Origin of the sequence: Nitrospira sp. CR1.1, from assembly GCA_014055465.1 — a bacterium.
In the GTDB taxonomy this organism is placed as follows: domain Bacteria; phylum Nitrospirota; class Nitrospiria; order Nitrospirales; family Nitrospiraceae; genus Nitrospira_A.
Genome location: WIAF01000001.1, coordinates 1 through 115,343, shown reverse-complemented (window position 1 = coordinate 115,343; position 115,343 = coordinate 1). Strand labels below are relative to the sequence as shown.

The following is a 115,343-nucleotide window of genomic DNA, read 5'->3' as shown; positions in this document are numbered from 1 at the left end:
GCCTGATGAGCAAGGGCCCTTTGTCGTCGGGCGGCCGGAAACGGTGCAATGCCCGTGAGCGCGCCGATGTCGCACCGGACGAGCCTGGCTCCCATTGCCCTCTTCAAGCTGTTGAAAGGGCTGCTGGTCTTGCTGGCGGGAACAGGCTTTCTCCGGTGGATCGATCCCGAGATCGAGACCGGTCTCTCACCGGTTCTGGAGGCGCTTCACTTGAGCATCCACACGCGGCTGCTGCACGCGCTGGCCCTTACGGTGGATTCATTGCCGCGCCATAGTGTGTTGTTAGTGAGCCTGGTCAGCTTCGGTTATGCGGCCTTGCTGTTCATCGAAGGGTTCGGCTTGTGGAGCGAAACCTCGTGGGCCGCTTATCTAACGGTGATTTCCACCTGTGTTCTACTGCCCGGGGAATTTCACGCGGTGGTCCGTGTTTGGTCGATGTCGGGGATGGCGGTGCTGGCGGTGAACATCGCCATTGTGGGGTATCTGGTGCGCAGGCTGGCGGAAGAGACCTTGCGCTGATACGCGCGGAAGGGATCGCGGCGCAACGTCAGTGTTGAAGACTCGGGGAATCCCTAGCTGGCATCCCGTCAAGGAGGGGGTATACGAACAACATTAGATGAGAGGAGACCACACCATGGTTGAAGTCAATTCCATGTATCAGGCCAGGACGAGACAGGAGGACATCAAGGCACAAATCGATAAGCTTGAGGGTTTGACTCATCTGACTGCCGTACATCCCACCTTCGACGCATTTGATGAGGAGACAGAGGCGATTCTCGCCAGGATTTTCGGTCCCGCGCACCCATACCTCGAATCCTATAAGTACGCGACCTTGGGTGAGGCCGAAGCGATCGTGAATTTGCCTGAATCAGCCCAGGAGCCGCAGACGCGGGATATGCCGAAGAAAGGCCTGCAGCAGCGCCGCCAGGTGCTGCAAAGCATTCTGACCGACTTGCAGGGCCTTGAGGCTCAAGAGGCCGAAGCGCTGACGGGAGAGGATCGCGAAGATCCTCCCGGCCCGAGCTAGCTGCCGTCTACTGGATGTTCCGGGCATGGAGGTGGAGACCGCCGGTGAGTGGTGTGTGAGGCGGTCGCTGCCTCCGCGACCCGTTTTTGAGCCAATCTGCTCCCACGCAGGACCCCTTTCGGTATCCCCCCTTTGCGTCCACCATTCTGCCAGGGATTACCGGCCTCCTTCACCAAGGGTGGCGAGGTACGCGACGAGGTCACGAATGTCTTCGTCCCGCAGGAGCGTCTTCGGGTACATCGCCGTCCCGGGGTGGCCGAGTTTAATGGATCGATAGCGGTCTTCATCGTTCTGCGATCGGAGGGTGGCCGGATTGCGCAGGTCTGCAGGCGGGGCGGGAAGGGCGTCCAACCGTCTCACCAGATCGGCTGACATGGGCGGTCGTGTATGTAGATGGCCTTCGATGCCATGGCACATTGCGCAACCGCCGAGTTCATGGTACAGCTGCCGCCCGTGTTTTGCGTCGCCCCGCAAGGTGCGCGATGCGGGCGCGGAAGCGGGAGGCGATGCTGTGCCGCGAATGAAGGCGAGGTAGGGCAGCAGCGCGAGAATGTCTTCGTCGGCGAGGGCTTCCTTCGAGAGCGGGTACATGGCGCTGCGGAGATGCCCATGCCGGATGATCTCGAATCGCTGTTTGTCGGTGGTGAAGGTGAGCGCCGTTGCCTGTCGCAGATCGGGAGGGGCCGGATTGAGACGCGTGATATTGTCGCGGACGTTCCGGCTCAGTCCGGGCGGCAAGTGGCCTTTGTATCCGTCGATTCCGTGACAGGTGGAGCAGAGGCCCTTGCCGTTGAAAATTGCCCGGCCTCGGTCCGCATCCTGCGGCATATCGCCCGGTGTAGTGTGTGGCGCCGAGTCTGCCCGGAGAAGTGAGCCGGCACTCAACCAGACCGCAAGACAGAGCGTCCCCGTGAGGATGAGTGCAGGGCGGTTTCTTCGCACCACAGATTGTGAGAAATTGGCCGGCATGTCACTGTCCGGGTCATGTGGTCGTCGGGCCTGCTAATCCATCATAATGCACGAAGCGGGTGTCATGCCAGACCTGAGAGGCGGGCAGTGGCCCGGCCTTTGGCGGGGGCTGGTCAGGCGCCGGGTGATCCCGGTAGAATGCACGCCGGTGAGAAGCATGATCCACACGGCGATGAACATGGTCGACCACCGGCACTGTCTTGCACTGTCCGGTTGTTTTCGCGGCAAGCTCTGCGAGCAGCTGATGAATCGGCCGGGCCGTCCTGTGGCGAAGGGGGCTCGCATCTATGGGCCGGGTGATCCGGCGCAGAGCGTGTTTTATCTTCGGCGGGGATTCGTGAAGTTGACGTCCATCACCGAGGACGGGCGTGAATTGATATTGCGTCTGCACCAGACCGGCGAAGTATTCGGCGAACTCTGTCATTGCACCGGAGAACGCCGCGAGCAGGCGGTTGCGATGGAGGACAGTGAGATCGTCGAACTCAGTTTCGATGAATTTATCGCCCATCTGCAAAGCAATCGCCCGGCGTTTCTTCTCTTTCTTTCCAATGTCGCCCAACAGCTGTCGGCGGCCTATGATCAGATCCAGACCCTGTCCTTCAATAGCACAATGGATCGCCTGGTGCGCACGCTGGGACGGCTGGCCGATGAATTCGGCGAACCGGACGGCGAGTGGATTCGTCTCACGCACTATTTTCGGCAGGACGATCTGGCGCAAATGATCGGCGCGCGCCGGGAGGTGGTGTCGACCCTCCTGAACCAGTTGCGCGAGCAAGGGCTCATCACCTACGCGCGGAAAGACGGGCTGCTGCTTCGTCGCGCCGAGCTTGACCGGTTCCTGGGCGCTGCTGAGCAATCATCTGCCCGTCTCAACGACTCCAGCTACTAACGCATCATCATTTCTTCCCCAGTGTTATCCCGCTAACTTACAGGGCTGCTCCTGTTCTCTATCCTTGCCAATAGTGCGACAGCCACTGTCGGCTGTTCGGCGCGCCCTCACAATTTTTCAAGGAGAGATGCGATGCGTACGTTGATGCATGCTTGTTCGGTGTTCGTGCTGACTCTGGCCACGACGGCCTGTGCCCATACGACTGACTCCCCGGCCCCCGCGGCCTCCAGCGAGGCGGCGCATCCAGCCAAGGTGTCTGAGACCAAGGCGGTGCTTCGCGATTTGTGGTTGGGACATATCCTGTCCATTAGGAACGTGGCCGTCGCAACGATGGATAAAAATGCCGCTGCCCGGACTGTGGCTGAGGCGGATGTGGTGGCGAATGCTCAGCAGATTGCCCGATCGATCGAGCCGTTTTATGGCAAGCCGGCGGCGGACCAACTGTTTACGTTATTGGCCGGGCATTATCAGGGGATTCGTGAACATTTGGATGCGACCGTAGCCGGGTCGGCAAGCCAACAGGACGCGGCAGTGAAGGCGCTCACCGCCAATGCGGCTGAGATTTCAACGTTTCTCAGCAGCGCCAATCCGAACCTGCCGAAGGACACGGTGATGGGGCTGCTCATGGCCCATGCCGCCCATCATCTCACGCAATTTCAGCAGCTGAAGGATGGGGACTACGCGCGGGAGGCGGAAACCTGGAAAGGCATGAAGCAACATATTTATGTGGTGGCTGATGCGTTGACGCAGGCCTTGGCCGCTCAATTTCCCGCTCGGTTCTAGGGCGTAACCGAGGGCGACAAGGCCTATGTTCGTCTCATGCCGGCGTGTTTCCACTCGGTCGGAGGCCGGACTCAGGCGGCCGGGCGGCGGGTGCTCCGCGCCTGGCCGCCCGGGGACGACTCTCTCCGTATGTCTGCCGAGCCCGAAACCGCGAGAGGCGTTTTCTCTGTCTCGCTCGAGTTAAATCGCAGAGCGAAGTGACATCCGGCCCGGGAAAGGGCGTTCATCGCCGGTCTTCTTGCGGCAGTTCGCTGCGCGCTCCGTCGCAACATGCGACAATCATCGAAGGCATTTTATTTCTCGTCTTCAGCCCGGTTCGTATTGAAAATCGGGCGGGCTTTTGCCTAGAGTGCGCAGTCGAAAGATCCGTCATGATCATTACAGGAGGACTGCATGGGTAGAATTCCGGACTGCGCAGTGTCGGGCAAGGTGTTGCTGTTTGCCCTGGTGTTGAGTGTGGCTCCCGCCCTTTCTCAGGCGGCTGACTGGGTGCATGAAGGGATGGCGGACGAAGGCAAGATGACGTTCGGGTTTCGGGTGGGTCCAAGTTTTATGACGCAAAGTTCCGGCCTGTCCACGACCGGTCCCGCGCTCAACTTTCAGGGCATGTATGGCATCAATACATGGTTTCGTTTCGGGATGATGCTGGAATGGGAAAATCATGGCGTTGATTCGCCCCGGAACGGATCGCTCAATACGATCACCCTGTTGCCGGTGAATTTGGAGTATCGGCCGGGACATTTCGGCTCCCTGATTCCGTATGTCACCAGCGGGATCGGCGTGAATATCAACACCAAGGATCAGGCGGATTCGTTCGCCTGGCGATTCGGCGCGGGGGTAGACTATCCCATGACGAGTCTTTTCCAGGGCGCGCCCAAAGGCCTGATGATGAATATGGAAACCGCCTGGAAGCGCAACTCCGCCGACGGCGACGGCTCCTCGATGGGCTTGTTGTTCGGCATACGCTCCACCTTCTAATCGTCGCTTTTCCCATGAAACAGGTGCCGGGTAGGCAGTGACGGTCAGTCCGTTGCTGGTTGCCCGGCCCGTCTCGCTCTGGTCTCAGCCCATCGCCATGAAAATCCCTGACGGGCCCCTGCGCCGTCGGGACGCGCGACTTTTCGCGCGCTCCTGTTTCATTCGTCCACAATGTGTTATAAGCTGTCTGTTTCTCTAGCCGGATACTCCTGCCCAACTGCGGGTGTGTCGTCGAATTAATCCAGACCTTGCCGGATCGAACGATCGTTAGACCGTCAATTCCGAAGGCATGTACAGGGGGGACTGAAGCAGGATGAGCAAGAAGGAAATCGATGCGGCGCGACGACTGATGAGCTTGATGTTCAAAGCACATCCCTGGCATGGGGTGTCGATGGGAGACCAGGCCCCGGATTTGGTGACGGCCTATATCGAAATCGTGCCGAGCGATACGGTGAAATATGAGGTGGATAAGGCCACCGGCTTTCTCAAAGTCGACCGCCCTCAGCGGTTCTCAAACTTTTGTCCCGTGTATTATGGCCTCATCCCCCAAACGTTTTGCGGTGAGCGGGTGGCAACGCTGTTCGGCGCGCGCGCCGGCCGGCCGGACATGATCGGCGACGGCGATCCCCTCGATATCTGCGTGCTGACCGAGAAGTCGATTCCCCACAGCGATATTTTGCTGACCGCCCGGCCGATCGGCGGGTTCAGTATGGCGGACGGCGGCGAGGCGGACGACAAGATCATCGCGGTGATGCGGGACGATGCCGTCTACGGGACGTTGACCGATCTCAAAGAATGTCCCGTGACTCTCCTCGACCGGTTGCAGCATTATTTCCTGACCTATAAGCAGGCGCCGGGTTCCACCCTGCACAACAAGGTGGAGATTACGAGCATGTACGGCCGCGACGAAGCCATCAAAGTCATTCATGCCAGTCACGACGACTACAAGGCCAAGTTCCCTGAGTTGGAATTTATGTGGCCTGCCAGCATGAACAGCTAGTCTTACGAAGAAAGGTTTAGCCCCTCCTGATGAAACACACCACGACGCCATCGCCGGCAGAGCCGGCTGCCAAGGGATTTTCGCCCGGGTTTGCCGCGCTCGGATTAGAAGCCTCCATTTTGACCACCCTTGAGGCACTGGGCTACGAAGAGCCGACCCCGATTCAACGTGAAGCGATTCCTCCATTGCTGGAGGGCCGGGACCTGCTAGGGCAGGCGGCCACCGGAACCGGAAAAACCGCGGCATTTGCGTTGCCGCTTCTGCAGCGGATCGCGCATGGCCCACGGCAACGTCCTACGGCGTTGGTGCTGGTGCCGACCCGTGAACTGGCAGTGCAGGTCAGCGAAGCGGTGCAGCGGTACGGCAAGGAATTGCGGATCACGGTGCTGGCCTTGTACGGAGGCCAGGCGATGGGCCCGCAATTGCAGGCGCTCAGGCGCGGGGTAGAAGTCATTGTCGCGACGCCCGGCCGGGCGTTGGATCACCTCCGCCGCAAGACCCTCAAGCTGGCTGATTTGCAGGTGGTGGTCTTGGACGAAGCGGACGAAATGCTCGACATGGGTTTCGCCGACGACCTCGACGCCATTCTTGAGGAAACGCCGGCGACGAAACAAACGGCGCTGTTTTCAGCGACTATGCCGCCACGGATTGCGTCCATCGCCCGCCGTCACTTGAGGAATCCCGTTGAAGTCACGATTGCGCGCGAGCCGGTGAAGGCTGGCGCCGCCCCCCGCGTACAACAGACGGCCTATGTGGTGGCCCGCCAGCACAAGGTGTCGGCCCTCGCTCGTGTGTTGGACATTGCCATGCCCAAGTCAGCCCTCGTGTTTTGTCGGACCAGGCTGGAGGTTGACGAAGTGACGGCGGCGCTGAACAACCGCGGGTACCGGGCCGAGGCCATTCATGGCGGCATGAGCCAGGTGCAGCGGGATCGCGTGATGCAGGCCTTTCGCACAGGGCAGACCGAACTTCTTGTGGCGACCGACGTGGCGGCCCGCGGGCTGGATATTCCGTCCGTGTCGCACGTGATCAACTACGATCTGCCTTCATCGCTGGAAGTCTACGTGCATCGTATCGGGCGCACCGGACGGGCCGGACGGGAAGGCGCGGCCGTGACCATTGTCGAGCCGCGTGAACAACGATTGTTGCGCGCGGTCGAGCAGCACACCAAGGCGCGCATTACGATCGCGGCCGTGCCGTCGCTCGGTGACCTTCTGGCCAAGCGGCTGGAGCGAACGAAGTCGTCGATTCAGGAAACCTTGGACGCGGGCGGACTCGAAGATTTTCGCCGTGTCGTGGATGCGCTGTCCGCATCGGCTGACCCGGCCGATATTGCGGCGGCGGCCATCAAGTTGGTCTATCGGTCGCATGGTGGCGACCGGGAGGAAGAAGAGATTCCCGCCGTTCAGATGAGAGCGCCGGAGCCTTACCGGTCGTCGCGGCCTGCGTATGGCCAGGCTCCGCAGGGAGATCGCGCGCGTGCGCCTCGGGGTGGCCCGGGCCGCGGTGGCCGGGCGGCCGGAACCGTGCGCGTGTATATCGGCGCGGGGCGTGCGGCAGGCATCCGGCCGGGTGATCTGGTCGGCGCCATTGCGAATGAGGCGGGTGTGCCGTCGAGGATGATCGGCGCCATCGAAGTCGAAGAGCGATTTTCCCTGGTGGATGTGCAGGAAGAGGCGGCCCGGCAGATCATCGAGGCCTTGGGCCGGACGCGCATCAAAGGACAAAAGGTCGCGGTCAGATTGTTTCGGGACTGAAATGCCGTCACTTCAAACGATATCCGGCCAGGGTATCCGAATGAATGCGCTGGCCCAGTCGTCAGGTGATCGTGCTGTGAGCGGACACAGGAAACGGATGCTTCGCGGTAGGAAGCAGCGGTGAATTTTTCGGTCGCTCTGCCGGGCACTGTGCGCCATTCTGGTTGACGACACGCTTGAAATTTTTCCCCGCTCCTCGGACGCCTCATCCACCGGGAAATTGAGTAGGCTTCCCTTCGTCCCACCCGTTCATGGTACGATCCTGAATGCCTGCCTCGGATCTTCCCGTAACAACGAGCATTCCGCAGCGCATGGACCGCCTGCCATGGTCGCGTTGGCACTGGTTGGTGGTCACGGCCCTTGGCGTGACCTGGATTTTAGATGGGCTTGAAGTGTCCATCGTGGCCGCGCTCGGTCCGGTACTCACCCTTTCCACGACCTTACATTTGACCGCGTCTGAGGTCGGCCTCACTGCTTCGGCCTATCTGGCCGGATCAGTGGTGGGCGCCATTGTCTTCTCTTATCTGACCGACCGTCAGGGGCGGAAGAAGTGGTTCATGTTCACGCTGATGCTCTACCTGGCCGCGACCGTGTTGACGGCGTTCTCCTGGGATCTCTGGAGTTTTATGTTCTGCCGTTTCTTGACCGGTGCCGGTATCGGCGGTGAATATGCGGCGATCAATTCTGCCATCGATGAACTGATTCCCGCCCGCCGGCGCGGGCATACCGATCTGGCGATCAATGGAAGCTGGTGGCTGGGAAGCGCTGCCGGCGCACTGCTGACGATTGTCCTGTTGAACCCCTTATTGATTCCGGAATATCTGGGCTGGCGTCTCTGCTTCGGGCTAGGCGCCGTGCTTGGCGTGAGTATTTTGCTCGTCAGACGGGTCGTGCCAGAAAGTCCGCGGTGGCTCATGACCCATGGAGGTGTGAAGGAGGCCGAGCAGATCGTGTCCGGCATTGAAGCGCAGGTCATGCGCGATGAACAACTCGCCTCGCTTCCGTCGGTCGAGGGATCGATCACCATCCATGGACGCACGCACGCGACCCTTGCCACCGTGGCACGGGAGTTGTTTACGGCCTATCCCCGTCGCACGTCCCTGGGAATTGTGCTGATGGTGACCCAATCGTTCATGTACAATGCGATTTCATTCACCTATCCCTTTGTGCTCACAAAATTTTACGCCGTGCCGAGCCACCGCATTGGCCTGTACATTGTGCCGTTTGCGATTGGCAACTTTCTGGGCCCCTTGTTGCTGGGCCGCTTTTTCGATACCATCGGCCGCAAGCAGATGATCAGCTTCACCTATGCTGTCGCCGGTTGTTTACTGGCGGCCACTGGGTATCTGTTTTTTCAGGGCGCGTTCACCTCCGTGACGCAAACCGTGGCGTGGTCGGCGATTTTCTTTTTTGCTTCCGCCGGGGCGAGTGCCGCCTATCTGACCGTCAGCGAGATCTTTCCGATGGAGATCCGCGCGATGGCCATCGCGTTCTTTTTTGTCGTGGCCCAGGGAGCGGGAATTGCGGCCCCCTGGTTATACGGTAAGCTAATCGAAACATCAGCCGAGAGTGTCTTATACGGATATCTGCTGGGAGCCGGAATGATGATTCTCGGTGCAATCGTGGAGTTGTGGTTAGGGGTGAAGGCCGAGGGGCGATCACTCGAACAAATCGCGATGCCGCTATCCGCCCAACCTGTCCCGAGTCGTGCCCCGCACGTCTGACAGCATTCCTATTCGGATGCGAGAGTCACCCCGGCCGCTTCACTGATGGCACGGGACGTTCCTGCGCGCAGGCGGCGCACATGGACGCGGTCATGGAGCCGACGGAACCAGTTGTGAAGTAACAGCCATGTATAGCCACGACGATCAGTGTGACATGAGGCGCGAGTGAGCGTTCGACCTTGGACAGCCGCGTTGCGCGACTGGCAGGCCCGTGCGGTGGCTGACGTCTTGGCGCAGAAGCGCGACGATTATCTCGTGACGGCGACGCCGGCTGCGGGAAAAACACGGTTTGCGCTGCGGATCGCCCATCATTATCTGGCGGAGCGCGCTGCCGGCCGGGTGCTGGTGGTCTGTCCGACGAATCATCTGCGGACGCAGTGGGCTTCGGCGGCAGGACAGGCCGGTATTCAACTAGACCCGGCTCTGTCCAACGAACAGGCCTGCGAAGCGCGTGATTATCACGGCGCAGTGGTGACCTATCAGCAGGTCTGTCTGGCCCCGGACGTGTTCCGGCGCGCCTGCCGCAATCGAAGGACCCTGGTCATTCTCGACGAACTACACCATGCCGGAGACGGCAAGGACTGGGGGAAGGCGCTGCGTGAATCGTTCGGTGAAGCGGTGTTTCGCCTGGCCCTGTCTGGCACGCCATTCCGATCCGACAATAATCCCATTCCGTATGTGCGGTATGAGCAGGGCGAAAGTCAGGCGGATTTTACGTATGGGTATTCGCATTCCATACGGGACGGGGTCTGCCGTCCCATTCTCTTTCCGAGTTATGAGGGAGAACTGACCTGGTTGTCCGACGGGCGCGAGCACCGGGCGACGTTTGAGGATGGCTTGACCTTCGATCGCCAGCGGGAGCGGCTCAAGACGGCATTGCTCCAGGAAACCTGGTTGGGGCCGGTGTTGAGTGACGCCCATGCCGAGTTGCAGCGACTGCGGAAGCAGGAGCAGGCGGATGCGGGCGGCCTGATCGTGACCATGAATCAGGATCATGCGCGGCAGGTGGCCGACCTGGTGCAGCGACTCACTGGCCAGCGCGCGCTGGTTGCCGTGTCAGACGATCCCTCCGCCTCGAAGACAATCGAGACCTTCGCCCACCACAAGACCCAACAATGGTTGGTGGCGGTGAACATGGTGAGTGAAGGCGTCGATATTCCGCGCCTCCGTGTCGGGGTGTACGCGACCAATGTGTTGACGGAAATGTATTTTCGTCAGGTCGTAGGGCGGTTTGTGCGGATGCAGGATAAGGTGCCGAAACCGCAACGGGCCTGGCTCTACCTGCCGAAGGATGCCACGCTGGTGCATTATGCCAAGCGGATCAAGGTTGAGCGCGATCATGTGCTCGAGGAGATCATGCCTGCCGTGCAACGGACGCTGTTCGGTACGGCGGCGACATCGCTGAAAGAATATATTCCGCTCAATGGCGTAGCGCGGCTCGATGCCCTGATCGGCGCGGATGAGGGTGAGCCCTCCGTGACAGGGAAGGGACAACCGGAGCCGGCTCTCGCGCTGCACGACCAGAAAAATATTTTGCGGGACAAGCACCGGCTCCTTGTCGGGGCCGTGGCGAGAAAGTGCGGGATGGATCATCGGCAACTCAACGCGGAACTGATCAAACGGACCGGCGGCCGCGTCGATCAGGCAACCATTCCCCAGTTGGAACGGCGGATTGCCCTGTTGGAGAAGTGGCGGGATTCCGGCTTCGACAAAAAGCGTTGAGCGGTCAAAGTATGGTAAGCATAACCAGCGCAATCAGCGAGCACAGGATGTGATGAAGGAATCATTGGAGAGGAAGAGGACCATGGCTGGGAACAAGGTGAAGCGGCCGGCACGTACGGCGACGAAGACATCGAAAAAGAAAGCGGCAACACAGGTGGCGAAGAAGGCCGTGGCCACAAAAAAGGCTCCGGTGCGCCGGGCCAAGGCTACTCGGGCCGGTAAATCGTCGGTGGCGGTTGTGGTGCTGTCTGGTTCCACGCCTCTCCGCAGGAACAAGGCAGCCGAGCTTGTCGCGGAAGAACTGCAGTTGGACTTATCGAAAGTGAATCTCTCCTCCGTGGTGAGCCAGCGGGTCGGCGAAACCGAGAAAAACATCAACCGGGTCTTCGACGAGGCGGAACGCAGCGGATCGATTCTGTTCTTCGATGGGGCGGATGCCCTGTTTGGCAAGCACCGGGCCGCCAAGGACGGCGCGAGCCACTATGCCAATGCCGGAGCGGCTCATCTGCTGCAGCGCATTGAAGACCACAAGGGCCTGGTGATTCTGACGACCAACGGGAAAAGCCGGATCGATCAAGCCTTGTCGAAGCAGGCGAAGGTATCGGTCTTGGTGGGCATCGAGAAGAAGCCACAGAAGAAGACGGCCTGACGAGTCGTTTTTCCCAACGGTCGTTCGAGAAGCGATTTCATGAACACAGGATGCTCAAAAGGGCTGTTCAGCAAGGCCGCAGCGAGGTCCGCGACGCCAAGAGTAATGAGCGTCACGTTTGCGGACGCCGGCGAGGCGGTGAGCCGGCAGTGTCCCGGGCTGAGGCGTCACGATCTTGCCCGCCTGTCCCGCGCCTGCTGGGAGAGGCCCTTGGCCCAGAGAGGGTACGTTGAGGGGCCGAGCGATGCGAGACGCGGCTGACAGACTTTTTCAACATCCTGTGAGGATTACTCCGTTTCTTCGCTGGCCTCCAGGCACTTCGTGCATTGTTCCAGGTCAGGCACGCCATGGGCGCTGCAGAAGTGCCGGTGACAGAGGCCGCAGAGCATGTAGGTCATCTTAATCCGGTCTTCCGCTTCGCAGTAATAACAGTTTTTTGCGTTTCTGGCCTTTGGCATGGTCCTTCTCCTCGCATCATTGATCGGTTCACAGGTCGTATCATCGCTTGACTGCGCCGGTGGTTGTCGGCGTCGCGTCCCAACTCTCCCGTTCCGCTATCGGCCTAGGGACGGCAGAGTGTCAATCGATGAGAGGGGCGGGCAAGTCACCCAGGCCGAGTTAGCCTGAGGCGCTAAGGACAGCAAAAGGTGTGATCGTGCTCGCGTGCATCCAACCAGGAAGCCCCGACCGGCGTTCATGGCAGGTTTTTGTTATAACACAAATTCTCATGTGCCTGCGCAGCCGCACCCTGCTTGGGGCGACAGGTCCCGGCGGGATCGCTGGTTATGGTGGTATGGCCTGCTCGACTTCTTCCCGCAGGAGAAACTTGATGGACGGGTTTGATTTGATGCAATAGGCCAGCAGGTGTTCGGTGGTAAAGAGCATGACGGCGCGGCCCTGCTGATCCACGAGGCGGACAGTATCGGACGGCCAATAGACAGCCGCGATCGTTGCCGGATCACCGACGATCCACCGCGCCAGGCTATGGGGCATGCGCTCGACTGAGGTGTTGACGCCGTACTCGTTTTCCAGGCGGGACATCACCACATCAAACTGCAGTTCGCCCACCGCGGCCAGCACCGGTTCGCGTCGCACATGGTCCGGCGAGTAGAAAATCTGCATGACCCCTTCTTCTTCCAATTGCTTGAGCCCCTTTTGGAACTGTTTGTGCTTGGAGATATCCTGCGTCCGCAGGAGGCCGAAACATTCCGGTGGAAAATGCGGAATGGGATCGAAGGTGAGTGATGGATCGGAGGTCAGCGTATCGCCGATGGTAAACAGGCCCGGATTCACCAGGCCCACCACGTCGCCGGGGTAGGCTTCGTCGATGGTTTCACGGTCGCGGCCGAAGAGGCGATGGGGACGCGTCATCCGGATCTTGCGGCCCAGCCTGGCGTGATGAACCATCATGTCTTTTTCAAAGCGGCCGGAGCAGATGCGGAGGAAGGCCATGCGGTCCCGATGTTGCGGATCCATGTTCGCCTGGATCTTGAACACGAAGCCGGAGAAGGTGTCGTCTGTCGGTTGCACCAGGCCTTGGGCGCTGTGTCGCGGCCCGGGAGGCGGCGCGAGTTTCGTGAAGGCGTCGAGAAACGGCCCGACGCCGAAATTGGTCAGCGCGCTGCCGAAGAAGACCGGGGTGAGTTCACCGGCCAGGAAGCGGTCTCGATCGAAAGAGGTGCCGGCGCCCGTCAAGAGTCCGATTTCCTCTTGCAGCGGGCCATAGGCGTCGCCCAACGTCTCCGCGAGTTTCGGATTCGGGAACGCCTCAACTGTCATCGGGGCGCGACGTTGGTTGTGCGAAGTGCGCTGGAAGAACAACACCTGGCGGTTCTGGAAATCGTACAGGCCTTGAAAGCCGGAGCCTTCGCCGATCGGCCAATTGAATGGTACCGCCGTCATGCCCAGTGTGCGCTCGATCTCATCGAGCAAATCGAAGGGGTGCCGGCCCGGTTGGTCCATTTTGTTGATGAAGGTCAGGATGGGGATACCGCGTTTGCGACACACGGCAAACAGCTTCTTGGTTTGCGGCTCGATACCTTTGGCGCCGTCCAGTACCATCACCGCGCTATCCACGGCCATGAGGGTGCGATAGGTGTCTTCGCTGAAGTCCTGGTGGCCGGGCGTGTCGAGGAGATTGACCCGCGCGCCTTGATAATCGAATTGCAGCATGGTCGAGGTAATCGAAATCCCCCGTGCCTGTTCCAATTCCATCCAGTCGGATTTAGCCTGGCGCTGTGTGGAGCGAGCCTGCACCGCGCCGGCCAAGTGGACCGCGCCCGCATAGAGCAGCAATTTTTCCGTCAACGTGGTTTTCCCGGCGTCCGGGTGGGAAATGATGGCAAAGGTGCGCCGACGCAGCACTTCTCGCCGTAACTCGTCGGAGGCGGACTTCTCAACCGGCAGGGACATAATGTGCTCTTGGTGGTTAGGGGCTGCCGACTGACAGGGGGTCGTCTGGCCGCCTGCCGCCGCTGTATGGCAACACTTTCTTTTATCAGTCGGAGCGGGGCGGCGGCAAGGAGGGGAGAAGATGGGAGGGTAGCCAGGTGCCCCTGTGCTCGCGCAACGCGCGGCCTGGGAAGGCCCTCGTTGGACGGCGCGCAGTAGGAGCACCTGGCTGCCCTCCCGGGGTGAGGGGATAGTGGAAAGATAATCGGGGCCGGAGTCGGGACGACTATTTGCCCAGCGGATTGGTCAATGTTCCCTTGGCGCCCTCCTTCATATCCTTGACGTCTCCCTTCGCCTGACCGACGCCCTGCTTGGTCTTGCCGAGGTCCAGTTTCTTCGCATCCTCTTTTGTTTGGGTCGCGTCGGTTTTGAGTTTGCCCGTGGCTTCCGTCAGCGACTTGCCCGTGCCCTTCATCGCATTGTGCCGTCGGGTACGAGACCGTCGGCATCGGCCAATGGCAGAAATGACGAAACCGAGTTGGCTTCGAGACCGGCGGCGACTGCGTTGGCAACGACCCATGACCTTTGCAGGTCACTCTTCCTTCTGCGGGTCGGGAAACGGTATCTGCTGTGATTGTTTGCGGGTACTGCCAGTACAAATGACTATAATGACTATGCAGTGTTTACGCAAAGTGATATAAGAGCGGCGGGCCGTGCGACCGTCCTGCCCCTATGATGGATTATTTCTGGCAGTGTGGCTCCCTCCTGCTCATTGTTCTTGGGCCAATTCCTTTCGTCGCCTCAGTCATGCATTTACAGCGACGTGCCGTCGGCACTCCTTGCTTTGCTCGTGAGTGCCTGATGGTACTTACCGCGTGGTGCGGTATAGAGGTCCTGGTCGGTATGTGCTTGGGCAGCATACAGAGCCTGCGGTTGCACAGTGTATTGATCAGCGAATCGGCCCTTCTTCTGACCGGAATAGCGATCCTCTCTCTCCTTCGACGCCGCTCTCCATTGGTTCGGCAAAGTCATGCTCCATTGAGCGAGTCTGAATCCAGCCTCTTTTTCTTGGGGACCTTGATACTGATCGGCATCGCGTTGTTGTGGACTGTCGGGGTAACTCCGGTCACCGATTTTGACTCGTTGTGGTATCACCTTCCCACCATGGTTCACTGGTATCAAAGTGGCACCTTCGCGACTCCAGACAAAGTCACCGTCCCTGCCTATTACCCATTTTCCTGGGAGTTGCTGAGCCTTCTCTTCCTCTTGCCCTTCCAGGCAGATGCGTTTGTGGCGGTGCCTAATTTTATCGCTTGGATAATTTTTGGATTTTCGATCTATGCCGTGAGTGGCATGTGCGGTGCCAGTCGTCTATCGTCGCTGCTGGCTTGCGTGCTGACACTGTCTGCACCGATGGTGACGGCACATGTCCTTTCTTTGCATGTCGACTTTCCGATGGCAGCATTTTTTCTGAGTGGGCTGTATTTTCTCCTCTCGTGTCAGCGTAGTCGTTCAAGTTGGGATTATGCCTTCTTCGCCGTTTCATTAGGTCTGCTTTGCGGAATCAAGACGACGGGATTGCTCTATGGCGGACTGCTGTGCGCGAGTTTGCTGCTGCTGGAGATGCAGGCTTCTCTGATCCAGGGGGGCGCCCGGCACGAGCCGAGCGCGCGTCATCCGTTGTTTCAGGCTGCCAGTCTGGTGGCGGTGGGACTGGCGGCGATCGTGGCAGGGTATTGGTATCTTCGAAACTTCCTCGAGATTGGGAACCCGTTTGGCCCCTTTCGTGTCGCCGTTGCCGGTGTGACGATTTTCCCTGGCACGACCGATTTAGCGGAAATCCGTCGTACCACCTCGCTCGCAGGATTGTTTTCATTGCGAAGTGTTGCCCACTGGAAAACCTTCGTGGGAGCCCTCAAAGAGAATTTTTCAATCCCTCTCATCCTACTCTTTGGGTCGGTCGGGTTCCTGCCATTCCGAATCATGAACAAAGATCAGCCGGTCCGGAGACGCGAGCTGGCGCTTATTGCCGCTCTTGCGATAGGCGCCGCATGCCTCTATTGGATGACACCCTATAGCGCTGAAGACTTGGATCGCACGCATCAAGGACAGATTACGCCATTCATTGGTGACGCGATGCGCTATGCCTTCCCGTTGGTGGGGTTGCTGGCCATCGCGGGCGCAACTGCCCTGTCAATGTTTCCCATTCGCGAAGGAGGGTATCTCGTGATGGGAGCTACGGCTGTCGGAATGTATTTCGACCATCGCACGATGCTGCTCCTGGTATGGGTTGGATTTGTCATGGTGTGGTCAGTGCCGACTCTTCGTGGAAAGGTACGCCTCCTTGCATCCGCGGCGTCTGTCCTGCCTGTTCGCGTGGGCATGGTGATGCTGTGCCTTTTGCTGGCGGCGCTAGCCGGAAGGGTCGGGATGCAGGAGCGAGCAGAGAAGAAGGTCTACAGTTACGGGTACTTCGGCATATTGGATTTTCTCGACGTCAATGTGAACGCGCAGGATTCCATCGGATATTTCACGAGCCAGCCCACCTATGTATTGTTCGGGAAGAATTTGAATCGGCGAGTGGTGTATGTGGACGCCAGCTCACTGAGTCTTTCTCAGTGGGTGGACAGGCTGAAAGAAAACAACGTTCGCGTGGTGGCGTTGGGTCCGATCGATGGCCCCACAATGTTGCGGCAGGAGCTTGTATGGCTGGAATCCCCGGATAGTCCATTTACTCGTATCTATGGCCAGAACGTCATGGGAGAGACCTTACTGTATCGTCTCAAGTAGCCTTCCTCCGTACATTTCCGTGACACTTCTCACCGCAACTCGTCGGATGCAGATCTTTCAACCGGCAGGGACATAGATGGTCTCTTGATGGGTGAGTGTGGCCAACGGGACAGAGGCGGTCTGGCTGCCTGACCTGGTTGAGGCAACGCGAGGAGTTGCGTACGATCAATGGGGGCCTGCTTGTGGGGAGTGCGGCTCGGGTAACTGGGATTCACGAGATTCTTCGGCTTCGGCGAGAGAGTGCAGTGTCTCCCCGGTGAGCGCCTGCTGGACGGCGGCATCGCGTCGTCGCAACAGTTCACGGATCGGATCGCCGGCGGGCAGGGGGACGACCCTGTCGGCGTCCCGTCCCTTGTGGGTGGTATCCAGCACCTCTTTGACCGTGATCAGCTCGGGCGGTTTGGTGAGACTGATGCCTTCCGGTTTCGCCATGAGGCCGAGCAGCCCCGCTTCCTCCAGGTGCTCCACCTGTTCCTCCACCAGTGACACGGGGAGATGGAGTTCGACGGCCAGTTCGTCCGCTCGCAAGGGGCCGTCACCCCTTAAATATCGACGGGTCAGGGCCAGCAGCAGGCTCAAGGCCAACCGCTCTCGAAACGCAGGGGTGCCTTGCTGCCAGAGGAGACGCGATAAATACGCGGTGGGGTATTGGTGGAAAAACGAAAACTGCGCCCCGATGAGCACGATCAACCATCCGACGTAGAGCCACAATAAAAACAGGATGAGCACCGCGAATCCGGAATAGATTGCGCTATAGTTGGCCGACCGCGTCACGAATGTGGCGAAGACGTCTCCAGCGAGTCCCCAGAGCAGCGCGGCCGTGATGCCTCCGACGAGCGCCGAATCGATTCGCACCTGCGTGTGGGGTATGAATTTATACAGGAATGTGAACAGCGCGCTCAGGATGGCAACGGGCAACAGTTGACCGGCCCAGACCACCAGGTAGCCGAACGGTTGGATTTCCAGGACGCGCTGCACCAGGGTATGGCTATGGATCGATGCCAGCAAGCCGAAGGCGGTGGCGACCAGTAACGGGCCGACCAGGACGACGCTTAAGTAATCGGTAAATTTTCTGCCCCACGACCGTCCTTCCCGCACGAGCCAGATGGCGTTGAGCGCCTGTTCGATCTTATCGATGAGCGAATAGGTGGTGTAGAAGAGCCCTGCGATGCCGGCGGCTCCCAAGACGCCGATCTTAAGATTGTCCACGAAGCCAATGATCGTGTCCGTGATCTCTTGGCCTTTGGCTCCCAGCGGCTCCAACGCTTGGGCCAGGACCGGCTGGATCTGCTGGTGAACGCCGAAACCCTTCAAGACGGAAAACATGACGGCGAGAAAGGGCACCAGCGAAAGGAGGGTGGTATAGACCAGTCCGGCGGCGCGCGCATCAAGCAATCGATGGCGGAATTCCATGGCCACGGCGATCCCCAGCCGTAACGTATGGATCCCGATGCGCTGGAGTCTGGGGGCAGACGAGAGGTCGATGGTCCAGAGATCTTGCGTCAGGAACTGTGGGATGCGCGCCAGTTTCATCATCTATCCATTCTCCGGGAGCAGGATACTGTACCGCGAATCAATACGCAGGTACAGCCGGTGAGGAGCGTTCTACCGTATCCTCTCTGATACCCCGCGCGATCGTTTGGAAACAAGCCTCGTTGACGCATATGAATGGGCGACCTGCCGGTCGACTGTTCAATCGTGTTCGTGGGGTTCTCCGGCGACCCGGTCGATCTTCGTTGACGCGCCATGCTATACACCATCACACCATGGCCATCTCCCATCCCCGCGATCCATTGCACGGCATCACTCTGGAGACCATTGTCACCACGCTTGTTGAACGGCACGGGTGGGCGGAACTCGGCCGTCGTCTGCCCGTGCGCTGCTTCCTGAATAACCCGAGCGTCAAGTCGAGCCTCACATTTCTTCGCAAGACGCAGTGGGCGCGCGAGCGGGTTGAGGGCATGTACATCGCGGAGTTGGAGTGATGGCGCACAGCCTTTCGTGCGGAACCTGTTGCTCGGTCAATGCCTTGTAGTCCGAACGGCATCACGACTGGTCCCATTAGGACGTTGATGCGCTCAACGCGCTTCCTCTTGGTCCACTTCCCGCGACTTGATCAATCACTCCCACCTCTGTAGATATGGAGAAACATCATTCACTACCGTAGAGGTACACGTTCGTGCACAAGCCGGTTACTCTCGCCCTCTGGCTTCTGATCAGTTTCGTCCATCTTTCTGCTGCTTCGGCTCAGACCCCGTCGTTGTCCACCGACAAGGCGGTCCGGTCTCCATCAGAAACCGTTGGGGGCAACCTGGACCAGTCGGTGGCCGATGGGCCGGCGCCCGACGCTGCTGCCGCGGATCTTCAACACAAACGCGCGGCGGCAGAAAAAGAGCTGAACGAACTCGCGGCACCGTTAGCCGCGCGGAAGGACACGGCGGGTGGCCAGGGTGACGGGCGCATGATTGAGCGGCGCGCCCTCTTACAGCAGTTGGTGCAACTCTACGAGCAACATCTCGACGCGTTGCGCAATCTCGAGCAGATGCAGCGGCGCGTGGGGGAGGCCGAACGCCAGGAGAAGGAATGGAACGGATTTCCCACGCCGCCACCCTATTCGGTGTTGAAAATCGATGAATTGCGCGACGCCGCTCGATCTATGACGCTCACGACGCAAGGCGTCCAAGCCAGGCTCACTAGGACCGAAAGCCTGGCTGAGAGCACGCAGCGCAGGCTCAAAGCCTCCCAGGAGAAAGCCCGGCAATTGTCGGAGCGTCTTGAAGAAGTCCAGGATCCCGCCAAACGGGAAGCTCTCACAGGGGATCGCGACCTCGCCCGTTTGCGCGAGCGGGTGGAAGGCGCGCGAATCGGCATGTTGGAGGCAGAGAAGCGGCAGATCCAGGAAGAGGTGACGGAAGCGCGTCACCGTAAGGCGCTGCTCACGCGCCAACTCAAGGTTGCCGAAGGTGATCCTGCATTCACGCAACAGGACTACGACAAGCTCACAAAGCGCCTGGAAGCTGAATATCAATCGCTGACGGACGAAATGGAGCGAGCGGTCGCCGCGCAATCGATGCACCGTCAGGCGGTCGCGGCGGGGGAGGCGACACTCGCTGCGGCGACTTCACGGAGAGCCGGGTCTGGGACCGCCTCCTCCACGTCGAAGGCGGAACGCCTGACGCAGCTCACCGAGTCGGTCGACCTGACTCGGCTGCAGTACGACAATGCCAATCTGCACGTCGAGTTGCTGCGCGAGATGCTGAGTGGCCTTGAGCAGGAGCGGCATATTTGGGAAATCCGTTTTGCCACGGCGCGCGAGACTCTCTCCGTCGCCGAAGAACGAGAGGCGAATTCGAAGGTGGTCGCTGCCGCCAAGCAGATTCGAGGGTGGAAAGAATATGCGCTGCAGCAGCTGGGCACGGTGGGCAATCTCATCACCGATGTGGAAGACCGCCTCGCGGAAGCTTCATCGCCGGCTACGGCGCACTATTTCACCGATAAACTGCGCCTCTTTCGCCACCGGGAGGATTTGTATCGGCGCGCGCTCCAACGAACGGATTCCTTACGGAGCTTAATTGACAATAAGCAGGCGGAATTTGCCCAACGTGAGCAGGCCAGGTCGGTTCTCGCGCGTATGAAGGATTGGGGGCGAACCTTGTTAGTGATGGTGAGCAATGGCTGGCAGGTTGAGTTGTTTGCCGCCGAAGACACCATTGAAGTCGATGGAAAAAGCATCACCGGCCACCGGAGCGTCACGGTAGGGAAAGTCGTGACGGCGCTGGCGATGTTGATCGTCGGGTATTGGGCGGCAGGAATCATGGCGCGATTTGCCGAGCGGCAGGCCATCGCGAGGTTTCAAATCGATCCAAACGTCGCCAACATCATCCGCCAATGGGCCCTGGCCTGTTTTTTCCTGCTCCTCGTGATCGCGACCCTGATGTCGGTAAAAATTCCGATCACCGCCTTCGCGTTTCTCGGGGGCGCATTGGCGATCGGGGTGGGATTCGGCACCCAGAATCTGCTGAAGAACGTGATCAGCGGCCTGTTGCTGCTGCTGGAGCGGCCTCTGCGTGTGGGCGATGTGATCGAGGTGGATGGCATCAAGGGATTGGTGACGAGCATCGGCTTGCGCTCGTCGACGATCCGGGATCTCAACGGCGTGGAAACCTTGATCCCCAACAGCAATCTGCTTGAACGGAACTTGACGAACTGGACCTATTCCAGCTTTCGCAAGCGGTATTCGTTGCGCATTGCAGTCGCGACCGGATCGGATGCGCGGCGCGTGAAGGACAGACTGCGTGACTTGGCCGGTCAACACGGGCAAATCCTCAAAGAGCCGGATCCCTACGTCCTGTTTGAAGACTTCAGCGAGCAGGCCCTGGTGTTCGTCCTCCATTACTGGATCGAGATCAGTCCCGGCATCGATGCAGCGACGGTCGCGAGCGACCTGCGCTTCATGATTGAACGGACGTTTGCTGAAGAAAACATTGTCAGGAAATAACGGTTCGTTGGTCACCGGGCTCTCACTTCTTCTTGTCAAGGAATCGCATGGCCCCGAACGCGAAGATTTTCAAAGCGGTCCTTCATATTGCCGATGTGGATCGTCAGTATTACGAAGACCACAGCGTCACCCTCGCCCGGCATCCGTCGGAAACCGACGAGCGTATGATGGTCCGCCTGCTGGCGTTTGCGCGGCACGCGCATGAGGCCTTGTCGTTCGGGCGGGGATTGAGCACTGAAGACGAGCCGGCGCTCTGGCAGAAGGATGCCACCGGCCTGATCGAGGTATGGATCGAGGTGGGGTTGCCGGACGAAAAAGCAATTCGCCAGGCCTGTGGCCGGGCCCGGCTTGTGTGTGTCTATACCTATGGTGGTCGCCCGGCAGATCAATGGTGGGGGCAGAACGCTGTGGCGCTCGGCCGGTTGAACAATCTTACCGTCGTGAATCTCTCGTTGGAGGGAAGTCGTGCGCTGGCGAGCCTGGCGCAGCGGAATATGGACCTGCATTGCACCATCCAGGACGGGGAGGTCCTGATCGGAGATGGAGCGAATGCCGCGCAGATGGAGATCTCGATGTGGAAAGGCGCCAGCGCGCCGGTGAAGCGTGAGTCGTGACGCGTATCTCGCGAATGACAAAATGCCAGAGGCGAGCGACGAATGGTGCAAGGATGAGACATGAAAGAGAAGAAACGCATTCCCACGGACGGTGAGTTGGTCGCATGGAAAAGTCCGTTCGCGGCGTTGAGGCATGTGGAACTGCCACCGGTGCAACCGCGGGAAAAGACCGCCGGGCCTGTTGCGACGTCGTTAGCGCAAGCGAAGAGTCGAGGCCGGGTGGATATCATTCGGCAGACGGCGCATCGCGGCGGCAAGACGGTCACGGTGATCACGGGATTTGTCGGCATCAGTGAGGCTGAGAAAGCACAACTCGCGAAGGAAATGCAGAAGGCCTGCGGCGCCGGCGGGACAGTGAAGGAAGGGCGCATCGAGATTCAAGGGGATCGGCGCGACGACGTCGCCCGTATGTTGACGAAGGCCGGATTTCGGCCGGTCTTGGCCGGTGGATGAGCGGACATGGCAGAACCGCTCAAAAATAGTTTCGGCGCCGATGTTCCCCGCACCATTGCGCGGATGATTGCCGCCGTGTTCCCTCGATTCGATGCGCCGGCGTTCGTGCGGTCGGCGCTGGACGGGTATGACACGTTAGGATTGATGCCGCGCGCCTGGAAGATCGCGCACGAGTTGCGCCGTGGTTTGCCGGATGGGTATGAACAGGCCCTTGAGATTCTTCTGGCCTCGCTCGACCAGCCATCCAGTCGAACGGTTGCCTCGGGAATGGGCGCCTTTGTGTTTCTTCCGCACGTCTTCTTCGTGGCTGAATATGGACTAGACTACTTCGACGCGTCCATGCGCGCGCAATATCTCCTGACACAACGGTTCACGGCGGAGTTTAGTATCCGCCGGTATCTGGAACGGCACCAGGCGGCCACGCTGGCCCGCCTGGCCGAATGGACGGCTGATCCGAGTGAAGACGTGAGACGCCTGGTTTCTGAAGGCACGCGGCCGCGGTTGCCCTGGGCGCCGAGGCTCCGCGCCTTCCAGACTGATCCGCGGCCGGTGCTGGCCCTGCTGGAACGGTTGAAGGACGATACGTCGCTCTATGTGCGTCGGAGTGTGGCCAACAATCTGAATGACATCGGGAAAGACCATCCCGATGTGCTGGTTGAGACGGCCGGGCGGTGGATGGAGCACGCGACGGAGGAACGCCGCTGGATCATTCGCCATGCCCTGCGGTCGGCGGTGAAGCGGGGCGAAGCAGGGGCGCTCCGTATCTTGGGCTTCGGCGGAAAAGCGCTGGTTGCCGTGAAGAATGTGCGGATCACGCCGTCACGGCCTGCGATCGGATCGTCGGTGAATATCTCGTGCGAGGTTGCCAATCAGGCGTCCGGCAGACAGCGGGTGTTGGTGGATTTGCGCGTGCACTACCTGAAGGCAAACGGCAAGCACAGCCCGAAGGTGTTCAAGTTGAAGACCGTCGAGCTGGCGCCGAAGGAAACCATTCGGTTGAGCAAATCACTGGCACTCACGCAATTCACCACTCGCACCCACTACCCCGGCATACACCGGATCGAGCTGTTAATGAATGGGTGCGCGTATCCACTGGGCCGGTTTCACGTCACGGCAGGGTAACCGGCGCATTGTTGCTTAGGCGGTGATCTGTCCGGGATCCAGCGTCTGTCCGGTCATGGTGCCTTCGACGCTCGCCAGATAGGCTTGCGCGACGCGGTCGGCAGGAATGCCGATGGAGGGGTCCATGCCTCTGGCGAGCAATGTTTCTGTCACCCAGGGAGGGCTGACGACGTTCACGCGGATGCCGCGCGGCATATCGATGGCGGCGGCGCGGACAAATCCTTCCAATCCGGCATTGACCATGCTGATGGAGGCGCTGCCCTTTATGGGATTCTGGCTGAGGACACCGCTGGTGAGTGTGAAGGAGCCGTGGTTAGTCACGAACGGTCTGCCGATCCGCACGAGATTCGCCTGGCCCATGAGTTTATTCTTCAGGCCGATTAAGTAGTCGTCATAGGTCAGATCGTCGAGGCTCGAAAACTTGGCGATCCCTGCGGCGCTGACCACGGCATCACAGGTGCCGACCGCCTTAAACAGGCTGGTGATGGAATCCGGCGAGGCCAGGTCCACGTGAAACGCGCCTCTTTTGTGGCCGACCGCCACCACCTCATGCCGCGTCGACAGCAACTTCACGACGGCCGATCCGATGGTGCCTGTTCCTCCGATGACGATCACTCGCATGGCAATCCTCCGTAGTTCGTGTTTCGGGCAGTGTAGTCATGGGGCCTGGAGCGGCGCAAGCCTGCTCGCTTACTCTGGACTGTCGATGACATACTGCGGCCTGGCCGCCGCCTCGCTGGCGGGTTGAAAGTAGCGGCAGGGAGGAATGTCGGCTTGGAGCCGTCGTAGCAGCACGGCGATCTTCATGGCGGGAGGAATGTCGCAGATCCAGACGTGCATGCCGGATTCCAGATCGTCATAATGCCGCTGCACGGAGAATCCAGGTTTCTCCATGAAATAGGCGGAGAGAAACCCGTTGATGGCCTGAACGGTCCAGGGATGATCCTTGATGTATCGATAGGTGAGTCGCAATTCCACGACCTGATTTGCCTGTGCTGCATCCATGTCTGCTCCGCTCCTCTCAAGGTGACTGCGCACTGTAACAGGTTGTCGAGAACGGCCGCCAGCGTCGCGCTGCTCGTCCTCCGGCCATTGAGAACATTGAGACCGTCGCGCAGATCTGTGTAAGGTACGGCATGGAGGATTTCCGGTCATGTTGACGACCTACAATCAGGTGCCTCTTCCCTCGTTCATGTACGGGACGGCGTGGAAAAAAGATGCGACGACACAGTTGGTGCAACAGGCCGTGGCGGCGGGGTTCACGGCGATCGATACGGCCAACCAGCTGATCCACTACCAGGAATCCCTGGTCGGCGAGGCGTTGTTGGCGTTGGCACATCAGGGCACGCCTCGTGAACGGCTGTTCGTGCAGACGAAGTTTACGCCGGTCAACGGCCAGGATCATCGGACGCCCTATGACGCACAGGCCGATCTCACCACCCAGGTGAAGCAATCGTTCGAGAGTTCACTGGCGCATTTGCACACCGGTTATCTCGATTCGTACGTGTTGCACGGGCCCTATGCCCGGCGCGGGTTGAGCGAGGCGGATTGGGAAGTCTGGGCTGCAATCGAAAGTATCTATGCGGCGGGAAACACGAAGATGATCGGCATCAGCAACGTCTCGGCGGAGCAGCTCAAGCTGCTGTGCGAACGGGCCGCGCATAAACCCATGGTCGTACAGAATCGTTGTTACGCCGCCCTGGGTTGGGATCGAGACGTGCGGGAGATCTGCCGGACTCATGGGATCATCTATCAGGGATTCTCGTTGCTCACGGCCAACCGGGACATCTTTGCCGAACCAGAGGTGCGCGCCATGGCTGCCAAATACGGCATGGGCCTGGCGCAACTGGTGTTCCGATTTGCGATGCAGGTCGGCATGCTGCCGTTGACCGGCACGACCAATCCCCAGCATATGAGCGAAGATCTCCAATCCGATCAGTTCACCATTTTGCCTGAGGATCTTCAGCGGCTTGAAACGATCGGGGTATAACCGACTGTCGGCACCGCTCTTGTTCTGAACCTATGGAAGGCCTGCATCAACTCGAAATTATTATCCTGCTGCTTGCGGTGGTGTTGGCCCTCACCACGATTGCGCAGAAGATCAGCATCCCGTACCCGATTTTTCTCGTGCTGGGCGGTCTGATGTTGGGGGTGGTGCCGGGCTTGCCGGCAGTGACGCTCCATCCGGACCTCGTGTTCCTGGTGTTTCTCCCGCCGATTCTCTGGGCGGCCGCCTATTTCACCTCGCTGCGGGAGTTCCGGCAGAACCTCAGGCCGATTTCCCTCTTGGCCGTCGGATTGGTGCTTGCCACGACCGCCGGCGTTGCCGCGGTGGCGCATGTCCTGTTACCCGGCATGGGCTGGGCGGAGGCCATCGCGCTGGGAGCGATTGTCTCGCCGCCGGATGCCGTGTCGGCCACCGCCATCGGGAAACGCCTGCGCATTCCTCGCCGCGTCGTCACCATTCTGGAAGGCGAAAGCCTGGTCAACGACGCCACCGCCCTGGTGATGTATCGGGCGGCCGTGGCGGCGGTGATGAGCGGCACGTTCGTGTTCGGGGGGACGGTCCTCAATTTTCTCTTCGCCGCACTGGCGGCGCTGGCCATCGGCATCGGCGCGGCCTGGGGCACCCGCTGGGCCCTCTGCGCGACAGAAGACGGGTATACGCAAATCGGGGTGACGTTACTCGTCCCGTATATCGCCTGGGTCATTGCCGAGTCGGTGCATGCCTCCGCCGTGTTGGCGTGTGTGGCAGGCGGGATCACGCTCCGTCAGTATTTCAGCGGCGCGGTGGCGCCGGCGACGAGGTTGCAGGCCCGCGCTGTGTGGGAGCTGTTGATCTTCATTCTGAACGGCGTGATTTTTATTTTGATCGGTCTGCAACTGGGGGCTCTCCGGGACGCCGTGCCCGCCGGGCAGTACGGCCCTGTCCTGTTCGCCGGACTCATGGTGAGCGCGACGGCGATCCTCGTGCGGTTCTTCTGGGTGCCGCTGGCTGCTCTTATCCCACGGTGGCTGAGCGCCACTCTGCGCGCGCGTGATCCGATGCCTCCATGGAAGGGGCTGTTTCTCATTTCCTGGACCGGCATGCGGGGCATCGTCACCCTGGCGGCGGCCTTGGCGCTTCCGATGACGACCGGCAGCGGCGCGCCTTTTCCCTTCCGGTCGGAAATTATCCTGATCAGTTTTACGGTGATCCTGGTGACGTTGGTACTGCAGGGACTCTCACTTCCGCCGATCATCCGGTGGTTGCGCCTCGAAGAGGAACATGAACTGGAGCGGGAGGAACGCTTGGCGCGACAGCATGCGGCGACCGCGGCGTTGACTCGACTGGATCAGGTCGTGACGGAAAACTGGGTGGGCATGGAGCAGATCGAACGCGTGCGATTGCGATATCTTCGTCGATTGGAACATCTCACTCAGGCCGGGTTGGAGAAGGATGACCATCCCGACGGAAGCAAGGCAAGCGTCCAGCGCCTGCACCATGAAGCGCTCACGGCCGAACGGCTTGCCCTGATCGGGCTTCGGGACGACGGCACGATCAGCGACGAAGTGCTGCATCAGTTGGAGCAGGAACTGGATGTCGCCGCGCTGCATCAGGGCGTCGGCGAGCGGCGCGCGGAAAAGGGCCGGATCTAACATGCCGATTCATATCGCCGCAGCACAGCCGGTCGATGCGCCGGTCATTGCGAAGTTGGTGGGAGACTTGCTGCATGAAATCGTGGCTGCGATCAAGACGCCCGCCTTCGGGTTTTCGTTGGCTGACACCGAAGCACGGGCTCGCGCCTGGCTGGAAGATGGAAGGTATACGGTGTTGCTGGCGCGGGATGAGGACTGTGTTGCAGGATTTGTCGCCCTGTCCGAATGTCGCGCGCTGTATGCGGAGGGGCGGTTCGGGATCATCCCGGAGTTGTATGTCCGTCCGGACCGGCGGTCGCAAGGTGTGGGAGGCAAGTTAGTGACGGAGGCTAAACGTGTGGCTCGCTCGAACGGCTGGGTCAGACTGGAAGTCACCACGCCGCCGTTGCCGGAGTTTGACCGGACCCTGGCATTTTATGAACGGCAGGGATTCAGTATCTCCGGTGGACGGAAAATGAAACTCTCGCTGTGATCCGGCCCGTTGTTCAAGAAGAACGAACCGGTTGTGGCATCGCGGCAGCGGCCGCGCTGGCCGGGGTGTCCTATGCGCGGGCGAAGGCCGTGGCGGCATCCGTGGGCATTTCTGCTGCGGACCGGAACCTCTGGTCCGAGACAGACTCTGTGCGGGAGTTGCTGACGCAGTTCGGACTCCGTGCCGCGCGAGCACGTCAGCCGTTTCACTCATGGGCGAGTCTGCCGGATTGCGCGTTGTTGGCCATCAAGTGGCATCGGGAGCAGGGACGACCGTTCTGGCATTGGGTCGTGTTCGTGCGAGAGAAGAACCGGTCGTACGTGGTAGATTCCAGCCCGACATTGAAGACTCCCCTTCGAACCGACTTCGGGCGTATGAAGCCGGTGTGGTTTCTGACTGTGACGAGGAAGAGGTAACGAGTGAACATTGCCATTGTCGGGGGCGGACCGGCCGGGCTCATGGCCGCGGAAGCGGCGCTGGCCGGTGGCGTGCAGGTCGCACTCTACGACTCCATGCCCTCCGTCGGCCGGAAATTTCTTCTCGCCGGGAAGGGCGGGTTAAATCTAACTCACTCCGATCCGTCCGACGTATTTCTCACGAGATATGGCGAGCGGCGCGCGCACGTCGCTCCCTGGTTGGCCGGCTTCGGCCCGGATGCAGTCCGTAAGTGGGCGCAGGCACTCGGTATCGAGACCTACGTCGGGTCGTCGGGTCGCGTGTTCCCCACGGACATGAAGGCCGCCCCGTTGTTACGCGCGTGGCTGCGACGCCTGCGTCAGGCGGGATTGGCCATTCACGTGCGGCATCGCTGGTGTGGTTGGGATGAGAAGAAAGCGCTTCGCTTTCAAACGCCGCAAGGCCAGGCCGCTGTGCGGGCGGATGCCGTGATCCTGGCGCTGGGCGGGGGCAGCTGGCCGCAACTCGGGTCGGATGGCGCATGGGTGCCGGTGCTTGCCGGGCGCTCCATTGCGATTGCGCCCTTGCGACCCGCGAACTGCGGGTTTGATGTGGGGTGGACGGAGCACTTTCGAACGAAGTTCGCGGGACACCCAATGAAAACGGTCGGCGTGGTGGCCAAATCTCCGACCGGCGCGGTGATGCGCCGCATGGGGGAATTCGTGATTACCGGCACCGGTGTCGAAGGCGGAGTGATTTATGCCGTAGCCCCGTTTCTTCGCGATGAAATAGAGGCCACCGGCCGTGGTACGTTGCGGTTGGATCTGGCGCCGGACCGTGAACTGCCCCGTCTCATCAAAGATCTTTCCCAGCCGCGTGGAAAAAAGACGATGGCGACCCATTTGCAGCGCCGCGCGCACATCGATGGGGTGAAGGCCGGGCTGTTGCGGGAGATCGTGTCAAAAGAAGATTTTGCCGACCCGGCCCGGCTGGCGTCCGCGATCAAATCATTGCCGCTCACATTGACGGCGGCACGCCCGTTACAAGAGGCGATCAGCACGGCCGGCGGGGTGGCCTGTGAGGCGCTCGACAAGCGGCTGATGCTGAAGGCGCTGCCGGGAGTGTTTTGCGCAGGAGAAATGGTGGATTGGGAAGCGCCGACGGGCGGGTATCTGCTCACGGCCTGTTTTGCCAGTGGCCGGACCGCCGGTGCGGGGGCCGTGGCCTGGCTCGCGGAGCGCGCAGAACGTGCCAAGTCCTAAGACGACCAACAATGGGGGGAGGACTGTCATCGTGCCGGGCATCGGCAATTCAGGGCCTCGGCATTGGCAAACCCAGTGGGAACGGCAACATCCCGGCTGGCAACGCGTGCAGCAGCGCGATTGGGATCATCCTGTGCGTACGGAATGGCTGCAGGCGCTGGAGACTGCTGTGGCCGGGTCTTCTGCGCCGGTTGTGCTGATCGCTCATAGCCTGGGTTGTCTGCTGGTGGCTCACTGGGGGCAGCAACCCTCAGTTCCGGTACGCGCGGCCTTGTTGGTGGCTCCGCCTGATCCTCAAGGGCCTGCGTTCCCTTCTGCCGCGCGAGGGTTTGAGACGGTTCCATCGGACAGACTTCCCTTCCCCAGTCTCGTGGTTGCCAGTTGCGATGATCTTTTCGGATCGGTGGCCTACGCCAGGCGATGCGCGGCTGATTGGGGCAGTGCCTTTGTGGAGGCCGGCGCGATCGGTCATATCAATGCCGAGAGCGATCTTGGCAAATGGCCTGCCGGCTTCGCCCTGCTCGAACAGTTGTTGGCGTCCTCGTGAGAGGGACAACCCTGCACGATGAATGCTGCTGGATCAGGATGCGCTGATAACCAGGGCCGGCCAGCCTCCCCGTGGTGAGACTCCAATCGAAGCGGAAGCGGGCGGATTGTTCGCATGAGAGCGACAGCAGCCGTGTTCCGCTTGTCTGGAATCGAGAGTGCGGTCCTGTCCCGTTCGATTGGAGACGAACAGGGGCGCCCCCTGTCTTTTGTGCAGCGTTCCCACTCTCCGCCGGGACCGTGGAGTTTTTCCAGGGGGCGACAGGAACAGGGTGACGCGGAGCCGGGCGGCGAGACGGCAGATCCTGCTCATCGAGTGGTCCGGTTGCGGCTCGATCCAATCCGTGCCGAGTGTATCGTCAAAGGTGTAGGCGCTGACCGCCAATTCCGGGGTGGTGATCCACCCGGCTCCGGAGCGGGCGGCTTTGGTGACGGCGCGGATCACGAGGCGGCGGTTCTGCGCGACCGCTCCCGGCACCGGGGCCAGGCGCGAGAAGACGAGTCGAAGCAGAGGGCCGGCCATCAATCCCAGGTCTTGCCAGTCCTGACTAACCTTCCTGTCGGTTGCGGAGTGTACATGGCTTGGTCACCACAATGACCAACTCCCACGGTTCTCTGATGCCCGGAGCTATGCGTATGTAGTCGGGACGATCACTGAGTCGCTCAGTTCTATGACTTGTGTCCGCCTTGTCCGCTGCGTACAGTGGAGCGAAGGAGCTATCCGGCATGAACCACCTTATCGTCCCGCCGTCACCAGCACGAATAGGCCGGCTGCTCGTGCTCATGGTGTTTCTGCTGGTGATCCTCTGCGTGGGTGCGGTCCTGGTGTTGCCCTGGCTCGTGAATCGTCCGGCGGGCATGGCGGCATTGCTTCAGGAAGTCGAGGAGCGGACGGGGCACCGGGTCTCGATTGAGCAATCGGACGTTCGCATCTTTCCATCACCCCGGCTGACACTGAGGGGGCCCCGGCTGTACGGCTCCGCATCCACCCTGCCGCTGGTGCTCGCGGAACGGGTAGAGGTCGCGCTGCAGTGGTTGCCGCTCCTGGAAGGACGAATCGTCGCCAGAGATCTCGTCATCGACCGGCCTCGTGTGACCATTCATCGATGGCCGAACGGGAACTGGTCTCTCGGCAAAGAGCCGTCCCCCGACACCGCTTCTGATTCGGCCCGGCCGTTCGCGTGGTTGCAGGTCGTCAGGAATCTGCTCGTGGTTCAAGGCATGGTGAGCCTCGTCGATGAATCTGCGCCCGCACCCACGCCGCTGGACATCATCGTGACGCAGGGCGCGTTAGCGAGTGAAATGATGGGACGGCGTGCGAGGCTGCATCTTTCCGGAGAGGTCCCGCAAGAAGGCGGGCGCGCAGCCTTTCTGTGGGAAGGGTCGATTGCGCACAATGACGAAGGGGGGGAGATCCAGGCAGAAGGGGATCTGCGGATCCACCAGGTCAATTTGCGCCATCTGTTGTCGTCCTGGATCGGCGCCGGCCGGATCTCCGATGGTTTTTCGCAACCTGCGCAGTTGACGGCTCACTTGCGGTGGATGCCCGGAGCAGCGGGATCCGATCTGCTTGCCGACGACGTGAGAGCAGAGCTCGCGGATGTGTCCTTGCAGGGAGCCGGGTCGGTTCTCGGTATCGGGACGGCACAGGCACGATTTTCATCCACTCTGTCCGCGTCCCCGGTGACTGCCGCGCGCCTTGTGAGCGAACTGCCTTCTGCCTGGATATCGAATCAGTTGCGGGCGCAGTTCGCGGAACATGGTGTGGAGGGCGTGATCACGCTTCAATCCTTGTCGTTTGCCGGTGATATCGGCCCGGCCGCACAGCCGCGCATCAATGGCCTGCTGACGGTTCGAAATGGCCGGTTCACGCTTGGTCCGCAGTATCCTCCCGTCGAGGGCCTGTCTGTGAGCATGATGTACGATGCCGATCAATTGCGCATAACGGAGGTGCGCGCGCAATGCGGCCCCGTTCGGCTGACGGGTCAGGACCTGCTGATCACACAGTGGCTGACCGATCCGCACATCGATGCGAACATCAGAGGAGCGGCGCCGGTGGATGGGTTGGTGGAGACGGTGCGCCATCTGGATGAATTTCCGCTTCTGCGGGATCTGGTGGCCGATGTGGAGGACGCAGTCGGGAATGTTGAGATGATCGCACACGTGATGGGGCGACCGCTCAGCGGGCAACCGCTCGCCCTGGCGGATGCCGATCTCTGGTTACAACGGGGAGGAGGGCGTAGCGCCAGCTTGCCCATGCCGGTGCGGCAGGTGGACGCGCATGTCACAGTGACGCCGACTTTGGTGGCGATCGAGCGCCTTGACGGCTGGCTGGGGCCGGCTGCATTCCAGACGCATGGATCTGTGACCATGGTGGATGGCAAGGCCTATTCCGATGTGACGTTGGCAATGACTGCGGATGCGTCGGAGTTGCAATCCTGGTGGACAACGCGGAGCGAGGGCGCATTCATCCCAGAGATGGACGGCGTCATTCACCTGCGCGCAGCGGTGACGGGTGGGATTGGACACCCGCGAATCACGGGCAGAGTTGATCTCCGACGGGCTGGGGTGCGGCTGCAGAATTGGTTGACGAAGCCGCTGCAGGCTCCTGCCGCCATCGACTTCGAAGGGCAGCTTTCGCAAGACAACCGTTTGGTGGTCCGGCATGTCGGTCTCGGGTTTCCTCCGGTCATGATTACAGGATCCGGGACCATCGAGTTGGGCGGGGAGCGGGAGTTTTCGGCGCATGTGTCCTCAGGCCGGGTTGTCGTCGGCAGACTTCCGAAGGGCATCGTTCTGGGACCCCTTCGGGCGGGAACATTGGATGCAACCCTCGATATGGAAGGCCGGATGAACGACCGGGCCTCCTGGCGCACATCCGGCCAGGTCAAATTCGATGAGGGCACGGTCAAGGTGGAAACCCTCGACGAACCGATTCGAGACGCGTTTGTGACGCTGCGCTTCGATCACGACCTGATGCATATTCCGCGCATGGCGTTTCACGTGGGCGCGAGCGATCTCCGGATATCCGGCTCGATCGCGCAATGGGCCGATCATCCGCATGCGCGACTTGTCGTGGAGTCGTCTCAAATCGATCTCGCGTCCTTTGGTATGTCCCGGTCTCGCCAGCCGCGAACCACCGGCCATCGATCTTCAGACCCCCAGTGGACGGGTGCCACGCTGAACGCGTTTCTGTTCGCCGATCATGTCTATTACAAGAAGTTCCTGCTGACCGACCTCTCCACCAAAATTACCTGGGAGAATGAACTGCTGTCGGTCGAGCGGATCAGCGGGGACACGAACGAGGGCCAGCTTGCCGGGCAGGTCAAGATCCGCACGAACAACGGGCAGATGGCGCAGGCTCGCAGTATCTTTCGCGCCAGCGGCCTTCCGATCGAGCGTATCCTGGCGCCGTTCCAGGAGAAGCCGGTGCTCTCGGGATGGCTGACCACGTCAGGGAAAGTCCAGGCGGAATTTGAGCGAGGCGCGCTGCGGCCTGCCGCGCTGACCACCCGTCAGCCGCTTCAAATTCTGGTCCAGGACGGACACATGCATCAGGTCCCGGTGCTGTCCACCCTGCTGTCCCTGCTGAACCTGCCGGCCGTGTTGCAGGGGCAGGTCGACCTTGAAAAAGAAGGCATGCCGTTTGATCGGCTCAAGCTGGCTGGTTCTATCAACAACGGCGTGATTCGCGCGAAGGAGTTCCTGCTCGACAGCCCCGTGCTCAAAATCAGCGGAACGGGGCGGTACGACATCGTGGCGGATGAATTCGACATGGTGCTGGCGACCAGCCCGCTCGGATCGTATTCCGCGATCTTGAAACGCCTCCCTCTTTTCGGGCAGCTCCTGTCGGGGGATCGCCAGGGGTTTGATACCGCCGTGTTTGAACTGAAAGGATCGGCGAACCAACCGCAGTTGCGCTATCTCCCCACGGAATCGCTGATGACGGGCGTGAAGGGAACGGCCCAGTTGGCCTTCGACATTTTGGTCAATGCCATTACCTTGCCGCAGAAGGCCTTCTCAATTGCGGAAGAAGGCGCAACCGGAGGAGAGGAGGAAGGGGAGGAGGAGTTCTGACGCCCGGCCCTGGCGGCGGCTCGTCACGGCGCAGGGTCGGCGCGAATCTCCAGATCGTTCTTGACGCGCCTCACGCCTTTCACCTGCCGCGCCAGTTCAGCCGCTCTCGCCTTGCGTTCGGCCCGCCGCACTGTGCCGGTCAGGGTCACGGTTCCCTCCTCGGTGGTCACGATGATGCCGGACAGTCCGCCCTGCTGATCCTCGGCGAACTTCGCTTCGATATTCGTAGAAATCATCGCGTCTTTAGGAGTGTCCGGCAGCGTAGAGGAGCCCGGCAGCCGGCATCCGGCAGCGAGGCACAAGAGAACCATTGCTGAGAGAATCCGGTGAAATGGGCGCATGGGGTTTCGCGGGTGTCGGCGTCTCCATGGAAGTTGCCCCGGATCTTGGCATAGTGGCGGGTCCGGTTTCCATGCCGAGTTTTGCGATTGCGCGCCTGCTTCTCAACGGGCATCATGCGGCGGCAACACTCAACCGTTGATCGTGAGGTGAAATGGCAGAGCCGGTGGCGGATATGTGCGTGATCGGGGCGGGGGCGGCCGGGCTGGCGGCCGGTATTTTTGCGGCAGAGCACAATCCGGCCGCGAGAGTCGAATTGTTGGACGGGGCCGCGAGCATCGGGGCAAAAATTCTGGTTTCGGGCGGGGGGCGGTGTAACGTCACGCACGATGTCGTGACACCGGAAGATTTTTTCGGCACCCGGCACCTCGTGCGCAATGTGCTCGCGGCATTTCCGGTCCAGGACACCATCGCCTGGTTTGCATCGCTTGGCGTCGAACTGAAGCGTGAGGAAACCGGCAAGCTGTTTCCGGTGACCGATAAGGCCAGGACGGTGCTCGACGCCCTCACGGCGCGGAGTCGTGAACTGGGGGTCGTGCTTCGTCCGGGGCATCGCGTCACGGGCGTTGAGCGCCGGACCGGACCGGGCCAGTCCGGCGCGCACGAACCTGCCCGGTTTGTGATTCGCCATCAGCACGGCGAGATGCCTGTGCGTCGCGTGATCCTGGCTACCGGCGGGCAGTCGTTGCCGCGCAGCGGAAGTGACGGGTCAGGGTACGGACTCGCGCGGCATTTTGGCCATCACGTCACGCCGACCGTTCCGGCGTTGGTGGCGCTGATGCTGGATGAGCGCTGTTTTCACGCGGAGCTCTCAGGCCTGTCACAGGAGGTAGAGATTCAGACGCTGGTCGCGGGGCGATCGGTCGATCGACGGACAGGCAGTCTGCTCTGGACACATTTTGGAATCAGCGGGCCGGTGGTGATGGATGCCAGCCGCTTCTGGTGTCTGGCCAAGGCGCGGGGTGAAACGGCGGAGGTTTGCGGCAATTTCCTGCCCGGCCGAACTGCCGAACAGGCGCGAGAATGGTTTCTCGCGCAGGTCGCCAAGAATCCTCGCCGGTCACTGCTGAGGTTGCTTGCGGAGTGGTTGCCGGAACGGTATGCCGAGGCTCTCTGCCGCCATGCCGGCGCTGATCCGCAGCAGGCCGTCGCGCAGGTGACGCGCCCTGTTCGTGACCGGCTCATGACGTCCCTCACCCGGTTTCGTTTTCCCGTCGTGCGCGATCGCGGCTGGAATTTCGCCGAAGTGACGGCCGGCGGAATTCCGTTGGACGAGGTCAATTTCCGCACAATGGAATCGAAACTGGTCCCCGGTCTGTATCTGGCCGGAGAGGTGCTCGACTGCGACGGACGGATCGGCGGGTTCAATTTTCAATGGGCCTGGGCGACCGGGCGGGTAGCGGGCCGTGCGGCGGCGGCGAGTCTGACTGCGGGACGCGGCCGCTAGCCGCAGGCGGGCTCAGCGGAACTCGTACCCGACGCCGAAAATCATCGACTCATCGGTCTTTTTGCGTCCCGGCGCCGGTTGGGTGTTGAGCCGGAGATCATACTCGACATTAAAAAACAGATTCTTATAGACCGTGATCCGCAGACCCTGGTCGGCATTGAACCGGAAGGCGTTTCCGGCATGGATGTCCCAAAATCCTTCGTGGCGATGGAACACCTTGACGCGATCCGGCCACAGGCTGTGCTCCCAGCGCAGGCTCCAGCGTGCCGAGGGAGTCTGCGTATTCGGGCTGGTGGTGAAATGTTCGTTCACATGGGCGATACCGGCTGACAACGAGAGGGTCGTGGCAGGGGTCTCATAGAACTGATAACCCAAACCGCTCCCGATGGTGGAGCGGAGCTGCAAGTTCTGTAAGGTGTCTTTTTCCAGCATGCCGAATGTTTCAATGAAGATGTTCTTGCTGACAAAATAATCGTGTTTCAGGCTCGCCAGCGAATTGCGCGCGGTCACCTGCTCGCCTGCCTGCCCGTAGTTGTATTTGCCTTCGAGCAACAGCCGCTGTTTATAGGCGTACAGCGTCAATCGGGTGGCGGCGTTGACGGCCTTTGTCGTGGTGTTGCCGGTGGTATGGTTGCCGCCGACTGTCACGGTTCCCAGCAGGCGGATCGGCTCCAAATTGATGCCCGTGATCTCCGCGAACGGGACGGGGCCATTCTGACTCAGACTCGTGACGTCGTTGAGACTGGTCGTGCCGTAGAAGAAATCATGCAACCTGTCGCCTGATTCGCCCGGCATCAGGATCTTCAGGGGGCTGTCGGCCTTCAGCCGTTCAATTTTGCCCCAGTCGATCTTCACTTCCCCGCTGTGGTCTGTGTGCAGGGTGAGGACGTGGTCTTCCATTTTTTCGATCTTGCCGGTGAGCCGATCGCCATTGAGCAAATAGACCTCATCGGCAGCGGCCGACGTGGCAAGCCACAGACTACAGACGAGCAACGCCCGCTGCCAGAGCAGGAGACTGAAGGTATGGGTACGGGGCATGGGTGCAAACTGGAATTCAGACGGGCGGCGGCTCGAAGTCGAGGCGATGTGCTGCCATCTGGTAGACCAGGCCTCACCCTAATCGAGAGCGTTGGGGAGTTTCAAGTGTGCGCGCATGGAAAGGATCGCGCGCCGGCCTGCGGACGGGGACTATTTCGCAATGGTGATGCTGGGGACGCCGCTGCGCGACACTTCCGTGACGGTCATCTGGAAGAGCTGGTACAAAAGCTTGAAGGCCTCACGGTTCCATCGGGCCAGGGGGCCGGTACTGTTGACGGCGTAATACTTGCCATGGGACCGCACGGTCAGGTCCGATTCGGAGGGGGTGGAGTCTTGCACAAGAAGATCCATGGTCCTGACCGGATTGTCCATAAAGGGCGGTGTGCGGCTGTCTTTCTCGACCGCATATTCCGGCTCTTCTTCCACGGATTGCGCCAGGAAATTGAGCATGGTGTTGAAGCTGCGTAGGCGGAACTCGCCTTTCAACGGCCACTCTCCGCCATAGTGCCCCGGACGAATGTCAAACGAGACATCGTTCATGGGGCGTCGTTCGGCTTCTTCGTGCAGTCTGACTCGTTCCTCGTGCGGAAGCGTATTCGGATCGTAGTTCGTGATGAGAATTCTTCCGGACACCGGTTTGCGCAGCCGGTAGGTTTTCTGTTGCGGATCGTAGGCGACCAGATAGTCCTGCTCCAACGCCTTGAAGCCCTCCGCAGTCACGGATTCGGCCGGGATGGTCCAGGCGCGTTCGAACAGCATCGCTTCTGCATAGAGGCGATTGGCATCCTGAATGGCGGAGAGATGCAGCACCACCTTCCGGAACATCTCGTAGCCCGGCTTGTCGGTCGGGTTGTTCCGGTAGGCGACATCCTCTCCGTGATCATTCACTCGAAGCTCTTTCGCCATCAGACGGAGCAGGAGATCGATATCCCCGCCCTGCCGCAGCAGGAGCGTGAATTTGGTTTCTTGAAACGGCGTCAGGAGGCGCCTGGTGAACTCTTCCCCCTCAATCGGCGCAATGCTGATAGTGGGATTTTCGGCCACGCTGCCGCCGAAGACCGGGAGGAGCGTCTTGCCGGCTTCTCCGGTCAATGCCGGGGTCGCGCCCGCGTTGATGCGGAAATCGAAGGTGGCGGCGACATTCGAGACGCCCGTAAAGTGAACCGGCTGATGGTGATGTGCGCGCGCGATATTCAGCAGCAGCTGCTTGGAAATGGAGTCTGTGATGGCGTTGTCGTAGGAGACGACGGCGCGCGTCAGCGTCGGCGGCGAGAGGCAGCCCGCGAGGTTCAGGGCTGCAGCAAAGCCGATCAGACCGCGCAGCCATAACGAAGGAATCGTTGGACGCATCGATTTCCGCGATGAAGGTGGCGTACAGCAGCGGTTCTAGCACACCTGCCACGGGAAGCCTAGGGGGATCTGGATCGGTATGGCGCGGGTCGACGGCCGGAGGGCTCTCGCCTCAGGGCGGCGATTTGTTTTATCATCAGAGACCGTGGATACCGTGATAACCGGAAACAGAGTGAGAGCAACACGCACGAGGCATTCCGTGTGGATCGGCGTGACGGCGCTGCTGTGCCTGGCGGGATGCGGCAGTTCGGCAAAACTGATGTCCGGACTCAGCATCGAGGAATTGAAACCGGTGCCGGGTATTCTGTCGAGCGCCAGGCTCCTGAAAGGGACGATCCTCGGCATCACCGGTGACCGCGTGGAAGTGGAGACCGGGGAACGCGCCCCGCGCTATCTGTCGCTTGAAGCCGGTGGTGACGAGGCCCGCGGATTACGGGCGGGAGGGGCGGTGGAGATCATGGTCAACGACCATGATGAAATCGTCGCCTATCAGCGTCCTGCTGATACCCCGCCCACGAAGGTCTTTCGCGGGTCGTTGGGCAAGGTGTTTAATCCGGAAAAGGAACGCGTGACGATTCGTCTCGATACCGGGCGTGATGTGGGGTTCTATGCGCGGACGGTGGCGATGGAGAAACTCGCCGCGCTGGAGGTCGGAGAAACTGCCGATTTCGCGGTCGATCGCGCCTATCTGCTTGTCGATGTGTTGTCGCTGGGGAAGCCTCGTGATTTGGGCGTGGGGTCTGCGCTGCCTGTGCCACAGCGTCGTGTGGAAGGCGCGTTTGTGACGATCGGCGACGGGCGCATGCGGTTGAGGATGAAGATCGATGACATTCAATCCTTTCCCGTGCGTCCCCTGCTGCAGCCCGCGATTGAGCAGCTGGATCCCAATGAGGCCGTCTCGATTTATCTCGACGGGCAGGGGGAGGTGATCGATATGGTGCGAATAGCCCGCCGGTAACTCGTGTCAGCGGCGCGCGGGAAGCTTCACGACACGCGTCACGATCCAATCGTTGAGACGATCCGGCAGGAGGAGCGCCAGCCACGAACGAATCGCGGCGTCGGAGCCTACGAGATATCGTGTGTTCGGCCAGCGGGACCGAAGCGCGTGTGCAACAGCCGCAGTCACCGTGCTGGCAGGCTGTGCCTGTTCGCCGGCTGCCGTGGCTGCTTCTTTGATGCGGGTGAAGCCTTCCTTGTACATGTTCTTGAGGTCTTGACTCCAGGTGGCATCCCAGGTATCGACTTCTTTTCTGGTCTTCCCCCAAATGGGCGTGGCAATCGCGCCTGGAGTAATCAGTGCCACGCGGATACCCCAAGGTTGCAGTTCGAGGCGCAAGGCATCGGTGATCGCTTCCAATGCATGTTTCGAGGCGGCATAGGGAGCCATGAAGGGCATGGCGGCTCGTCCGGCGATGGAGCCCATGTTGATGATGCGTCCCCGTCCCCTGCGGATCAACGGCAGAAAGGTCTGGGTGACCGCGAGTAGTCCGAACACATTCACGTCGAATTGACGCCGCCAATCGGCAAGCGGCAGCAGTTCGATGGGACCGGCCACGCCGATGCCGGCGTTGTTCACCAGGCCGGCGAGTCCGCGATCTCCCACCATGGCGGCGACCGTATGGCTGGCTGCTGCGATCGATGCCGAATCGGTCACGTCGAGGCGAATGGGCATGAGACGCGGCCCGGCTTGTTGCTGCAGCCGTTCGCCGTCCGTGGGATTGCGGACACCGGCGAAGACGCGATACCCGAGCGTATCCAACGCAAGGGCGCACGCCGCCCCGATGCCGGACGAGGCACCGGTAATGACGACAGAGTCTGATGGAGAAGAGGCTGAAAACCAGTTTGGCATGTCTCGTTTTCCTTGTGTCTGGCCGCGTACCCTACCATATTTTACGCCGTGACCCTACAGTCGGATGCATCAGGAGGCCTTCCTGGCGTGGCGAGCCCTTCGGCGCAAGCGCACCGGGTCATGATCGATGAAAGGAGCAGGCATGCAGAAAGAAGGATGGAAACAGGCGCTGCTGGTCATGATGGGGCTGAGCCTGGTTGCCTGTACGTCTCCCCTGAGCCACAGTGCGGACCGGACGGCAGCCACTTCTCCGGGGAAGCTCGTGACGGTGCAGCCGCGGGAAATCGACGACGTCTTATACAATCCCGGGATGGGGTTTGCCGATTTTCACTTCGGTTTCGGCCATCCTCCAAAGGCCGACGAATATCCGCATACGACCGTGGCCTATTTTCGTTGGCCCTGGGCGGAGCTGGAGCCGGCCGAGGGGCAATACAATTTTGCATTGGTGGACGGAGTGATCGCGCAGGCAAAGGCGAAAGGGGAAACGCTCGCCATCCGGATTGTCTCCGAGTACAAGACCGGTACCCCGCAATGGCTGCTTGATAAGGGGGTCGGCAGCGTCAAGGAATCGGACGGCATCTTCCCCGACTATAACCATCCCGTCTTCCTCGACTACCATGAACGCCTCATTCGCGCCTTTGGCGAGCGGTATGGCCGATCTCTCGACATCGATCACGTGGATATCGGATCAGTCGGGTGTTGGGGCGAATGGAACACGGCCTGCTGCGAAGGTGTGGAAGCACAGTGCAAGGCCTATTACCCGAGTGAGGCCAATCAGATCGCCATTACCGACTGGTATCTCAAATATTTTTCTGGAACTCCGCTCGTCATGTTGCACGGCGGGCAACTGAAGTATGCGACGACCCGGGGGGCGGGCTGGCGAGGGGATTGTTTCGGGGATTATGGCTATTTCAGTCCCGACTGGAATCACATGGAGCATGCCTATGCTCCGGTGTTTGAGGAGCCGGCGATTGCCGATGCCTGGAAGCGCGGGCCGGTGCAGATGGAAGTCTGCGGCTATATCCATGAATGGTACGAGCGGGGGTTCGATCTCGAGAGGATTCTGGCGAAGGGGCTGGAATGGCACATCTCGGTGTTGAATGCCAAGTCGAAGCCGGTCCCGGCGGCGTGGCGGCCGCGCGTCAATGAGTTTCTGAAGAAGATCGGCTACCGGTTTGTTCTGCGCGAGTTGACTCATCCGGCAGCGAGCAAGGCTGGCGAGCCGCTCGTCATTCAATCACGGTGGGACAACACAGGGGTGGCGCCGATCTATCATGCCTGGCCGCTGGCGTATCGATTGCGCTCTGACACAGATCAAGTCGTGGCGCAGTGGATCAGCGCTGCCGACCTGAAGCAGTGGCTGCCGGGTCCGTCGCACCGGACGGAGGATACGGCGGTGGTGCCGGAAACCGTTCCCGCCGCTTCGTATATGCTGGATGTGGCGATTCTGTCTGAGGATGCCGGCTCTGCCGTTGTCGAGCTGGCGATTGAAGGCAAACGGACAGACCGGTGGTACCCGGTGGCACGCGTCGACATCCGCTAGGCGTGATCGCCGCTCGGCGAGTTCGGTGTGCGCAGTCGTGATGGTTTGAGACGCGAATCGGACTTGATCTGCACGCTAGACAGCCAGGGCCTGTGCCGCCTGTTCGAGGTGGAGCACCGTCATCACCTGGTTGCCGTGCCCGCGGTACTCGATCTGGTCGAAGCTGACCTTGTTGGCCATGGCGATTCCACGTCCATGGGTATCAAAGGCGCGCTCGGGGTCGAAGTCCAGGTATTGTTTCCAATCAAAGCCGTTTCCTTGATCAGTGATGTGCAACGTCAGCCCATGCGGTTGGCGGGAGAATTTGGCCGTGGCGACACGGGACGAGTAGGGAGGCGAGCTCAGCCGGTGGGCGATTTCCTCCTCCAACTGATCAGCCTCGATCAGGCGTGACTTTTCCCTATATCCGATATTCAAGTTGCCGTGTTCGATGGCGTTCAAGGTCAGTTCGAGGATGCCGGTGACCACCCGGTCGGCATCGGGATAGGCGTGCGCGAGCAGCATCGCCAGGTTCTTCGCTTCCTCGGGCGTTCTGAAGTGGAATGTTCCGGACTCCAACAAGCGCATGGTCGTCGTGGTCCGGTGCAACGCCTGCCGTATATCCAGGTAGCTGAGATGATCGCGGACCGCCGCATCCACGATAGCTTGAAGCGTCGCCTGGTCGAACGGTTTGGCCAGATAATAGTAGGCCCCTGCCCGCAGTCCTTCCAGGGTCTGCTGATGTGTCGTAGCCGCAGTTTGCATGATGACGGGAATCTGGTTCAGCGCATCATGCTGTTTCATTTTGTGGAGCACTTCCATTCCATCCACCCCGGGCATGATGCGGTCGAGCAGCACCGCGTGAAAGCGATCGGGTTCAGCGGTCAGCATGTCCCAGGCTTGTTGGCCCCCGTTTGCCGTGGTGCATTGATATTCCTGGTGGGGAAGGAACTCGAGCAGAATCTTCAGATTCAGAGGCGAATCATCAACGAGTAAGAGCTGTGGTTGAGGGAAGATCATGATTTGGGGTGCCTCTGGTTGTCGGCCAAGCCATCGGGGTGAAATGCATAGGGTCGGCCTCACATCGGCGTGTAAGGTCCTGACTAGCCTATCGGAAGTCGCTAGGGATTACTTGAGCGAGGAGGGGAACAACGCAGCAGAAGGACTCCACCGGAACATAGGCTCCGGAAGAGTCCTTCCGACAGGGGCTTATTGCTTGACGATATCCAGCAGTTCGACTTCAAACACCAGGGTGGCTCCGGGCTTGATCACCGGGGGTGACCCACGGTCGCCATAGGCGATGCCGGACGGGCAGACCAGCTTGCTCTTGCCGCCGACCTTGATCAATTGAACCGCTTCGGTCCAGCACTTGATGACCTGGTTCAGCGGAAACGTAGCCGGTTCTCCACGTTTGACAGAGCTGTCGAAGACGGTTCCGTCGGTCAGGGTTCCATGGTAATGAACTTTGACCGTATCCGTCGCTTTTGGGGTCGCGCCTTTGCCTTCCTTGATCATGGTCACAATGGCGCCCGATTCCGTCTTCTTGGCGCCTGATTCCGCCGCCGCTTTGGCCAGGAATGCGGCGCCGGCCTTCTTTTCGACATCGGCCAGGGCATTGGACCGGACCTGCTGCATTTGTTGAATCTTCGGACCGTACACTTGGAGGTCGACCTTTTGCGGCCGCTTTAACACGCCGTCGGCCAGGCCGGCCTTGACGAATTCGAGTTCGGATTCGTTCAGCGTGAAGGGCGTCAGCGATTGGCTGATGGCTGCCCCGAGAGCATACAGAGTTTTCTGCTCATCGTTGGCCGGTTCGGGGGCGGCGGCCCAACTGAGCGAGGACATGAGAAGCACGGCTGCGGAAACGGCACCGGTCACATGACGCATAGACGATCCTTTCTGGTGAACAGCATGACTGAGCCCACCTTATGACAGGGAGGCCGTGCGGCTCAAGAAAATTCTTGGGCAGGCTGCTGAAAACGGCCTCCCGCGTCGTTCTCGGCTCGTCAAAATCCTCGACGTCCCCCTGCGGGTACGTCTCCGGTTTTGACTCGCCTGCGGCCTAGCGGGACGTCGTTTTGAGCAGCCTGCGAAGACCACGCAAACTTGTCTGTAGCCTTGCCGAATGGGAAGCCTGTCCGGCGTCCAGGATAGGTAAGTATGTCGTCTGTTTCAGCATGGTGCCGGGAGGCGCGGCTCAGGAGAGCGCGTCTCTTCCGTGCGGGCTGTCTAGATCCAGTTGCGGGCCGATGGGGACGATACGGGTCGGATTGATGTCGTCGTGCGTGACATAGTAATGCCGCTTGATGTGGTCGAAATTCACCGTGTCCGCAATGCCGGGCACCTGATAGAGGTCTCTGAGGTAGCCGGACAGATTCGGGTAGTCGATGATGCGCCGGACGTTGCATTTGAAATGTCCGTGATAGACCGCGTCGAACCGAATGAGCGTGACGAAGAGCCGCCAATCGGATTCGACGAATTGCGCGCCGAACAGATAACGGCGCCGGCTGAGTCTGGCTTCCAGTTGATCCAGCGCGGAGAAGACTGATCGAGCCGCCTGGTCGTAGATGTGTTGAGAAGTCGCAAATCCCGCCCGGTACACGCCGTTGTTCACCCGCTCATATAAGAACGTGTTCATCTCGTCGATTTCTGTGCGGAGTGCCGCAGGGTAGAGGTCAAGCGTGTTGGCGGTGAACCGGTTGAACTCCCCGTTGAGCATTCGCATGAGATCATCGTCGGAATTGCTCACGATTCGCTTGGTGACGGTATCCCACAGGACCGGAACGGTGACGCGCCCGCGGTAGGCGGTGTCGGTCAGGCGGTAGGCCTCGCTCAGGAAGTGAAAACCATTGATCGGATCGGTCACATGACCCTGTCCGTCGCGAAAGGCCCAGCCCTGCTCGTCGCGAATGGGATCGACGACGGTCATTCCGATGACCGATTCCAAGTGCTTCAGTTTACGGACGATGATCGTGCGATGCGCCCAGGGACAGGCGAGAGACACGTACAGGTGATAGCGACCGGACGCAGCGGGGTAGCCTGACCGGCCGTCCTCAGTGACCCACTGGCGGAATGCGTCGTCCTGCCGTTTGAATTCGCCGGTCTCAGTATGCTCATTGGGAAATTGCGGGTGTCCGGCCATGGCATGGTGCTCCTTGAGCGGCACACCTTAGTCGCAAAGAAGTGGTGTCGTCAATTGCTGAGTAGCGCCGGGATCGGATCTGCACCACGGACCGAAGAGCACTGATCGACTGGTGCCGAGAGGTGCCCGCTGTGTGTGGGGCCGTGAGGGTGACAGAGACAGGGGGGGGCGGTCTGACTTTTTTCAGGCCCTCCGGCGGAAGGTTATAACTGTGGCTCACGGCTTACCAGTGCCGGTGCCACCTGCCGTAGTAGGGGCGATAGAAACGGGGTCCCCAGGCATAGGGGCGCGCATAAAATGGCGAGCCATACATCCAGGGGCGCCCGAGATAGAGGCCAAAGCCCACCGACGGATATCCGTACAGCAAGCCGGGTGCAATACCGGGAGAAACGTATGTGTAAGAGGGAGAGGAGGATTGTTGCGCCATCTGCCGCTGCAAGTCAGCGGTCATAGCGTTTTGTCGATCGGCTTGTTCTTTCAACTGGCCGACGGTGCTTTGCTGGAGATGGACTTCCGCCTCCAGTTTCGAAATTTTTTCCCGTTGGATTTCAATAAAAGCCTGCAGGCATCGCGTATGCGCATCACCGGTGTAATTTGAACATTCCCAGGGGCCGGACGATTCCGCACCGAACACCGGAAGCACGAACAACAGGGCGCTCAATCCTATGGCGAGAGAGGCAAACCATTGCCGAGGGGATTCCAATCGGTGAGTCATAAGACGTACCATGACGCTCCTCCCTGGCTAGCTATTGATAGCCTATCATGGCTTCGCCGGTGAAGACCAGATCCGGCTCGTAGAGAGGGGAACGAACGATTGTCCCGTTGGTTGACAGCAGCGGTGCGGAAATGTGCGCCGTACTTACTAGAGATGAGGAATACGGAAAGGAGAACGGAAGATGGGAGAGAAGCAGGTGATCGCGGTGGTCGGCGCGACCGGGATGCAAGGTGGTGGGTTGGTGCGGGCGATACTGGCCGATTCTGCCAGTGGTCTGACGGCGCGCGCGTTGACTAGGGATGTCCATTCGGACAAGGCCAAAGAACTTGCCCGGCTCGGCGCGGAAGTGGTGGCCGCTGATGTGCATGACGTGGACAGTATGAAAGAAGCCTTTGCGGGAGCGACCGGCGCGTTTTGCGTCACGTTTTTCTGGGCGCATGGGTCTCCCGAAAAGGAGTATGCCGAAGCCGAAGCTATGGCCAAGGCCGCCAAGGCGGCGGGGGTGCGGCATGTGATCTGGTCTACCCTCGAAGACACACGTCGATGGGTTCCGGTTTCCGACAACCGGATGCCGACGCTACTGGGAAAATATAAGGTGCCGCACTTCGATGCCAAGGGCGAAGCGGATCAACTGTTCAAACAGCTCGGTGTGCCCACCACCTTTCTGCTCACGTCCTTTTACTGGGACAATCTCATTTACTTCGGTATGGGGCCAAAGCCAGGCCCGGACGGGACGCTCGCATTGACCCTCCCCATGGGCGAGGCCAGATTGCCCGGGATTGCGGCGGACGATATCGGGAAGTGCGCGTTGGGAATTTTCAAGAAGCGGGACGCCTATCTCGGCAAAACCGTCGGCATCGCCGGCGAGCACCTCACGGGCGCACAAATGGCCGACGCCTTGAGCAAAGCGCTTGGGCGCGAGGTGCGGTATAACGCCGTGCCGCCGGAGGTCTACCGGACGTTCGGGTTTCCGGGAGCGGACGAGCTGGCCAATATGTTTCAGTTTAAGCGCGACTTCAATGCCGTCTTTTGCACAGCCCGCGAACCGGCGATGGCTCGGGCGCTCAATGGCGGATTGCAGACCTTTGCCCAGTGGCTGGAGGCGAACAAGGCACGCATCCCCCTTTCCTAGCGGAAGGGTGGTGCCAGGCCGGACGCCTAGTGCTGAGGCTTTTGCTTGGAAAGTTGGCAGGAAGATGTGAACGGATTGCACCGCAGCCGGTGTATCTTGATCGTCCGCAACTTCTCCGGTCCTGCCGTGATCCGTGGCTCCTGAGGACGCTCTCCGTTACCGAGCGTCGGAAACGAGGCCAGAGTCGTCAGGATACAGATGGACAGAACGGCCAACACCCACACGAAGTAGAGTGAGTAACGCATGGCCTATTCGTAACACATTGCGTCGAGTAGTCAACGGAATGATCGTTTTTCGTCGTCTGTGTCTGTTGTGGTCTGGTTCGTGGCCGTTGTGATCCATATGATTCCGTAGTTGGTTTCAGCGATTGTGGTGAGCATGGCAAGGGCGCAGACTGACCGCCGCGGTTCATCGGTGCCATATCCACCCTATTGATTGGAGAAGGAGGATGCCTATGAAACAAGGGTCCATCGTTGTCCTGGTGTTGCTGCTGGCGATGTTCGGTCTTGGCGCTCCCGGTTGGGCGGGTGAAATGAAAGCCAAGATGGAAGAAATGAAGGGTGACACCAAGGCCAAGGTCGAGGAACTGAAGGGGGAGGCGAAAGCCGCGGTGGAAGAGGCCAAGGGCAATAAGGTGCAGGCGGAAGTGGAGCGCGCCAAGGGAAAAGGGAATGCGGCCGTGGAGAAGGCCAAGGGTAAGGTCAAGGAACTAAACGCGAAGACCGAGTAACCCGTTTGCTCGCAAAAGGCGAAAGAGACTTGCGCAAGGTCTGCTGTACCTGCGCAAGTCTCCTCTGCGAAGGTTCCCTCCCATCAATTCCAGTTTGACGGCATTGCGCAGACAGGCGGCTGCCGCTACAATCCCCTCGCCTGCCGTCCCCGGCGGGTGAAGTCTCACCGACAGGCGAATGCCTCATGCTCCTCTCCTTTGTGATTCTGTACCTTGCCTGCTCGGTCGGTGTTGGGCTGTATGCGGCGACTCGTGTCCATAACACCAAGGATTTTGCCGTCGCCGGCCGGTCCCTTCCTCTGCCGGTGGTAACGGCCACGGTGTTTGCGACCTGGTTCGGAGCGGAGACGGTCCTCGGCATCTCCGCCACCTTCGTCAAGGACGGGCTTCGAGCGGTCGTCGCCGATCCGTTTGGATCGAGCCTCTGCCTGATTTTAGCCGGATTATGGTTTGCCCGCCGACTTTACCGGTTGAACCTCCTCACGATCGGAGACTTTTACCGCTTGCGGTACAACCGCGCGATCGAGGTGCTGTGCACCCTGTGCATCGTCGCCTCGTATCTCGGGTGGGTGTCGGCGCAGATCAAGGCGCTGGGCCTGGTGTTCAACGTGGTGACGGACGGAGCCATGAGCCAGTCTTCCGGCATGGTGCTGGGCGCGCTCATCGTCCTGACATACACGGCATTCGGCGGGATGTTCTCCGTGGCGATTCTCGACTTCGTGCAGATCACCATCATCATGGGAGGCATGCTCTACATCGGGTCCGTGATCAGCGGGCTGGCAGGCGGAGTGGGGACGGTGGTTACTCACGCGGCGGCGGCGGGGAAGTTGGATTTTTTCCCGCCGCCGCGGATCGAGATGTGGATTCCGTTCGTTGGCGCCTGGGTCACCATGATGTTCGGATCGATCCCTCAGCAGGACGTGTTTCAGCGGATCACCTCGGCGCGGGATGAAGGCACGGCGGTGCGTGGATCGGTCCTCGGCGGAACGCTGTATTTCTTCTTCGCATTTGTGCCGATGTTTCTGGCCTATTCGGCGACGCTGATCGACCCCGCGCAGGTGGCGGATTTGCTGGAGCGGGATTCCCAACTCATTCTCCCGACCCTGATCGTGCAGCATACGCCGATTGCCGCGCAGATCATTTTTTTCGGCGCCTTGCTGTCGGCGATCATGAGTTGTTCGTCGGCCACGTTGCTCGCGCCGTCCGTGGCCTTCAGTGAGAATATCGTCAAGAGCCTGCTGCCCACCATCGGCGATCGCGGGCTGCTGGCAGTGATGCGGACGGTGTTGGTCGGGTTTGCCATGCTCGTATTGCTGTTTGCCCTCAATTCGGAAGCCAGTATTTTTAAAATGGTGGAGAGTGCATACAAGGTGACTTTGGTGGCGGCGTTTGTCCCTCTCTCGGCCGGCCTGTATTGGCCACGTGCGTCGACACAAGGCGCGATGTTCGCCATTGTTGCCGGGCTGGCGACCTGGCTGGCGTTAGAAGGGACTGGCACGCCGGATCAGGTCTGGCCGCCGCAGCTGGTCGGCGTCCTGGCAGCGGCTGGTGGCATGGTGGTCGGATCGCTGTTGCCACAGTGGATAATGCCCCCGGCGACCCTCGATGCGCCGGGCGGACACCCGTCTCACCGCATTCCGGTGGAGTCTCGTACCGGGACTCGTCCATCGCGCTAGGCGGGGGAGACGGAGTGCAAAATCTCACGCACCAGACGGATCAAGTCTTCAGGAGAGAACGGCTTTTGTAAAAAGGCCGTCGGTCCCTGAGTCTCGCTGCCTGTGACCGGCAGGTTGTCGCTGTACCCCGACATGTAGAGGACTTTCAAATCGGCGAAGTGGCTTCGCAACCGCATGGCGAGCTCCTTGCCGTTCATGCCCGGCATCACCAGATCGGTAATCAACAAATCGATGTGCAGCGTATTGCGCCGGATGAGGTCCATCGCCTGAAAGGCGTCTTCCGCTTCATGTACGGTATACCCATGGGTGCGGAGAATATGCTGTGTCAGCAAACGGACCGAAGGTTCATCTTCCACGAGGAGGATGATCTCCGTCCCGGTTTTGTGATCTGGTTCGACAGGCGCGGGCGGCAGGGCGATGTGCGGGGGGACGACTTCCGGAAGAAAGACGGTCATCGTGGTGCCTTGGCCTACGGTGCTGTCGACGGAAATCGTGCCGCCGCTTTGGTGCACGATACCGTAGACCGTGGAGAGGCCAAGGCCGGTTCCCCGTCCGGGCGGTTTGGTGGTGAAGAAGGGTTCGAAGATTTTGGCCTTCGTGGCCGGGTCGATGCCGGTTCCCGTGTCGTGCACACGCAGCCGGACATAGGTACGAACGGTGCGCGAGTCGTGGCCTGGTCCCCAGACCTCGTGGGGAAGCACCTGGCAGGTATCAATGGTCAAGGTGCCGCCGTGGGGCATTGCGTCGCGGGCGTTGACGGCCAGGTTGAGCAACACCTGTTCGAGTTGCACGGCGTCGGCCTTGACCCATCGCGGACTGGGGTCGAGCTGTAAGACGATCATGACGTGTTCGCCGATCAAACTCTTCAGGAGCGCCATGAGATCGCGGATCACCCGATGCAGATCCAATGTGACCGGATGCAGCATCTGCTTGCGGCTGAAGGCCAACAGTTGGCCCGTGAGTGCCGCGCAGCGTTCGCCCGCCCGCTGAATTTCCTGCACGAAATACCGGGCTGAAGAGTTCTGGCTCAGTTCCTGGAGCAGGACTGCGCTGTAGCCGAGAATCACGGTCATGACATTGTTGAAGTCGTGCGCCACGCCTCCGGCCAATCGGCCGACCGCTTCCATTTTTTGCGCCTGGCGCAACTGGTCTTCCAGTTCGCGAGCATCCGTAATATCCTCCGTGATCCCGCTTAGACTATCGACTTCGCCCGTGGCGGTGCGATGAATGACCATCCGATCATGGATCCACCGGATCTTTCCGTCGGGCCGGACGATGCGATACTGCAATTGCACATCGCGTCCCGTCGGACGGGTCAATTCCGCATCGTACACTTCTGTCACGGCCCGTTGATCGTCCGGGTGTACGCAATCCCGCCAGAGTTTGGGATTCTCGTAGAACCGCGCGGCCGGCAATCCCCAGATCCGCTCGAAGGCCGGGTTCACATACAGGACTTGAGGCGGCTGCGCCTGCGCGAACCACACGCCCTGGTTGAGATGGTCGGTGAGGTGATTGAACCGCTTTTCGCTGGAGAGCCGGGCCCCTTCGGTTCGCCGGTGTTCCTGGACTTCTTCCTGCAATCTGGTATTGGCCCGGGCCAGGTCGGCGGTACGGTTGGCGATACGCTGCTCGAGGTCGCTCTGGGCCGTTCTCAATTGCTCCTCAATCACACGGCGCTCGTGAATCTCTTTGGTGATGTCCCGGTTCAGCCGCTCCACCGCTTCCGTGCGTGCCGTGAGCGACTCCACCAGACCAAGTTTTTCCAACTGCAGGCGCATGGAGGACAGCAGCACGTGGTTGAAGGTCCAGGACGAGTGGATCGTCGCAAGGAGAAACAGCAGCCCCATCAGTCCCATGATCACATGAAACTCATGGCCGCTGAGGAAAAGGTACGCGATCATGGGGAGGGTCACGGGCAGCGCGTAGCACAGAAACAACGGAAAGGAGACCGATAGAACGGAGACCGCCCCCGCGGTCATGCCGCCCAAGACGAACAACTGGACCAGTTCGTAAGGCAGCGGAATTTCGGGCGTGAGAAAATAGACGCTGCTACCCCACCCAACGCCCGCCAGGGTGGTGGTCACCAACATCCAGCGGTGCCAGTCGGCGCTGCTCCAGGCTGAAGGAGCCGTATGGCGATATCGGTAAATCAGGAGCGCTCGCACACCGGCAATTACCCAGAGGATGGTGACCCAGACAAGCAGCGGCGTGTGTGGAACGACGGACCACTCTACCGCGGCGAGAATCGCCGCATTGACGGCACTCGCCAACACCCCGGTCGGCATATTGCGGTAGAGCACGTGAACTTGCTGGGCGTGAAGGTCTGGCGTTGAATCGGACTGAGGCGGGCGATCCATGGAAAGGCCTCGCTCGAAAACAGAGTCACTGCGCACAAACAAGCGGGGAAACGGTTAGGAGATCGGTCTGCATCGTGAGTGATGGTACTCTACCACGATCAAGGAACAGTGGAGCATCAAAAATTCACGCGAAGATTGAGCGATCCGACATGTAAGGTGGTGCGGTATGTGCCGTTCACGGTCGGATTGATATTGCCCGCGACGGTTCTCGATTCATACAAAATAGCCTGGTACGCGAGATCGATCCCGAGCCCTTTCGGGCTGAGCGTTTTGCCCGATCCTCCACAAGGGATCATGCCGAGAAATCGTCCGTTGTCTCGGCACATGAATCCGATGCCAGTAGACACCGCGTGGTTATCGCCATCGGGGATAGCAGGGTTGAAGGTTTGGTCAGGAATCGCTTTCTGGGAATGCCAGTATCCGGCGCGCAAGGCGACGTCCCAATCCGGAAGCGGCGCGGGGTTCAGCCATTTGTGTTCCGTCCCGATCATCACCGTGTAGCCGCTGATCCAATTGGCAGGGGTCGCGACGGTAAGGCCGTTCGACAAGTGGGTGTCCAGATTGCGGACCGATTTCCAGCCGGTATAGTCCACATCCAATTCCAGTTTCCATTCCCGCTCTTTGTTGCGAACAGGCCAGAGTGCGATGCCGCCGGTGAGCACTTGCGGGACGACAAAGGTCGTGCGCGCATCCGCGACGCGTGTGCCCCCGGCGAGCAACTGGCCGTCGAGATGCAGCGTGGCCTGGCTGCGATAGATGAAGCCGATATTGACGAGCGGCCGGCCATCTTCATTTCGCAGCGGGGTATACAGCAGGCTGGCATTGAAGCCAGCGGCCGTGTCTCGTCCATTCAATTCCATGCCCGTGCCGGCTGGAATGCCGAGCCCTCCGGGCCAACGGAACTGACGTTCGACTTGTCCTTCTCCGAAGGCTCCCGAAAAGGTGTAGACATCCGCTCCCAATCCGATGGCTAGATCCGGGAGCGGTCTGAAGGCGATGGAAGGACGAATATCGATCAACTCAAAGGCAGCCTTCGTGGTGGCTGTAGAAAAGGGGCTGCTGTCCGGCCAGCGGGTCAAGGTGCCGAACGGGCTGAAGACGGCCAGGCCGACCGCAAGGCTGTCCGAAGAGCCGATGCCCAGGTCTTTGAGGTTGGCTGTCATGTACAGGTTGGACGGTGGCGGCACCGCCACGCTGCCGCGGAGGTCTCCGTTGGCCTGCGTGCCTGCGGCGTTCTGAAAGGAGAAACCGCCGGCGATGAGCGTGGTGCCGGCTGAGAGTTGCACGCCGCGCAGCTGAGTCATACCAGCCGGATTGTAATAGCCGGCGGAGGCATCATCGGCTTGAGCCGTGAAGGCGGAGGCCTGGCCGGTTGCCGAGGCGCTGTGGTCGTAGATGCGGAAACTTCCGGCGAAAACCGAAGCTGGACCAATGGTCGTCAAGGCGGCGAAGAGCGCACCGCAAGCCAGGAGCGGCCGAGTGGCCGTGCGACCGGTCCGGGGTCGAGCCAACCCCTTCCCGCGCATGGGCGGCAGGCCGGTCGTGGATGAAAGAAGGGCAGTGAAGAGACGCTTCATGCTCACCGGTCATGCCTCGTGTGAAAATCTAGCAGGCTGGTTAACGCACAATTTCGACAGCCCAAGACGCAGCCTTGCTTGAGATCGCAGATACAATCAGAAACGCTCGCAGGGTGGTCAAGAAGGCCGTCCAGCAAGGCCGCAGCGAGCGAAGAGGTGAAGCGTACGCTGACCGTACGTTGAGCCTCTGAGCGATGCGAGAACGCGGCTGGCAGACTTTTTCGGCACCCTGCTAGGTACAAGATCGTAACCAGCCAGGCTTGTGCGGCTCATCTAAGAGAAGGCAGGGGATTTTGTCAAGCAGGACCTGGCCGGCTGAGAGGCGGCGGCCGCGACGCATGTGCTTTCATACGCGGGATCGCGTATGCTCGGCGGCATGGGGATCCGGCGGTGATGTCCGCGAGGCGGTGGTGCCTGCGCGGGCTTGTGATGTTGGCAGGCATGGCACTCCTCGCCGCGGGGAGCGCCGTGGCCTATGGACTGTACCTTTCCGCCAGCCTCGCGTTGCCGACGGGTGATGAACATCCTCCCCGCCTCATCTACGGGGCGCCGTTTCTGCTGAAACCCGAACTGGATATTGCCTCCTCGCACCTGATCGAGCGCTTGACCCGGTTGGGCTATCAGGCCGTCGAGACGGCCGTCCGCGCGCCGGGAGAGTATCGCGTCACCCCTGCCGAGATCGATATCTATCTGCACGAATTTTCCGATTTGCATCTGCGGCCGATCCCGGCGCGGTTGGTCTTGGAACAGGGACGCGTGGCGCGGGTGTTGTCCATCCACACGGGCGACGAACTCTTTCCCGCCTATCTGGAGCCGCAGTTGATTAGCGGATTACGTGGCGCGTCGCGGCAGGTGCGGGAATGGGTGTCGTATGACGATCTCTCACCGCGCTTTCTCGATATTCTGCTGGCCATCGAAGACCGGAGATTTTTCAGCCATCCCGGCATCGATCCGATTGCCGTCGGTCGGGCGGTGTGGACAAATGTGACGCGCGGCACGGTGATTCAAGGCGGCAGCACCATCACCCAGCAGTTGGCCAAAAACTTGTTTTACTCTCCGCAACGCACGTTCGGACGGAAGCTGAAGGAATCGATCGCCGCCCTGGTGTTGGAGGCGAAATACCGGAAACAGGCCATTTTGGAAAGTTACGCCAACGAAATTTATCTCGGTCAGGTCGGCTCCGTGTCGATCTACGGCGTCGGTCAGGCGGCCCACCGGTATTTCGGCAAACGGGTGGATACCCTCAGCCTGGAAGAAGCGGCCTTGTTGGTGGGCATGATCAAGGGACCGAATACCTATTCGCCATTGAGAAATCCCGACTTGGCCAAGCAGCGTCGCGATATCGTGCTGGGCCGCCTGCATGAGCAGGGGCTGATCAATGACGAGGTGTGGGCCAGGGCCGTCACGACGCCGGTTCAGGTCATGCCGCCGCAGGACACCTTGGCTGATGCGCCGTTTTTTGTCGATTATCTGTTGCGGCAGGTGGAGGAGGCCACCGGCGCGCCGCTGTCGGATGGTGTGCGAGCCTATACGACTCTTGATCCGGTGCTGCAACGACTGGCCACCCAGACGCTGGACAGCGAACTCACCAGGCTGGAAACGGCCTATCCGGCATTGAAGGGGCATCCCACTGCTGTGCAGGGCGCCCTCGTGGCGATTGACCCCAAAACCGGCGGCATCCTGGCGATGGTCGGGAGCCGCGACTACCGCGCCAGCCAATTCAACCGGGCGGTGCAGGCGAAGCGTCAGCCCGGTTCGCTCTTCAAGCCGCTGGTGTATCTCGCGGCGTTGGAAGCCCGTCGCGAACTGACCGGAGGACAACCGGTGACAGCGGCCACCTCGATCGTCGATGAATCGGTCACGTTTGAATCAGCCGCCGGCCGATGGACGCCCCAGAATTTCGATCATAAATTTCACGGGACGGTATCCCTGCGAACGGCGTTGGAACAATCGTTGAATATTCCGGCGGTCAAGATCGCGCAGCTTGTGGGCACGAAACGAATTCTCCACCTGGCGGAGAAACTGGGGATCCGGAGTCCCCTGGCCGACAATCTGTCCATCGCGCTCGGCACCTCCGGCGTGTCTCTTTTGGAGATGACCGCGGCATTCGGCGTCCTCGCTCATGAGGGGATCAGCATGGCCCCCACGGCGCTGCAGGCGGTGATGACGCCGGAAGGAGATCCGGCCTGGCATCACACGCCGGCGAGGCATCAGGCGGTGTCGCCTCAAGCGGCGTATGTCATAACGTCGTTACTCAAAGGCGTGGTGGAACGGGGCACTGCGGCGAAGGCCAAGGGGATGGGCCTGCGCGGAATTGTGGCAGGGAAGACAGGAACAACGGATGGCTATCGCGACGCCTGGTTTATCGGATATACGCCGGATGTGGTGGTGGGGGTCTGGGTGGGATTCGATGATGAGGAGTCCTTGCACCTGACCGGGGCGCAAGCGGCATTGCCGATGTGGGTGGAGTTTGTGCGCCAGATTTTGCCGGCCGCACCGCGCGATTTTGTCATGCCGCCGGCCGTGATCACACGCGACATCGATCCGCAGTCCCTGCAGTTGGCGACCTCGAAATGTCCGCAACGTTCAACGGAGTTCTTTATCGAAGGGACGGAGCCGTCGGTGTACTGCGAAGTGCATGGAAGCGGAATCTGGGAGCGGGTGAAGCGTAGTTTTGGTTTTTTCTAGGTGTCCTCAAAAAGCTGGTGTAGGCTCGGCTCATGTTGAGATGGTTGTCCGGTTCATCCGCCACTGCCTGCGACAAGGAGCTCCCGATGATGAAGAAGCCCGGCTTTGTAGAAAGCGATAATATTACCCTGCTGGCCAAAGGGGTGTTGCTCAGAGGGGAAATCCATGTGGAAGGCACGGTGCGCATTGACGGCCGGCTGGAGGGTGATTTGCAGACCAGCGGGACCGTGGTGATCGGCGAAGACGGAGTCGTGCAGGGCACCATCACGGCCGGCACCATTGTCTGCAGCGGAAAGATTAAAGCCACGGTACGGGCCACGGAGCGCATTCAATTGCTGAAGACCGGACTCCTCGTCGGCGAGGTGCACGCGCCGGCATTCTCCATGGAGGACGGAGCGAAATTTCAGGGTCTGTCGGATATGGGCGTGACGTCGTGGGGCGATGACGCGCAAAAACTTCCCGGCAACGTGCGGGATATTGCCTCGCAACGTCCCAAGGCAGTCGCCCTGGTTGGTGAAAACGCCTGAACGGCGTCTCTTCCCGATCTCAGGCCGCCGGATCCGGCGGGCCTTCCACCGCATCCCCTCTTCCCACGGCGCAGCGATAGTCCTCGGTGCGCGCATGACGATCGCAGAACCGGCGCGTGACATCACGGGCCGGTTCTGTTATCAACGGCTCTGGCACAATCATGTTTCTCTCGGTATGAATCGACGGCAGATTTTTGCAGCCTGCTTCTTCGGCGTCTTCCTGGCCCTGCTGTATCAGATAGGCCTGATGTTCCGCCCTTTCGTGTTTCCGGTCCTGTGGGCGGTGATTCTGGCGCATCTCTGCTTTCCGCTCCATGCTCGGTTGACGGCCTGGCTCGGCGGGAAGGAGGCGCATTCCGCCGTGCTCCTGACGCTGGCCGCGCTGGCCTTGGTCGTAGTGCCGTTGATCGTCCTCAGCGTGATGTTGGTCAAGGAGGCCGGATCCGCGGAACAGGCGGTGCGGGAGTGGATTGCCTCCGGAGGCGTCCAGCAGCTGCCGGACCGCCTCTCGGGACTTCCCGGCGGAGCGATCGCGCGCGAGTGGCTGGAACGATTCACCGGACAGGAAAGCGACCTGGAGCAGTTTTTGTTGTCGAGTGCCAAGACGTTCAGCAGGTTTATCGTGGCTGAATTGAGCGATCTCGTGCGGGATGTGTTCATGCTGGTCGCCGATTTTCTGGTCATGGTGTTTACCCTGTTCTTTTTCTTTAAAGACGGCCGGCATTGGCTCGAGTCGCTGTACGGTCTGATTCCGCTCGAAGCCTCGCATAAGGACAAGATTCTCGTCCGCCTGGACCAAACCATTCGTGCCGTGGTGAAGGGGATTGTGCTGACGGCAGTCGCGCAGGGACTGCTTGCCGGGGCAGCCTATGCTGTGCTGGGCGTGCCCTTTCCCATGGTGTTGATGGCCCTGACCATCCTCTTAGCTCCGTTGCCGTTCGGCGGCACCGCGCTCATCTGGGGGCCGGTGGCCGGCTACCTTCTGTGGTCCGGGACGGTGGGAAAGGGGGTAGTGATGTTAGCGTGGGGAATCGGCGTGGTGTCGACCATCGACCAGATTCTCAAGCCGCTGTTCATCGGCCAGGGCGCGCAGATCCCCGTGCTGTTGTTGACCTTCAGCGTGCTCGGCGGCCTGGCGGCGTATGGCATTCTCGGTCTGTTTCTCGGGCCGATTCTGGTCGGCCTGTTCCTGACCGCGCTGCAGATTTACCGCGACGAATACCAGTTGCCGCTCGCCGCGCCCTCCGTGAAGCGGTGACCCGCCTCCATTGCCGATTCCGTCAGTCGAGTGGAATCGTGATCGTCATGCCCCCCATCACATCATTGAGGGCGAAGTCCCGTTTGGGGCTCAAGGGATGACTATTGTGGCATTTGACGCAGGCGGCTGAAATCGCGCGATCCGAGTAAATGGCTTGAAAGAATTGTTTGCGGCCGCTGGTCACAATGCCGCTGAAGGGCCGATCCGGCGTCTGCGCGAAACTTTCGAGCGCCCGGCGCTCCAAATCCGTGGCCGGCGCGTTGCGTTGATAAATCGGCCAGAGGCTGATGAGGCGGTAGCGGATGCCGCGGCCGGATTCAGCGACCAGCTTGCCCGAGTGTTGCAGGAATTGCGCGGGCAGCGGCAGCGCATTCTCATGCTCCCAATGTTCCGCAGCGGAGACGATGCCTTTCGCCTGCATGCGGTTGACGACCTGGTTGGTGTAGATCGTCCGGTCGGCATCGAGGACAGCATGGACGAAATCTGCGACCCTCTCCGGAGCGATGCCTGCCGGCGGCGTGAGATCCTTTGCCTGCAATGAAGAGGCGGAGACACAGGCCAAAAACGCTGCAGGCCACAATGCCCATGATCTGAAGCGTGTCAGGATGAGACGCATGGCTCCTCCTTTCGTACCGCAGTCTTATCTGCCGGCAGCGTGATGACGCAGGTGGTGCCTTGAGCCTCGGGGCTTTCCAGGCGGATCTCGCCGCCGAACTTCTTGATCAAGCGTTGCGCGACGGTCAGTCCCAGGCCTGATCCTTCGCCTTGCCCCTTGGTCGTATAAAACGGATCGAAGACCTTGCCGAGGTGTTGCTTCGGGATGCCGGGTCCGTTGTCACGGATTTTGATCGTGATCAGGTCGTCCTGCTCTTCCGTGGTCAGCCACAAATTGCCCTGACCGTTCATCGCCTGAATGGCATTGGTGAGCACGTTGATGAAGGCCAGCCGGAGCTGGTCGGGGAGCGCCGTCACGGGGGAAACAGGCACATAATGTTTCTGGACGTTGAGGCCAAGGCATTCGTGCGACGTTTGCACGATGGCCAGCGCCTGTTCCAGTTGAGCGGTCACATCGACAGGTATCCGTTGGCTCTTCGATTCGCGCGTGGCCACTCCCGTGAAGTCGCGTATGATGGCCGCCATCTTCCGCCCATGGCCGACGATGTCCTGCGCGTACCCTTTGGCGCGGGCCAGATCCCCTTCTTCCTGGATCGCTTCTCCGAGGCCGAGAATGCCGAACAACGGATTATTGAGTTCGTGGCCGATGCCGGCCGTCAGTACGTCGAGACTGCCAGATTTTTCGGCCTGAATGAGCTGGTCCTGCAACCGGCTCTCATCGGTGGTGTCCCGGAGGACGAGGCCGAATCGTTTTCCCGCGCCGCTGCGGCTCTCCAGCGGGAACCACTCATATTGATACAGATGATCTCCAATGCGGAGCTCCCGCCGTGGTGAGGACGATGCGGGGCCGAGGGTCTGATTGAGCGGATCGCGCGCCTGCTTCGGCAAGGAATCGTGGTCGTGGCGGGGCGGTGTCGGGGACATGCCGTCCTCCGCGCGGCTTAGGTCTTGCCGCAGAGCCTGGCGGTGCTCCTCGTCGATGGGCAGGAGGTCGAACAGCGGGCGCGACGACCAGGTATCTCCCTGCACGGCTTCGCGCGAAGCCTTGTTCATGTATTGGACCAGCCCTTGCTGATCCACCATGATGATGGGAGTCGGGACGGCATCAAGAACCTGGTCGGTGGCTTTTTGGAGATACTGTACTTCCTGCGTTTTTTCTTCGACTTGGGTATTCAATCCGGCAAAGGAGGCTTCCAATTGCTTGTGCATGCGGTTGAATTCGACCGCCAGCTCTTCCAATTCATCACCCGTGTGAATCTGAATCGGCTCCTGGAGTTCTCCGCGGCCGATGAGGCGCGCCGCCTCCTGTAACCGGCGGACCGGCGTCACAATCCGGCTGGCGGCAAAATACCCCAGCGTGGCGAGCAGGCAGAGTGCAATCGATGCCAGGATCATCATCCACGTCATCAGATGTCGGATCGGCGCGAAGAGTTCGTCGGATGACTGCCACACGAAGGTATGCCAGGCGCCATTCTCCAGAGAGCCGTTTGTCGCGCGGCTGGTTTCGGGAAGTAGCGCGAATCCGATAATGGCGGTTCCTTGCCCTCCGTGCCCGTCGCTGTCGGCTGTCACCCAGCCCGGTTCTCGCCCCGTCACCTCCGGAATCAGCGACGGGTCGGACAGTTGAACGCCCGTTGGAAGAATAGGACAGCTCAGAACGATTCCCCGGCTGTCGATCAACATCACATGGCCGGTGCGTCCGAACCGGATGGGGTGGGTGGAGGGAGAAAAGAACTCCTTGGCATCAAGGACCCGATGCAGCACACCGACCACTTCGTAGCGAAGGCTATCCATAATCGGGATGGAGATGCTGAAGACATAGGTGTTGGCCTGGGTATCGAAGTGCAGGTCCTCGATATACAGCTGGCCGACCCCTTTATTGTAGGCGCCAGTCCACCAGAGATTGTCCGTATGCGAGAAACTGGGCGTCGTGGTAAGCGCGGCAAACAAATTACCCTGCACGTCTGTGATGAAGAGCTTCCTGGTGGCGGCGCGAACGACCTGAGGCAAGAGCAGATCCGACTCGTGTTGGGCCCCCGCGTAAAAGTCCCGTAGCAGGAGGGCGGTGCGATTTTCCGTGATGGCTTTAATCGCAATCGGATCCCGCTCGGCCCACCGCGTCCGTTGTTGAGTCACCGCCGCGGCGGACCGCGCCGTATCGGCGGTCTGCAGCAGATCTCGGTGGTGCTCCAGTTGGCGGATGATTTCCGGGTGAGCGGCGATGCGCGACGTTCTCGCGACTTCCTCGGCGACGAGCAAGTCCAGTTTGCGGGCTGTTTCCGTGGCCAGAGCCTGGAAGCTCTCGCCGCTGACCACTTGGATTTCCTTGGAGCCCTGGAGGAAGGCCAGTCCGAGGCCGAGGAGCAGGGGCACGACGCCGACCAGCAGCATCGAAACAATGAGCTTGCGTTTCAGCCCCCATCCAAGCGGGTTGGAGAAGGGGCGCCAGGTGGTCATCATAGGGGCGCGCATGATGTCGTCGGTTGCACTTGTGGAAATTCGATTCGGAAGGTGGTGCCGACACCAACGTCGCTTTCGACGCACACGTGCCCTTCCATTTTCGAAATCACCGACATCACATTGTACAATCCCAGCCCCGTGCCTTTCCCGGGGGGTTTCGTGGTGTACAGCGGCTCAAAGATTTTCGAGAAGACCTCCTTCGGAATCCCGCACCCCGTGTCGCTCACCGACGCGCTGACTTGTCCGTCCGGTCCGACGCGCGTCTGGAGCGTCAATGTCCCGCGGTGCTGAATGGCTTGCACGGCGTTGGTAATGAGGTTGACGAACACATGGAGCAGTTCGTCGGGGTTTCCCAGGACTGATGCGTCTTCGGCATACCGTTTCACGACCGTAATATCCTGCAGTGTCACGGCATAGCGGGCGATTCTCAGCGCTTCGTCCAATTTGGTGTTGAGATTGACCCTGACATCCTCGCCCGTCCCGTTGCGTCTTGCGTACCGGGTCAGGTCGCGGCAGATGGCGCTGGTGCGTTTCACGGCCTCGGTGATGTCGCGCGCCTGTTCGTGCACGACGGTCAAATCCTGCTCGTCCGTCAGATTTTCCGCAAGACCGAGGATGAGCTGCAGCGGGTTGTTGATGTCATGCGCAATACCGGCGGCAAAGGAGCCCAGCCCGGCCAGTTTATCGGCCTGAAACAGTTCAGCTTCCAGTTTTGACTGGTGTTGAACGAGTTTCCATAACAACCGCGTGGTGGGGCCGCTCAACACTTCGGCGCCGGGACGTTTCATGGCCAGAATGAACGGCGCCATGGCCACATCCCCGGTCACGTCCATAATGAGATTAATGCCATGACTCCTGATGAGATCGGGAATGTGTTCCTCTACCGGCACATTCAAGTCGCGCGCTCGTTGGAGTCCGGGAGCGGCCGGGTCCTTGTCCGCAATACCCACGATCTCCACCTCGGGAATTTGATGGAGGAGTTCCAGCAGCGCGGTCCCGCCTCTTCCTGCGCCGATGATGGCAATCCTTGTGCTGTTGGGTGTCATGCCTTACTCCGGGTGGAACCGGGAACATCCATGTGTAGCGGCACGTCGCCGTCGGGGAGGTGCTCAGCCCTCCCCGACGAGAGTGGTGGAGACGAATGTGGCAACAGCCCCTCGTTAAAGTTGCGCCAGTTCCCGTTGCTCCATCGCCCTGGCCACGGCGGTGCGAAGTTTTTCCCCTTCCACCGGTTTCACCAGGTAATCGACCACGCCGCTGCGCAGGAAAGACGTGGCCATGTCGGTGTCGGGAAAACCCGTCAGGACAACAATCGGGACGCGCGGCCATTCCTGCTGGAAGTAGGCAATGGCTTCAACGCCATTGATTTTCGGCATACGGATGTCACAGATCAACACGTCCAGCAGCAGCCGGTTTTCTCCGGTATTGATCGCTTCAATGGCCTTTTCTCCGTTCTCCGCTTCGATGACCTCGTACCCGGCTTTCTGCAGCGTCATCCGGACGACTTTGCGAATGTCCGGTTCATCATCCACGACGAGCACGCGGCCATTGCAAGCGGTGTCACTCATGAAAAATCCCGATTTGAATTCTCCCATGATCTCCTCCTTGGTGGTGTGTCAAGGTTCCGATTCTGTTCGCTGCTTGATCATGCGGTACAGCAACAGGTGTGCCTCGAAGCAGATGTGAAAGAATCGCCATATTTCAGCCTGTTAGCGATTACCATCCGGAGAGGGACGACAGGGCTGGTGGTTGGGATCCACCAGCCCTGGTGAAATGCACCACCGGTACGCTCTCATGTCGGAAGGTATGAATGTGGATGAAGAATGATAGGTTTGCTGGAGCAGAAGGCCGCCTGGTATCCGCCCCATTCGCGCGAGGGGCGTTATGTAGCCGGAGGATTGCCGGAGAAGTGTCAATTTTGGCCACCCCTGAGATGCTGCGGAGTCACGACGTACTCGCCGCCCATAGCCGGTCCCCAAATCTTTTCGGCCGTGGCCTTGTCTCCGACGATAACAATGAACCCCATTCCTCCGGCCTGCCGGTGAAATTGCCATCTGTGGGGGGCTGGACGCATTTCCAACGAACGGCCAGCAGCCGGTCAGATTGCCTTCGGCTTCCCGGATGCGTTATTCTGCCTCCAGATGATTACCGCTGAAGCCGTGACTACCTATATCCGTCAAGTGTTTCCCGATGCCGCCGTCACCGTGATCGACAAGACCGGCACGCAGGACCATTTGATCGTGCGAGTGACCTCGACGGGTTTTGCCGGGAAAAATCTCCTGGACCGGCATCGCATGGTGTATCAGGCACTAGCCGGTCCGATGAAAGACGGGCGTATCCATGCGTTGGAGATTACGGCCACGACACCGGATGAAGTGAAATAATAAGGGGGACCAGATGGCTGACCCGATTGAAGAAGAAATTCAACGAGAAATCACCTCCAACAAGATTTTGATCTACGGCAAGGGTACCAAATCCATGCCCATGTGCGGGTTCACCAGGGAGACGATGCACTTTTTTGAGAAGTATGGGTATCCCTATGAACTCATCGATGTCTTGTCTCAGCCGGCCAAACGCGAGGCATTGACCAAGCTGACGAATTGGCCGACCCTGCCAAAGGTGTTCATCGACGGGCAGTTTTACGGCGACACGGATATCCTGGACCCGATGGAAGCGAAGGGCGAGGTGATGCCGTTGCTGAAGAAGGCCTTCGGCGCCGAGTCTTAGGCGGTGGTGCAGTTCGATTCCCCACGTTGATGGCTCCTCGCCGGCGTTCTTCCGGTTCTCTCCCAACAGAAGACGCCTTGTCTGTTGGGGGATGAGCCGCGTGAGTCGATGCGTTTCCTATAAATTCTTGCGAGACCGCTTCCTGGCCGATAGGATCCTCTGCATCACGCATGGGTGATGATTATTCAGCGAAGAGTCCGCTCTGCGTCGATCTTGATGGCACGCTCATCAAGACCGATTTGTTGTGGGAATCACTGCTGGCGCTTCTCAAGCAGAATCCGCTCTCGATCGTCCTGCTTCCCTTCTGGTTGCTCAAAGGCAAAGCCCATTTTAAGCATGAAATCGCCCGCCGGGTGACGCTGGATGTCTCCACATTGCCCTATCACCCGGATCTGATCGAATTTCTTACCGAGGAAAGACGGTTCGGGAGGAAACTTGTGCTCGCGACGGCGAGTCATGTGAGTTTTGCGCAGGCCGTGGCCGCTCACCTTGGTTTATTCGAGGAGCGGGTGTTCGGGAGTGATGCGTCGATCAATCTCAAGGGCGCGCGCAAGGTGGCGCTCCTGGTCGAGCGGTATGGATCTCGCCGGTTTGCCTATGCAGGAAACTCCACAGCGGACTTGCCGGTGTGGGCCGAAGCCAATGAAGCGATCGTCGTCAACGCGTCTGCCGGTTTAGCGAGCCGTGCGCAAGCGCTTGCCCCGGTCAGCCGGGTCTTCAGTCAACCGGTGCAATGGCTGAAGCAGGTTGCCAAAGCCTTACGCGTGCATCAATGGGCCAAAAATGTGTTGGTGTTTATCCCGGTCGTCGCTTCCCATCAACTGACGAATCGTACATTGATGATTCAGGCCTTGTTGGCGTTCCTCTCCTTCAGTCTCTCCGCTTCCGCCGTCTATATCGTCAACGATTGCCTGGATCTTGCTTCCGATCGCCGGCATCCCCGAAAAAAGTCTCGGCCGTTTGCCTCCGGCAGCCTGTCCATTCCATTCGGACTACTCCTGGCTGCGGGCTGCCTCGTGGTAGGCGTCGCATTGGCCTTCGCGCTGCCCCGTGTATTTCTCGTAGTGCTGACGGGATACCTCGTGATGACCACCGCCTATTCCTTTTACTTGAAGCAGTTCGTGTTGCTGGATGTGATTGTGTTGGCTCAGCTCTATACGGTGCGGGTGTATGGCGGCGGGGCTGCGACTGAGGTGGTTCCATCCCATTGGTTGTTGACGTTTTCGTTGTTTCTCTTCCTCAGTCTCGCCCTGGTCAAACGGTTTACCGAGTTGCGTCTCACGAGCCAGACAGAGGGAACGGAAGTGCATGGACGAGGGTATTGGGTGACGGATCTGGAGCATATCTCCAGCATTGGCACAGCAAGCGGATTGATCGCGGTGTTGGTGTTAGCCTTGTATATCAGCAGCAAAGAGGTGTTGCTGCTGTATTCCCAGGCGGAGGTGCTGTGGCTGGTGTGTCCCGTGATGCTGTACTGGATCAGCCGGGTCTGGATGCTGGCGTACCGGAATCGAATGGATGATGACCCGGTCGTGTTCGCGGTAAAAGATCCGAAAAGTTATGTCATGGCAGCCCTCATCTGCGCCATTCTTTTCCTCGCCAAGTGAGTCGGAACATATTAAATACCCCATCCGCCGCTGAGATGCAGATTTGCGCCGTTGACGTAACGCGCGTCCTCGCTAAGCAGGAATCTGACCGCAGCAACCGTGTCCTCCACGCTTCCGACATATCCCGCCGGGATCCGTTTGACCACTCCTGCCAGTTCTTCCGGGGGCGCACTGCCTGAATCGATGAAGCCGGGTGAAATCGCGTTGACCGTAATGCCATAGGGGGCGAGCAGCTTTGCCAGGGTGCGGGTCAGGATCAATACCCCGGCCTTGGCGATGTAATGTCCCGTCACCTCCGGCTGGGCCACCATCTGATCGGCGTTGGCCATGCTGAAATTGATGATCCGTCCATGTTTCCGCGTTTTCATGCCCGGCGCCACCGCTTGCCCGAGATAAAAAATCGGGTGCAGATTTCCATCGAACATTTCGCGCCACCCTTCTGTGGTTTCGTCAAAAAGGTTCACGCGATGGTAAGGGCCGGCGCCGTTAATCAACGCGTCGATGCGGCCCCATTTCGCCTCCACCTGTGCGACCAACTGCTTGGACGCTGCCGGGTCGGACACATCGCATTGCAGGGCGAGGGCTTGGCCGCCGCGTGCCACGATGGCGGCGCTGGTCTCCTCTGCGGCAGCGGCGCTGGTGCGGTAACACAGGGTGATGGACCACTGTTGCGCGGCAAGGTCGAGGGCGATGGCGCGGCCGATGCCTTTGGCTCCGCCGGTGATGAGTGCAACTGGGTTCGACATAGGTCTCCTTCTACGTCCGGCGTTCGCGCAGGCGCTTTGCGAGCAGCTCCAGTGTTCCCGCCGTTCTGGTTGAATAGACTCGCTCCTTTTTGGGGCGTTTCTTATCCGCCATGCAGTCATCGATCAAACTTTGGAGATCCTCCAGGGTGTCGATATCGTTCCATGGCGGAAGGAGCGCGGTCTTCAGCCCTTCCGTGGCAGCTTGCTGTTGAGTGAGCGCTAGGACCTGATCTGTCGACCAGGGAATAGTTTCGAACAGGGCAGGGTGAGGCCTGGTCATACCGATCAGGTAGTACCCGCCGTCCTGGGCAGGCCCCAGGACCAGATCATGCCGGGCGAGCGAGGCGAAGGCGTCGCGATAGTGCGTGAGCGGCAGCGACGGGACGTCGGTTCCCACGAGGCAGATGTGCTGATAGCCGCGGGCGAAGAGCTGGTCGAAGCTGTGCCGCATGCGGGCGCCGAGATCGTCGCCTTTCTGAGCCAGGAGCGTCACCCCATGGCGCGCTTCCATGATTCTGAAAAATACGTGCGCGCTCGACGGGGCGCAGGCCAGAAAACGATCGAACTTGAGCTTGAATGTGCCGGCAGCGGCTTTGGTGCGTTCCAGGGTGTCGAGCACAAAGCTTCCGTGCAGCGTGGCGGCTTCGTCTTCGGTCAAGGCAGGGCAGAGTCTGGTTTTCACCTGTCCCGGGACCGGCGCTTTGGCGAAGATCACCAGGGCTGCCGACGCGGACTGTTTACGGTCAGGGGGGTGGGGGCTCATTGATTCATCTCACCATGCTGTAAAAATGTTGAAGTCGATGCGGGCTGACTCCGATCCAGTACAGGAAGCGAAGGGTCCACATCAACAAAATTGTGCGAAGAGGACCCTGCTGCTCCCATCGACGGAAGGCGGTCACAACCTGATCCGGCAAGGAGGCCAGTTGTCCGGCTCGTTTGAGCCGCCGCGTAAATTCGATATCTTCCATCAGAGGGATGTCCGCAAATCCTCCCATCTTCTCGAAAACTGCGCGTCGGACAAAGATGGCCTGGTCCCCGGTGGCGATCCCGCTCCAGCGCGAGCGCAGGTTCATCAGCCTGCCGATAATGCGGGCCGGCAGGCGTGTGGAGTCGAAGCGGACATCGAATCGCCCGCCGACGCAGGTTTCATTAGACAGGGCGATGAGGATGGCCTGTTGAGCGTTCGACGGAAGACGAGTATCCGCATGCAGAAACAGCAGGACATCGCGCCCGCTGGCGGCCGCGCCCGTATTCAGTTGCCGCGCTCGGCCGTGTGGGGCCGTCAATAACCGCATAGAACCGGCCGAGGGGGCAAGAGGAATACCTATTCGATCCGCAAACGACCGGGCGATGGCACAGGTGTCATCAGAACTTCCACCATCGACGATGATCAACTCGTCAAACCCCAAGGAATGGGTGTGGGAAAGTGTCCGATCGAGGCCACGGGCTTCGTTCAGAACTGGAATGATGACGGCAATCGTCATCGAGGTTAGAAGTCGGGAGTTCTGGTCAGGGCCGTCTGCGGCCATTCAGGCAGTCGGTTTGGGGTCCTTGAACATGAAATACATGACCACGGCGACGGTGGACCAGAACACCACCTGCTTATGCCAGAACAAGACTTCGCCGTAGTGAAAAAAGGCCAAACTGATTAGGACCGATCCTGCCATCAGGGAATAGCGGACGGTCGGGTTTTCCACCACCGCGTTTGACCAGACGGCGATGCCGCTGAAGTAAATCAAGAGCGGGACGACGTTAATTTCGAATCCGCCGCTAATGGAGAGAAACACGTCCAGGAAGCCGATGAACATCAAGGCCGTGCCGATCATCATCCCGAAGACGTGCGCCTGGCGATCAGTTGTGCTCTCGTCGTCCGGGCGATGCGGGGGTGGCCAGGACGGACGGGTGGAGGGATCTGGGAGGTCGCTGGGAGGTGCCATGTTCAGGCCTTAAAATGTTTGCTGAGGGTAAGGGCTTGTCGTTGGTATGACGAGCCAAGCGCCGTTCCATACACTTGCGAAGGGACCGTGAGCATTCGATCATACACTACTTTGAAGAAGGTTTGCCCATCATGAATGAGGAATGGCACATCGTGCGGGCGGACTTCCAGCACGACCTGCGTGCCGCGCATCGTCCCGTCGCCATACCCGAAGCCTGGGTCGAAGAATCCCGCATAGTGCGTGCGTAGCTCGCCGCAGGCCGCCTCGTACGCCACCATTTCGGCGGCATAGCCGGACGGGACGCGGATCCGTTCCTTGGAGGCCAGGATATAAAACTCTTCCGGCTCCAACAGCAGACTGTCATGGCGATGCCGTTTTAACGGTTCCCAGAAATCCTGGGCCGCATAGTGACCAATTTTAGCCAGGTCGATGACATGGCTGTTTTTTTTCGCCCGATACCCGATCACCGCATCTTCGTGTGCGCTGCCGGTGAGATCAATTCGCAAGAAGAGCCCTCGCTCTGTGCGGAACTCCTTAGGCGGGAGCGGCTTCGGGGAGGACGCATTGCGAAAAAGCAGTGGATCGGCCGCGTGCAATTTCTGGAGGGCCGTATCCGATACCGTCGCGTCCCCGCGCACGAAACGGATTTGATTGAGCGAGTCACCGGTGCGCACTTTAATGGCGAATGACCGGGGGACCACTTCCAGGTAGAGCGGACCTTTGTAGCCTGCCCGGATCTCATCAAAGCCGGCGTTCAGGTCGGTGACGACACGGGTGAAGACGTCCAAGCGTCCCGTCGTGCTTTTCGGGTTGGCGCGGGCACGGAGCGTCGCCGGCAATTCGAGATGCTCCAAGAGCGGCACCAGATAGACATGGCCCTTTTCCAGAATGGCGCCCTGGGTCAGGTCCATTTCATACATCACGAGATCGGATTGATAAAAGTCGAGGACGTTGAGGCGGCTGCTGATGGCCGACAATTCCGGTAGGAAGCTGCTGATGAGCCGGTAGGCTTTTCTCCCCAGCCGCAAGTCGAGGCTGGCCGGTTGGATTTGCCGGTCTTCGATCGGGGCATCAGACTTGATGGCGCCACGGGCGATCAACTGGGTAATGTGCTGGTAAGGCAGAATGCCCTTCGATGACCCGGCACGTCTCACAGATGCTCACCCCCTCCGTCACATCCGTTGCCGGCAGTGACCCAGGAAGGGTGGGCGCCAACCATCGGTAACTCGCGTCCTTGAGGCGAGCCTGGCTGAGGATAGTGATATGTGTTGTTTTCGTAGTTTCTCAGCACGGCGCCATCTTCATCCAGATTAACGAGATATTCTCCGGGAAGCAGAGGAATTTTTCCGCCGCCGCCGGGGGCATCGATCACAAAGTGAGGGACAGCCATACCGCTGGTGTGGCCTTGCAAGGCCTTGATGATCTTGAGCCCTGTTTCGACCGAGGTCCGGAAATGATTGGTTCCCTTGGTCAAGTCCGCCTGATACAAATAATAGGGTTTGACGCGCGCCAGTAGGAGCTGGTGCATCAGCCGTTTCATGGTTTCGGGATCGTCGTTAACCCCCTTCAGTAACACAGTCTGTGCTCCCAGGGGAACCCCGGCATCGGCCAGCATGCCGCACGCGCGCTTCACTTCCGGCGTCAGTTCATCCGGATGGTTGAAGTGCAGGTTCATATAAAACGGATGATACCTTTTGATGATTTCGCAGAGTTTCGGCGTGATCCGCTCGGGTAAGCTGCCCGGTACCCGAGTGCCGATCCGGATTATTTCCAAGTGAGGAATGGTGCGGAGTGACTTGAGGATCCGTTCCAAGAGATGGTCCGGCAGTAACAACGGATCTCCGCCGGACAGGATCACATCCCGCACTTCCTGATGTTCGCGCAGATAGGCGATGGCCCGATCGAGCTCGCCTTTCTTGAGGAAGCCCGGTTTGCCGACCAGCCGTTTTCTGGTACAGAATCGGCAATAGATCGGGCACTGGTTGGTGACCATCAGGAGCACTCGATCGGGATACCGGTGGACCAGATGGGGCACGGGGCTCATCAGGTCTTCTTCGAGCGGATCATCCTCCGCGTCGGCATCGGCCATTTCGGCGCGATCGGGCACGACCTGCTTCCAGATCGCGTCGCCTTTTTCTTTGATGGTGGCCAGCACGGTCGGCGTAATGCGCATGGGGTAGTCCCCCACGATGTCTTCGATCTCCTTGGCGTCGACACCGAGCCGTTCGGCCAGATCTTTTGGCTTTACCACGCTCTGAGCCAGGATGCGTTTCCAATCCTCCACGTGTCTATCCTTTCGCTGATGCCGTTCCAATCGGCCAAGCCGTACCGGCCGGCGCCTCTCTCCGGCATCTCGTCCTAACCGTGATCATCAGCGGTCGCGCTGCGGGTCCCGGCGACCTCCTCACGGCTGCGCCTTGTCGTAGTGTGTGTGCAGATGGGCCAGAATATCGTGGGTTTCCGAGAGCACCGTGTCTCCGTCCTTCAAGACCGGGACATAGTATTGGCCGGAGACCTCGTAGACTTGTTTGCGCATCGGCCGGAAGTCCGGCACGACCACGTCTTCGTAAGAAAGGTTCAATTCACTCAGGCGATCCCGGACAACCGCGCAATCGGGGCACCATTGGACATGATAGAGGGTGAGGGCCATGAGTACCTATAGGAGAAAAGAGTAATCAGCCGGCGGCTGAATCGATGCGAGCAGCCTCGTCATCACCCCGCGCTACGCTGGGACGCCCGGCGCGATCGCACAGGGCGCCATGATCGCGTCGACCATGCCATGAATAATTTTTTTATTGGCGGGACAGAGTGTTGCCAGGATCCCGCCGAGCTCGGCCTTGTCACCGACGACGAAATAATACGGAGATAAGCGAACCCGCCCGGACATCGGCGTCACCGTCTCGCGTTGTTCATCCCAATAGGCCGACTCGAACAAGCGGCCCTTGTGGAATTCTTGAAGGACATAGGGGGTTGTCGAGAAGGACTGCAGCGCATGCTCCAACGCGGCGCCCCATTCGACTTGCGGGAGATCATGCCCGATGGAGACGCCCCGGCTGCCCCAGGCCAGTTCGGAGAATCCTGAGGGCTTGATCACCAGTTGCCGCTCCTTTTGAGTCGTGTGGGCCAGCCGGCGAAAGTCCGAGACGGCTCGTCCGCTGAGCAGGAGATCTGGGATGACGGCCGTCGGGGGCACCGGTTGCGGGTCGAGAATCCATGTTCGAGGCAGCAATTGTCGCAAGGTGGCCCTCGTCTCAGCGGTCAATATCTGCTCCCAAAATGGCGCCAGTTCAGGGTGATGGAACAGCCCGAAGGCGAGTTTTTCCTCCAAGGCCGGCTTGTAGGGCGGCGTGACGGCGACCTGTCCCTTCTTCGCAGCATACATCATGAGCTCGGCCTTCGGGATGTTCTTTAGATCGAAGAGTTCAAAAAAGCGGTAGAGTAATCCGATCGCCCGCGGTCCCTGTTCATCTTGGAGAAACAGGCCCTCGTCGGTAAAACGAATGTCCCGTGGCTCGACACAGAACGCCTGCCAACCGATTTCACGCAGACGCCGGGCCATCCATTCCATCTCCGGCCGGTACTCCTTCGCCTCGTCGGAGACAACAATCGCAAGGCAGCCTTCCTGGTCGCCTTGCTGGGCACGCAGCATCGCGGCGAATCCTTGCACCATGCCATCTCGACCGGCGATCAGGGAGGAACGTTCGGACGCTGCGTGAGCGGGGGCGAGCCCGAGCCCGAGTTGGTCATCATAGGCGCGCGACATGCATGCCGTCAGCCCGATCCCACCGGGAACGGAATCGAGCTCCGTGATCACCATGCCGTCGGCAGTCGGGATCACATCCGGCCGAATGATGCCGGGTATGAGGTTTCGAAACCGGTTCATCCGGCTGAAGGTGATGAGGGATTCCGGTTTGCCCTGATCGAGATAAGCCGCCACCCACCCCGGCTGGGTCCCGCGGGCACTGTCTTGATAGAGGCGGTTTAAGGCCCGATAGAAAGCCAGGAGGTCCTGCCCCAAGTGCTGAAAAAACATGACGTCAGACGAGGAAAGCGGAAAGGGTGTCGGGGAGAGGCGAAAGCGCGCCGGCGAAATGTTTGAACCGGTCGTCGCCGCGACCGGTTCCGTTTCAGCCGGGCCATAGACGCCGGCGTGAACGAGCGCATCACGGATTGCGAGACAACGTCGGCGGGTTTCGTCGGAGTTCAACGGCTCACGTGAATGTTGTGGCAGTGCCAATGCAATATCCTCGATGCTCGCAGCGCAGTCGCATGCTTCGCAGTCGCGGTCGGATTCGAGGTGGAGCAAATCGTACCATGGCCTCTTACACTGGTACAAGTCGGCGAGGGCCACGAGGCGCTCGCCGACATCTCACGCCACCCGGCAAACAGGGGCCTGCGACGGCCAAGATGCGGGATAGTAGGACGACGTGCGGGTTAGTGTTACAATATGTGCAGCTCATGACGAGTCCACTCGTGCCAGTCTCTCCCGCGAGTCCCACACGGCCCGTAGGTCATTCTCTCCTGCAGATCGTGCCGAGTACGGCCTGTCTTCAATGCGACGTCTGTTGCCGGTTTCCCGAGCAAGACAGCTTCTTACGCCCCTTCTTTACCGGCGAGGAGATTCAAGGAGCGGTGGCGGCCGGTCTGGCGCCGGAATGTTTCCCAACTACCGAAGGCGCCCAGATTAATCTGGTCCCGAATCCGGCTGGCGAGGGATATGTCTGCCCCGCGTTTGACAGTGGCACGTCGCGCTGTCGCATCTATGATGTCCGCCCGTTGGACTGTCGACTCTATCCGTTTGCCCTGATGTGGGATGTCGAGCGCGCCCATGTCCTCCTCGGATGGGATACGAAGTGTCCGTATATGCGTGATGCGCCCGCGTCGCTGGTCGATCAGGCGGCAGACGCGGTGGCCCAATGGATTGAACAGGATGAGCGGGTGGCGATGCTTGCGCGCTACCCCAGGCTCATTGGGCGGTTTCAGGAAGATGTCATCCCCTTGCGGACCTTGGCGAGGGTGACGGAACACGTGCAGAGAGGGCAGACGCGGATCCACAGGCAGGCCCTGACCATTCAGGATCGAGGGCGTCTGGAGGCCGCACTGGCCGTCAGCGCCGGCGTTCAGGAGATACCGCTCGCTGCGGCTTCATTCGCCTACCATTACATCTGGCGGCATCGGCTGAGATATACCTGGACCGAACTGCAGGGGCACCTGTGCCTGTTCGCCGAATCGCCCGACGGGATATTTTTGGCCTTGCCTCCGTTGGGAGAAGGGCCGATCGATCAGCCGGCGGCTGAAGCCTTTCGCGTGATGCGCGGGTGGAATGGGGATTCGTCCGTCAGCAGGATAGACAATGTACCGGAATCTTCCGTGCCCGCACTACGCGCGTTGGGGTACGAGGTCATCCAGAGAGAGCCGGACTATGTGTATGCCGCCGCTGATCTTGTCGATCTCGCCGGTGACCCGTATCGATCGCCCCGCGCAGCCTGCAACCGCTTCATGCGCGAACATGGCGGGATCCTTGAACCCTATGACTGTCGCGATCAAACCGCCTGTCTGACTTTGTTTCATGAATGGCGGGAACAGAAACAGCGGACCGGACCGGATGGTTGGGCCGATGCCTTGCTTGACGATGCCGCCGGAGCCCATGAAACGGCATTGTCCGCCCATGCTGAATTGGGACTGACCGGAGCAGTGGTTCGAGTGGCGGGGCGCATTCGGGCGTATACGCTGGGCCTGCGGCTCAATCAATCAGTGTTCTGTGTCTTGCTGGAAGTGGCGGATCGGGATATTGTGGGGGCCGGCGCGTTCGTGTTTCGTGAATTCTGTCGCCAAGCGCTCGCCAAAGGCGCATGTTGGATCAACACCATGGATGATTCCGGTCTCCCGAGTCTGGCGAAAGCCAAGCGCTGGTACCATCCCGCGCGATTGATACCGAATTACGTTGTGACGGAGTCCCGACGATGATGGCCGCTCCTCTCCCAGGTTCTCCCCGCCGTTCCTATCCCTGGTTGCCTGTGTTGATCGTCGGCATGACGATCGTGGCGCTGGTGATCGGCGTGGTCATGTTGCGGTCGATTGAAGTGCGTATGGTCGAGGCGACCGGAGGAAACCTCACGCTCGCCTCGGCTGAGATTGCGGACAAACTCGACCGCCTGCTCTTCGAGCGTCATGCGGATGTGCGCATGATGGCCCGGGCGTTCACTGACCGGGCTGCCGACAAGAAATATATCAATGAGTATCTGCAGTGGATGAAGGACACCTACGCGCCGGTCTATCTCTGGCTGGGGGTGACGGATCCTCATGGACGGATGATTGCGGCAACGGATTCGTCCACCATCGGCCAGGACTACAGCCAGAGTGAGTGGTTCGACCGGGTGCGGCAGACCAGCGCTGTGCTGGTCGATGAGGTCGAGGTCCGTGACTCGGATCACAAGATCGAGTCGGTTGCCTTTACCGCGCCCATTCTCAGCGTCAGCGGGAAATTTCTCGGCGTGGTCACGACCCGCATCGGACTGCCGATGCTGGAAGATGTGCTCATCGAAACGGTGCGCGAAATTCAGCAGAGCGACGGCGCGGCCGGTCCCTTCGAATATCAATTTCTAACGAGGGGCGGTCTGGTATTCGTGGATTCCTCCTCCAGCATCGACCAGGTCAACCTGCGTGAGCTCAATCTGCCCTCGGTCTTGCGGAGCAGCTCGGGCAAGGCGGGATATGTCGAGGAAATGCATGTTCGCCGTTACGTCCCCGTCGTGACAGGGTATTCCCAAACCAACGGGTACAGCGGCTATTCCGGCTTGCAGTGGACGATTCTGCTGCGGATAGATCGCGACGTCATTCTGTTGCCGATCCGGGCGATGATGTGGAAACTCGGCATCGCCGGTGCGGTGGTCTGGCTACCGATGGTGGGCTTGCTGCTATGGGCCACGGGACGATTGCGCGAACAACATCGGCAAGCGCAGCAAGAGAGCGAATGGGCCCGCGCGGCGGAGGCAGCCCTGTTGCAGAGCCAGGAACGCAACCGGGTCATCGTCGATACGGCGTTAGACGCCGTCATCTCCATGGATGCGGGCGGCATCATTACGGATTGGAATGCGCAGGCCGTCAACATTTTCGGGTGGGAACGCGAAGAGGCGTTGGGCCGGCGTGTTTCGGAGACGATCATTCCCGTCCGGGACCGGGAAGGGCATGAACGCGGGCTGCGACATTTCCTTGATACCGGACAAGGCGCCCTTCTCAACCGACGGATTGAGATGATGGGGAGTCATCGTGACGGTCATGAATTTCCGGTGGAAATTACCATCTCTCCGGCCAGGCTGGGCGATGCCTATATTTTCAGCGCCTTCATTCGCGATATTACCGCGCGCAAACGGACCGAGCGCCAGTTGGCATCTCAGTACGCAGTCACGCGCGTGTTGGCGGAATCGCGGACCTTGGAAGAAGCCGGGCCGAAGATTTTGCAGGCCATTTGCGAAAGTCTGGAATGGGAGTTAGGCATCTTCTGGCGACTCGACCGGCAGGGAAGTGTGCTGCGCTGTCTGGATGTCTGGCAGGCGCCGGGGCTGAACGCCGAAGAATTTGTTCTTGAGACCTGGCGGCATACCTTCGGGATCGGCAAGGGACTTCCCGGACGGATCTGGCAGGCGGGAGAACCGACGTGGATCAAGGACGTTGTGCAGGAAGCGAATTTCCCTCGCAGCGGCGCGGCCTCACGCGTGGGATTGCATGGCGCCTTCGGATTCCCGGTTCGAGTCGGGACGGAGGTGGAAGGCGTCATCGAACTCTTCCGGCGCGAAATCAAGCAGCCGGATGAACAGTTGTTGAAGATGGTCGCTGATGTCGGTCTCAAGATTGGGCAGTTCGGCGAACGGGCCCGTGCCGAGGATGCGCTGCGCCGCACGGAAGCGCAACTGCAGCAGTCGCAAAAAATGGAGGCCGTTGGACGACTCGCCGGCGGTGTGGCGCACGATTTCAATAACATGCTGACGGTGATTCGAGGATACAGCGAACTGGTGCTGAGCCGGCTCTCGCCGACCGACGGGTTCCGGAAAGAACTGGAAGAGGTTAAAAAAGCGGCGGATCGCGCGTCCGGTCTGACCGGTCAATTGCTGGCGTTCAGTCGCCGGCAGTTCATCGCCCCGAAGGTGCTGGATCTGAATTCGGTGATCCATAACATGGAAGGCATGCTCCGGCGATTACTGGGAGAGGACATCGTCGAGCTGTGTACCGTTCTGGATCCGGGCTTGGGGCAGTTGAAGGCGGATCCCGGCCAGGTAGAACAGGTCATTATGAATCTAGCCGTCAATGCCCGCGACGCCATGCCGGACGGCGGCCGGCTGACGGTGGAAACCGCCAATGTGCAGTTTGGCCAGCGCCGAAACCGTCCGCCGATGGGCGCCGAGCCTGGTTCGTACATCGCCTTGATTGTGCGCGACACAGGCCACGGCATGGACGAGGACACGCAGTCCCACGTCTTTGAGCCGTTTTTTACCACCAAAGAAAAGGGCAAAGGGACCGGGCTCGGATTGTCCACGGTCTATGGCATTGTCAAGCAGAGCGGCGGGTGCATCGAGGTGGAAAGCAAGCCCGGCCGTGGGGCAACCTTTAAAATTTTCTTTCCGCGGATCGAAGCGGTCAATGACGAAACCGAATCGGTCGCCGTCGGCGGTGACTCGGTCAGAGGGCGCGAGACTGTGTTGTTGGTTGAGGATGAACCCGGTGTGCGACGCCTGGTCAATGAGACGTTGCGCCTTCACGGCTATACCGTTTTGGAAGCCAGGCATGGCATCGAAGCGTTGCTGACCGGGGCCAAACATGCCGGTCCCATCCACTTACTGCTGACTGATGTGGTCATGCCGCAGATGAGCGGCCCGGAAGTGGCAGAAAAACTCGCGACGGTCCGGCCGGAAGTCAAAGTGCTGTATATGTCCGGCTACCCGGACCACCCGGCCTTCTCCAAAGGCGGCATTGATACGGAGCATTCTTTCCTGCAAAAACCCTTCACCCCCACCACGCTGGCGCAAAAAGTTCGGGAAGTGTTGGATGGATCGAAGGTCGGCTGAGCGGCGCGAAGTCGTCGGACGCCTTCCGTCGGTCGCTTGAACTTCCTGCCGGTTTCCGTTTATCGTGGCGCACCATCCAGATTATTCACATTCAGGCAGGAGTAGCGGAATGAGCGAGGGGCGAGCAGCGACGGCTCCGAAAGGGCAGGCACAAGACATCGACCGGTACCGGATCGCACGGGAACCGTTTTATGCCGACGTGCGAGGCGAGGTCGGGCTCTTTACCATTGCGGCGCAGAGCCGCATGCCGGTGATGCTCAAGGGGCCCACGGGCTGCGGGAAAACACGGTTCGTCCAGCACATGGCCTATCGCCTGGGCCGTCCGCTCATTACGGTGGCCTGCCACGAGGATCTTACGGCCTCAGACCTTGTCGGGCGCTATCTCCTGAAGGGCCAGGAGACGGTGTGGATGGATGGTCCGCTGACCCTCGGCGTGAAGCAGGGAGCGATCGTCTATCTGGACGAGATCGTCGAGGCCCGCAAAGACACCACGGTCATCATCCACCCCTTGAGCGACGACCGGCGACTTCTGCCGATCGAAAAAAAAGGACAGGTCATCGAGGCGGTGGATGACTTCATGCTGGTGATTTCCTACAACCCCGGCTATCAAAGCATTCTGAAGGATCTGAAGCAAAGCACCAAGCAGCGGTTTATGGCTATCGAGTTCGAGTATCCGCTGCCGGATGTCGAGACCCGGGTCGTGGCGCATGAGGCCGGAGTCAGTCCCGAGCTTGCCCAGCGGCTGGTCAAAGTTGCGGAAAAGGTCCGCAACCTCAAGAATCACGGGCTTGAAGAAGGCGTGAGTACCAGACTGTTGATTTATGCGGCGACGTTGATCAAGCAGGGCGTGCCTGCCGATCGCGCCTGCGATGTCGCCATTGCCCGGCCTATTACTGATGATCCGGATATGTTGCGCAGCATCATCGAGGTCGTGAAAGCGGTGTTTTAAACCGCTCGTGTGTCGCGCCTCGCCGCCCTATGTTCTCCAGAACGTTGTGACCAACCACGATTTCGGGCGGGAGTCTCCATCTCCGGCAGCAGAACAGGTCGTTCGCACCACAGCTGAGGGGGCCGTCATGTCGGTCCATGTTCAGCCGAAAGCTTCTCGTACGCAATGCGCTGGGCTTCACGGTCGCGCGATCAAGATTCGTGTGGCGGCACCGCCGTCTGATGGCGCGGCGAACGAGGAGTTATGCCGGTTCCTCGCCCGCGCGTGTCGCCTGCCGCTGAGCGCCGTAGAGATTCTCAGCGGGGCGAGCAGCCGGCAGAAGCGCATTTTGCTGAGGGGGCGTTCCGCCGAACAGGTGCTCGCACAACTTCAGATCGAGTAAGAAACGGCTCAGGCCGAACGAATGCACGAAGCATTGTCTATGCGAGGGCGGTATGCAGAGTGAGGTGGGTGTCGGGGTATGGCAGCGGCCGTGGCTTCTGAAGCGCGTCGGATCGAGAATGTCTCGATGCTCCATTGCTTTCCTCGTCGTGGCCTTGACCGCTTGTGCCGGGCCTGAACCCATCTTCAAGTCCACGACGCATTTGCAGCTCCACGGCAAGCAGCAGGCCGAGCATGAAGCGGCAGTCTGCGAGGTGAAAGCCGAACGGGCGGGATTGCAGCATGGAACGAATCGCAGCGGGAATGCCGGCGCCGGCGCCGCGCTGGGAGTCATCGGCGGGGCGGCAGTGGGGGCCTCGGCAGGGCTGATGGGCGGGCCGACCGGTATCGCCATCGGGGCGGCAGCCGGCGGCGCGGTCGGCGGGATCTTAGGTCTGTTCGCCGGGACCTACAAGCCCTTACAGCCGCAACAGGACTATGCGGCCTTCGTCGAACGTTGTCTCAAGGAGAAGGGCTATGAGACCGACGGGTGGCAATAATGCTGGTGTCCCGGACGAAACGCCGTGAGCGGCCGGCCGATCAGAATGTAAAACAGCCTGAATAGTCGGCCATCAGGCATTGGACACGAATAGAAATCCGTTCCAGTCGCTCCAACTGTTGCGGCGTCGGCGCCGACCCGCGTACATCCCGCAGCCATTCCGCATCCTGCCGCAACTTTCTCAATGACCAGCGTGAGGTGCCTGGAATGCGCGTCTCCTCGTGAAGCGCCTGCTCCACAATGGTGCGGAATGAGGCCACTTCATCGGCGAACTCTACCCGGTGCGCATCGAAGGAATAGGGCGCTTCGTCCTGCGCCATTAATGCGAGGAGACGGCGCAGCCACTCGACGGTCGCGGCCATTCGTTCGTAGTTGAGCGTGCTGGCGACGTCGCCTGCCGTGTGATACCGGGGTGAGCGCGCAGCGGAGAGAAACAGGAACGGGATCTTGTGGTTGCGGAACACGTCATAGTCGCTGAAGGCCTTGTGACCGTGATCAGGGATTTCCTCGACGAGATGGATTCCCACCGGGAACACGGTGAGAGAAGGAGTCGACGTGCGGGTGACCCATCGATACAGCTCGGGACTTTTCTCCGCTCCGGTGGCAAAAACCGCATCCTTGAGCGGTGCCCAGTGCGCGCCTCCCATCAGGTCCATGATGATCGCGGCTTGAAGATTGTCTGCAGCACCGACTTCTGGCGGCAGGTGATGAAACAAAAACTGTGATCCCATTTCGGCCGTGCCGAAATAGGGGAGTTCCTCACCGTTAAACCCGACAAACATGATGCCGTAGCGCGAGAGACCTGTCAGGTTTCTCGCGGTTTCGATCAGGATGGCGATGGAGGACGCGTTGTCGTCGGCTCCGAGGAAGGGATACCCCAGGTGGTCATAATGGGCGCCGAGTACAATCCAGCGCGCGGAACCTGTCTGCCCGACCGGCGGGATGACCCCGATGATGTTGTCGCCCATGCGGTCAGAAATGGTCTGTCGATAGCCGCCAAGCGAGGGGAGCGGCTGCAGTCCGGCTTGGCGAAACTGCTCCTCGATGTATTGCGCGGCCTGGCGGTTGCCTGGTGTTCCCGGTTGGCGGCCAGCCAGTGCAGGACTCGCGAGGAAGGAGACGTGTGACTGCAATCGTTGCGCCTGAGCTGTTGTGACGGGCAATGCTCTCGGATCAAGAGCCTCCATTGTGTGGAGGCAGCCGGCTATACTCAGAGAGGCCAGTACGGCGACAACTGCCAAGCCATAGCGAAGGCCGACTATCGGATTGCAGCAAAACCGGCTGATCACGATTGTGCGGAGGAATCCGGAGCCGCCGAGGATTCCGGCACCTTCGGAGCCATGGGCAGCGCTTTGTGGCGAAGTGCTCGGCCTTTGCCCGGAGTCGGATCAGGAACGAGGCCGTAACATTGGCGTCCCTCGTGGTCTTCGGGCAAGTACTCCGTAATCGGCAGCCCTTCTTCATTTACAAAGAGCAGGCAATGGCAATATTTATAGATCTGCATTTCGTCGCAGGCACACATCCAGCGACGCAGCTTGGCCTCGGCCTGTTTATCTGGGTAGAAATTGCAGGGGCAGAGCGGCTTTCCCAACTCATCCACGTGAGCGGCTAGTCCCAACACCACGGCATTGGTCACGGCAGGATTCGGGTGCATGGCCGTGCCGCTCTTCTCGGCGAACCCTTTGACGTACTTCCACATCTTCTCGAGACTTTCTTTGCTCGGCTCAGCCATTCCGTCCCTCACGTGACAATGGTCGAATTAAAACGTCGATCGGTGCCAGTCGGTCCCGCCTGCGAGGACACAGTTTACAAGCGAAATTGTGTCCTTTACAATCCACCACTTCCCTCAAAATGGATCAACGCCATGGCATCCGGGTACTCCTTCCCACAACTTGTTGACCGTTTGGCCGACCAACTCGGTCCGGACTCCGCTGCGGCGATAGTAGAGGCTATCCTCGCCTCGGCCACCAGGTCGGATACGCCGGCTGGAGTGTGGCTGTTGTTGGAGGAGCTCACCGAAGCCTCGCCGAAAGCGGCCAAGGGCGCGATAGCGGCCCTGTTGGAATTGCAGCACCGGGGGTTGCTTGCCGAGGTCTTGCCATGGCTCGATCTCGGGGTCGCCATCGCGGCTGATTCGGGAGCCTTGGCGCTACGATTTTTCAAAGAGAGCCCGCTGCTGCTGGGCCTTCTCGATCCGCCTCAACGAGCGGTTGTATTGGCTGCCGGTTTGGAATTCGCTGACCGCCAGGCCAATGTGGCGGTGGAGTTTATTCGGGTTTCGCCGGAAGTGGTGCCCGTTCTGCCCCCGACAGACTGGCCGACCTGGATGGAACTGGCCTGTGAGTTGTCGGAGACCGATTTTGCCTTAGCTGTGGAGTATATCCGTCAGATTCCCGCCCTTGCTCGCGTGCTCTCCTTCGATACGGTTCGCGCCTGGGTGCAGTTCGGGATGACACTCATTGTTGAGAATAGCCTGGGCAGACCGGACTACCTGGGCGCCTTGGAGTTCTTCCGGACGAGTCCGGGCATCCTTGAGGATATTCCCGATCCGGCGTCACGCCAGCACGTGATCCGCGTGGGCGCCCAGATGGCAGAACGGTCGCCTGAATCGGGTATTGCGCTCCTGGCAGAAGCCCCGTCGATTCTTCGCCGGCTCCCGACCGATGAATGGCGGAGACAGGTCCTGCAATACGGCCTGTTGCTGGCCGAACGCGATGCCGAGACGGCGTTGGCCTATGTTCGCCGTTGTCCGGAATTGATAGCGTTGATCGGACCAGGTGAAGGGGCGCTACAGAAGTTTCAATCCTGGTTTGCCTCCGGGATGGACGTACTGGAGTACAGCTTGGAAGGGGGCCGCGCCTACTTTGGCATGGAGTCCGAGAAAGCCTTGGGCGCTGTGTCGCAGGCGATGAGCGGCGTACCCTTGCGGCAGATTGCCAGACGGGTCAAATTGTTCGCTCAGGCGCTCTGCGGCCGCGATCTCCGTATCTACGATCTGCCTGATTCGCTCGAATCAGCCCAGCCGATGGTGCGCGCCACGGTCAGTGACGATGGACGGAGCATCGGATTGCCGTCGCTTGTCAGGCGGCATTCGACCTACGAGGAGAATGTACGCCTCTATATGGTCATGGCCGCGCATGAGGCGGGACATCTGGAGTTCGGCACCTTCGATGTGCCCCTCACCCGGTTGCGAGACCTGAGCGAGGAACTCACGCAACGATATGGACGCAAGGCCTCGCCGGAAGCTCATACCCTGGGCGACCTGTTCGCACGGTATCCTCAGCCGGGTCTCATCCGTGATCTGTGGGCGCTCGTTGAAGATGCCCGGGTCGAGTACTTGCTGCGTTTGGAATATCCGGGTCTGAGTCGTGATTTGGCTTCGATCGCAAAAGATGCGGTGCAGGTTCGAAGTCTGGCGCATGGGATGACGGTGCGCGAGTTGGTCGTCGATCAGCTCCTGCTCCTCTCCACGGTCGAGGCCGGCTCCTTGCCGCTTCCTGATGCGCTCAAGCATGAGATCACGCATCTCTGGAGTCTCTGTCAAACCATCTTCCATCCGCTGGCCACTGCGGAAGAAGCTGTGCGATTGGCCGACCGCCTCTATGTCTCGATGGATGAGTTATTGGCTATTCGTCGCGAGGCTATTCCCAGTCCCGACGAAGCGGAAGCTCCTGAACAGTCAATTCCTGCGCCCAAGGCCTCGGAAGATCTTTCCGACACCTACCGTCCGATGGATAATTGGGAGTATCGCGGCGCGATGGATCCCAACCTAGTGCGGGATCGCGCCGAATCTGCGCCTGAGCAAAGTCCGGCTTCCGGCCAAGGGGATAGTCAGGGCGAGGCTGGTTTAGCCGGTGATTCGAGCGGATCGTCCGGTGCCGGGACGGCGCGTTCTCAGCAGGTGTCTCAAGAGATGTTGGTGCCGGGCCGTCGACAGCCTCCGTTGGTTGAAGAGATGTTGGCGGTAGAAGGCGAAGGGGCGCAGCCTGAGGATGAGAAGTCAGGAATGGTCAAAGCGGTTCGCTACCGAGAATGGGATGCCGCAATTCAGGACTACCGGATGCAGTGGTGCCGTGTGGTCGAACGGGAAGCGGTCGAAGGGTCGTCGGATTTTGTGGAAGAGACCTTGGCGGCCCAACGCGGGCCGGTCGCACTCCTGCGACGCTATTTCGAAAGCCTGCGTCCCCCGGGGTTGCGGCGCGTCCCAGGCCAACTGGATGGTGAAGACCTGGATATGGATGCCGTCATCGGCCGACTCGCCGATCTGCAAGCGGGGATAGAGCCGTCGGAGCGGATCTATGTGCGTCGTGAAAAGCGGGAACGTGAGGTGGCCGCAGCGTTTCTGGTCGATCTCAGCGGGTCCACCAGCCGCCAGGTTGAGCAGGGGCGGCGGATCATCGATATCGAAAAACAGGGGTTGGTGCTGCTCTGCGAAGCGCTCACGGCGATTGGCGACCAATTTGCCGTCTATGGCTATTCCGGGCAGGGCCGTCATCAGGTGGATTTCGTGGTGGTGAAAGACTTTGACGAACCGGTGACCGGGCGCGCGGGGGCCAAGTTGGGCGGAATGGTTCCCTTACAGCAGAATCGGGATGGCGCAGCGATCCGGCATGCGACGGCCAAGCTGCTCGCTCGTGAGGCGAAGACGCGGTTATTGGTGGTGATCAGCGACGGGCGTCCGCTGGATGACGGATACAAGGATGACTACTCGTTGGAAGACACACGCATGGCCTTGCGGGAAGCTCGGGCCGGCGGGATTGACCCGGTCTGTATTACGATCGACAAGCAGGCGGATCCCTATCTGCGACGGATGTACGGGGATGTGCGATATGTGGTGATTGATCGGGTGGAGGGGTTGCCGGAGAAGCTTCCGAGGATTTACCATCGGCTGACGGCCTGACCGGTCGCGCAGAAGGCGTTTTCAGTACTGGAGCATACCAACCATGATTGAGCAGCCGCTCAGACCGACCGTGCCGCCCTGGCTGTATAAACTGTTCACCGGCCATCAGTACCCCTATGTTCGACGGCAGGCCAAGTTCGCGAATCGAGACTTCAAGCCCGGCGAGGACCGGCCAGAACCGACTCGGGAAGCGATCGACGCCAAGTTTTGGGAAATCTATCCGCGGTGCACCGCCAAGATTCTGGAGGAAGTGAAGGCCGGCATGATCGTGGTGTTCCATGAGCTGGGTGAGTACCCGGCCGGCGGCTATCAAGGGCTGGTGGAGGCGCCCGAAGAGTTTCTTGCGGCGAATTACGGAAAAAAGAAAATCAAAGTGAATTTCTATGACGGCGATAATTTTGTCTGCACGATCAATTTTAAGGTCGGCGGCTGGACGGGGCATGAACCGGCGTAAGGAGTGTGAAGCGGGTGCGAAGAGGACTTTGCGCTCGAGGCTTCACGTTTCACGCTTCACGAGGTGGGAATAATGGGACGACCAAAGATTTCGGTAGTGGGCGCGGGGAATGTCGGTGGAACGGCCGCGCAACGGTTGGCAGAGAAGAATGCGTATGATGTCGTGCTGGTCGATATTGTGCCGGGGATTCCGCAAGGGAAAGCGTTGGATATTACCCAGGCCGGCCCCGTCTGCGGATACAGCACTCGCGTGGTCGGGACGAACGGATATGACGAGACAGCCGGGTCGTCCATCGCGGTCATCACGTCGGGGATTCCCAGAAAGCCCGGCATGAGCCGGGATGAACTCTTGGGGACCAATGCCAAAATCGTCAAGACCGTGGTGCAGGAATTGGTATCGCGTTCACCGGACATCATTCTGATCTTGGTGACTAATCCCCTGGATGCCATGGTGCATGTGGCGCGACAGGTCAGCGGGCTGCCCAAATCGCGTGTACTCGGCATGGCAGGGGTGTTGGATACGGCCCGTCTGCGGTCGTTTGTCGCGGAGGAATTACACGTGCCGGGGACGGATGTGCAGGCCATGGTGTTGGGTGGGCATGGAGACACCATGGTACCGCTCGTTCGCCAAACGACGGTGGCGGGCAAGCCCATCACAGAGCGGTTGTCGCCGGAGCGGCTCGCGGCATTGATCAAGCGCACGCAGGATGGCGGGGCCGAGATTGTCGGACTACTGAAGACCGGCAGCGCCTTTTATGCGCCATCAGCCGCAGCGGTGGATATGGTTGAGGCGATCATGAAGGATCAGAAGCGTGTGCTTCCCTGCGCGATGTTGTGTGAGGGGGAGTACGGATTAAAAGATGTCATCGTCGGTGTGCCGGTCATGCTCGGCCGCGGGGGTGGGGAGTCCATTGTGGAATATGATCTGACGGTCGAAGAACGGACGGCGTTACAGGCCTCATCCGATGCGGTGCGGGACCTGTGCGGCGTGGTTGATCGTTTGCTGACGGCCTAGCCGATCGCCACCAGGACAGGGAGGAGGGCAGGTTGCTTGACAAGGCTCGGCAGCCTGCAGTAGAGAACGTGATTGGCAATAAACCGTTATAGTTGGGAGGCGTATGAAATTTCTGGAAGATCCATATCAGACATTGGGCGCGGGGCTTGCGCTCTCTGTCGGGTTGATAGTCGTCTATCTGGGGATGGCCGGGGTGGGAGCGGGCGAGGCCGATTGGTTCGGTCTGGTTGTCCGCTGGGTCCACTTTTTGGCGGGCATCACCTGGATCGGCCTGTTGTATTTCTTTAATCTGATCAATGCGGGCTTTCTCAAGAGCTTGGATGGGCCGACGAAGAACATCGTCATCCCGAAGCTGATGCCTGCCGCGCTGAACTGGTTCCGTCACGGCGCCACGGTCACGGTTCTGGCAGGTGTCGTGCTCTATGGCTACCTCTATTCGAAAGGTGGCACGGGAGCGTTGGCATTGGGGATCGGCGGGCTGCTTGGCATCATCATGATGGGGAATGTGCACGCAATTATCTGGCCCAACCAGAAGAAGGTCATCGCTGCGGTCGCGGCCGCGGCTCAGGGCACACCGGCCCCGCCGGAGATGGCTCAGTGGGGAAAGACCGCCTTGATCGCATCGCGGATCAATTTCCTGCTGTCTATCCCCATGTTGTTCTTCATGGGGGCAGGGAGCCATTTGAAGTAACAGTACGTGGACCAGAGGAACGGGGGATTGGTTATCCGAGAGGATGATCAGTCCCCTTTTTCTTGAGTCCACCCGTTCACCAAATCCTGTTTCGGTCTTTGCCAGTCTTTGGACTGAGTCGTTGTGGGCCTATCAGGCCTAACTGATTGAGATTCAGGCCTAATCAGGCGAACTTGTCTTGACGGCTTCAGGAAGGCAGCCGTATAGTAGGTGCCTGCTAACCTGGGGGTGCTACCCCTGAAAGGGAACAACGTGACCCTACCTCAACCAAGGGTATTGCAAAAGCGTGAAGGGGCACCCTGGGAAATCGACCCCTACCTGAAGACCGGCGGCTACGAAGCCTGGCGGAAGTGCTTGAAAGACCTGACACCTCACGATATCGTCGGCGAAATCAAGAAGGCAGGCTTGCGCGGGCGTGGCGGGGCGGGTTTTCCCACCGGTATCAAGTGGGAAAAGGTCCTCACTCATCGCGTGCCGGAACGCTACTTCGTCTGCAATGCCGGTGAGCACGAGCCTGGAACCTTCAAGGACCGTCACCTCCTCAAACATATTCCGCATCAGTTGATCGAAGGCTGCCTGATCGCCTCCCGGACGGTCAACGCGAAAGCATCCTATATCTACGTCAACCATGAGTATGAGGAAGAGGAAGCCAACCTGAGAAAAGCCATTGCTCAGGCGCGGGAACGAGGCCTGTTGGGGAAGAACATCCTCGACACCGGCGTGGACCTAGAACTGGAAGTCTTTTCCGGTCATGGAAGTTATGTGGCGGGCGAAGAAACGGCGATGTTGGAGTCTATGCAAGGTCGTCCGGCGATGCCGCGTCAGAAGCCTCCGTTCTATCCCACGGATTTCGGGTTGTACGGCAAGCCGACTCTGGTGAACAACGTGGAGACGTTGTGCAATATCCCTCAGATTTTGAGAAACGGCGCCGCGTGGTTTACTCAAGTAGGGACGGAAAAATGTCCCGGGACCATGCTCTTCTCTCTGAGCGGATCCGTCAATCGGCCCGGCGTGTATGAGATGCCGATGGGGGTCACCATTAGGGATCTCATCGAAACGTGCGGCGGGGGCGTTCCGAACGGGCGCAAGATCAAGGCGGTTTTTCCGGGAGGGCCTGCGTTTTCAATGGTGACGGCCGACCAGTTGGACCTTCCCATGGATTTTGATTCGCTCAAAAAGGCGGGAACCGGATTGGGTTCGGCCGGGACCATTGTCATTGACGATGCGACCTGCATGGTGGCGGCGACTCTCAAGTATTCGAATTTTTTCAAGGGCGAAAGTTGCGGGCAATGTCCTCCCTGTCGAATGGGCACGATCAATCTGGCAACCCTGGTAGAGAAGATTGAGCGGGGAGAAGGCAGCCAGAAAGATCTGGACTCCTTGCTGCAGCTGTGCGGGTTCGTGAAGGGAACGGGGTATTGCACGCTCATTACCGGGGCCGCAGTGTTGGTGCAGAGCAGCCTCCGGTTATTCCAGCATGAATTCGAAGAACATATTCGACTGCAGCGCTGTCCGTTCCAGCCGGCGCAGGCCGGGACCGGCGTGAAGGCTTAGAGGAGTCGGCAGATGCCGCGTGTGAGTTTTCTCCATCCGGAGGGGCGTAGCGGGGAGGTCGAATTGAACCTCACCTTATTGGAAGCTGCCAAGGCACTCGGGTTTGAGCTCAATCACGACTGCGGAGGAAATGCATCCTGCACGACCTGCCGGGTTGAAGTGCAGGTGGGCGGGGAGAACCTATCCGAGATTGATTTCGACGAGCAGGATCTCCTGGATCGTGAAGCACTCTCTGAGCCGTGGCATCGGCTTGGTTGTCAGGCGAAGGTATTAGGTGATGTGGTGGTTCGTGTTCCTGAAACGAAGTGGGTGCAACCGACCTCAGCGGCATCCAGCCAATTCGGGAAAAAAGGAGTCGGGCTTCCGTAAGTTCCCGCGAGATGGTAAAGTAACACAACGTGCCGAACACGCAGACCAGAAGGAGGACCAACGATGGTAACGATTACGCAATTGGCAGAGCAGAAGATAAAAGAACTGATGACCGAAGAAAAAGATGTGGTCGGTCTGAGGATTTATGTTCGCGGCGGCGGATGCCACGGATATCAGTATGGAATGGCCTTCGAGTCAAAAATGGCCGATGACGACACGGTCATTGAAAAAGGTGATGTGAAAGTGATCATGGATTCGCAGAGTGCTCCGCTGTTGCAAGGCGCGGAAGTCGATTATGTCGACAGTCTGCAAGGGTCCGGATTCTCGATTAAGAACCCGCAAGCGAAAACCACCTGCGGGTGCGGCAGTTCTTTCAGTGCGTAAGAGCCTTCCGGTTGTGGTTCAACCGGGGCGCCGATGTTTCGTTGAGTGACGGATCAAGCCGGGAGTGGCTCCCTCTCTAGCGGGTAGCTCTCCCGGCTTGTTCGTTTGATCATCTGTCTGGAGAGTTGCTCGGATGTCTGAGGCCACCATTACGCGCCGCTATCGTTTCTGCGCCGCTCATCGTTTGCACACCGATCAGTTGTCGTCTGAAGAAAATTGGGCCACGTTCGGCAAGTGCAACAATCCCAACGGGCATGGGCATAACTATGTGGTGTTCGTTTCAGTCAGGGGTGACATGGACCCCGTGACCCATCAAGTGGTGGACCTGCCGAGGCTCGATGATGTGGTGCAGCGGATTGTGGTGCGACGATTCGATCATCAGGATTTGAACAAGGATCCGGAGTTTGCGACCCAGACCACCACCGGAGAGAATCTGGTGGTGCTCATTTGGGAACTCTTGGTCAATGAAGTTCCGGGGGGACGTCTCGTGAAGGTCGGTGTGATCGAGACGCGAGACAACTATTTCGAATATTCCGGATCCGCGAAGCAGGTGCGGAGAGAAGATGGAGTGAGGCATGGCTAAAGTAGTTTCCGGGTCCCGCGCCAGACGGTCGCGTGTCGCTGCAACGCCAACCGCCGAGGACCCGATTGAAGGGTTGATGACGAAGCTGTTGGTCGAGTTGGGAGAGGACCCGGACCGCAATGGTCTTCTCAATACGCCCAAACGCGTTGCGAAAGCCATGCGGTTTATGACCCAGGGCTATCGACAGGACATCGATCACTTGCTCAATGGCGCCCTCTTTCCCATAGAGTACGATGAAATGGTGATCGTGAAGGATATCGATTTCTTCAGCATGTGCGAGCATCATTTGTTGCCGTTTTTCGGGAAGTGTCATGTAGGGTATCTGCCGAACAAGAAGGTCGTAGGCCTCAGCAAGATTCCGCGGGTCGTCGATGCCTTCAGCCGGCGGCTCCAAGTGCAGGAGCGGCTGACGCTTCAAATCGCCGAAACCCTCAAGAAAAAGCTGAATGCCCATGGGGTCGCGGTCGTCATGGAAGCGCGCCATCTCTGCATGATGATGCGGGGGGTCGAAAAGCAAAATACCGTCGCCGTCAGCAGTTCCATGCTGGGCGTGTTTCGCACCCAACAGCAGACCCGCGAAGAGTTTCTCAAGCTGATTCGTGGCAGCAGCGTCAGAGACGGAGGCTAATCTCTCCCGCGGTCGCTTACGCTAGCTCCTCGACGAATCCTCGCAGCAGATCGTTAAACGTCTCAGGTTGTTCGCAATTACTCACGTGTCCGGCGGCTGGAATGACAGCTAGCCGGGCCTTCGGTAGCTCACGCGCCATCAATTGAGCGTCGGCGAGGGGGGTCGTATGGTCCTCCTCTCCGACCACGACGAAGGTTGGGCAGGAAATGGCCTTAAGATGGGCGACGGAGTCAGGGCGCGCTGCCATGGCCATCAAATCAACGAGCATGCCGCTTACCGGCGTGTGTTGAATCGTCCTGCGAATAGACTCCACCAGTTCGGGTTTGCTTTTCAGAGACGTTGTGCCGAGCAGCTTTGGCAGCATGGTGTTCGCGACCGCTTCGGCGCCTTGTGTATACGCGGTTTGTGCCAGATGAAAGCGTCCTGTTCGCCCCTCCGGACTATCTGCCTGCGCTCGAGTATCGGCGAGTACCAGTGCGCGGAGCCGATTGCCGTATCTTCTCGAGAATGCCAGGCTGACGTAGCCTCCCATGGAAAGCCCCACCAGCACAGCTTGTGGAATGTTCAGGTGGTCGAGCAGCGCAGCCACATCGTCGGCATACTGCTCAAGTGAAAAAGACCACAGCGGGGCATCGGACTCGCCATGCCCGCGAAGATCGACCGCGATGGTTCTGAATTGTGTGGACAGGGCGGTGACTTGCGGCTTCCACATCGAACGATTCAACGGGAACGCATGCAGAAATACGAGTGGGAGGCCTGAGCCCTCGTCGTCATACGCCAATCGAATACTGTTTGCCTGATAAAACATCGGTTGCCCTTTGCAAAGTGTGGTTGGATGGGTGGTACCATTCCCAAGTTCGAGAATCAATAGGTTTGCGGTGATTCCGTTGAGACGTATAGAATGCAGAGGGCCATTCATTTGAGCTCGATGATGTCTGTTCACGATTCTACCGGCGATTTATTCGCGGCATCACAGCCTACCCAGCGAGTCACGCCATCCGGAAAAGTACCCTTGGCGGAACGCCTGCGCCCACGGAGTTTTGACGATCTCGTCGGCCAGGACGACGTGGTGGGGCCCGGGCGCCCGTTGAGAAATGCGATTGAGCAGGACCGGCTCTCCTCCGTGATCTTCTGGGGCCCTCCGGGTTGCGGGAAAACCACGCTGGCCGGGCTGGTCGCGCAGTATACGAAATCGCAGTTCGTACCATTCTCAGCAGTGACCGGAGGCATCCCGGAACTGCGCGAGATCATCAAAGCCGCGGAGCAGCGGCGAAACAGAGGGCTGGCGACGATCCTCTTTGTCGACGAAATTCATCGCTTCAATAAGGCGCAGCAGGACGCGTTTCTTCCGCATGTCGAGCGGGGAACGGTGGTACTGATCGGCGCCACCACTGAGAATCCGTCCTTCGAACTCATTGCGCCCTTACTTTCGCGCTCCCTCGTGATCGTGCTCCATCCGCTGGCAACTGAGGCGCTCGGCTCAATTCTTGATCGCGCAGTGGCTGATTCAGAGCGCGGCTTGGGGTCGCTTCGCCTGACGATCCGCCCTGCTGCCCGCGAACGGTTGATTGCATTCGGGAATGGTGATGCGAGAAGCCTCTTGACGACGCTGGAGTTTGTGGCCGGCCAGGCGCCGGTCGGACCGGATGGACGACGCATCATCGATGAACAGGTGCTGGAGTCCGCGCTGCTCAAAAAGGCCCTGCGTTACGACAAGGGTGGCGAAGAGCATTACAATCTGATCTCCGCCTACATCAAGAGTCTGCGTGACTCCGATCCGGATGGGGCGCTCTATTGGCTCGCGCGTATGCTGGAGGGCGGCGAGAATCCTCGATTCATCGCTCGGCGTATGGTCATTTTCGCGTCTGAGGACATCGGCAATGCCGAACCCGAGGCGCTCATCCTGGCCAATGCGGTGGCGCAGGCAGTGGAGTTCGTGGGGCTACCGGAGTCGCAGATCAGCCTGGCGCACGGAACGACGTACCTGGCCACCCGCCCAAAGGACAACGCGTCCTATGTGGGGCTGCAGGAGGCCGTTCGGGATGCGCGCCAGCACGGCAATCTGGGCGTGCCGTTGCATCTCCGCAATGCCGTGACTTCGCTGATGAATGACATTGGATATGGCAAGGGATACCGGTATGTACACGAGGACCCCGCAGCCAAAGCCGAGCAAGACCACCTTCCTGACCCGCTGAAAGGCTCGCGGTATTACCGTCCCAGGATCTCCGCAGGTGATGAAGAAAGGGGCTAGACAAAGCTGGTTATACGGTTATACTTAGCAGCGAGGTCTCTATGGCGCGTCAGGCCAATTCAACGGAAAGTGTGAGCGAACGCCGGAAATATGTCCGGGCGACACTGATCGGGTCGGCCCTGGTGTCCCCGCAGAGCGGGGCCAAGGGATTTACGGCGGTTCTCAACAATGTGAACAAGATTGGCGCGGGACTGCACTCGAAAGAAACCCTGCCGATCGGCGCAAAAATTACTGTCTCGTTGGCCTTTCTGGATCCCGATCGCGTGGAGCAACAGGAGAAGTTGAGCGCCACGGTGGCCTGGGCGAAGCCGTGGGAGAAGGGAATGTTGCTCGGGGTGGTGTGGGACGACCTGGTGACGAAAGAAAAGAACCGCTGGTTGTACTACTATCTGGAAGAGACGCTGAAGTCGACGGACTAACCGGCTGCCGTCAGTTTTTCCCGTACTTCCTGTAATTCCTCCGACAACGATTCCCAGCGCGCCGTGAGCCGTTCCAACTCCTTCTTCCAGGTTTCCTGCTCTCGCTGCAGCTCGCTCCAGCGGCCGAGTTCCTGGTAGAGCGCCGGATCAGCCAGTTCCAGTTCCCTCGCCTTCACCTTGGATTCCATTGAGGCGATTTCAGACTCCGCGCGGGAGACTTGTTTTTCGAGGCGTGCCTGCGTTTTGCTCAGGTCTCGCCGTTCTCCGCCGGAGGACTTCGGTTGTACCTGCGAGGCCATGGCCTTCGTAGGGCCAGACGATTTGTCGGCCTGGGCGGCCGCGAGCTCTGCGCTGCTTTCCTTGATCGACTCGAATTCCTGCGCCTTCTTCCACAAGAAATACTCGTAGTCGCCCAAGTAATTCCTGGCCTGGCCTTCGTCTACTTCGACGATCATGGTCGCGACGCGGGCGAGGAAGGTCGGATCATGGGAGATGAACACAATGGTACCCGGGAAGTCGGTCATGGCGTCCGTCAACATATCCACCGATGCCGGATCGAGGTGGTTGGTCGGCTCATCAAGCAGGAGGGTGTTGGCCGGTTCCACCAGCATGCGAGCCAGCGCGACGCGGTTGCGTTCGCCGCCGCTGAGGGCCTTGATAGGCTTTTTCTGGTCATCGCCGGTGAAGAGGAACGCCCCGGCTATGCCGCGGAGAAAATTGGTTTCAGCCTGCGCCGACACTTCGGCCAACGATTCCAGAATGGTGTCCTCCTGGTTCAAGGATTCTGCCTGGTGCTGGGCAAAGTAGTGCAGGGTGACTCCGTGGCCGACCTGGCGCGATCCCTTTTCAAACGGCAACACCCCGGCTAGCATCTTGAGCAACGTACTCTTGCCGGCGCCGTTTTCACCCACCAGCGCGATGCGCTGACCGCGTTCCACGGTGAAGTCCAACGAACGGTAAATGACCTTTTCTCCATAACTCTTCGCCACGCCTTTCAGCTCGAGCACATGCCGGCCGCTGGCAGCAGGAAGCGGAAACTTGAACCGCACCCGCTTGGTATCACGCTGCCGTTCGATCAGCTTCACCTTATCCAATTGCTTGATGCGCGACTGCACCTGCTTGGCTTTATTGGCTTGATAACGGAAACGGTCGATGAAACTCTGGACGCGGGCGACTTCCTTACTTTGCCGATTCGCCGCAGCTTCAAGTTGTGCATCGCGGGCCGCCCGCAGTTCCTGAAACTTCGTATAGTTTCCACGATATTCCTGAAGGGTGCGATCCCGGAGCTCCCAGATGTGTGTGGCGATGCCATCGAGAAATTTCGTGTCGTGACTGATCACCAACAGCGTCAGGTTGGATTCGAGGAGAAACCGTTCGAACCAACGCTGGGTTGGTTTGTCCAAGTGATTCGTCGGTTCATCCAGCATGAGGACGTCGGGGTTCGACAACAGCAAGTGCGCCAGCGCCACGCGCATGCGGTATCCGCCCGAGAGGTTTTCGATCGGCCGCGAAAAATCCGCTTCAGTAAAGCCCAAGCCGGAGAGGATGCGTTCGGCTTCATGTTCCGGGTAGATGTCACGATGCGCGGCATCCAGCACGGTTTTGCCGACAATGGTTTCCAATTCCTGTGGCAGGTAGCCGATGCGCAGTCGCGGGCGTTTGCGGATGGTGCCTTTATCGGGCGACTCTTCGCCCAAAATCATCCGGAAGAGCGTCGTTTTCCCGGCGCCATTGGGGCCAACGAGACCGACACGGGCTCCAGGCCGCAAGTGTGCGGTGGCGCCTTCGAGCAGGACCTTCGTGGAATATTGCTTATGAACGGATTCAAGCTGAAGCATGGATCAGTAGTACTCGGGGGCTGAGGTGAACGGTTCGGCGAGGTACCCGCTGCGGAGTGTCAGCGCCTGCGTGTGAAGCGGCGGCTGGCTAAGCGTATGACTCGTAGAGTTCGGATATCCCCGCACACATCCGGAGTGTTGGTCGGACAAGCTTGATTTGGTGGAGCTGGCCGGGATTGAACCGGCGACCTCGTGAATGCCATTCACGCGCGCTCCCAACTGCGCCACAGCCCCACGCAAGCTTGGATCTCTCTGTGCACAGGCATCAACGAAACGAATGCTGCTGCAGACGTAACTCCGCAATCTAGCATGGGCGGATTTTGTCAGTCAAGAAAAGGGTGGGACGGAGGCGACGCTCGTCCTCTTGTGTGCTCGCGCAACGCCCGGCCTCGGAAGGCCCTCGTTGGACGCGCGCAGGGAACAGGGGGCAGAGCATCCGTCCCCGGGAGAACTAGCAGGGGAGAACGGAGCGCGCACGATGGGAAGGTGCTCGCTCGATACGCGCAGTGAAGGCCCAAGTGCGTCCGCCTTTGTTGGAGGAGAAAATGGGATGCGCAAAAAGGAGGCACACACAGCCCGTCTCGGTGAGGACGGAAGCTCAATGACAACGCTGCTGCCTGAAAACCCTGCTTGACAAACCGCGGTGCGAATCCTACGATGATGCCCTTCCGGCTCTGATCAGTACGAGGTCAGGGCCTTTTTTTCGAGTTCAGACGGGAAGAAAGAGCAGAGGCAGCGAACAATGGCGAATCTCGTCATCATCGGCTCCCAATGGGGCGACGAAGGTAAAGGGAAAATTGTCGATATCCTGGCCAAGGATGCCGACATGGTCGTGCGGTACCAGGGTGGGTCCAATGCCGGCCATACGGTCATCAATGCGCGAGATACGTTCATTTTCCATCTCATCCCCTCGGGTATCTTGTACCGCGGCACCCGCTGCCTGATCGGCAATGGGGTGGTGGTTGATCCCGGCGCATTGATCGAAGAAATGGATCACCTGCAGGGGCAGGGCGTCAAAATCGGCAAGAATTTCGCCGTCAGCGACCGCGCCCATTTGATTCTGCCCTACCATAAGGCCATCGATAAGGCTTCGGAGCAGTCCAAAGGCGTCCGTCGTATCGGCACTACCGGTCGCGGCATCGGCCCTTCTTACGGGGATAAAATGGCGCGGATCGGCATTCGCATGGGCGATTTGCTGAATCCTCCGCTCTTCAAGCAGAAGCTGGAAGAAAACTTGGTCGACATCAATTGGCTGCTCGAACAACTGCACAAGGTGGACTGCTTCGAGCTGGAAAAGGTCTATCAGCAATACATGGCCTATGCCGATCGACTGAAGAGCTACATCGTCGATACGACATTGGTCGTCAATAAAGCCGTCGATGCCGGAAAGACGGTGTTATTCGAGGGCGCGCAAGGAACACACCTGGATGTGGATTTTGGGACGTATCCTTATGTGACCTCGTCGAGTTCTTCGGCCGGTGGCGCCTGTACGGGAACCGGGGTAGGTCCCACCAAAATCGATGCAGTGATGGGGATTACCAAGGCTTATACGACGCGTGTCGGCAGCGGCCCGTTCCCGACTGAACTCACCGATGAAGTCGGCGGATGGCTCCAGGAGCGTGGAAAAGAATTTGGCGCGACCACCGGACGGGCACGTCGCTGCGGGTGGTTTGACAGTGTCGTGGTCCGGCATGCGACGAGGGTCAACGGGCTTTCCTCACTGGCTGTCACGAAATTGGATGTGTTGGACGGCCGGAAAGAATTGAAGATCTGCACGGGTTACCGAGTGAATGGCAAGCTCCATCGGGACATGCCGTCCGACTTGCTGGCCTTGACCAGGTGTGAGCCGGTCTATGAACGTATCCGCGGGTGGAGCGCGCCCACCACGGGTGTCAGGACGTATAAGAATTTGCCCGCGGAAGCCAAACGGTATCTCACGAGGATTGAGGAACTGGCCGAGTGTCGGATCGATATGATTTCCACCGGTTCACGGCGGGATGAAACCATCATTCTCAACAATCCACTCAAGGCCGGCCGCCGCGCACGTACGCCACGTTCATGATAATGTGTCCTGTTTTTCGCGTGCAACGGAAGCGCGCCGTAGCGATTCATGACGCGTCAGTGGTAAGATCCCTCCCGTCACGATCCTCGCGTGACGATGTGTCGTCTCCATCTTGGGAGAGTCGGTAGCTCAGCTGGTAGAGCATCGCCCTTTTAAGGCGAGGGTCCTGGGTTCGAATCCCAGCCGACTCACCATTTTTCAATCACTTACGATTCTCAGTTTGTCCAATGAAACTCCATTGGACAGTCATTGGACAATTCTCCCTTCTCTTGCACCGCATAACCCGCAACGATTGCACCCTCGCGCAATCGGAAAATCGCCGAAAGTGCCTCGCCCCACTCAATTGTCCTGGGTGTTTCCGATTCTATTTCCCACGGATTGCCAACGGCTGCGTTTGAGAGAGAGGAAAGGTAAGGTCGGCAACTTAAAGGTGCCGACGGGATCTCAGAAGTTGCTGATTGGCTGCATACTGCCAGTGTGCAGAATTCCTTAAACACGAGCACAGAACTTCAACCGGCCTTCGATCCGAGGAGTCACTGCCATGTCACGGTCTTCGAATGGGATGGGGTTTGGTCGCCACCTATCGGATGAAGGATCATACATGGACAAGCTGGCGCATCAACAGCCGAACCACTCAGCTTTACCGCGCGACATCACAATCATTCTCGATGAAAGCGGTTCCATCCAATCATGAAGGCGCTGTCCTCGCCGGGTTCAATCCGTATTTCTCTACCCTCAAGAGTGAACCGGTAGAGACGCGTTTCACCCTCACGCCTTCAATCCTGGCAGGCCCGACATGTGCTATCAGGGCTGTCTCAGTCGTGCAAGCCCTGGACGGGGAAATCTGTCGCCCCAGGACGGTACGCTGCTCAACGACGCCATCGGGCGCACCTTGTTTTTACAAAAACAACCACATACGTCATTAGAGAACAGGGCTGGATGTTTCGCTGTCAAATCTGTCTTGCTACGCCAATACAAAAGGAGGCATTAGGACGCTGCGGAGGCGTGCTACTAGCAGCGACAGCGGCGATTCTGGTCCCCCTCTCACGAGCCAATCCCAAAACGCAGAGCGAGGAATAGTTATTTGTGATCCGAGGCTTCAGATGATTGAACCGACGTCGGCCTCAAGTGCAATTCTCCTCGGCTGCTGTCGAGGGTAATCTGATACGCCTCCAAAAAGCTCAATCCCAAGAGCCCGTCAACCGTAAATGGAAGGTCGGGAAGGTCGTGAATTAAAACCTGGCTATTCCTGAGCTCTGCCCCGCCGATGCGAATTGCATCAAGTATCACCGCGTCCACCTGAACGGACCCGCTTGCTGTGTGCAGCAAGACGTGTGTTGCATAGGCGGTCGAAGACAATCCAAGCTCTATAGCGAGTCGACGCGAAATGATGGTCTGCGACGCACCGGTATCGACAATGAGTCGTGCCTGTGTGGAGTCATTCAAGGTGGCCATGACAACGAGGATACTTCCCAAGCGTTCCACTGGGACGGCGGTGGTCTGGGATTTGTCCAATACGAGCGGAGCCGAGGGCGTTGTACCGACATGCTGCGGAGCATTAGGGGAAAGCCGCATGCTGGTCGGAGGCAACGGTCCTGTCGAGCTCTTAGGCGACAGAAGATTTACGGCGTGACAGGAAAGAAACTGACGGGGACTGTCTGTGAATACTGTCTTGCCACCGGCATCCGCGCATTCAAAGAGGGTGCCCGTGGCGAAGGTAGTCGGTACGACCAGCAGCGGTAGTGTTAGGACGGTGAGGACTGCTGCCGGTGCCATTCGCGGTATGGGGAGATCATGGGGCGGAGCGTGATTACACCGCGAGATCATGAATGTCCTGGTCCGCGGAAGGGGCGTTTCCATTCACGAGTTGAGCGAGCAGGCGGTGGTCACCCAGCAGTCGACTGACCACGGCAGTTCGAGTCGTCACCCGAGTCTTCTTCATCAAGCGTTTCAGGTGATCCTTCACCGTATGCTCGCTGATGCTCAGCTTGTTCGCAATTTCTTTGTTCGTGAGGCCTTCCAAGAGGTACCGCGTGACAGATTCCTCTCGTGGTGTCAGGTAAATCGGCGTGGTCGGGGGTAAGTGAGGAGCAAGCGTGTGAGAGGTTGGCTGAGCCGGTTCAATCAGGAGGATGAGTTGTCCGGCACCTTCGTGACCTGGCGCAGGGACGCCAAATGCACGGAGGAGCATCGGACGAGAGCGGGAGGAGGTTACGCGTGAGTGGCGCAATCCCTCCCAGGCCATTGACTCGGGAGACGTGGGCAGCCTCCGCATCACCTCCTGGCAGAATGATCGGATTGCAGCAGGTAGGTCAGTAGATGGCACTGGACGAAGGGCGAATTCCTGGAGGAGCACGCGGGCTTCCGGATTCAAATACACAACTTGAAGCGTGGTGGACAAGAGGACAAGGCCGGCTTGACTGATTCGACCCAGCTCTCCATTGTCGGCATTCGGCGAACTAGATTCTTGTGTAGCCATCAGAATTTGTCATCGCTGTAAATTAAGGCTGACACCATTTTTGCCCGATGACAGGCACTCGGGTGAGTCTACAGGCGTGAAGAGCAACCCTCAATCCCACCTTCGGTGGCCCCTGCTTCTGAGTGAGCAACGTGCGGTCTCACGTAGCTGTAACGTCCTTCAGTGGAATGCACTTCCGGGAGAGGGTGTTTCCCGTGAAGGCCCCATTTGGAAAGTTTCTCCCCCTCTCGCATAGGCCCTTGATGAATCTCTTGCCTAGATAGCCCCCGCACATTATGAGCGCAGGCCCTCAGATGGGTGTACATCCATTTGGGGTGATTGTGGTTGCGGAACGGCTTCCCGTAACCTCTGTCGCGATGCAGCTTCCGTGTGTATAGACAACGTTGCCCCAGAGCAAGGAGCTTCACATGCGTCTCGATCGTCGCGGTTTGCCAGCTCTGATATTCGTCATGGCCTTCATTGCGTCAATCAGCCTCAGCGCAATTGCGCTTGCGAAAGAGGCAGATACTGAAATGCCTATTGGAGTGCCGGGTGGGGCTGTCCACGCAGATCCCTTCACAGGTGTGGCGACGATGAGTATTCCAATCGAAGTTCCGCCTGGTCGGCATGGCGTACAGCCGAACTTGGCACTGACCTATTCTAGCAGCAATGGGAATGGATGGGTGGGTATAGGCTGGAAGCTGGAGCTGGGCGCGATTGAGCGACAAACACGTTTTGGAGTGGATTATTCAAAAAACGATTACGTGATCCGATTGTATGCAATGTCGGCCGATCTCGTTCCCGCGCCGCCTCCGGCTCTGAGTGACGAATATCGTGCGAAGGTCGAAGGGGGGTTCTTGCGTGTCCGGCATCTTGCTAGTGGAGGATGGGAAGTTACAGATAAGAATGGAACGAAATACTTATTCGGAACCTCATCGATGTCACGAATGGATGACCCCGTGGATTCTACGAAAATTTTCATGTGGGGATTGGAAAGGGTAGAGGACAGAGATGGAAACTACATGACAGTCTCTTATCAAACCGATGGCACGACAAATCAGCGCTACCCTGACCGTATCGATTATACGGGGAATGGCACCCTAGCGCCGTCTGGTGTGGTTAAGTTCCACCTTGAAGCTCGGCCAGATATAGCCACGTTGATGTTTACAAGCAAGTACCCTGTGCGGACGGAGCGACGGCTCAAGAGTGTGACAGTTTGGTCGAACCAGTCCATGTCACAATTAGTACGAGCTTATCGTTTGGGCTATGATCTTAGCTATGGCTCTGGAGCCTCCATTTTGGTTGGGGTAGAACAATTTGGAAGCGATGCAATTATTGATGGTACTGGGGCGATTATCAATGCGTCCAGCGCATCAAAATTGCCGATTGTCAGCTTTAGGTACAAACAAGAATCCCAAACATTTGCACAAGGTGTCGCGTCATTGAGCGGCTGGTGCTCGGGAGGTGCATATTCCGCTGAATCCGACCGCCGATTCCGAGCGAATCCGGCCACCCCTCGGAGCCCCGCGACGCAGGGCCTCAGTGGTCTGTCCGCAGTGGCCGACTTCCGTCCGATTTCGCCAGTCGTTTGCGCATGGACTCTCCTTTGAGCGTGATCTTATAGGCGTTGTGCACGAGCCGGTCAAGAATGGCGTCTGCCAGCGTCGGCTCGCCGATGGCCGCATGCCAGTGATCGACCGGGAGTTGACTGGCTATGATGGTGGCCCGCCGTCCATGCCGATCGTCGAGGAGTTCCAACAGATCGCGGCGATGCTCGTCAGTTAAGGGAGCCAAGCCCCAATCATCCAGGACCACGAGGTCGGTCTTGGCGAGACTCCGGAGTACGCGCCCATACCGGCCATCGCCTTTAGCCACGGCCAGTTCCCGGAAGAACCGCGGCAGTCGCAGATACAAGGCGGAGCAGCCCAGCCGACAAGCCATCTGCGCCAAGGCACAGGCCAGGTACGTCTTGCCGGCCCCGGTCGGGCCCACGATCAACACATTGTCGTGACTGCGAATCCACTGGCCGGTCGCCAGGGACGCGATCACGCCTTTGTCGAGCCCCCGCGGATGGCGATAATCGAGATCTTCCAACGTGGCGCTGCCGGGGAGCCGGGCCTGGGCGAGGCGGCGGATCAGTCGTCGATTCTCCTGGGTGGTTCGTTCCCGATCGACTAACAGCCCCAAGCGCTCCTCGAAGCTCAGCCGCTGCACGTCGGGCATCTCCAGTTGTTCCGTCAGGGCGGTGGCCATGCCCGTGAGCTTCAGGGCCTCCAGCGTCGCGAGTGTGGGATGGCGTAACATTACAAACCTCCTTCGTGTTGGTAATAGGTGGTGCCGCGCAGATGGTCGTGCTCGATCGGGAGCGGGATGGTCGGGGCCGGCTCAGGGAGCGGCTGCTGGTCGAGCCCGGTCTTGAGGATCGACTGGACACTCTTGTAGGCGACCGCGTCGATCGCCTGGGCGCGATGACACGCCGCTTCCAGCCGCGCCGAGCCGTAGAGGCGTTCCAGCCGCAACACCCCGAGGCACGAGCGATAGCCTTGTTCGGGATGCCGGCGTCGAGTCAAGAGCGTGTCCACCACCGCCGCCGTGGCGGGCCCGATGGTCTCCGCCCATTGAATGAGCCGCGACGGCGACCACGCCAGATACCGTTGGTGCGCTGACGGGAGATGTGCGGCGACGGTGGTGTGTCGGCCGCGTTCAATACTTCGCAGATGGCTGGCCACACGCTGGCTTTTGTGGAAGCATTCCACGGTGGTCGCCGTGAGCCGTATATCCAAGGCCCGGTGCACCAAGGGCGACGGCACACTGTAGGAGTGGCCCTCGATCTCCACGTGCGAATCGATATTCACCCGCGCGATGCGCCACTCGGCATAGACGTAGGGCTCGAGCGGGAGCGGCTGCAGCGCCGGCCGGTCTACGGTCTCGAAGACGGACCGCCGACAGCCGGGGAGCTTTTTGAAGGGACGGGTGTTCAGGCTGTCGAGGCATCCGGCGAGCGTGGCGTTCAGTTCCGCCAGACTGAAGAAGGGCTGATGGCGCAGCCGGGCGAGGATCCAGCGCTCCACGAGCAGCACGCCCGCTTCGACCTTGGCCTTGTCCCGCGGTTTCCGCACCCGAGCTGGGATCACCGCGACCCCGTAGTGGTGCGCGAGCGCCGCATAGGTGGGATTCAACTCCGGTTCATACCGACAGGCCTTGGTGACGCCGCTGCGCAAGTTGTCGGGCACGACGATCTGCGGCACGCCGCCAAAGAAGGCAAACGCCCGCACGTGCGCCCCGATCCAATCGGGCAGCGTTTGCGTCCAGGTCGCCTCCGCGTAGGTGTAGTTGGAGGCGCCCCACACCGCGACGAAGATTTGGGCCTGCCGGAGTTCGCCCGTGCGTCGGTCTTGGACCGGCACGGTCTGGCCCGCATAATCGACGAAGAGCTTCTCGCCGGCCCGATGCTCCTGGCGGAGACAGCGATCCAGGGTCGCGCGCCAGGCCCCATAGAGATCACAAAAGCGGCTGTACTGGTAGCCGTCCGGATGCTGCGCTTTATATTCCTGCCACAGCAGCGCCAGGGTGACACCCTTCCGCGTCAACTCCTGATGCAGCGTGGCCCAATCCGGCACGGCCCGCGGTGCCGCCGTAGGACACGGGGCCGCTGGATACAGCCGGGTTTCCAGCTGCGCGTCATCCAGCTCCTCCGGCAACGGCCACGACAGCCCAGCCGCCTTGGCACGATAGAGCGTTTCCGCTACCGTACTGCGCGCCACCCCACAACTGGCCGCGACTTGTCGGTTACTGAGCCCGCAGGCCCATTTGAGTCGCAGAATGTCTTTGATCTTGCGCATGGTCACTCGCTCCGCTGGCATCGGTCCCTCCTCCACAAGAAAAATGGAGCAGGCACCATACCGAAGATGAACGAGGACCTGTGTCGCGGACGGCTCCGAAAGGAGCCCGTGGCGGATCGCCGGCTTATTCCGAGGGATGTCGGCCGCCGATTCCGAGAAAGCTCGAAATAGTGGCTGACTTCGGCTCGGAATCAGTGGCCGCGTTCCGTCGGAACGGGTGGCCGACTTGCGTCGGAATCAGTGGCCGGCTTGGGTCGGAATACGCAGGAGGTTCTCAGTTCAACGCCAGTGACTTCAATGGAGATGGCAAACAAGATCTGTGGTGCCGAAACACCAGCAATGGGTTTTCTGTCGCCATTTCCGATGGGGTAGGGGCACTCACTGCCGGAAGTAATGTTTTTAGTGGGTGCTCAGTTCAACGAGTTGGCGACTTTAATGGTGACGGGAAGATGGATCTTGGATGTGTGAGCTGGTATGAACAACCTCGCAACTGCGGTCCGATAGGCATGGCCACGTGTGACCCATTAATAAACTGGCGAGCTTCAATCGCGACTGGAACAGCCGTGGCAGGAACCTTCTCTACTCCAACGAACTGGCTGGATCCAATTTGTGGGGCTCTTCCCTCATATACTCCTGCAGTGGGCATAGGAGACTTTAATGGCGATGGCAAGCAAGACCTCTGGTGTCAAATCCGCGGTGGGACCTTTGCGCAAGTAACTGTAGCTCTTTCTACAGGCGCAGCATTCCAGACATCCACTAATTGGATGTCGAATTGGTGTACAGGTAGCACACCCTTTGGTGTTGGAGATCTCAATGGCGACGGCAAAACGGACTTGTGGTGCCATGGCGGGGGCAGCACCTCGGTCGCTCTTTCGAATGGAACCAATTCGTTCACCGGCGGCAATGTATGGTTGAGCAATTGGTGTTCAGATGGTACGCCGTTCGGTCTCTCGGATTTCAATGGTGATGGGCTCACCGACATCTGGTGCCATAGTGGAGGGAATACCTCGGTTGCTTACTCAAACGGTACGAATGCCTTTGTCGATGGCGGCGTTTGGCGGAGCGGTTGGTGTAGCAACGGAATTCCCTCAGGCGGCAGTGATTTTAATGGCGACGGCAAAGACGATCTGTGGTGTTATTCCCCCGGTGGTACGATACAAATTGCTTTGTCTAGCAGCGTCGCTGTTCCTGATGTCCCCTCATGGCTAGGCATTTGGTGTGCGACGGGGATTTTCGGCGTAGGAGATGTTACGGGTGACGGAAAACATGACCTGTTCTGTCAAGAGAGTGGGCAGGTGTCCATCGCACGGTCTGGGTCTTACCCCGGTACCGTCGATTTGCTGGTGATAGTTTCGAACGGACTGACCGGTACTAGCACCCTTTCCTACACTCCCTCGACACAGTACAGCAATACGCAGTTGCCCTACCCGCTTCAAACAGTCTCTTCAATTGCAACCTGTGACAACTGGGTGAGTGCGACGGAAACGTGTGCAGGTTTATCGGCAACAACGAACTATACATACGCCGGTGGATATCATCATCTCGCGGAGCGAGACTTCCGCGGCTTTAACTATGCCAAAGTGACTGGCCCTGTCGGACTGGCAGGCGAGCAAGCCGTCACGGAAATCTGGTTTCATCAAGGCAACGATGCCGCCGTAGGGGCGAATAATCCCGCGGTGACGAATGGTTACACCAAAGGCCTGCCCTATCGCAGCAAGGTCACCGATGCGACCGGTAAGGTCTACAGCGAGACTACTACCACCTATGTCGCTGATGTGGACGGCGTCGCACCGTTCTTTACCCCCATTGCGCAAGTGGATTCGTCAATTGACAACGGGGCCAAACAAACCCGTGTGGTTTTTCCAATCACGTCCGGATATGCCCCCGCCTATGACGATTACGGCAATGTGACAATGGAGTATCACCATGGAGACCTTGCAACGACGAGTGACGACCGTTCGATCTATCGTGTCTTTGGGATGAATACCACAGACTGGATTGTGGGACTTCAGACTCGCGAGTCTGTCTATGCCGGCATCGGGACGGCTTCGGCGAACTTGGTTGCTCAGACCGATCTCTACTACGACGGCACGACGAGTTGTGCCACCGCGTCCGTGAATCAAGTGCCAACCAAAGGGCATGTCACCCGGATGGTTCGCTGGCTCAACGGCGGCATTAGTCCAGAGACTAGGATGGCCTACGATGCTTTCGGCAACTTGACCTGCACCCGCGACGCCTTGGGCCAAACCAGCACGGTAAGCTACGATACGAGCAATACCTTCGCCAAAACTGCCAGCAATCCGCTTGGCCATGGCACGTCGACCCAGTATTACGGCGTCGATGGCATACTGACGGACAAGGGCCTCTACGGGCAGGTCAAGAGCCTGACGGATGCCAATGGACAGGTCATGACAACCGAATATGACGCTTTGGGCCGTAAAACGAAGATCACCTCGCCGGATGGTCTTATCACCACTGTCACCTATAACTACGGACCGGGCTTCAGCCTCAGCACTCAGCACGTGTTGACGAGCACGTCTGGGGCTGGTCTTGCGGCGACACTCACTAGTGCCACTTATTTTGATGGCCTCGGCCGAACGGTCAAAAAAGAATCGACAGGCCCAGATGGCAAGACCATTGTGACCGAGGTGCAATACGACAGCCGTGCCGCCGTTCGAAAGAAGAGCTTGTCTTATTTCAAAACGCTCGAATCGGTGACGGGCCGGTGGACCACGACGAGTTATGACGCGCTAGGGCGTGTCACGCGAATCGACAACCCCGATGGCACCCGGGGCTTGGCCTGCTTTAGCGACTGGGTGACCGTCACCATTGATGCCGCCGATCACCGAAAGCGCGAGACCAAGGATGCCTATGGCCGGACGGTTCGTGTCGATGAATATCAAAGCACCACGAGTACTTGTGACACGGCGACCGGCACCCCCTATGCCACGACCACTTATCAGTATGACGTACAGGGCAATCTTCTGTCCGTGACGGATGCCAAGGGCAACGTCTCCACTATGACCTACGACACCTTAGGTCGGAAGACCGCCATGCATGACCCCGACATGGGGAATTGGAGTTACCTGTACGATGCGGCAGGGAATTTGATCAAGCAGACTGACGCCAAAGGCCAAGTGCTGTGGTTTCAGTATGATGCGCTCAACCGTCGGGTGCAAAAGGACTTCACGACGCAGAAGGCCATCGGCTCCGGGGATGTCCGCTACACCTATGACGGATCCACAAATAACCGAAAGGGGCGATTGCAACAGGTCGTCGATGCCTCAGGGATAGTGGCGTTTCAGTACGACAGTGTCGGGCGGATTCTTCAGACTGATAAAACCTTAGATGGCATGACTTATACCACACAAAGTACCTATGACGGGCTTGGGCGGCTCCTGACGGTGACCTATCCGAGCACCCCTGCGAAGACCATTGGTTATGCCTACAATGGGCCAGTGTTGGACAGGGTGTTTGAAGGCACCACCACCTATATTCAGTATAGCAACTACAATGCGCTTGGGCAGGCCGGCACGACGACCTATGGCAACGGCGTATCCAGCACGATGACCTATGCCAATGCCAGCAATACCGTCTGCAGTCAGCAGAACTTTCGGCTCTGTACCCTAACAACCACTGGCCCAGGTTCTGGTGGCGGAGGAGGTGGAGGGGGATCCAGTACCACCTATAGTGCTGTGGCTGATTTTTCCGGCACGCAGGGCTTCCATGGCTGGTACTACCTGAGCTCAACGGGAGCCCAGCTCACCTGGAATGGCAATTTTTGGAGCGGAACGGACGGCTATATCGGCCTGTGGAACGATGGCGGGCATCCGGGCAACAGCACCGATGCCGTGCGCCGCTGGGTGGCGCCTGCTGCCGGCAGTATCCAGATCACCGGCACGACGTTTGATGGGGACACCTCCTGCGGGATTGATGGCGTTCAGGTGACCATCAAGAAAAACGGGACGGTCCTCTGGCAACAGACCATTGCGGCGGGAGATACCACCGGCTACAGCTTCAACCTCTCCAATACGGTGGTGACGGGCGATCAGCTTGATTTTGTGACCAATAAGCTGACCACCTCAGCCTGTGACAACACCGTGTTCATGCCCACGATTGTCCTGACGACCTCTGGGGGCGGCGGTGGTAGTAGCGCGACCTATAGTGCCGTGGCGGACTTCTCTGGGGTGCAGGGTCAGCAGGGCTGGTACTACCTGAGCTCAACGGGAGCCCAGCTCACCTGGAACGGCAATTTTTGGAGCGGAACGGACGGCTATATCGGCCTGTGGAACGATGGCGGGCATCCGGGTAACAGCACCGATGCCGTGCGCCGCTGGGTGGCGCCTGCTGCTGGTACTGTGCAGGTCACCGGCACGACGTTTGATGGCGACACCTCCTGCGGAATTGATGGCGTTCAGGTGACTATCAAGAAGAACGGGACGATCCTGTGGCAGCAGACCATTGCCGCCGGGGATACTACCGGCTACAGCTTCAATCTGTCCAATACGGTAGCCACGGGAGATCAGCTTGATTTTGTGACCAATAAGCTGACCACCTCAGCCTGTGACAACACCGTGTTCATGCCCACGATTGTCCTGCCCATAGGCAGTGGAGGCGGCAGTAGTGGCACGGCCTATCAGGATCTCCGGTATGTCTACACCGTGGATGGCAATGTCAGCGATATCTACGACAACCTGGTGACGGGAGGAGCCGGGGATCAGCACCTGAGCTATGACGGGCTCAGTCGGTTGACTTTGGCCAATGGACCCTATGGGACGAATGGCGCGAATGCGTCTCTGACCTATACCTATGATGAACTCGGCAACCTCACCTTTAACACGCAGGTGGGCATCTATGCGTACCCCGCGAGTGGAGCAAGCAGTGTGCGGCCGCATGCGGTCACCACGGCCGGTGGCAAAACGTATAGTTACGATGCGAACGGCAATATGACTGCTGGGGCGGACCGGACGCTGGCCTACAATCTCGAGAACAAGCCCTTAACGGTGACGATGGCGGGCCAAACCACCACCTTTGTCTATGACGGCGACGGGGGACGGGTCAAGAAGATCGAGGGAAGCACCACGACGCGGTACATCAGCAAACTCTATGAGTGCGACAACGTCAGTTGCTCGCGAATGATTTTTGCTGGGAGTGTGCGCATTGCGACCATCGGCGCCAGTGGTGCTATCTACTATTACCATGTGGACCACCTAGGCTCATCGAGTGTGATCACAGATAGTGTAGGTGCGAAAGTACAAGGCGTCACGTACTTTCCCTACGGAGCAACTCGTTCAAACAGCTCGTCCAGCACCCCCGCCATCGATACGCCGTACAAGTACACAAGCAAGGAACTTGACCGCATTACGAACCTCTACTACTACGAGGCGCGGTACTATGATCCTACGCTGGGACGGTTCCTTAGTGCCGATACCCTCGTGCCCAATCCCAGAGATCCCCAAGATTTGAATCGCTACACCTATGCCGGAAACAATCCCTTTCGATATACGGATCCGACGGGACACCTTAAGATTGGCAAATTCCTCGATCGAGTGTTTGACAAACCATGGGCACGAGCAATCGGGTGGGCGATCAATCCTATGCTCATGCAATTTCTCGATCCTGCCACAAGGAATACAACGGTTCCAGTCGCCGCAGGGACGATAGGAAATTTTGCGTGTGGACCTATTTGTGGTGGCATGGCATCTGGAGCGACCCGTGCCGCACTGGTCCAGTCACAAGGTAAGAGAGCCAATATCTTGCGTTCCACATTGGCTGGTGGAGTAGGAGGATTGGCTGGTGGTGTGGCAAACCTCGCGGTCCCAGGCGACATGGTGATGGCGGGAATTGCCGGGGGGATGGTCAACGGAGCCGTAAATGCGGCAATCGGTGGAGGCAGTGTGCTTCAAGGGGCGCTTATGGGTGGAGCAACAGGCGCGTTGACTGGCTACTATAATTCGCAAGGAATCATTGACCGCACCACCGGGCCTATTTGGAGTGGTCCAAATACGCTGATAGGTACAGGATACTTACTCCTGAATGCGATAGCAGCTGGACCTGTCATGCTAATGGGCGGCGAAGGCATGGGATATGCGTTTGGCAATGGTGGCTTCCAGTTCTGGAATGCTCCATTAATGAGGGGTGGGATTCGCTTGGGAGCCATTACCTTAATGGGCGGAGTGGACGGCGACGGCATTCCTTTTACGCCCGATTATAAGGGGCCGAGTCCATACGAGGGCCACCAGCAGATTAATCTAGGACGACACGAGGGTGGGCATGGTATTCAACAAGAGGTTCTGGGACCACTGTTCATCCCTCTTTATCTCCTGACCGGTGGACCGCATGAGGCTAATCCGTTCGAAATCGGAGCCGACAATTACTCGACCGGCAAAGGGTCCCCATGGTCTGGTTTCTAGTAGAGGATACTGTGAAGAACATGCACTTCCTGAGATTAGTCGCTACAGCAGGGCTGCTGGTCCTGCCGAGCTGCGACATTATGTATAGTCCGGTGCTGTGTAATGGTTACAACATGCCGGTCGTGGTCACTTCTGTATTCGGAAATGGTGCTCGAAAACGTATTACGAAAATATCACCAGGAGAATGTAAGGCGGAGGATCCCATTGTGGGAGCACCAAGAAGTGATCCAAATACTCTGCGTAATGGAGTAACCGTTGAGGCTGTGACAGGCGAGATCTTTGCCCGATATTCTGAGCAAGTAAATGAATATGCCCGTTCTGGTCGAAGTTTCACTCCTCATTGGTTGCTGTCCGATAAAGGGTTATTTTTTATTCCTCGAAAATTTGAAAACAATTGGCAAGGGAATATTCCCGTCATAGAGAAAACTGGTCAATTGTTTATTCCAAATCAGCTCAAAGTTCAGTAGCGGTTGCGGGGGCGTGTCTTGTCGTCGAGCCGCCATGCGTCGAGGACTACTTGTGCTTCGGCCAGTGAGGCGAACTGAACACGTTCAAGCGCTTATCACGCATGTGCCCATTAATGAATGATCCATTGAAGGCATTTTCCCCCGGTTTGCCCTATCTATGAAGCCGCTCTGGACATCTCGCATATAGGACCAGTCTTCGAGTGCGCGCGATTGGAATTCTGTCCCATGATCAGCGTGATGGAACGAGGCCCCGTCCCCTCGCCTCCACGATTGGACTGGAGCGACTCCAGTGAGCGAGGACCGTATGCCGGAGTGACGTCTCCCCGGAAAACGACGGCAATCTAAAACGAGAGTAGAATGGCGGCTTCGGCGGTCCCCGACGAAAGGAGTGGATCGATGAAGCGGTCACGATTTTCCGAAGAGCAGATCGTGTATGCCATCCGACAGGCCGAGAGTGGCACCCCGGTTGGCGATGTCTGTCGGCAGCTGGGCGTTGCCGAGCAAACCTTCTACGCCTGGAAAAAGAAATACGCGCATCTGGGCGTGAGCGAACTCCGGCGGCTGCAGCAGGTGGAAGAGGAGAACGCCCGGCTCAAACGGCTGGTGGCCGACCTCTCGCTGGATAAGCACATGCTGTCGGAGGCCCTGCGAAAAAAAGTCTAAGGCCCGCCCGCCGCCGGGAACTGGCCCAGTGGTTTCACGGGACGTTTCAGGTGAGCTGTGCGCGGGCCTGTCGCTTAGCACAGTTTGGTCGAGCCTCGTGGTATCGACGCAGCCGCGCGAAAGATCAGTCGGCGCTTCGGCTGCGCATTCGTGATTTGGCTCATGCGCGGCCTCGGTTTGGCTACATGCGGATTTGGGTCTTGCTGCGGCGTGAGGGGTGGCTCATCAATCGCAAGCGCGTTCGCCGCTTGTATCGGCTCGATGGGCTCCAGCTGCGGATGCGAGTGCGGAGACGAAAGCATATCGCGTTGCACCGAGGCCCAGCTCCGGTACCGATGGGCCCGACCGAGCGCTGGAGCATGGACTTTGTGCATGATACCCTCGCAGACGGGCGATCGTTTCGGATCTTCACGGTCGTGGATAATTGGAGTCGGCACAGTCCTATACTAGAGGTAGGGTTTCGGATGACGGGAGAGATGGTCGGGCAGGTGCTTGATCGTGTCCTGGACACACCAGCGGTGCCCCGCTCGATCACGGTGGATCATGGGACGGAATTCCAATCGCGCGCCTTGGAGGATTGGGCCTATCGGCGAGGCGTCCAACTGACCGGGCAAACCCGTGGAAAATGCGTTTATTGAATCGTTTAACGGGCGCCTACGGGACGAGTGCTTGAACGTGCATCAGTTCGCCTCGTTGGCCGAGGCGCAGGCCCTCATCGAAGCCTGGCGGGTGGACTACAATCAGCGTCGGCCTCACAGCTCGCTTGGGCACCTGACCCCGAATGAGTTCGTCGCACAACGTCAGGGACAACCGACCGTCGAAGAAGCTCTCTGCTCTGGTTAAGAACCGTCTCAGAATGGGGCCAATGTCAGGAGGAGATCTAGAGGTGCCAGTTTATTTGTCGATTCCAGGTGAGGCAATCAGAGGAATATGATACTTGCCATAAATAAAAAAGAATTAACAACATGGATGTTATACATAATGCAGCGGAGTCCCGCCCCAGAATCCGGAGAGGCGACATATGCGTACCTCAAAGAGCACATGGAGAGGCTTCTTGCCCAGGACCCAGAAACGCGTGGTGTGTTTGTAGAAGCACTACGTACATGGTTGGCGCTTCGGAAGGAACCGGAGACTATGTCTACAGCTAAGTTGGTTGCGGGACTGAAGTTGACTGAGTTACGGGAAGACCTTCATCAGTTTCTAGCTGAGATTGAAGGGGAGCAATCTGACTTCAACCCCCATATGAAGGCGTACTATGCCAGGAGAGTGCATAACTATTTAAGTGATCTTTACAACGTCGTGCCATAATAAACGCGAATGAAATGCAATTCCAGGCGCCTGTCCAGTTTGAATGGCTGCTGAGTCACCCCAATGGTAAGAATTGACCATTTCGAGTGCTGTTAAGTATACAGCGAGTCCGCCGCCTTGCGAATCAGTCTCAGGGGCCTGCGCGTCGCCAGAGGCGCGGCTGCTGTCAAATTTCCAACTTGACACGACAGACGTAGTGCCTGGGAAGCCGTAATGCTTCTACGATCACCCGCGTCTGCCGGCGATTTCCTTCTTCGGCATGATTGTTCGGTGGCAGAGTCTCAGCACAATGGGGCATGCCACCCCGCTCCTCCGAAGCACGGACGCCACATGCACCCGCTGCCCGTCGACCTTTAGGTTCGCGTCGTTTGCCATTCACATCGATGGCAGATCAGGTAGGTATTCTCGAGTGTGGTGTATTGCATAGCGACTGCCTCATCAGGCTGTCATGCCACCCCTTCAGGCTGCTTATGCAAAACCCGAATGCGCCCCACAATTTCTGCGTTGTTTGTGCAGTCTAGCAAGCTGTTGACAAACTAGCTTTTGAAACGGTTTCACTGTCACGGCGGTACTCACTCAGGTCTCTGTTGGGCGATTGGTCTGTCCGGCATGGAGTGTGAGCCGTCCATTGTCTGCTCTCTCATGCCCCCACCGCATAGCCCTAGTCGCCGTGTGCCCCCTCTAGGCCGGGGCCGGGAGTATGTTCGCCAGCCGTTTCAGATTCAGCAGCCAGCCCATCAGATACGCTTCGTCTCGAACCTGCCGCAGTCCCCGTCGCTGAAACCGCCGGAACCCGTGCCAGCATTTCGCCTCGCCCCAGAGTTCTTCGATCTTCTTGCGCGCCCGTTGCGAGAGGCGATAGCCCACGGTCCGACTCAGCCGACGCACCCGCTGATGGATGGCCTCTCGTCCCGTCGTCTTGGCCGCAATGTGTGGGGTGATCCGCCGGCGCACGAGGGCGGTCAGAAACGGCTTGGCAAAATAGCCTTTATCCGCCCCCACCGTCTGAATCCGAAGATCCTGCGTCGCATGAAACCGATCCAGCAACGCCCGCCCGCCGTCCATCTCGGAAGCCGGCCCTCGAAACGATTCGACATTGATCCCCAGCAGGAGCCGATGGCGATTCTCCATCAATCCATTGACGGTATAGCCCACCATCGCGGCCGTCCCATTCCCCTTGTTCGCCAGTTTGGCGTCGGGATCGGTGGTGGAGACATGCGTCTGATTGGACCGCCGCTCGCCGCGAAACAGGACCGTGGGATTGCCCGGATCCTGGGGCGGCTCTGGCGCCGCGTCCGTATCCAGCGAGCGAATCCGCCGCTTGTGTCAACACCGATGATGGTTGTCCCGAAATCACCGATGTAGAATGTCCCCTCTTCACCGGTCTTCTTGTCCACTGGCGAGGATCAGGTGGGGCCCTCGGTGGCCTCGTCGGCCGCGATCGAACGCCGTCCCAGGAGCCCGGCCTTTTTCTTTTCCCGAAGCCGGTAGCTCTCGCCTTTGATATTAATCGTGGTCGCGTGATGGAGGAGGCGGTCCAGGATCGCCGTCGCCAGCACGTGGTCATTGAAGACCTCGCCCCAATCCGCAAAGCTTTTATTGCTGGTCACGATGAGGCTGCCCCGCTCGTAGCGGCGGACGAGCAGGCGGAAGAAGAGACTGGCTTCATCCCGGGAGAGCGGGAGATAGCCAAGTTCATCCAGGATCAGCAACCGGGGGTAGGCCAACTGTTGTAACGTTCGCTCCAATCGATTTTCATGGCGTGCCCGGACGAGGCGGCTCATGAGAGTCTCTAGGGTCAAGAAGAAGACGGAAGCGCCCCCTTCGACGGCCTTGATACCAAGGGCAATCGCCAGATGCGTTTTGCCGACGCCGGGCGGCCCCAGCAGAATGACGTTCTCCGTCCGGTCGACAAAACTCAGTCCCGCGAGTTCCCGGATCACCTTCCGATCGATCGAGGGTTGGAACTCAAATTCAAACTGGTCGAGCGTCTTGAGCCACGGGAACCGCGCGAGCTTCAACCGACTTTCAATCCCGCGCTGCTGGCGGCCGTGCCATTCGACTTCCAAGGCGCGGGCGAGAAATCCTTGATAGTCCAGATCGCTTTTGGCGGCCTGCTCACAGACGCCATCGAGTTGCGTGAGCAGGTGCTCCATCTTGAGGCGTTCGAGGAGGTGCGTTAACTCCATGTGCTCACCTCCTCGTAGACACTCAGCGGACGATGCTCAACCTCCATCGTGGAGGCCCAGAGCGCCGCATGGTGCTCGGGAACGGTGACCCAGCCGGCCGTGGCGGGGACGAGGGCATGACGAGCCACGCAGGTCTCCCCCTCGAAGACGCTCAACACCTCGTCGAGCGACAGCCGGACCGAGACGCGGCGGCCAGCGAGAGCGGCGGGGACACTGTAGCGATTCCCGCGCACCTCAATATAGGTATCCCAACTGACTTGCCGGAGTTCCCAATAGGACGTGTCGTAGCGCTGGGGGCGGGAGCGGCTGCAGGGCGGGCGCCTCGGTCGCAAACCGCTCGGCGACAATCTGATGGACGGTGCCGTGGCGGCGTTGGTCCGCTTCCTCCCGCAGCCAGTGCTCCGCCACCTGATTGAGATGGGCCCAACTCTCGAACTGGCGATAGCGGACGAAGAAGTGGTGTTTGATATAGCCCACCATCCGCTCGTCCTTGCCCTTCGTCTGAGCCCGGGCCGGACGAGAGGCTTTCGGGACGAAGCCGTAGTGGCCGGCCAGATCGAGGAATCGTGGATGGAACTGCACCAGGCCGCCACGTGGGTGCTCCAACACCGCCGCCTTCTGATTATCGACCAGCACTTCGTGCGGGACGCCGCCGAACCATTCGAAGGCCCGATCAGGCCCTCGTAGGTATGTTCAGCATCGGTCGAGTGACTGCACCAGAAATGAATGCGGCGAGAGAAGCCCAGCGTGTTGACGATAAAGGCCACCGTCGTCGGTCGGCCGGCAATCTCGCTCTGGATGACCGCCCAGTCACTCTGCATCTGGTGGCCGGGCTCGGTTTCAAACCGCACGGTCGCCCGGCTGGGACGGAGTGTTCGCTTCGGTCGAATGTAGTCCCGTAGAATCGAGAGCTGCCCGGCATATCCCTTCGCCTGCAATTCGCGGAAGATCACCACAGCGTTCCACACCCCGGCCGTGAGGAGCCGGTCGATGTCGGCTCGATAGGGATCGAGCTGACTACGTCGCCGCCCCCGGCGCCCATCTGGCGCGCGGCCACGCAAGAGCGCCCGCCGGACGGTTTTCGGATGCACGCCGAGTTGTCGCGCGATGTCGCAGAGATACACTCCTTGTCGGATGAGCGCCTGAATCACGATAAAGCCCTCCTTTGTCAGCATCCGTCCCTCCTCCCATGGTAGCCATGACTCGAGGGACATTGTGGTCGCTGTGAAGGGGACTTCCTAGTTCGGTGTTCAGGAGACTTCTATCATCGGTGCTGACAGCTTGTACTCCTCCGGCTTCAGGAACACTTCCATGGGCACGAAGCTCTTGTGCGACGCATTGGCCTGCACGAGCGTGCCGTCCAGGGTCGTATGATGCGAGACCAGTTTCTGCTTGATCGCCAGCGCCACGGTCTCATCAAACAACTGTTCGAGCAGACCGCTCTCCGTAAAGCGCCGCGTCCGGTTCTGCGAGAACGTGGAGTGGTCCCATGGCGTCTGATCCAAGTCCAGCCCCACAAACCAGCGGAGGACCAGGTTCCCTGTGAGCTCGCGCACCAAGGCCCGCTCGGAGGTCACGCCCAGGAGATAGCCGCCTAGGAGGGCCAGAAACAGCTGCTCCGGTGGAATCGACGGCCGGCCAGTGTCTGCATAGAGCGGCTCGCAGAGCTGTCGGATTCGTTCCGTATCGATCAACGGCCGGATCTTCCGCATCGGGTGATCGGCGGTCACAAACTGCTCCAGATTGATGTGGTAGAACATCGACGGCTGCGGATCGGCTGTACCCATCATAGGGAGGATCCTCCTGATGGACGCCTCTCTTATCATATTTGCGGCGGGCGGAGGAGAGGGTTTGTCAACAGCCTGCTAGGGGGATTTTCTGCGAGCAGGCCTCTTAGTGAGAGAATCGTTAACAAGCTTGTTTCCTGCCTCCACTTCTTCGAAATCCCTTTCGTTGTCTCCTGGAGGACTTCCTCTCCCTTCTTTTGAGTCCCTACTACTGGGGTGATTGTCGCTCAGAACTTCTCAGGTTAAACATGACAGGGTCTTGCTGACACTGATTCCCGGCCATGCCTGTTCTCGAGTGAGATTTCTAGATCCGCCGGATTTTTGTTCAGCACAGGACAATTTTCTTGGAGAACTGCTGTATGCGGGAACCTGCTTCGCGACCATGGTATGGCATCACGGCTCTGGCCCTTATGGTCACCCTATTGACCGGTTGCGCGTCACCCACCTTGCGACGCGCGGAGCGCCTGGCCGAGGAGGGTGAATGGGATAAGGCCGTAGTGGCCTATCGGGACGCCCTCAAGACGGACCCCTTCGATGAAGCCCTCAAAAACAAACTTGAGATCGCCAAGCAACAGGCGGCGGGCCCCCACTACACCAATGGACGTCGGGCATTGGAGGAGCGTCGCATCGCGGATGCCCTGACTGAGTTTAAGGCCGCGCTGGGGCTTGATCCGACGAAACTCGAGCACCATACGGGTATGGCCGATGCGCTTCGACTGAAGGAAGCGAACGATCAACTGCACACGGCCGATAAGCTGCTCAACCTGGGCCGCTCCGAAGAGGCCCTCACAGCCTATGAACGGGCCGTCGAACTCGATCCGAATCTGACGCAGGCCCTGACCCACATTACCGAGATCACGGCACAACAGCGCTCCACGAAGATGTTTGGCGGATCCAGTCAGCCCATTTCGCTCCGGTTCCAAAACGCCAAGCTCAAAGAGG

Annotated in this window: 97 protein-coding genes, 2 tRNA genes and 2 pseudogenes; 59 read left to right on the top strand and 42 right to left on the bottom strand. The window is 59.4% G+C overall.

Annotated features, from left to right (window positions below; translation table 11 throughout):
- The first annotated feature begins 48 nt into the window (after positions 1 to 48).
- Together GDA65_00505 and GDA65_00500 are read left to right on the top strand one after the other, a co-directional pair.
- A complete protein-coding gene (locus tag GDA65_00505; protein MBA5861177.1) occupies positions 49 to 519 on the top strand; it encodes a DUF2127 domain-containing protein in 471 nt (156 codons plus the stop codon).
- A 115-nt stretch (positions 520 to 634) separates the two neighbouring features.
- Positions 635 to 1,027: a hypothetical protein gene (locus GDA65_00500; protein MBA5861176.1), complete on the top strand. Its 393-nt coding sequence runs from the start codon at positions 635 to 637 to the stop codon at positions 1,025 to 1,027.
- Between the two features lie 156 nt (positions 1,028 to 1,183).
- Here the strand turns inward: GDA65_00500 and GDA65_00495 are convergent, their stop codons facing one another.
- Complete coding sequence (locus GDA65_00495; protein ID MBA5861175.1) at positions 1,184 to 1,996, bottom strand: c-type cytochrome; 813 nt, start codon at positions 1,994 to 1,996, stop codon at positions 1,184 to 1,186.
- 46 nt (positions 1,997 to 2,042) lie between these two features.
- On the opposite strand from GDA65_00495, the gene GDA65_00490 reads away from it, so the two are divergent.
- From GDA65_00490 to GDA65_00455, 8 genes are all read left to right on the top strand, one after another.
- A complete protein-coding gene (locus GDA65_00490) occupies positions 2,043 to 2,885 on the top strand; it encodes a cyclic nucleotide-binding domain-containing protein (protein MBA5861174.1) in 843 nt (280 codons plus the stop codon).
- 165 nt (positions 2,886 to 3,050) lie between these two features.
- A complete protein-coding gene (locus tag GDA65_00485; GenBank protein MBA5861173.1) occupies positions 3,051 to 3,668 on the top strand; it encodes a hypothetical protein in 618 nt (205 codons plus the stop codon).
- A gap of 393 nt (positions 3,669 to 4,061) precedes the next feature.
- Positions 4,062 to 4,646: an outer membrane beta-barrel protein gene (locus GDA65_00480; GenBank protein ID MBA5861172.1), complete on the top strand. Its 585-nt coding sequence runs from the start codon at positions 4,062 to 4,064 to the stop codon at positions 4,644 to 4,646.
- A 313-nt stretch (positions 4,647 to 4,959) separates the two neighbouring features.
- Complete coding sequence (locus GDA65_00475; GenBank protein MBA5861171.1) at positions 4,960 to 5,646, top strand: inorganic pyrophosphatase; 687 nt, start codon at positions 4,960 to 4,962, stop codon at positions 5,644 to 5,646.
- A gap of 29 nt (positions 5,647 to 5,675) precedes the next feature.
- A complete protein-coding gene (locus tag GDA65_00470) occupies positions 5,676 to 7,403 on the top strand; it encodes a DEAD/DEAH box helicase (GenBank protein MBA5861170.1) in 1,728 nt (575 codons plus the stop codon).
- 266 nt (positions 7,404 to 7,669) lie between these two features.
- The gene (locus tag GDA65_00465; protein ID MBA5861169.1) at positions 7,670 to 9,127 is read left to right on the top strand and encodes an MFS transporter; all 1,458 of its coding nucleotides are present in this window, start codon (positions 7,670 to 7,672) and stop codon (positions 9,125 to 9,127) included.
- A gap of 165 nt (positions 9,128 to 9,292) precedes the next feature.
- Positions 9,293 to 10,849 (top strand): DEAD/DEAH box helicase, encoded by a 1,557-nt coding sequence (locus GDA65_00460; GenBank protein ID MBA5861168.1) that lies wholly within the window; start codon positions 9,293 to 9,295, stop codon positions 10,847 to 10,849.
- A gap of 82 nt (positions 10,850 to 10,931) precedes the next feature.
- Positions 10,932 to 11,498 (top strand): AAA family ATPase, encoded by a 567-nt coding sequence (locus GDA65_00455; GenBank protein MBA5861167.1) that lies wholly within the window; start codon positions 10,932 to 10,934, stop codon positions 11,496 to 11,498.
- Between the two features lie 783 nt (positions 11,499 to 12,281).
- On the opposite strand, the gene GDA65_00450 is transcribed toward GDA65_00455, so the two are convergent.
- Both GDA65_00450 and GDA65_00445 read right to left on the bottom strand, forming a co-directional pair.
- Positions 12,282 to 13,910 (bottom strand): peptide chain release factor 3, encoded by a 1,629-nt coding sequence (locus GDA65_00450; GenBank protein ID MBA5861166.1) that lies wholly within the window; start codon positions 13,908 to 13,910, stop codon positions 12,282 to 12,284.
- Positions 13,911 to 14,175: 265 nt separating this feature from the next.
- Positions 14,176 to 14,364 carry a hypothetical protein gene (locus GDA65_00445; GenBank protein MBA5861165.1) on the bottom strand — a complete coding sequence of 63 codons (189 nt, stop codon included), beginning with the start codon at positions 14,362 to 14,364 and terminating at the stop codon, positions 14,176 to 14,178.
- 386 nt (positions 14,365 to 14,750) lie between these two features.
- On the opposite strand from GDA65_00445, the gene GDA65_00440 reads away from it, so the two are divergent.
- Positions 14,751 to 16,679 carry a hypothetical protein gene (locus tag GDA65_00440; GenBank protein ID MBA5861164.1) on the top strand — a complete coding sequence of 643 codons (1,929 nt, stop codon included), beginning with the start codon at positions 14,751 to 14,753 and terminating at the stop codon, positions 16,677 to 16,679.
- Positions 16,680 to 16,844: 165 nt separating this feature from the next.
- Here GDA65_00440 and GDA65_00435 read toward each other — a convergent pair whose 3' ends face one another.
- Complete coding sequence (locus GDA65_00435; GenBank protein ID MBA5861163.1) at positions 16,845 to 18,215, bottom strand: YihY family inner membrane protein; 1,371 nt, start codon at positions 18,213 to 18,215, stop codon at positions 16,845 to 16,847.
- 230 nt (positions 18,216 to 18,445) lie between these two features.
- On the opposite strand from GDA65_00435, the gene GDA65_00430 reads away from it, so the two are divergent.
- The 5 genes from GDA65_00430 to GDA65_00410 all read left to right on the top strand — a co-directional run bounded on the left by GDA65_00430 (position 18,446) and on the right by GDA65_00410 (position 23,366).
- Entirely contained in the window at positions 18,446 to 18,664 is a 219-nt protein-coding gene (locus tag GDA65_00430) for a DNA-binding protein VF530 (protein ID MBA5861162.1), read from the top strand.
- A 194-nt stretch (positions 18,665 to 18,858) separates the two neighbouring features.
- On the top strand, positions 18,859 to 21,177 hold the full coding sequence (locus GDA65_00425; protein MBA5861161.1) for a mechanosensitive ion channel: 2,319 nt from the start codon (positions 18,859 to 18,861) through the stop codon (positions 21,175 to 21,177).
- A 47-nt stretch (positions 21,178 to 21,224) separates the two neighbouring features.
- Positions 21,225 to 21,791 carry a hypothetical protein gene (locus GDA65_00420; GenBank protein ID MBA5861160.1) on the top strand — a complete coding sequence of 189 codons (567 nt, stop codon included), beginning with the start codon at positions 21,225 to 21,227 and terminating at the stop codon, positions 21,789 to 21,791.
- 60 nt (positions 21,792 to 21,851) lie between these two features.
- Entirely contained in the window at positions 21,852 to 22,244 is a 393-nt protein-coding gene (locus GDA65_00415; protein ID MBA5861159.1) for a translation initiation factor, read from the top strand.
- A gap of 6 nt (positions 22,245 to 22,250) precedes the next feature.
- Positions 22,251 to 23,366, top strand: a complete 1,116-nt coding sequence (locus GDA65_00410) for a DNA alkylation repair protein (GenBank protein ID MBA5861158.1) — start codon at positions 22,251 to 22,253, stop codon at positions 23,364 to 23,366.
- 15 nt (positions 23,367 to 23,381) lie between these two features.
- Here the strand turns inward: GDA65_00410 and GDA65_00405 are convergent, their stop codons facing one another.
- Positions 23,382 to 23,987, bottom strand: a complete 606-nt coding sequence (locus tag GDA65_00405; GenBank protein MBA5861157.1) for a short chain dehydrogenase — start codon at positions 23,985 to 23,987, stop codon at positions 23,382 to 23,384.
- A gap of 69 nt (positions 23,988 to 24,056) precedes the next feature.
- Positions 24,057 to 24,371 carry a hypothetical protein gene (locus tag GDA65_00400; protein MBA5861156.1) on the bottom strand — a complete coding sequence of 105 codons (315 nt, stop codon included), beginning with the start codon at positions 24,369 to 24,371 and terminating at the stop codon, positions 24,057 to 24,059.
- A 148-nt stretch (positions 24,372 to 24,519) separates the two neighbouring features.
- On the opposite strand from GDA65_00400, the gene GDA65_00395 reads away from it, so the two are divergent.
- From GDA65_00395 to GDA65_00370, 6 genes are read left to right on the top strand one after another with little or no spacing between them, the layout of a single operon-like run.
- On the top strand, positions 24,520 to 25,356 hold the full coding sequence (locus GDA65_00395) for an aldo/keto reductase (GenBank protein MBA5861155.1): 837 nt from the start codon (positions 24,520 to 24,522) through the stop codon (positions 25,354 to 25,356).
- 32 nt (positions 25,357 to 25,388) lie between these two features.
- Positions 25,389 to 27,005 (top strand): Na+/H+ antiporter, encoded by a 1,617-nt coding sequence (locus tag GDA65_00390; GenBank protein MBA5861154.1) that lies wholly within the window; start codon positions 25,389 to 25,391, stop codon positions 27,003 to 27,005.
- Between the two features lies 1 nt (position 27,006).
- Positions 27,007 to 27,477 carry a GNAT family N-acetyltransferase gene (locus tag GDA65_00385; GenBank protein MBA5861153.1) on the top strand — a complete coding sequence of 157 codons (471 nt, stop codon included), beginning with the start codon at positions 27,007 to 27,009 and terminating at the stop codon, positions 27,475 to 27,477.
- Complete coding sequence (locus tag GDA65_00380; GenBank protein ID MBA5861152.1) at positions 27,474 to 27,893, top strand: hypothetical protein; 420 nt, start codon at positions 27,474 to 27,476, stop codon at positions 27,891 to 27,893. The genes GDA65_00385 and GDA65_00380 overlap by 4 nt, the downstream gene beginning before the upstream one ends.
- 3 nt (positions 27,894 to 27,896) lie before the next feature.
- On the top strand, positions 27,897 to 29,135 hold the full coding sequence (locus GDA65_00375; GenBank protein ID MBA5861151.1) for a TIGR03862 family flavoprotein: 1,239 nt from the start codon (positions 27,897 to 27,899) through the stop codon (positions 29,133 to 29,135).
- On the top strand, positions 29,122 to 29,682 hold the full coding sequence (locus tag GDA65_00370) for an alpha/beta fold hydrolase (protein MBA5861150.1): 561 nt from the start codon (positions 29,122 to 29,124) through the stop codon (positions 29,680 to 29,682). Before GDA65_00375 ends, GDA65_00370 begins: the two co-directional genes overlap by 14 nt.
- A 33-nt stretch (positions 29,683 to 29,715) precedes the next feature.
- Here the strand turns inward: GDA65_00370 and GDA65_00365 are convergent, their stop codons facing one another.
- On the bottom strand, positions 29,716 to 30,204 hold the full coding sequence (locus tag GDA65_00365; protein MBA5861149.1) for a hypothetical protein: 489 nt from the start codon (positions 30,202 to 30,204) through the stop codon (positions 29,716 to 29,718).
- 203 nt (positions 30,205 to 30,407) lie between these two features.
- On the opposite strand from GDA65_00365, the gene GDA65_00360 reads away from it, so the two are divergent.
- A complete protein-coding gene (locus GDA65_00360; GenBank protein MBA5861148.1) occupies positions 30,408 to 33,758 on the top strand; it encodes an AsmA family protein in 3,351 nt (1,116 codons plus the stop codon).
- A 23-nt stretch (positions 33,759 to 33,781) separates the two neighbouring features.
- On the opposite strand, the gene GDA65_00355 is transcribed toward GDA65_00360, so the two are convergent.
- The gene (locus GDA65_00355; protein ID MBA5861147.1) at positions 33,782 to 34,099 is read right to left on the bottom strand and encodes a BON domain-containing protein; all 318 of its coding nucleotides are present in this window, start codon (positions 34,097 to 34,099) and stop codon (positions 33,782 to 33,784) included.
- 152 nt (positions 34,100 to 34,251) lie between these two features.
- Between GDA65_00355 and GDA65_00350 the strand changes: the two genes are divergently transcribed.
- On the top strand, positions 34,252 to 35,544 hold the full coding sequence (locus tag GDA65_00350; protein MBA5861146.1) for an aminoacetone oxidase family FAD-binding enzyme: 1,293 nt from the start codon (positions 34,252 to 34,254) through the stop codon (positions 35,542 to 35,544).
- A 12-nt stretch (positions 35,545 to 35,556) separates the two neighbouring features.
- Here the strand turns inward: GDA65_00350 and GDA65_00345 are convergent, their stop codons facing one another.
- Both GDA65_00345 and GDA65_00340 read right to left on the bottom strand, forming a co-directional pair.
- Positions 35,557 to 36,582 carry a DUF481 domain-containing protein gene (locus GDA65_00345; protein ID MBA5861145.1) on the bottom strand — a complete coding sequence of 342 codons (1,026 nt, stop codon included), beginning with the start codon at positions 36,580 to 36,582 and terminating at the stop codon, positions 35,557 to 35,559.
- A 150-nt stretch (positions 36,583 to 36,732) separates the two neighbouring features.
- The gene (locus GDA65_00340) at positions 36,733 to 37,932 is read right to left on the bottom strand and encodes a hypothetical protein (GenBank protein MBA5861144.1); all 1,200 of its coding nucleotides are present in this window, start codon (positions 37,930 to 37,932) and stop codon (positions 36,733 to 36,735) included.
- A 199-nt stretch (positions 37,933 to 38,131) separates the two neighbouring features.
- On the opposite strand from GDA65_00340, the gene GDA65_00335 reads away from it, so the two are divergent.
- The gene (locus GDA65_00335) at positions 38,132 to 38,890 is read left to right on the top strand and encodes a hypothetical protein (protein MBA5861143.1); all 759 of its coding nucleotides are present in this window, start codon (positions 38,132 to 38,134) and stop codon (positions 38,888 to 38,890) included.
- 6 nt (positions 38,891 to 38,896) lie between these two features.
- Here the strand turns inward: GDA65_00335 and GDA65_00330 are convergent, their stop codons facing one another.
- Positions 38,897 to 39,781 (bottom strand): SDR family NAD(P)-dependent oxidoreductase, encoded by an 885-nt coding sequence (locus GDA65_00330; protein ID MBA5861142.1) that lies wholly within the window; start codon positions 39,779 to 39,781, stop codon positions 38,897 to 38,899.
- Positions 39,782 to 39,908: 127 nt separating this feature from the next.
- Here GDA65_00330 and GDA65_00325 point away from each other — a divergent pair, with 127 nt between their 5' ends.
- On the top strand, positions 39,909 to 41,324 hold the full coding sequence (locus tag GDA65_00325) for a DUF4832 domain-containing protein (protein ID MBA5861141.1): 1,416 nt from the start codon (positions 39,909 to 39,911) through the stop codon (positions 41,322 to 41,324).
- Between the two features lie 75 nt (positions 41,325 to 41,399).
- Here GDA65_00325 and GDA65_00320 read toward each other — a convergent pair whose 3' ends face one another.
- From GDA65_00320 to GDA65_00305, 4 genes are all read right to left on the bottom strand, one after another.
- Positions 41,400 to 42,323, bottom strand: a complete 924-nt coding sequence (locus GDA65_00320; GenBank protein ID MBA5861140.1) for a response regulator — start codon at positions 42,321 to 42,323, stop codon at positions 41,400 to 41,402.
- Positions 42,324 to 42,512: 189 nt separating this feature from the next.
- Positions 42,513 to 43,190, bottom strand: a complete 678-nt coding sequence (locus tag GDA65_00315; protein MBA5861139.1) for an FKBP-type peptidyl-prolyl cis-trans isomerase — start codon at positions 43,188 to 43,190, stop codon at positions 42,513 to 42,515.
- Positions 43,191 to 43,500: 310 nt separating this feature from the next.
- On the bottom strand, positions 43,501 to 44,445 hold the full coding sequence (locus tag GDA65_00310; GenBank protein ID MBA5861138.1) for a glutathione S-transferase family protein: 945 nt from the start codon (positions 44,443 to 44,445) through the stop codon (positions 43,501 to 43,503).
- Positions 44,446 to 44,668: 223 nt separating this feature from the next.
- On the bottom strand, positions 44,669 to 45,172 hold the full coding sequence (locus tag GDA65_00305; GenBank protein ID MBA5861137.1) for a hypothetical protein: 504 nt from the start codon (positions 45,170 to 45,172) through the stop codon (positions 44,669 to 44,671).
- A gap of 169 nt (positions 45,173 to 45,341) precedes the next feature.
- On the opposite strand from GDA65_00305, the gene GDA65_00300 reads away from it, so the two are divergent.
- From GDA65_00300 to GDA65_00290, 3 genes are all read left to right on the top strand, one after another.
- Positions 45,342 to 46,292 (top strand): NAD(P)H-binding protein, encoded by a 951-nt coding sequence (locus GDA65_00300; protein ID MBA5861136.1) that lies wholly within the window; start codon positions 45,342 to 45,344, stop codon positions 46,290 to 46,292.
- A 454-nt stretch (positions 46,293 to 46,746) separates the two neighbouring features.
- Positions 46,747 to 47,022 carry a hypothetical protein gene (locus GDA65_00295; protein MBA5861135.1) on the top strand — a complete coding sequence of 92 codons (276 nt, stop codon included), beginning with the start codon at positions 46,747 to 46,749 and terminating at the stop codon, positions 47,020 to 47,022.
- 185 nt (positions 47,023 to 47,207) lie between these two features.
- Positions 47,208 to 48,698 (top strand): sodium:solute symporter, encoded by a 1,491-nt coding sequence (locus tag GDA65_00290; GenBank protein MBA5861134.1) that lies wholly within the window; start codon positions 47,208 to 47,210, stop codon positions 48,696 to 48,698.
- Here GDA65_00290 and GDA65_00285 read toward each other — a convergent pair.
- Together GDA65_00285 and GDA65_00280 are read right to left on the bottom strand one after the other, a co-directional pair.
- A complete protein-coding gene (locus tag GDA65_00285) occupies positions 48,695 to 51,055 on the bottom strand; it encodes a response regulator (GenBank protein MBA5861133.1) in 2,361 nt (786 codons plus the stop codon). The two genes, GDA65_00290 and GDA65_00285, sit on opposite strands and share 4 nt — an antisense overlap.
- A 116-nt stretch (positions 51,056 to 51,171) precedes the next feature.
- The gene (locus GDA65_00280) at positions 51,172 to 52,497 is read right to left on the bottom strand and encodes a long-chain fatty acid transporter (GenBank protein MBA5861132.1); all 1,326 of its coding nucleotides are present in this window, start codon (positions 52,495 to 52,497) and stop codon (positions 51,172 to 51,174) included.
- 525 nt (positions 52,498 to 53,022) lie between these two features.
- Between GDA65_00280 and GDA65_00275 the strand changes: the two genes are divergently transcribed.
- From GDA65_00275 to GDA65_00265, 3 genes are read left to right on the top strand one after another with little or no spacing between them, the layout of a single operon-like run.
- Positions 53,023 to 55,320 carry a PBP1A family penicillin-binding protein gene (locus tag GDA65_00275; GenBank protein MBA5861131.1) on the top strand — a complete coding sequence of 766 codons (2,298 nt, stop codon included), beginning with the start codon at positions 53,023 to 53,025 and terminating at the stop codon, positions 55,318 to 55,320.
- Between the two features lie 32 nt (positions 55,321 to 55,352).
- Positions 55,353 to 55,847: a hypothetical protein gene (locus GDA65_00270; GenBank protein ID MBA5861130.1), complete on the top strand. Its 495-nt coding sequence runs from the start codon at positions 55,353 to 55,355 to the stop codon at positions 55,845 to 55,847.
- A complete protein-coding gene (locus GDA65_00265; GenBank protein MBA5861129.1) occupies positions 55,762 to 57,105 on the top strand; it encodes an AI-2E family transporter in 1,344 nt (447 codons plus the stop codon). The genes GDA65_00270 and GDA65_00265 overlap by 86 nt, the downstream gene beginning before the upstream one ends.
- A gap of 22 nt (positions 57,106 to 57,127) precedes the next feature.
- Here the strand turns inward: GDA65_00265 and GDA65_00260 are convergent, their stop codons facing one another.
- From GDA65_00260 to GDA65_00245, 4 genes are all read right to left on the bottom strand, one after another.
- Entirely contained in the window at positions 57,128 to 57,721 is a 594-nt protein-coding gene (locus GDA65_00260) for a DUF3365 domain-containing protein (GenBank protein MBA5861128.1), read from the bottom strand.
- Positions 57,706 to 60,192, bottom strand: coding sequence for a HAMP domain-containing protein (locus GDA65_00255; GenBank protein MBA5861127.1), 2,487 nt, complete (start codon positions 60,190 to 60,192; stop codon positions 57,706 to 57,708). Before GDA65_00255 ends, GDA65_00260 begins: the two co-directional genes overlap by 16 nt.
- Positions 60,177 to 61,226: a hypothetical protein gene (locus GDA65_00250; protein MBA5861126.1), complete on the bottom strand. Its 1,050-nt coding sequence runs from the start codon at positions 61,224 to 61,226 to the stop codon at positions 60,177 to 60,179. The genes GDA65_00255 and GDA65_00250 overlap by 16 nt, the downstream gene beginning before the upstream one ends.
- Positions 61,227 to 61,340: 114 nt before the next feature.
- On the bottom strand, positions 61,341 to 61,775 hold the full coding sequence (locus tag GDA65_00245; GenBank protein MBA5861125.1) for a response regulator: 435 nt from the start codon (positions 61,773 to 61,775) through the stop codon (positions 61,341 to 61,343).
- A gap of 546 nt (positions 61,776 to 62,321) precedes the next feature.
- Between GDA65_00245 and GDA65_00240 the strand changes: the two genes are divergently transcribed.
- The 3 genes from GDA65_00240 (at position 62,322) to GDA65_00230 (ending at position 64,514) form a co-directional block, all read left to right on the top strand.
- Entirely contained in the window at positions 62,322 to 62,564 is a 243-nt protein-coding gene (locus GDA65_00240) for a BolA/IbaG family iron-sulfur metabolism protein (GenBank protein MBA5861124.1), read from the top strand.
- Between the two features lie 13 nt (positions 62,565 to 62,577).
- On the top strand, positions 62,578 to 62,907 hold the full coding sequence (locus GDA65_00235; protein MBA5861123.1) for a glutaredoxin: 330 nt from the start codon (positions 62,578 to 62,580) through the stop codon (positions 62,905 to 62,907).
- A 170-nt stretch (positions 62,908 to 63,077) separates the two neighbouring features.
- Complete coding sequence (locus GDA65_00230) at positions 63,078 to 64,514, top strand: UbiA family prenyltransferase (protein MBA5861122.1); 1,437 nt, start codon at positions 63,078 to 63,080, stop codon at positions 64,512 to 64,514.
- Between the two features lie 11 nt (positions 64,515 to 64,525).
- Here GDA65_00230 and GDA65_00225 read toward each other — a convergent pair whose 3' ends face one another.
- The 8 genes from GDA65_00225 to GDA65_00190 form a co-directional block, all read right to left on the bottom strand.
- Entirely contained in the window at positions 64,526 to 65,260 is a 735-nt protein-coding gene (locus GDA65_00225; GenBank protein MBA5861121.1) for an SDR family oxidoreductase, read from the bottom strand.
- A 10-nt stretch (positions 65,261 to 65,270) separates the two neighbouring features.
- Positions 65,271 to 66,023, bottom strand: a complete 753-nt coding sequence (locus GDA65_00220; GenBank protein MBA5861120.1) for a DUF2064 domain-containing protein — start codon at positions 66,021 to 66,023, stop codon at positions 65,271 to 65,273.
- Between the two features lie 4 nt (positions 66,024 to 66,027).
- A complete protein-coding gene (locus tag GDA65_00215; protein MBA5861119.1) occupies positions 66,028 to 66,789 on the bottom strand; it encodes a glycosyltransferase in 762 nt (253 codons plus the stop codon).
- A complete protein-coding gene (locus GDA65_00210; GenBank protein MBA5861118.1) occupies positions 66,790 to 67,197 on the bottom strand; it encodes a hypothetical protein in 408 nt (135 codons plus the stop codon).
- Between the two features lie 2 nt (positions 67,198 to 67,199).
- Entirely contained in the window at positions 67,200 to 68,351 is a 1,152-nt protein-coding gene (locus GDA65_00205; protein ID MBA5861117.1) for a 2'-deoxycytidine 5'-triphosphate deaminase, read from the bottom strand.
- Positions 68,348 to 69,481, bottom strand: a complete 1,134-nt coding sequence (locus tag GDA65_00200) for a KamA family radical SAM protein (GenBank protein MBA5861116.1) — start codon at positions 69,479 to 69,481, stop codon at positions 68,348 to 68,350. The genes GDA65_00205 and GDA65_00200 overlap by 4 nt, the downstream gene beginning before the upstream one ends.
- A 120-nt stretch (positions 69,482 to 69,601) precedes the next feature.
- Positions 69,602 to 69,847 carry a glutaredoxin gene (locus GDA65_00195; protein MBA5861115.1) on the bottom strand — a complete coding sequence of 82 codons (246 nt, stop codon included), beginning with the start codon at positions 69,845 to 69,847 and terminating at the stop codon, positions 69,602 to 69,604.
- Positions 69,848 to 69,919: 72 nt separating this feature from the next.
- Positions 69,920 to 71,503 carry a hypothetical protein gene (locus GDA65_00190; GenBank protein MBA5861114.1) on the bottom strand — a complete coding sequence of 528 codons (1,584 nt, stop codon included), beginning with the start codon at positions 71,501 to 71,503 and terminating at the stop codon, positions 69,920 to 69,922.
- Between GDA65_00190 and GDA65_00185 the strand changes: the two genes are divergently transcribed.
- The 5 genes from GDA65_00185 (at position 71,434) to GDA65_00165 (ending at position 78,128) form a co-directional block, all read left to right on the top strand.
- On the top strand, positions 71,434 to 73,164 hold the full coding sequence (locus GDA65_00185) for a DUF2156 domain-containing protein (protein ID MBA5861113.1): 1,731 nt from the start codon (positions 71,434 to 71,436) through the stop codon (positions 73,162 to 73,164). The two genes, GDA65_00190 and GDA65_00185, sit on opposite strands and share 70 nt — an antisense overlap.
- Positions 73,161 to 76,259: a PAS domain S-box protein gene (locus GDA65_00180; GenBank protein ID MBA5861112.1), complete on the top strand. Its 3,099-nt coding sequence runs from the start codon at positions 73,161 to 73,163 to the stop codon at positions 76,257 to 76,259. Before GDA65_00185 ends, GDA65_00180 begins: the two co-directional genes overlap by 4 nt.
- 109 nt (positions 76,260 to 76,368) lie before the next feature.
- Complete coding sequence (locus tag GDA65_00175) at positions 76,369 to 77,208, top strand: AAA domain-containing protein (protein ID MBA5861111.1); 840 nt, start codon at positions 76,369 to 76,371, stop codon at positions 77,206 to 77,208.
- A 127-nt stretch (positions 77,209 to 77,335) separates the two neighbouring features.
- Entirely contained in the window at positions 77,336 to 77,590 is a 255-nt protein-coding gene (locus GDA65_00170) for a YggU family protein (GenBank protein MBA5861110.1), read from the top strand.
- 52 nt (positions 77,591 to 77,642) lie between these two features.
- A complete protein-coding gene (locus GDA65_00165) occupies positions 77,643 to 78,128 on the top strand; it encodes a hypothetical protein (protein ID MBA5861109.1) in 486 nt (161 codons plus the stop codon).
- A gap of 40 nt (positions 78,129 to 78,168) precedes the next feature.
- On the opposite strand, the gene GDA65_00160 is transcribed toward GDA65_00165, so the two are convergent.
- Together GDA65_00160 and GDA65_00155 are read right to left on the bottom strand one after the other, a co-directional pair.
- Complete coding sequence (locus GDA65_00160) at positions 78,169 to 79,314, bottom strand: M28 family peptidase (GenBank protein MBA5861108.1); 1,146 nt, start codon at positions 79,312 to 79,314, stop codon at positions 78,169 to 78,171.
- Positions 79,315 to 79,412: 98 nt separating this feature from the next.
- Positions 79,413 to 79,859 carry a ferredoxin:thioredoxin reductase gene (locus GDA65_00155; protein MBA5861107.1) on the bottom strand — a complete coding sequence of 149 codons (447 nt, stop codon included), beginning with the start codon at positions 79,857 to 79,859 and terminating at the stop codon, positions 79,413 to 79,415.
- An 18-nt stretch (positions 79,860 to 79,877) separates the two neighbouring features.
- Between GDA65_00155 and GDA65_00150 the strand changes: the two genes are divergently transcribed.
- From GDA65_00150 to folE, 9 genes are all read left to right on the top strand, one after another.
- Positions 79,878 to 83,027 (top strand): VWA domain-containing protein, encoded by a 3,150-nt coding sequence (locus GDA65_00150; protein MBA5861106.1) that lies wholly within the window; start codon positions 79,878 to 79,880, stop codon positions 83,025 to 83,027.
- Positions 83,028 to 83,070: 43 nt separating this feature from the next.
- A complete protein-coding gene (locus GDA65_00145; protein ID MBA5861105.1) occupies positions 83,071 to 83,481 on the top strand; it encodes a hypothetical protein in 411 nt (136 codons plus the stop codon).
- Between the two features lie 72 nt (positions 83,482 to 83,553).
- A complete protein-coding gene (mdh, locus tag GDA65_00140; GenBank protein ID MBA5861104.1) occupies positions 83,554 to 84,495 on the top strand; it encodes a malate dehydrogenase in 942 nt (313 codons plus the stop codon).
- A gap of 184 nt (positions 84,496 to 84,679) precedes the next feature.
- A complete protein-coding gene (locus tag GDA65_00135; protein MBA5861103.1) occupies positions 84,680 to 85,186 on the top strand; it encodes a hypothetical protein in 507 nt (168 codons plus the stop codon).
- A gap of 276 nt (positions 85,187 to 85,462) precedes the next feature.
- Positions 85,463 to 86,740, top strand: a complete 1,278-nt coding sequence (nuoF, locus tag GDA65_00130; protein MBA5861102.1) for an NADH-quinone oxidoreductase subunit NuoF — start codon at positions 85,463 to 85,465, stop codon at positions 86,738 to 86,740.
- A 12-nt stretch (positions 86,741 to 86,752) separates the two neighbouring features.
- On the top strand, positions 86,753 to 87,109 hold the full coding sequence (locus GDA65_00125) for a 2Fe-2S iron-sulfur cluster binding domain-containing protein (protein MBA5861101.1): 357 nt from the start codon (positions 86,753 to 86,755) through the stop codon (positions 87,107 to 87,109).
- 63 nt (positions 87,110 to 87,172) lie between these two features.
- Positions 87,173 to 87,493, top strand: a complete 321-nt coding sequence (gene erpA / locus GDA65_00120; GenBank protein ID MBA5861100.1) for an iron-sulfur cluster insertion protein ErpA — start codon at positions 87,173 to 87,175, stop codon at positions 87,491 to 87,493.
- 148 nt (positions 87,494 to 87,641) lie between these two features.
- Positions 87,642 to 88,076 (top strand): 6-carboxytetrahydropterin synthase, encoded by a 435-nt coding sequence (locus GDA65_00115; protein MBA5861099.1) that lies wholly within the window; start codon positions 87,642 to 87,644, stop codon positions 88,074 to 88,076.
- A complete protein-coding gene (folE, locus tag GDA65_00110) occupies positions 88,069 to 88,704 on the top strand; it encodes a GTP cyclohydrolase I FolE (GenBank protein MBA5861098.1) in 636 nt (211 codons plus the stop codon). The genes GDA65_00115 and folE overlap by 8 nt, the downstream gene beginning before the upstream one ends.
- A gap of 16 nt (positions 88,705 to 88,720) precedes the next feature.
- On the opposite strand, the gene GDA65_00105 is transcribed toward folE, so the two are convergent.
- A complete protein-coding gene (locus tag GDA65_00105) occupies positions 88,721 to 89,623 on the bottom strand; it encodes an alpha/beta fold hydrolase (protein ID MBA5861097.1) in 903 nt (300 codons plus the stop codon).
- A 12-nt stretch (positions 89,624 to 89,635) separates the two neighbouring features.
- Here GDA65_00105 and GDA65_00100 point away from each other — a divergent pair, with 12 nt between their 5' ends.
- Complete coding sequence (locus GDA65_00100; GenBank protein MBA5861096.1) at positions 89,636 to 90,955, top strand: AAA family ATPase; 1,320 nt, start codon at positions 89,636 to 89,638, stop codon at positions 90,953 to 90,955.
- 41 nt (positions 90,956 to 90,996) lie between these two features.
- Positions 90,997 to 91,374 (top strand): hypothetical protein, encoded by a 378-nt coding sequence (locus tag GDA65_00095; GenBank protein MBA5861095.1) that lies wholly within the window; start codon positions 90,997 to 90,999, stop codon positions 91,372 to 91,374.
- On the opposite strand, the gene GDA65_00090 is transcribed toward GDA65_00095, so the two are convergent.
- Positions 91,371 to 93,212: an ATP-binding cassette domain-containing protein gene (locus GDA65_00090; protein ID MBA5861094.1), complete on the bottom strand. Its 1,842-nt coding sequence runs from the start codon at positions 93,210 to 93,212 to the stop codon at positions 91,371 to 91,373. The two genes, GDA65_00095 and GDA65_00090, sit on opposite strands and share 4 nt — an antisense overlap.
- Before the next feature lie 158 nt (positions 93,213 to 93,370).
- Positions 93,371 to 93,446 (bottom strand) — tRNA-Ala (locus tag GDA65_00085).
- 508 nt (positions 93,447 to 93,954) lie between these two features.
- On the opposite strand from GDA65_00085, the gene GDA65_00080 reads away from it, so the two are divergent.
- Both GDA65_00080 and GDA65_00075 read left to right on the top strand, forming a co-directional pair.
- Complete coding sequence (locus GDA65_00080; protein ID MBA5861093.1) at positions 93,955 to 95,274, top strand: adenylosuccinate synthase; 1,320 nt, start codon at positions 93,955 to 93,957, stop codon at positions 95,272 to 95,274.
- A 118-nt stretch (positions 95,275 to 95,392) separates the two neighbouring features.
- Positions 95,393 to 95,468 (top strand) — tRNA-Lys (locus GDA65_00075).
- An 886-nt stretch (positions 95,469 to 96,354) separates the two neighbouring features.
- Here the strand turns inward: GDA65_00075 and GDA65_00070 are convergent.
- Entirely contained in the window at positions 96,355 to 97,134 is a 780-nt protein-coding gene (locus GDA65_00070; protein ID MBA5861092.1) for a hypothetical protein, read from the bottom strand.
- Positions 97,085 to 97,753: a winged helix-turn-helix transcriptional regulator gene (locus GDA65_00065; protein MBA5861091.1), complete on the bottom strand. Its 669-nt coding sequence runs from the start codon at positions 97,751 to 97,753 to the stop codon at positions 97,085 to 97,087. The genes GDA65_00070 and GDA65_00065 overlap by 50 nt, the downstream gene beginning before the upstream one ends.
- Before the next feature lie 407 nt (positions 97,754 to 98,160).
- Here GDA65_00065 and GDA65_00060 point away from each other — a divergent pair, with 407 nt between their 5' ends.
- Complete coding sequence (locus tag GDA65_00060; GenBank protein MBA5861090.1) at positions 98,161 to 99,342, top strand: hypothetical protein; 1,182 nt, start codon at positions 98,161 to 98,163, stop codon at positions 99,340 to 99,342.
- Here GDA65_00060 and GDA65_00055 read toward each other — a convergent pair.
- A complete protein-coding gene (locus tag GDA65_00055) occupies positions 99,272 to 100,036 on the bottom strand; it encodes an AAA family ATPase (protein MBA5861089.1) in 765 nt (254 codons plus the stop codon). The two genes, GDA65_00060 and GDA65_00055, sit on opposite strands and share 71 nt — an antisense overlap.
- Complete coding sequence (locus GDA65_00050) at positions 100,036 to 101,595, bottom strand: IS21 family transposase (GenBank protein ID MBA5861088.1); 1,560 nt, start codon at positions 101,593 to 101,595, stop codon at positions 100,036 to 100,038. The genes GDA65_00055 and GDA65_00050 overlap by 1 nt, the downstream gene beginning before the upstream one ends.
- Before the next feature lie 59 nt (positions 101,596 to 101,654).
- Between GDA65_00050 and GDA65_00045 the strand changes: the two genes are divergently transcribed.
- From GDA65_00045 to GDA65_00030, 4 genes and pseudogenes are all read left to right on the top strand, one after another.
- Positions 101,655 to 107,987, top strand: coding sequence for a hypothetical protein (locus GDA65_00045; protein ID MBA5861087.1), 6,333 nt, complete (start codon positions 101,655 to 101,657; stop codon positions 107,985 to 107,987).
- Positions 107,972 to 108,454: a hypothetical protein gene (locus GDA65_00040; GenBank protein ID MBA5861086.1), complete on the top strand. Its 483-nt coding sequence runs from the start codon at positions 107,972 to 107,974 to the stop codon at positions 108,452 to 108,454. The genes GDA65_00045 and GDA65_00040 overlap by 16 nt, the downstream gene beginning before the upstream one ends.
- Before the next feature lie 396 nt (positions 108,455 to 108,850).
- Positions 108,851 to 109,960: pseudogene (locus GDA65_00035) on the top strand (IS3 family transposase).
- Positions 109,961 to 110,047: 87 nt separating this feature from the next.
- A complete protein-coding gene (locus tag GDA65_00030) occupies positions 110,048 to 110,425 on the top strand; it encodes a hypothetical protein (protein ID MBA5861085.1) in 378 nt (125 codons plus the stop codon).
- Positions 110,426 to 111,106: 681 nt separating this feature from the next.
- On the opposite strand, the gene GDA65_00025 is transcribed toward GDA65_00030, so the two are convergent.
- The 4 genes and pseudogenes from GDA65_00025 to GDA65_00010 form a co-directional block, all read right to left on the bottom strand.
- A complete protein-coding gene (locus GDA65_00025; GenBank protein ID MBA5861084.1) occupies positions 111,107 to 111,583 on the bottom strand; it encodes a transposase in 477 nt (158 codons plus the stop codon).
- A gap of 248 nt (positions 111,584 to 111,831) precedes the next feature.
- On the bottom strand, positions 111,832 to 112,614 hold the full coding sequence (locus tag GDA65_00020; protein ID MBA5861083.1) for an AAA family ATPase: 783 nt from the start codon (positions 112,612 to 112,614) through the stop codon (positions 111,832 to 111,834).
- Positions 112,605 to 113,789, bottom strand: a pseudogene (locus GDA65_00015) (IS21 family transposase). The gene GDA65_00020 and the pseudogene GDA65_00015 overlap by 10 nt, the downstream one beginning before the upstream one ends.
- A gap of 75 nt (positions 113,790 to 113,864) precedes the next feature.
- Entirely contained in the window at positions 113,865 to 114,440 is a 576-nt protein-coding gene (locus GDA65_00010) for a hypothetical protein (protein MBA5861082.1), read from the bottom strand.
- A 320-nt stretch (positions 114,441 to 114,760) separates the two neighbouring features.
- Here GDA65_00010 and GDA65_00005 point away from each other — a divergent pair.
- Positions 114,761 to 115,343 (top strand): tetratricopeptide repeat protein (locus GDA65_00005; protein MBA5861081.1); only part of this gene is annotated, 583 nt, incomplete at its 3' end.

What these genes read in the sequence shown, in the direction of transcription:
- GDA65_00505 (MBA5861177.1), top strand. Translation starts at nt 49, where the DNA reads ATGCCCGTGAGCGCGCCGATGTCGCACCGGACGAGCCTGGCTCCCATT.
- GDA65_00500 (MBA5861176.1), top strand. Translation starts at nt 635, where the DNA reads ATGGTTGAAGTCAATTCCATGTATCAGGCCAGGACGAGACAGGAGGAC.
- GDA65_00495 (MBA5861175.1), bottom strand. Translation starts at nt 1,996, where the DNA reads ATGCCGGCCAATTTCTCACAATCTGTGGTGCGAAGAAACCGCCCTGCA.
- GDA65_00490 (MBA5861174.1), top strand. Translation starts at nt 2,043, where the DNA reads ATGCACGAAGCGGGTGTCATGCCAGACCTGAGAGGCGGGCAGTGGCCC.
- GDA65_00480 (MBA5861172.1), top strand. Translation starts at nt 4,062, where the DNA reads ATGGGTAGAATTCCGGACTGCGCAGTGTCGGGCAAGGTGTTGCTGTTT.
- GDA65_00475 (MBA5861171.1), top strand. Translation starts at nt 4,960, where the DNA reads ATGAGCAAGAAGGAAATCGATGCGGCGCGACGACTGATGAGCTTGATG.
- GDA65_00470 (MBA5861170.1), top strand. Translation starts at nt 5,676, where the DNA reads ATGAAACACACCACGACGCCATCGCCGGCAGAGCCGGCTGCCAAGGGA.
- GDA65_00465 (MBA5861169.1), top strand. Translation starts at nt 7,670, where the DNA reads ATGCCTGCCTCGGATCTTCCCGTAACAACGAGCATTCCGCAGCGCATG.
- GDA65_00455 (MBA5861167.1), top strand. Translation starts at nt 10,932, where the DNA reads ATGGCTGGGAACAAGGTGAAGCGGCCGGCACGTACGGCGACGAAGACA.
- GDA65_00450 (MBA5861166.1), bottom strand. Translation starts at nt 13,910, where the DNA reads ATGTCCCTGCCGGTTGAGAAGTCCGCCTCCGACGAGTTACGGCGAGAA.
- GDA65_00445 (MBA5861165.1), bottom strand. Translation starts at nt 14,364, where the DNA reads ATGAAGGGCACGGGCAAGTCGCTGACGGAAGCCACGGGCAAACTCAAA.
- GDA65_00440 (MBA5861164.1), top strand. Translation starts at nt 14,751, where the DNA reads ATGGTACTTACCGCGTGGTGCGGTATAGAGGTCCTGGTCGGTATGTGC.
- GDA65_00435 (MBA5861163.1), bottom strand. Translation starts at nt 18,215, where the DNA reads ATGATGAAACTGGCGCGCATCCCACAGTTCCTGACGCAAGATCTCTGG.
- GDA65_00430 (MBA5861162.1), top strand. Translation starts at nt 18,446, where the DNA reads ATGGCCATCTCCCATCCCCGCGATCCATTGCACGGCATCACTCTGGAG.
- GDA65_00420 (MBA5861160.1), top strand. Translation starts at nt 21,225, where the DNA reads ATGGCCCCGAACGCGAAGATTTTCAAAGCGGTCCTTCATATTGCCGAT.
- GDA65_00415 (MBA5861159.1), top strand. Translation starts at nt 21,852, where the DNA reads ATGAAAGAGAAGAAACGCATTCCCACGGACGGTGAGTTGGTCGCATGG.
- GDA65_00410 (MBA5861158.1), top strand. Translation starts at nt 22,251, where the DNA reads ATGGCAGAACCGCTCAAAAATAGTTTCGGCGCCGATGTTCCCCGCACC.
- GDA65_00405 (MBA5861157.1), bottom strand. Translation starts at nt 23,987, where the DNA reads ATGCGAGTGATCGTCATCGGAGGAACAGGCACCATCGGATCGGCCGTC.
- GDA65_00400 (MBA5861156.1), bottom strand. Translation starts at nt 24,371, where the DNA reads ATGGATGCAGCACAGGCAAATCAGGTCGTGGAATTGCGACTCACCTAT.
- GDA65_00395 (MBA5861155.1), top strand. Translation starts at nt 24,520, where the DNA reads ATGTTGACGACCTACAATCAGGTGCCTCTTCCCTCGTTCATGTACGGG.
- GDA65_00390 (MBA5861154.1), top strand. Translation starts at nt 25,389, where the DNA reads ATGGAAGGCCTGCATCAACTCGAAATTATTATCCTGCTGCTTGCGGTG.
- GDA65_00385 (MBA5861153.1), top strand. Translation starts at nt 27,007, where the DNA reads ATGCCGATTCATATCGCCGCAGCACAGCCGGTCGATGCGCCGGTCATT.
- GDA65_00365 (MBA5861149.1), bottom strand. Translation starts at nt 30,204, where the DNA reads ATGGCCGGCCCTCTGCTTCGACTCGTCTTCTCGCGCCTGGCCCCGGTG.
- GDA65_00360 (MBA5861148.1), top strand. Translation starts at nt 30,408, where the DNA reads ATGAACCACCTTATCGTCCCGCCGTCACCAGCACGAATAGGCCGGCTG.
- GDA65_00355 (MBA5861147.1), bottom strand. Translation starts at nt 34,099, where the DNA reads ATGCGCCCATTTCACCGGATTCTCTCAGCAATGGTTCTCTTGTGCCTC.
- GDA65_00350 (MBA5861146.1), top strand. Translation starts at nt 34,252, where the DNA reads ATGGCAGAGCCGGTGGCGGATATGTGCGTGATCGGGGCGGGGGCGGCC.
- GDA65_00345 (MBA5861145.1), bottom strand. Translation starts at nt 36,582, where the DNA reads ATGCCCCGTACCCATACCTTCAGTCTCCTGCTCTGGCAGCGGGCGTTG.
- GDA65_00340 (MBA5861144.1), bottom strand. Translation starts at nt 37,932, where the DNA reads ATGCGTCCAACGATTCCTTCGTTATGGCTGCGCGGTCTGATCGGCTTT.
- GDA65_00330 (MBA5861142.1), bottom strand. Translation starts at nt 39,781, where the DNA reads ATGCCAAACTGGTTTTCAGCCTCTTCTCCATCAGACTCTGTCGTCATT.
- GDA65_00325 (MBA5861141.1), top strand. Translation starts at nt 39,909, where the DNA reads ATGAAAGGAGCAGGCATGCAGAAAGAAGGATGGAAACAGGCGCTGCTG.
- GDA65_00320 (MBA5861140.1), bottom strand. Translation starts at nt 42,323, where the DNA reads ATGATCTTCCCTCAACCACAGCTCTTACTCGTTGATGATTCGCCTCTG.
- GDA65_00315 (MBA5861139.1), bottom strand. Translation starts at nt 43,190, where the DNA reads ATGCGTCATGTGACCGGTGCCGTTTCCGCAGCCGTGCTTCTCATGTCC.
- GDA65_00310 (MBA5861138.1), bottom strand. Translation starts at nt 44,445, where the DNA reads ATGGCCGGACACCCGCAATTTCCCAATGAGCATACTGAGACCGGCGAA.
- GDA65_00305 (MBA5861137.1), bottom strand. Translation starts at nt 45,172, where the DNA reads ATGGTACGTCTTATGACTCACCGATTGGAATCCCCTCGGCAATGGTTT.
- GDA65_00300 (MBA5861136.1), top strand. Translation starts at nt 45,342, where the DNA reads ATGGGAGAGAAGCAGGTGATCGCGGTGGTCGGCGCGACCGGGATGCAA.
- GDA65_00295 (MBA5861135.1), top strand. Translation starts at nt 46,747, where the DNA reads ATGAAACAAGGGTCCATCGTTGTCCTGGTGTTGCTGCTGGCGATGTTC.
- GDA65_00290 (MBA5861134.1), top strand. Translation starts at nt 47,208, where the DNA reads ATGCTCCTCTCCTTTGTGATTCTGTACCTTGCCTGCTCGGTCGGTGTT.
- GDA65_00285 (MBA5861133.1), bottom strand. Translation starts at nt 51,055, where the DNA reads ATGGATCGCCCGCCTCAGTCCGATTCAACGCCAGACCTTCACGCCCAG.
- GDA65_00270 (MBA5861130.1), top strand. Translation starts at nt 55,353, where the DNA reads ATGTTGAGATGGTTGTCCGGTTCATCCGCCACTGCCTGCGACAAGGAG.
- GDA65_00265 (MBA5861129.1), top strand. Translation starts at nt 55,762, where the DNA reads ATGACGCGCAAAAACTTCCCGGCAACGTGCGGGATATTGCCTCGCAAC.
- GDA65_00260 (MBA5861128.1), bottom strand. Translation starts at nt 57,721, where the DNA reads ATGCGTCTCATCCTGACACGCTTCAGATCATGGGCATTGTGGCCTGCA.
- GDA65_00255 (MBA5861127.1), bottom strand. Translation starts at nt 60,192, where the DNA reads ATGCGCGCCCCTATGATGACCACCTGGCGCCCCTTCTCCAACCCGCTT.
- GDA65_00250 (MBA5861126.1), bottom strand. Translation starts at nt 61,226, where the DNA reads ATGACACCCAACAGCACAAGGATTGCCATCATCGGCGCAGGAAGAGGC.
- GDA65_00245 (MBA5861125.1), bottom strand. Translation starts at nt 61,775, where the DNA reads ATGGGAGAATTCAAATCGGGATTTTTCATGAGTGACACCGCTTGCAAT.
- GDA65_00240 (MBA5861124.1), top strand. Translation starts at nt 62,322, where the DNA reads ATGATTACCGCTGAAGCCGTGACTACCTATATCCGTCAAGTGTTTCCC.
- GDA65_00235 (MBA5861123.1), top strand. Translation starts at nt 62,578, where the DNA reads ATGGCTGACCCGATTGAAGAAGAAATTCAACGAGAAATCACCTCCAAC.
- GDA65_00230 (MBA5861122.1), top strand. Translation starts at nt 63,078, where the DNA reads ATGGGTGATGATTATTCAGCGAAGAGTCCGCTCTGCGTCGATCTTGAT.
- GDA65_00225 (MBA5861121.1), bottom strand. Translation starts at nt 65,260, where the DNA reads ATGTCGAACCCAGTTGCACTCATCACCGGCGGAGCCAAAGGCATCGGC.
- GDA65_00220 (MBA5861120.1), bottom strand. Translation starts at nt 66,023, where the DNA reads ATGAGCCCCCACCCCCCTGACCGTAAACAGTCCGCGTCGGCAGCCCTG.
- GDA65_00215 (MBA5861119.1), bottom strand. Translation starts at nt 66,789, where the DNA reads ATGGCCGCAGACGGCCCTGACCAGAACTCCCGACTTCTAACCTCGATG.
- GDA65_00210 (MBA5861118.1), bottom strand. Translation starts at nt 67,197, where the DNA reads ATGGCACCTCCCAGCGACCTCCCAGATCCCTCCACCCGTCCGTCCTGG.
- GDA65_00195 (MBA5861115.1), bottom strand. Translation starts at nt 69,847, where the DNA reads ATGGCCCTCACCCTCTATCATGTCCAATGGTGCCCCGATTGCGCGGTT.
- GDA65_00185 (MBA5861113.1), top strand. Translation starts at nt 71,434, where the DNA reads ATGCAATATCCTCGATGCTCGCAGCGCAGTCGCATGCTTCGCAGTCGC.
- GDA65_00180 (MBA5861112.1), top strand. Translation starts at nt 73,161, where the DNA reads ATGATGGCCGCTCCTCTCCCAGGTTCTCCCCGCCGTTCCTATCCCTGG.
- GDA65_00175 (MBA5861111.1), top strand. Translation starts at nt 76,369, where the DNA reads ATGAGCGAGGGGCGAGCAGCGACGGCTCCGAAAGGGCAGGCACAAGAC.
- GDA65_00170 (MBA5861110.1), top strand. Translation starts at nt 77,336, where the DNA reads ATGTCGGTCCATGTTCAGCCGAAAGCTTCTCGTACGCAATGCGCTGGG.
- GDA65_00165 (MBA5861109.1), top strand. Translation starts at nt 77,643, where the DNA reads ATGCAGAGTGAGGTGGGTGTCGGGGTATGGCAGCGGCCGTGGCTTCTG.
- GDA65_00160 (MBA5861108.1), bottom strand. Translation starts at nt 79,314, where the DNA reads ATGGAGGCTCTTGATCCGAGAGCATTGCCCGTCACAACAGCTCAGGCG.
- GDA65_00155 (MBA5861107.1), bottom strand. Translation starts at nt 79,859, where the DNA reads ATGGCTGAGCCGAGCAAAGAAAGTCTCGAGAAGATGTGGAAGTACGTC.
- GDA65_00150 (MBA5861106.1), top strand. Translation starts at nt 79,878, where the DNA reads ATGGTCGAATTAAAACGTCGATCGGTGCCAGTCGGTCCCGCCTGCGAG.
- GDA65_00145 (MBA5861105.1), top strand. Translation starts at nt 83,071, where the DNA reads ATGATTGAGCAGCCGCTCAGACCGACCGTGCCGCCCTGGCTGTATAAA.
- mdh (MBA5861104.1), top strand. Translation starts at nt 83,554, where the DNA reads ATGGGACGACCAAAGATTTCGGTAGTGGGCGCGGGGAATGTCGGTGGA.
- GDA65_00135 (MBA5861103.1), top strand. Translation starts at nt 84,680, where the DNA reads ATGGCCGGGGTGGGAGCGGGCGAGGCCGATTGGTTCGGTCTGGTTGTC.
- GDA65_00125 (MBA5861101.1), top strand. Translation starts at nt 86,753, where the DNA reads ATGCCGCGTGTGAGTTTTCTCCATCCGGAGGGGCGTAGCGGGGAGGTC.
- erpA (MBA5861100.1), top strand. Translation starts at nt 87,173, where the DNA reads ATGGTAACGATTACGCAATTGGCAGAGCAGAAGATAAAAGAACTGATG.
- folE (MBA5861098.1), top strand. Translation starts at nt 88,069, where the DNA reads ATGGCTAAAGTAGTTTCCGGGTCCCGCGCCAGACGGTCGCGTGTCGCT.
- GDA65_00105 (MBA5861097.1), bottom strand. Translation starts at nt 89,623, where the DNA reads ATGAATGGCCCTCTGCATTCTATACGTCTCAACGGAATCACCGCAAAC.
- GDA65_00100 (MBA5861096.1), top strand. Translation starts at nt 89,636, where the DNA reads ATGTCTGTTCACGATTCTACCGGCGATTTATTCGCGGCATCACAGCCT.
- GDA65_00095 (MBA5861095.1), top strand. Translation starts at nt 90,997, where the DNA reads ATGGCGCGTCAGGCCAATTCAACGGAAAGTGTGAGCGAACGCCGGAAA.
- GDA65_00090 (MBA5861094.1), bottom strand. Translation starts at nt 93,212, where the DNA reads ATGCTTCAGCTTGAATCCGTTCATAAGCAATATTCCACGAAGGTCCTG.
- GDA65_00080 (MBA5861093.1), top strand. Translation starts at nt 93,955, where the DNA reads ATGGCGAATCTCGTCATCATCGGCTCCCAATGGGGCGACGAAGGTAAA.
- GDA65_00070 (MBA5861092.1), bottom strand. Translation starts at nt 97,134, where the DNA reads ATGGAAACGCCCCTTCCGCGGACCAGGACATTCATGATCTCGCGGTGT.
- GDA65_00065 (MBA5861091.1), bottom strand. Translation starts at nt 97,753, where the DNA reads ATGGCTACACAAGAATCTAGTTCGCCGAATGCCGACAATGGAGAGCTG.
- GDA65_00060 (MBA5861090.1), top strand. Translation starts at nt 98,161, where the DNA reads ATGCGTCTCGATCGTCGCGGTTTGCCAGCTCTGATATTCGTCATGGCC.
- GDA65_00055 (MBA5861089.1), bottom strand. Translation starts at nt 100,036, where the DNA reads ATGTTACGCCATCCCACACTCGCGACGCTGGAGGCCCTGAAGCTCACG.
- GDA65_00050 (MBA5861088.1), bottom strand. Translation starts at nt 101,595, where the DNA reads ATGCCAGCGGAGCGAGTGACCATGCGCAAGATCAAAGACATTCTGCGA.
- GDA65_00040 (MBA5861086.1), top strand. Translation starts at nt 107,972, where the DNA reads ATGGTCTGGTTTCTAGTAGAGGATACTGTGAAGAACATGCACTTCCTG.
- GDA65_00030 (MBA5861085.1), top strand. Translation starts at nt 110,048, where the DNA reads ATGATACTTGCCATAAATAAAAAAGAATTAACAACATGGATGTTATAC.
- GDA65_00025 (MBA5861084.1), bottom strand. Translation starts at nt 111,583, where the DNA reads ATGGTGGGCTATACCGTCAATGGATTGATGGAGAATCGCCATCGGCTC.
- GDA65_00020 (MBA5861083.1), bottom strand. Translation starts at nt 112,614, where the DNA reads ATGGAGTTAACGCACCTCCTCGAACGCCTCAAGATGGAGCACCTGCTC.
- GDA65_00010 (MBA5861082.1), bottom strand. Translation starts at nt 114,440, where the DNA reads ATGATAAGAGAGGCGTCCATCAGGAGGATCCTCCCTATGATGGGTACA.